This is a genomic window from Pseudomonas sp. Pme6b (assembly GCF_058129925.1).
The window spans coordinates 5785796-5895000 of record NZ_CM176704.1 but is presented as its reverse complement, the minus strand read 5'-3'; the positions used below and the strand labels follow the sequence as shown (position 1 = coordinate 5895000).

The window sequence follows — 109205 nt, the reverse complement described above, 5'->3', positions numbered from 1 at the left end:
GCAGGTACGAAAGTAGGTCTTAGTGATCCGGTGGTTCTGTATGGAAGGGCCATCGCTCAACGGATAAAAGGTACTCCGGGGATAACAGGCTGATACCGCCCAAGAGTTCATATCGACGGCGGTGTTTGGCACCTCGATGTCGGCTCATCACATCCTGGGGCTGAAGCCGGTCCCAAGGGTATGGCTGTTCGCCATTTAAAGTGGTACGCGAGCTGGGTTTAGAACGTCGTGAGACAGTTCGGTCCCTATCTGCCGTGGACGTTTGAGATTTGAGAGGGGCTGCTCCTAGTACGAGAGGACCGGAGTGGACGAACCTCTGGTGTTCCGGTTGTCACGCCAGTGGCATTGCCGGGTAGCTATGTTCGGAAAAGATAACCGCTGAAAGCATCTAAGCGGGAAACTTGCCTCAAGATGAGATCTCACTGGAACCTTGAGTTCCCTAAAGGGCCGTCGAAGACTACGACGTTGATAGGTTGGGTGTGTAAGCGCTGTGAGGCGTTGAGCTAACCAATACTAATTGCCCGTGAGGCTTGACCATATAACACCCAAGCAATTTGAGTCGAAGGACCAGATTGCGGTGACTGTGAAGACGACACGAACCGAAAGTTTGCGTCACAAACGCACCGAGCTATCACATACCCGATTTGCTGAAGCGCGCCGCATGGCACGATTCGGTACCCGAATTTCTTGACGACCATAGAACATTGGAACCACCTGATCCCATCCCGAACTCAGCAGTGAAACGATGTATCGCCGATGGTAGTGTGGGGTTTCCCCATGTGAGAGTAGGTCATCGTCAAGATTGAATTCCGAAACCCCTCATTGCGTTTGCGATGAGGGGTTTTGTCGTTATGGAGCCCCAAAAAAGCCCGCGCAGGCTTTCGTGCTGAGCGGGCTGGATAGTGCATGAATCAGCCAAAAAGGCTGCGTACGTTACTTATCGCGCCGTCAGCAAACCCCTGAAGAAACGCCTCAAATGCATCCCCTTCAGGACCTCCCTGAACAGGGTCGGCAACGATCGTCCAACGAGCGACACACGCATCGTCCCCGGTAGCTTCAACAGTCATTGCCGCCCATAGGTTACTCACCGGTAAGCTGGTGTGGATCAGTGACCAGGTCATGTACAGCGCCTGATCATCCCGGGAGTTCAGTTGTTCGATGGCCACGTTGCCGTCCTTGAACAGTTTCCTTCGAACCGAGCCCTTACCTTCCCCTGTGACCTCAATGCTGTCCAGCGCGGGTATGAAGGCTTGGAAACCACCAAAATTCCCCACCACAGCCCATACGCTGGCTGCATTACCGGGGACTTCCACGGCTGAAGCCACTCGGCACGACACCGGGTTGCGGATGAGGGTGTCAGGCTTCAGATTACTGTGAAGTGTGCTCATGTGTTTCTCCATTTACGTCAGTGGGGTATCAATTCAGATGAAGCCGATTTCTTTCAGGTAATCGCAGCCCTTGCGCAGCAGCTCAGGGGTTTTCTGCGGGTAATGCCCGCCCATACGGTGAATACCGCTGAGGGTGTTGCGGTACTCGATCATCGAGATGTCGCCGATGTCTTCTTCAAACCCGTCGAGATAGAAACCCAGCACACCAAACAAAGCGTTCTGGCTGTCGACACGGCTGAGTTGGGCCTGCCATTGCTCGACGCTGACCAACTCGAACTGACGGCCTGCCCCGCGGAAGGCTTCCACATAGTTATTCCAGCTCAAGGGCTCGGGGTTATGCAGGTTGAACACAGCGTGTTCCGGTTGATAGCGATTGGCATGGAAGCCGATGAAGCGTGCCAGGAAGTCCACCGGCATCAGGTCGAAGTTGATAGCGAACGCCGGAACCTGACCCAGTTGCAGCGAGCCTTTGAGCATTAGCATCAGGCGGTTTTTTTGCGGCTGGCATACGCCGGTGACGCTGTTGAACGCTATGTTGCCGGGCCGATAGATGTTCACCCAGGCACCTTGCTCGCGCGCGCGCTGCAGAACACGCTCAGCTACCCATTTGGACAGGTTGTAACCGTTCTTGATGTAGATCGGCGGGGTAGCGGCAGCGGGCTGTTCAAGCACGTTGCCGGCTGCATCGACTGCACTGCAGGCGGAAAGGGTCGAGACGAAGTTGAAGATCTTTTTGCTGCGCCCCTCACATAGCTTCAGGCATTCAAAGACCGGCGCAACATTGTCTTTGACGAGGGTTTCATAGTCCTGCACATGGTTCACATTGGCAGCGTTATGCACCAGCGCACCGAACTCGCTATCCAGTCGTTCATATACCGCTTCACTGAGACCCAGCCTGGGCCTGGTCACGTCAGCGGCGTAGACCTTCACGCGACTCAGGTCCATATGGTCCAGACGGTTTTCCCGCAGTGAATGCTCGAAACGCTGTTGTGCGCTTTGCCCCGCAGCTTCACGAACCAGGCAGGCGATCTCTGTCGCCCCCCAGTTCAACAGCGCTTCAACGATATGCACACCGAGAAAACCGTTGGCACCGGTGACAATTACCTTGTGAACATCACCCAACTGGCTGATGGGCAAAGTCGCCAGCGGATTATTCGCATCGGCATCCAACAGTGCCTGCGCACTGATGGTGTAAGCCGAAGCACCATCGCTGTCGATCAGGCTGGCCAGTGTCAGGACGGTAGGTGCTTCTATAAAACGGTTGATTGGAATGCTGCGCCCAAACCGCTCACGAACCCCCAGCAACAGACGTGACAGCAGAATCGAATGACCGCCCAGATTGAAAAAGCTTTCGTCCGTAGAGATATCTTCTGACGGCAGTTCCAGCAGTTCGGCCCATACCGCCAGCAGCGCTTGCTCCTGCTCGGTCTGCGGCAGACGACCAGTGCGTTGCCCGCTGAAGCTCAGCGGTATTTCCAGAAGTGCTTTGCGATCGACCTTGCCGTTGCTGGCAAACGGCAGACTGGGCAGCGTCGTGTACACAGCAGGATGCATGTAGTCAGGCAGCAGACGTTGCACATGCGCTCTCAACGCTTGTTCGTCATGCTCCAGATACGGTTGAGCGAGAAACGCCAGAATGCGTCGCTGCTCGTCGATCACCACAGCCACTTGTCGATACAGCCCGCTGTCGCGCAGACAATGCTCGATCTCTTCCGGCTCGACCCGAAAGCCGCGAATCTTCACCTGATTATCGCGGCGTCCGCTCAGCACGATGCCTTCAGCCGTCCACTTGGCGATGTCGCCAGTGCGATAGGCCCGCAGTTGCTGCCCGTCCGGCCTGGTCAGCCACACATAGCGCTCGGCGGTAAGCTGGGGATTGTTTACGTAGCCCAGGCAAACACCAGGACCGACGATATACAGCTCACCCTGCGTTTGCTCCGCTACGGGCTGCAATTGCTCGTCGAGAATCCATGCCTGGCTGTTGGCAATCGGTCGTCCCAGATGCCGATTGCTGCTGGACGGCGCGAACTCACAGGCCGTGATTAACACGGTGGCTTCGGTGGGGCCATACAGGTTGTGGAAATGACACTGCCTGGTGAGCTGTGCAATCACATGCGGCTCACAGACATCACCCCCGGTCATGACATGCTCCAGTCCCAGAGGCTGATCCAGCGGCAGAATGCTCAACAGTGCCGGTGGCAGAAACGCGTGAGTGATGCCTTGTTGCAGCACGCTGACCAGTTGCAATAGATCGCGCCGCTGATCTTCATCAGGCACCACCAGTTCGGCACCATTGAGCCAGGTGGGAAAAATGTCGATGATCGACGAATCAAAGCTCAATGTAGAAAACTGCAGCACCCGGCTCTGCTCGCGCAGGCTCACATACTCGGCGTACCAGGCAGTGAAATGGCTGAGGTTGCGCTGGCTGAGCAATACGCCTTTTGGCTGTCCGGTGGTGCCTGACGTGTACAGCGCCATGCAAGGCGCGTCCTGCGCGGCATGAACGCGCATGCCGGCTGAAACGGCATCCCCCATCGGCACTGCAGCAATATCCAGTGCCGGAAACTCCGCAGCGGCCAATGGGTGCGAGCCGTCGTGAAGTAACAGCATCGCTCCCGAGTTTTCCAGAATGTACTGCTGACGCTGCAAAGGCTGGCCGGGATCAAGCGGCAGATAAACCGCACCGCAGCCCAGAATCGCCAGAATGCCCGCATACAACTCGGGTGACTTGGGCAGGCAGATGCCGATCACCGGAGGCGTGTCGGCTTTCGCAGACGCCAATAAAGGCAGCAACAGGCGCTGAATCGCGATGCTGTGCGCGTGCAGTTCACGATAGCTGAGCGTCTGATTGCGAACGGACAGTGCTGGACGTTCGGCAAACATCAGCAGCGCCTGTTCCAGCCGCTCGGTGATCGAGGTTTCAGCCCGCTTCAGCAGGTGTGGTTGTTCTGTCTGATTCAGGCGATGCTCGAAGAGCAAATCATCCATCGCCTGCAAGCCATCCTGCCGGTCACTCTGAGCGGGTGTTGCAGTAGGCAGACTGTTGAAATAATCATCGTCCCTGGACAGTCGGCTGACCTGCAATGCCACCATCCCCACCATGCCTGCTACAGCCGCATCACGCAGTACCCGGCCGTTGCCTGACTCCTCGGCCGGCAGCCACTCATGAGCTATCAGGCGTCGCGTGTTGGCCGGCCCATGCCAGCAGAGCAGCTCCAGGCGAGGCAGACCGTGCGCGAGCGCCGCGCTGAAGCCGACCCGTAGGCCCAGATGAGTGCCGTGGCCTCGTACCCCGCGAAGGTCCAGACTGCCGTCCTCGATCAGGACGCAACCGTCAGGCATCGTCAACGCATACAGCGCCTGCTGGTCAGACAGGTGCCGCACGCCATGGCCGTGGTCCAGCAGCTCGGCATTCAGATCGCTCAGGGTCAGGCTGTGACCGATGAGCACAATCTCCAGGCGCTTCATTGCAGCGTCCCCTGAGCCGGCAGGTAGTCTGCCAGCGCACGCTGCACACAGGGATCGTCCAGCATCGAGCTGCTCTTGAAGAAGCGCATGATGTTGGCGACCAGCGGGTGGTGGCGGTTGACTGGGAAACTCACGGCCCTGGTTTCGTCCTTGAGCGCCTGCTTGATGGTGTCCGGCACCTGCAAGTGCTCGATCAGGGTGAAATCGAAGCCGTTCTGTATGTCATTGGTCAAATACTGAGCGATAAACACCGGCAGGATGCGCGCGATGGATTCCCGATCCTGCTCATCTGCGGTGTGCCAGTAGATTCGTACCAGCCGCGCCCAGAATCCCGAATGACGTCCCTCGTCCAGCAGATGGTCAGCCATCAGTCCCTTGATCGATTGCTTGACCGAGTCGTCCTTGGCGAAGGCCGCTACGTCATTGGTCACGGTGTTTTCCGCGATAGCCACGCAGATCAGCTCAACTGCACTGCGCAGATGCTCCGGGGCCAGAGCCAGCGCGGCGGGTATGGCCCGGCTGAGTTCGATTTCGTCAGGCAGCTGGATAGGCTCGATGCCCGTCAGCGCGATGGTCTGTTGCATGAAGTCCATCGCCACCAGCGCGTGATAGTCCTCGTCGACCACCACTGTCATCGCGTCATAGCGGCAGGCAAACGGGAAGCGAATCGTGAAGTTGTCCTTGGCGATACTGCGTGCGGTCTTGTCGACGATCTCGGTTTCAAAGATCACCACATCGTTGATGAACTTATAGAGGCTCTGCACCAGTGCGTAATCGCGCAAATGCGCGCACTCGCGGGTAAACGTGTCACTGAGCACCAGCGGCTGACGGCTGAGGGGGTAGATCAGTTTTTCATCGTTCTCGACCATTCTGCGCGGACGAGTACGAATGGTGGCGCGGCCTTCCCACGCATCGATGAACGACGTGTAGTCTTCTGCTTTCATGATGTCTTCCTTGTAAAGGCTTCAGGGTGTTGCGAGCGGGTGTTACGCACTGGCCTGCATCAATGGCGCGCGCATGCTCATGCGCAGCGTGTCCCATAGCCCGACCCTGCTTTCCACCGCTGCGATGGCCGCCTGATACACCTCTCGTTCACGCTGCGCGTCGCCGCCAATCAGACGGGCCAGCAACTGTTCCGCTGCCGGGCCGTGGTCCTCGGAGTCCACTTCGATGTGGCGCTCCAGGTAGTAACGGAAGGTGGGTGCCTGTTCGACGGTGATGCCCCAGTCGTCGAGGATGCTCTGGAACATCTGTGGGATGACGCTTTCGCGCCCGTGCAGAAACGCCGCAGCAACGCTGTGTGCCGGCGCATGAAGGGCAGTGTCGAGGGTGTGCGTCACGAATGCCGATGCGGCCTGGCCTGCGTTGACCCGTTGCAGGGCCGTTGTGTAATGCAGGCCCTGCTGCTGCAGCTGGATGAAACGCTCGATCTGTAACGTGCTCGCGCCAATCTCGCGCATGGCGTCCAGGTACAGCTCGAAGTGGCTGTAATGACCTGAATCCAATCGGTCGTCGGACTCTTCCCCCAGCACGATCTCGTTGATCAGGCGGGCGGCGCAGGCATCGGTCGGGGGCAGCCACGGCAGTTGCGTGCAGGTCAGTTCCTGTTGCAGACGTTTGGTCAGAGACATGAAATCCCAGACGGCGAATACATGGGTTTCCATAAAGCGTCGCAATACGCCCAACGTCGTGATTTCGGCAAAGATCGGGTGACGGCTAAGTTCAACTTTCTTTTGGTCGAGCAGCGTTTTCTCACAATGCATGGTGATGTCCCTATGGTCATGGTAGCGGTAGGTGGCAGTACAGTTATTCGAAGTTTTAACGTGTCGCCCGTGCAAGGTGAATGTGATGAAAGACCTGAATGCAAGGCAAACAAAGGCCTGAAGGCAGAGGCGATAATTCGCCGAAACTGCACGTCGGTTATAGTCATTCAAGAGCGCCCATAACTTCAACTTGCCGGGCTATAGCCCTTATGGATTGCGGCTTTGAGTCCGGCTGCCGTCAATTACGCTGACGGCGAAGAAAACTTAAAGCAAATTTAATGCAGTGCGCAATTCTTTTTTAATAATATTTAAGTTGTTGTTTTTGTGGCGTGTAAGTTGCCATATAAAACACGTGGAATATGTTTCATAGGGGCGCGAGCAACCCTTCCGACTGATTGAGTCAGAATTATCAATAATGAGTGAATGCCTCACTCAGCGTTGCCGTTATGCTGAATAATCAGGTGGTTGGTTTTTTAATGGGCGATGTTGGAAATGACTTCCAATGTCGTTTGCCCCGTTTAACAACTCCTTGTCCATTGGGTTCAAATGAACACAGAACTGCTCCGGTGCTGCGTGGACAGTTCAGCCGTAGCCAGAGAACACCCTCAGGTTGATTCTTCTGGGCCTCGCCCGAGTTTGCCTGATTCCTGTGTCGGGCCACTCGGCAGATCAGGAAAATAGCTATAAAAACGCCATGCCAGGCGTCAGGCCTGACCGGTGTTGAAGATAGGTTGGGAAAGCACGGGGGAAGTGCGAGCGGCTAATCCGCAGGCGTCATGTCATCGCCTTGTGGATAAGCCGTCTCAATGATTCAGGCGGGGGTTTTCTTTGCTGTACGGGCTGGCTTGGCGTTGATGGCCTTATTGCTGTTCAGGTACTGGGTGACGGCCTGCACACCCCGGTTTAGGTGATACTGCAGCGCTTCGACACACGGCTCGACCGCTTTCTGTTCGGCGAGCCGCAGCAGCTGCCAATGGTCATCCTGAGAAAGCTTGCCCAGCCCCATGGCGGAAAGATTGAAACGCAAGAAGCGCTCTTCTTCGTTCAGGCCTTCTTCAACCAGACGCATCAGGCGCTTGTTGTGAGTCTTGGCATACAACGACAAGTGGAACATCCGGTTGAGCCTGCCGATCTGACCGAAGTCCGTCTCGACTTCAAGCTGCTCGATATAGCCTGCAGCCGCTGCCAGATCGTCCGCGTCCAGCAACGGAATGGACAAGCGCAACGCCTCGGACTCCAGAAGGATCCGCAAGGCATAAGCGTCCACTGCGTCTTCGGTAATCAACGGTGCGACTACTGCGCCCTTGTGCGTTTCGACCCGCAACAGCGACTGCGCCTCAAGCTGGCGCAGTGCTTCGCGCACAGGCATGCGGCTGACGCCAAACAGCGTGGCCAGCTCCTGTTGGCGCAGAGCCGTGCCACTGGGAAGACTGCCATCGATAATGGCATTTCGCAGCTTTTCTTCAATCACGGTTCTGGCAAGGTGCGCCGGAGGCTGCTCGTTGCCCAGTACGGAGCTTAGAAAGGCTTCTCTATCTGATTTGCGCATCGGTCTACTTCTTCATCAACCTTGGCTGGATAAAGTCCAATTAATCGCTGGATTGCCGACAGACTAGCCAAGACTTGCCAGTAAGTCGCGAAAATAGAAGCATCATCATGTTTTGCTGCAAGTGCCGGGTTGCGGTTCAGCCCTGCGAGCCTCAATGAGTACGCGTCTATCTTAGCGCTCATTCGCTCTGTGTACCGAACGGGCATTCGTAGATAACAGGAATTTCACGTTATGCTTTCATGACATAACGCTCTGAAACGGGCGTTTCAGAGCGCACTAGAATGGCGTTCGCGGCATAAGGCCGCAGGCGGTACTGCCTCAGCGAGTCAGGCGGCCAGACACAAAGTGCTGAACGTCATTGAAACCAGGCGTCGACGCATGCCCAGGTGTTACCAGCGAATCGATAAATGCCTCGTCCTCGGCGGTAATATCAACCGTTAGTGCCTTGGTGTAACCGTCCCACTGCTGTTCGGTCCTTGGGCCAACGATTGCCGATGTCACGGCCCGGTTGTTGAGCACCCAGGCAATGGCGAACTCGACAATACCTACACCCTTGTCCTGCACGTACTCTTGAATTCGCTGCGCAATACGCAGCGATTCCACGCGCCATTCGGTTTCCAGCAGCCGCTTGTCCTGACGTCCGGCCCGGCTTTCACTGTCGGGGGCGATGTCCGGGGCGTATTTACCGCTGAGCACCCCGCGTGCGAGTGGGCTGAAGGGCACCACACCCAAACCGTGATACGCCGCTGCGGTGATCTGCTCGACTTCGGCCTGACGGTTGACGATGTTGTACAGCGGCTGGCTGATGACCGGCTTGTCTACGCCCAGGCGCTGCGCGACGTTGACGATTTCAGCGATTCGCCAGCCGCGAAAGTTCGACACACCCCAGTAGCGGATCTTGCCCTGACGGAGCAGATCACCAATGGCCGAGACGGTCACTTCAAGTGGTGTGTCCTGGTCTTCCTTGTGCAGGTAATAGATATCCACATAGTCGGTATCCAGACGCCGCAGGCTGTTCTCGATGGCATTGAAGAGGTGCTTGCGGTTCAGACCGGCGCGATTGGGCACGCCGTCGGCTGGCCCGATGGCGACTTTGGTGGCCAGTACCCAGTCGCTGCGCTGGGCAGCGATGGCACGGCCCACGATTTCTTCCGAGCGCCCACCGTTGTAGACATCCGCCGTGTCGATGAAATTGATGCCCTGATCCCTGGCCTTGTCGATGATGCGCAGGGACTCTTCGGCACCGGTCTGCTCGCCGAACATCATCGAGCCGAGTGTCAGGGTGGAAACCTTGAGGCCGGACTGGCCGAGGGTTCGATAATTCATGCTCAACATCTCCATGTCATTCAGACGAGTTCAGGCAGCCCCCACGCTTTGAGCGGGAAGTCGGCCAGCGAGGCAAGCAGCAGGTCTGCATGCTCGTATTGCTCGACCGGCATATGCGAGTCCGGTACGGCAACAGCGTACATGCCCGCAGCCTTGGCGGCCGTCACACCGAACGGCGAGTCTTCGAAGACCAGGCAATCACTCGGCGAGACGCCAAGGCGGCGGGCGGCGACCAGAAAAATGTCCGGGGCCGGTTTGGCAGCGCCGACTTCCGGGTCGTCTGCGGTCACGACGGTATCGAACAGCTCGAACCACGCGCGGTGCAGCGTTGTCTTGGCTTCGAAGTAATGCACCGACGAGCTGGTGCCCACGGCGATGGGAATATTGTGGGCTGCCAGATGCCGGACCAGCGCCTCGGCTCCGGGCATTGCCAGCGCTTTGGGGAAACGCTCTTCGAGCATCGGTTCACGGGTTTCGAGAAACTCGTCGATCGACATCGGCAATTCAAGAGTCTTGATCACGTAATCCGAGAAATCCCGGGCGCCGCGGCCGATAGTGTGCTGTTTGATGGACCAGTCGAAGGTGCGCCCGTGGCGGCTGGCGATCAAGTGGGTGACTTCGGTATAAACCCCCTCGGTGTCCAGCAACAGGCCATCCATGTCGAAAATGACGGCCTTGATCGGGCCTCGTTCGGTGTGTTGCTCGCTCATGTGATCACATCCCGTTCTCAAATTCGTTTCAGCCTAACGTTTCCGTGAATACCGTGGCTACCCTGTGTTTCTGATAATCTTTCGCGGTTTTCAACTGTGCTGCCAGTCCCGGTACGACTTTCCCATCATCAGAACGGATATCTTCACGTCAATATGAATAAATCAGCAGGTATAGCGATTGGCGTCATCGTCGTAGCGGGCGCACTGGTTACGGCGGGCGCCTGGTACACGGGCAATCAACTGGAAGGCGCGCTGACCGACTCCATCAGCAAGGCCAACCAGGAACTCGCGAAGTCGTTCAAGGGCACCGACACCAGCGTCAAACTGGAAATGCTCTCGCTGGAAAAGCACTTCTTCAGCAGCACGGCGCACTATCGCGTGGACATCCAGAACCTGTCCGATAGCACCCAGGGCGGCCAGTTCCTGTTTGTCGACCAGATCGAGCACGGGCCCATTCCGTTGTCGCACCTCAAGACCCTGAACCTGCTACCCGTCATGGCCTTGAGCAATTTCCAGATGGAGAAAAGCCCCAGCGCCGAAAAGTGGTTCGCCATGAGCAAGGACGTTCCACCGCTCAAGGGGCAGGCCAGCATCGGCTATGACCGCGCCACCGAAGGCACGCTGCAGATGGCCCCGCTGGAAATGACCGACGTCGACGGTACGTTCAGGTTTTCCGGGCTCGACCTGAATGCAGAGTCGTCCGCCGACGCCGAAAAATTCAGCCTGGCCGGCAACATGGAAAACCTGCAGCTCAACGTCGCGTCGCCTGACGGTCCGGTCAGCATCGACGTCAAAGGCATGACCTTTGACACGGGCGGCACCAAAGGCAAGTCCGGTTTCTATCTGGGCCACACCAACATGAAAATCCAGAGTGCGGGTTTTCAGGTGGTGGGCAAGCCGCCGGTGCAGATCAAGGACTTCACCAACACCAATCTGGCGCAGGAAGACGCCGGTAACCTGGCTGCCCAGATCAACTACGATGCCGGCATGATTTCCTACGCAGGCAAGGACGTTGGCTCAGCGCACATGGGCTTCAAAATAGCCAACTTCGATGTGGTGGCCACGCAGGCGCTGTATCAGTTGTATCAGGATAAAATCCTGCCTCAACAGCAGCAGGCCGCACTGGAGAAACGTCCGTTTCGTCTTGAGCTGAACCCGGCTGATCAAGAGCTGATGAACACCCAGATGAAAAAGCTGCTGATCGCCAAGCCGCATATCGAACTGGAAAAACTCTCGCTCAAGACCAGCAACGGCGAAAGCCACATGCGCATCGCGGTGGACCTGGCCGATCCAGGCCCGCTCGATCAGCCTTCCGATTCGCTGCTCTTGAAAAGTCTGGGCGAAGTCAACGCCAAGGTTGTCCTGTCCAAGCCGATGATCCGCGATCTCGCTACCCAGCAAGCCATTCGTGAAGGCCAGACCGACCTCAAGGTCATCGCCGAGCAGGCCAAGGCCGCTGGCGACATGGCCAGTGCCATGGCCGAGATGATGCAACTGGCCAAGGTCGATGGTGACAACATCGTTTCCGACCTGCGTTATGCCGACCAGATGGTCGACTTCAATGGCCAGAAAATGACCGTGCAGCAATTCATGAGCAACGTGATGGGCAAGGTCGGCGTGCTGGGCAACCAGTAAGCCGCCTGCAACACGGTCTGCTGTCAGGGCGGGCAATCTACCGTCCTGACAGCAGAGGCCCTGCTACCGAGTCAGCCCGCGCAGGGTATCCGCCAGTTGCCGGGTACGTTGCGAGGTGCCCGCGGTCATGTCGCTGGAGCCTTCCAGCTCCGACAACAGGCTGGTGAGCGTGCCGACTTCCAGGGATTGCTCTTCGATATGCTGCGCAACCTTGCGAATCTCCTCGGCCAGACGCTCGATATCCGTGCCGATGTCATTCGCGTTTTGCGTGGTTTTCTGCGCCAGCTGACGCACTTCATCGGCGACCACTGCAAAGCCACGGCCCATTTCGCCGGCCCGAGCTGCCTCGATGGCGGCGTTCAGCGCCAACAGATTGGTCTGCCCGGCGATCTGCTGAATCATCTGCACGACTGACTGGATGCGCAGGCTGGACTTGGCCAGCTCCCGAGAGCCAAGCACGACCTCGTCGGCCTGGCTGACCAGGCTCTTGACGGTATTACCCGCCTTGTCGATGACCGTTTCCTGCTGCGTGATGGTCTGGGACAGTTCATCCATCGAAACATGCAGCTCGCCTGAGTAGTGGCGCAACTGATCGGCGATTTCTTCCTGATCCTGATGAGCCTTGACCAGTACATCGCCCAGATCGCTCAGGCCGCCGAACACTGGGCGGATCTGCTCGTCCAGACCACTCGGGTCAATGGTTTGCACAAAGTTACGCTGCTTGAACTGGTCGATCTGCTTGACCACCACATGGCTCAAACCGGCCAGCTTCTTGATCTGCCGACGCAGGAAGAACGCCTTGAATTCGCCGTAATAGGCAATGAAGTTATCGATGTAATCGTCGCGGAACGGCTGACCTTCCGGCACCTTGAAAAAGAACACTGCGGTGAGGGTCTGGTTGAGGTTCAAACCCAGAATCTCGCCGAAGGTCGAGAAGCCCACCACTGGCGTCTCGCCGAACACATCATTCATGCGGCCCAATTCACTGCCGTTGTTCAGACGACGCAGAATGCAGTCGCTCAACAGGCCGAGCAACGGCTTGCCGGACTTGCCCTGTAGAAAGCGCGCGAAGTCCTTGCGCGTGGTGTCGATCATCGACGTCCGTTTGACCATCACCAGCTCTTCGCCGGGTGCCACGTCGCAGAACAGATGAACCCGCTCGCTTTCATAATCGATGCGCGCAATGGAGCGTACGAACAATTCCTCGCCTACCCGAATGGCGAACGAGTATTGCGCCAGCTTGCCTTCCAGCTCATGCCGCTCGCACTTAAGCGCATCACACAGCGCTGCAACCATCGTGGCAATCTCGCCTCTGGAATTGACCACCTGGCTGATGTAGCGCTCTTCCAGCGAGGCGGTCAGGACACTCAGGCTCAGTGGCGTTGGCTCGAAGTTCTGGCTCTTGAAGACGCCAAAGCGCACATTCTTTGCGCTCTTGAGAAACACCACCTGAGCATGGTTCTCGTAGCTGCGTTTACCGTCGTGAATCAGCGTCTTCTTGAAGTCGCTTTTGCCGCCTGCAGAGCCACCCACGAACAGGCATGGGAAACGCCCTGACTCGTAGAGCGCTTCCATGAAAAACGACTCCGATGCCGAAAGCCCGTCAAAGGTGACGTAGGCCAGCGTATCCCTGTGGTCGATAGGCGTGCTGACCTGAGTGCGCTTGATCGAGTCGGTCAGCCGCGCAATGCGCTCACGCATGGACAGTCGCTTGCCCGCGCCGCGAATATCTTCGCTGTGCAGGGGAATATGCACCACCTCGGCACTCTGGATAACGCTTGAGTCGAACAGCGCCAGCACTATCCGGTCCCACTGATTACCCGCCGCGCAATACAGCGAATCATTGCTGGAGCACAGTTCGCCGGATGTTGTGCACAGACTGATCTTCGCCTTGGGAAAGCGTGCCGCGACAGACTGGGCAACCTGACCGAAGTCGACGTGAGGTGAAACGAAGCCTGTCAGGTAGACCGGGTCAAAACTTAACGCCGACAGCGTGTCGTTCAATTCCCGCGCGGACGTAATGACACTGAGTACGCCTCCGGTCCGCGAAGTGCCAGCCCGAAAACGAGATAGAAAGCTCATGGTTGAATCCGTAAGAGTAAAAGGCAGGGGCCAAAAAAAAAGGCCGAGGTCTTTTAATCGGCTGCTGACGGGTTCAGGTTAGCCGGTGGGCGATGAATTTTGCCTATGCGTGCCGCTCAGACATGTTCAGCATCAACGCTCTGATCAGGGCAAGCGTCTGGCGATGCACCGAATCATAGTGATTATTGTGGCAATAGGGCCGTACTGACAGTGTGATGGAATCGGCTGTCGTAGAGGACAGATGCACATCGACCGCGGGGCTGCTCAGTACATTGGGGAGGCGGGCGATTTGATCCTTGAGGCGCGGAATGATCGCCTGCTCGTCGGCAGTGCCTGGCAATATTGCGGTCAGTTCGACGCTGCGGAAATCATTGCTGGAAAAATTGATGATCGTGTCAGAGAAGATCTTGTTGTTGCCCACCAGATTCAACACGTTTTCCGAGGTGTTGATCGATGTGACGAACAGCCCGATTTCGACCACTGTCCCGGTCACACCCGCAGCCGAAATCATATCGCCGACCTTAAAGGGCCGCAGCACGATGATGAAACCACCTGCCGCCAGATTGGCCAGCAAACCCGACCACGCCATGCCGATCGCCAGCGCCACGGCCGCCAGCAATGCCGCAAAGCTGGTGGTCTCGATGCCGCAATAGCTCAAGATGGCGATCACCAGAATGATATTCAGCGTCACCGTGATGAACGAGCCGACATAGCGCAGAACCGTCGGATCAAACCGCTGCCGCGTCAGCGAACGCTGCGCCATCCTCACCAGCACGCCGATCAGCCAGCGACCCACTATCCACAACAAGGCTGCGATCACCAGCCTCAAAACGACAGTTGTTCCGTACTGCAGAACGATATTGAACAACGAGTTGATTCCGTCAGTGCCGATATTGATGACATTCAGCGCATCCATCACCGCAACTCCCGACCGCAGGGCTCGCCCGGCAGATGGCCTGCGGAGCGGAGCCATACATTGAATGGCAAAGCAGGGCGGTGGCTACTGGTAGTTTTGACTGGAGGCAAAGGGCCTTTATTCCACCAGGCGCTGAGGTGTTCAGCCGGTTTTAAAGAGTTGCCTACGTAGGCAGGGCTTAATTTTTGCTCTTCGACACGTAATCGACGATGTTCTGCACGGTTCTGAATTGCTTAATTTCTTCCTCTTGTATCTCGATATTAAACGCATTCTCTATACGCATAATAAACTCAACAGAGTCTAAGCTGTCTGCCCCTAAACTTAGGACGGTGGATTCTGGTTTTATGTCTTTTTCTGCCATGTCGAGTTGCTTGGCCAACATGCCTTTAACGGTTTCCATAATGCTGCTCATGATCGCGCTCCTTGCATACGGGTTAACAGCCATTGAAGAGAACGTTAGGCCGCATCAGAAACGCCGTCTACTGATAGAAATAGCAGGTGGTCGGGATTCATTCAGCATAGGCTTGAACCTCGATAGTTAGACGCATTCCAGCTGACGATCAGCCGATTTACTGCATAGGCACGCAACCCTTCAATTTAAAGCGGGAGAAGCGATAAGGCGGCCGGTATTAAGCCCCTCCCGAAATCGCTACACTCGCCACCTCACAAGGACGAACCAAGGACCTGCAATGCCGCTCCCTTCTACCACGCTGCGCCGCACGCTGGTGATCTGGTTGTATGCCGTCGCGGTCGCGCACGTGCTGGGCAGTATCGTGTTTACCTGGGCAGGTTTTTCCGGCTTGCTCGACGGCTACCTGACTACGCTTGAGCAGGCCTTCTGGACCGATGCCGTTCCTGCCGCTGCGCGTGCGCAACAGGTCTGGTGGATGGCGCTGTTTGGCGCCACTTTGCAAACCTATTCCGTGTACATGCTGGCGCTTGTGCATTTGGGCAATCGTCTGAAAAGCGCCATGCCTTGGGGCTGGCTGATCGCCGGCCTGCTGCTTTGGGCGCCTCAGGACATAGCGATTTCCGTGCGCGGGGGTGTCTGGTCGCATGTGTGGCTTGATCTGGCGGCGCTGCTGGCATTGCTGCCGCCGTTATTCTGGCTGTATCGCCATGATCGCCGTACTTCTGCTGCCAGCGCGTTGAAGGAGCCCCGTCATGTCTGACTTGCCCCTTCTGTACCTGCTGGCGGGCAACGGCAGCAGTGCCGAATGGTGGGATGATGTGCTGCCGCATTTTCAGCAGCATCAGGTCGTGCCGCTGGAACTGCCAGGCTTCGGCAACAATCCTCAGCCTCCGTGTGAAGACCTCGCCGCCTACGCCGATGCGCTATTGGCAGCGACGGTCAGGGGCAGTGCCATCGTCGCCGTGGGCGTCAATGCCTTGCTGGTCATGCATGCCTTGCAGCGCCAGCCCGGACACTTCTGCAGAAGCGTGCTGCTGGCGCCGGTGGGAGCTTTTCTGTGGCAGCGGCGCTTGCCTGCGCTGATGTCGCCGCTGCCCATTCGCAAGACCATTCACTGGCTGCTGGCCAACAAGCCCAGGCTGTTTGCTCACAAGTTCTCCAGGCAAGCCTGGCCTGCGGCGCACTACCAGCGTATGGGGGGCCGGTTACGCCCGCTGCCGCGCCTTTGTTCCGTATTGGGACCTGGTGCGCGCCGACACTGCGCTGCCGCTGCTGGAATGGGTGCAAGACCCGATAGAGCTGGTATGGGGCGATCAGGACAACGTGCTGGGTATCGAGCAGGCGGCAGCGTGGTCTGCCATTCTGGCGCGTGCCGACCTGAGCATCAGTCTGAAACCGGGCTGGGGTCACTACCCGTGGATCGACACGCCGGCCGAATTTGCGCAGTGGCTGGAGTCGGGCGAGCGCGGCTTCGTTGCGCACACCAAAGGCGGCCGTCTGCGTCTGGCGGCCATCGCCGGGCAACCGGTGCCCGCAGCACTGTCGTTGGTGCAGGGCAATGACTCCGCCTTGCCCGCGTTTCTGGCCAGCCAGCCGGAGGCTATCTGGGCGGTGCGCTCGTCCAGCTTCGGCGAGGATCAGGCCGATGCGGCCAACGCTGGCCTGAGCACCACCTTCCTTCGCGAGCCCACCCAAAACGTACCTGCACGTATCGCAGAACTGCACGGCGCTGGCGTCGAAGAAGTCGTGGTGCAGCGGTTCATCACGCCGGTGCTTTCCGGCATCGCGTTTGCGCGTCACCTGTCGGTCGAGCTGGAGTGGGTCGAAGGGCATCTGGAGTCGCTGGCTGACGGTCAGGCAAGCCCGGAGCGAGCGATCATTTCCCGCCTCGGCGATGCCTGGAACAGCGGCAGCTTCACGCCATCCCACGGTTTGACACAAGAAATGCTCTGGGACTTCCTGCAAGGCGTGCTGCGCGTTTTCCATTACGTGCCGGGCGATGTCGAGTGGGCGTGGGATGGCCGCCAGCTGTGGCTGTTGCAGTACCGCCCGATCAGTGATTACGGCTGGCGCCGTCACCTGACAGCCGCCAACATCGCCGAGATCCTGCCGCCGCAGCCCAGCAGGCTGGTCGAGTACGCACAACGCCGCGCCGCAGGCAGCATCCCGGCGATCATGGCGCGTTGGGATTCACGCGTGTTGCAGGACAATGAGCCGTTCACCGCACTGTTTGGCGTAGCGTCCTACATCAACAACGACCTGTTTCTCGCACGTCTGGCTGATTGGGGCGCAGCACCGCATCTGCCTTGGCGACCTCTGCGTTTGCTGCGCTCGTTACCGGTATTCCTGCGCATGCAGCGTATCGCGCGCGGCCACCTGCTGACCCTGGAAAAGCAACTGCACCGTTTCGACCGAGAGCTGCATGCCTTGACGGCCCAAGGGGCTGACGGCCAGCAATTGGCTGACTGGTTCACGCGTTTCTACGTGTTCGTCGTGCAAGGTAACCTGTGCATCGCCACCTCGCTGGCCAGCAGCGGCGGTGATCTGCTGGGACGTCCGCCAACCGCTTACGACAACCTTGAACACTGCCCGCACCGGCTACGCTGGGAAACCGACCCCGCTACGCCACGCCCAGCACAGACCGACCTGCCGCTACAGGCCTTTCCGACCTGGCCGGGTATCATTCGCGTCGCTCACCGCGCGGGCCTGCCGGGCATGCGCGGCTACTACCTGCAAGTGCGCGAGTGGTATCGCGACAATCTGATGCGCCTGTTCTTCCGCCTGCACCACGCCATGCCCAGCGCCGACAGGGCACACTGGTTTGCGCCTCATCCAGACATTCGCAGCCGCGCAGGCAGTTTCTGGCAGGACGGCCGCGAAGGCACCGAGCAGGCCACCGGCTTCATGATCTATCCGGGCCAGGTCCAGGGCATTCTGGGCGACGACATCCTGCTGGAAGACACCCTCGACCCCGGACGCCACGCGCACTACCAGAACGCACGCGCCGTGATCGCGCGCATGGGCGGGCGTCTTTCCCACGGGTCTACGTTGCTGCGCGAACTGCGCAAGCCTTCGGCGGTGCTGCCGAATGTTGATATGGCGTGGGTGGGGAAGGAGGTGCGGTATAGGGATGGGGAATTGCTGCTGGTCGAGGGCCAGTGATAAAGCCAGCAGGTGATTTATTCACAGCGAACCCGCACGCTCATTGAAATGCAAGGTTGTGCTTCGCCGAGGTATAGCGAAAGGCTTACACGCGGTGGAGGGGTTTGGCCATTTCTGACCTGGTCCGTCCTCCGTAAGATTGGATCCATCAAGTGGTGAACAGGAGTTCACCAGGATCAAGGATGATCGACCATCGCCTCGGAGGCAGCCGACAGGGAGTCGGGATGGTCTTGGAAAAACCCGCTTCGGCGGGTTTTTTGTTGGGCGCGAGAAAGTCCTCGTTGAGCCTGGGCTACTTGTGCAGTGCCTTTCTCTTGCGCAGGCTTTCACGATGCACCTCGAGATCCCTGCGCCGCCGCATCTCCTGACGCGTCTCCTTGCGTTCGGATCGAATAATCCTCCATTGCATGCGCAGCTCCCGGCCGCGCTCGCTGTTGAGCGATAAAAGGCCCAGCAACGGGAAAAGCAGCCCCAGCATGTAAAACATCAATTCAAAACGCCGCCAGTGCGCAGGGGCAGTGGGCAGCACCGCGAAAAAGCAGCTCACCAGAATGGCCGCCAATATCCACATTCCACAGGCATGCCCGCGACTCATCATGATGCCGCCGAAACTCAAAACCAGTGATACGCCCATCATGAGCATCATCGACTGGCCGGTTCTCTCCGGCTCATTTGGAAAGTACGCATCGACCACCGTGCCTGCGGTAATGGCGAGGGAAAATATGCCCATGAAGATCGGAGTCAGAAAGGACAGCAGATAACGAGAGCGGAAAGCGGCAACGTGGCTGCGGTAAATCACCATAGGCTCCGGCGAGGCCCGCTTGCTGCGAGATTGTTTACCCATTTTTCTTCCTTGGTTGGGTTCGGCGGTTAGTTGTCTTCTTCGCTGATGGTCTGCTACCTGGCTTCATTTGCTGAGCGATATTACCCATTTCAAAAACCTACCTAACCACCAGCGACTGCGTGCTTCACGAAGCTGTTCGACGTACTCGAACGTGTAAGACCGATTGTGCTTCTTTTCCAGCGTCAGGATTTTTTTCAGTATTCGGATGGCGTCCCTGTTCCAGTAAAGAAGGTAAAGATTGCTCAGTGCTATCCAGATACTGACCATAATGATCAGTTCTATAGGCCACACGATCATTGCAGCGATTCCGGCCACAATGACGCCTCCGCTCAGTAAGTTTCCGTTTCTCGTGCTGACATAACCGTGCACCATATATACCTTGTTATCCCTGATCTCAAAAGACAGCTGACCTGATCTCGATTTTGTAAAGTAAATAAATAAAAATGAAACGAGCATCAGTAAGGCCGGAATCATCGCCCACGATAAAGCATCTGTCGTTGAAGCGCCGTATTCAGATTTTGCTATAAGATAAATAACGCTTGTATTCATGAGTAGAAATGAAGAGAAAAGGCCTGTGAAAGAATGAACTGCGATTGCAGTGAAGCTTTCGCTCAGGTAAATCAAATATATTGCTCTCATGAGCAGGGTAAAGAGGCCGAGGCATACCAGCCAGAAAAAATCAGATTTAAACGTCGACATTGTGCCAAATAAGGCAATCAGGAAGAAAGACCCGTAAAGTCCCTTTTTTATTGCGATGGGTTGTGGTTCGATCATATGATTAACTCGGATTTTCAACGCGGAAAACTTATTGTGCCGGCTGAGGTATAATCAAAATTACTAGCTTGAGATGAAAAATTTATGCTTCAAATATGTCACCACGCTGTTTGGTATCTTCAAGAAATATAGACATCCACGTATCCATTATTTCGAAAAAAACCATACCTGATTCAGGCTCCAGTGGCTGCTAATGCCACCATATCAAGCCGTTGTCATTAGCTGCATTAATTGTATCTACAGCAAGATAGTCACCGCCGCCATTTGAAAACACTGCCAACCATTTTGCTGCGAAATCAGTGTCGTGTTCGTCTATCAAATCAGAGACAAATACACAATCCTCTATTTTTTGTGGGCCCATCGATTGAGCAGGGTAAAAAGTGAAGCCGTTATGAACAGTGTAATAAAAATCCGCTATTCGCCCTCCAAAGATCAACGCATTGTCAGACCTGCTCCACGGCGCGCCTCCTATGTAATAGTAGAGGCCATTATTGTCATGAAATATATATAACAGCTGTATGGATGGGCCGACCAGAATAGCCGTGCCAAGCAAACACTTGTCCAGTAATGACGTTACCCACGGTAACTCATCAGAAAATGTTTGCCAGGCAAGAGGGAATGAGGGCGTTATTGATGAGGCGATTCCAAAATTTTGCCACTCACTACGAATCTCCAGGCCAGGCGGCAGTTGAACAGGTGAGAAGTAAATATCTCTTCCTGCGAACGCTGCCTTCGTTGCTTCAATGATTGCAGTGGCGTTTATCACCCAGTATCCCTCTTAGATTTGACTACATTGTCGCTCGAACTTTTCACCCGCAACATCAAGAATACTACTGACGAGATCAGCAGTCACCTCACATTTTTCAAGGTGTTTGTAGCTCGTATAGTGCTGACCATAAGGCATTTCATAAAATTTTGCTGGCACTTGTTCTTCATAAATTATTTCTAACACGCCCCGCACGATTTTTGACGTTTCTTGAAGATCCCCGTCGAAGAGCTCAATTTCTAGAACAGGATGACCGCAGTCGCAAAAGCTTTTAATGGTCTGCACAGGCAGTGACAAGAATCTATGAAGCTTGATAAGCGTGGCAGGTCTGATTGGCTGTTCTTCAATAACTATCGTTAGTGTAGACATCACGTACTTCTACTAATAGTCTCCGGACTCTTCCGGGTCCAACAGATAGGAAAAAGCTGGCATAGCCGCTCAGTTTGTGGAGGGTGCGGCTTAGTTCGCCAGCCGGGTCGTATTCTTAGCGGCGGTGAATGGGAGCGTGTCTGAAAGCTTCAGTCTTAAAGATTCCAGCTGAAGTGAATTCATATTTAGTCCTAGAAGCTACTCTATAGGGAATCCAGTGGGTCTTTCTATGGACGGATAAATAAACTTTTTTTGTTCATCCCAGTTTATCCCCGTATCCTTAAAAAACTTAATCCTATCTAGAAGCTTTTTAGGATCCCCGAAAATGCCACAAAATTCATGTGCGTTAATAGTTTCAATATCGCTTTTGTCTGAAAGAGCAGTCTTGATCACTCGTCCGCCAACGCTGGAATAACTATCACTCAACTCTATAAGATCTGATGTGTAAACATTTTCTGAAACCCACTCAAAAGAAAGCATTTTTTATTATGGCTCTAGAGTTTTTATAACCTCATTATCATTGAGGGTCCTTACGAATATGTTCTTTATACGTTTCTCAGCTACAAAAATACAAAATAGTAACTTGCACTTGTTAAGGTCAACGTCTTCCCAGCTGTCATTTGACCTAGATACATCAAAAAACTCCATCAGTCCATTTTTTTCATTTGGGCTAATGTATATGTAACATCGTCGACCTTGACAACGAGTACTGCGTCTTCTGACCACTTTATGCTTTTCAACATCCCGATGCTCCGGTTTTAAGTTTTGCACCTGCTGCTTTTGCACGAACTCATTCGCTGCAGTCAAGTAATTGTTTCTGTTCGGGCTTTTTATTACTTTGTAGGCTAATTATAGTTTTGCATCCTCAATTAACCTTATTTTATTAGGGCAAATGCTAGCAGCAAAAAGGCCAGATGCCCTATCGAAAATATAAAATTGCCTATTCTGTTTTTTTCAATGCCATCTATAGCTGTATTTAATATGAATGATATGAGCCTAAGCTAATATCGCAAAAATATTTTATTTATGCAGTATTAATCATTAAGCGATCAGGTTTATTCAAAATAGTACTCCAAAAAATCGTTAAAATTTGCCCATTGCGGTCTCAATCTTCCTTGTTTGAAATCCAAGAGCTCATCTCCCAAAGACACACTAAGTACCTCTCCAGTGTCTTTGTTATAGAAATAGCCACTTTCGCCTTCAAAGCTATCTAGTGGAATATACTCTAGTGGGAGCTGCAATGTTTCATGGGTGTTCTTCAAGTCCAGATCAAAATGAGTATGTTTGGAGAACCAACATACCTGATATATTTCCTTTCCATGCTGCATGAATGTTGGGCCGTCTTCTACGTGTAAGTAGAACTGAGCGAAATCAGATGATAAGTCAATACCCAGTTTTCCGAGTTCCACTTCATAATCTGCGCTTGCATTTTCATACCACCAACCTTGTTGCTTAAAAAAGTCTACCAGCTTTTTCGATATCATGGTTTCTATCCGCAGTTTTCCGAAAGCTTAGCGCTCCCGGCTCTTCTGTTAATTTCTATTTGCGCACGCCCTCTCCAGTAAGCGCCGCGATCACCGTTGAATAGGTCTCTATTAATAGGGGGATCGGATGCTGTGCAGGTAGGTGAGGATACAACGCTTTAGGGAATCTCCGAACAAGTCCCGGTTATGCGAAAATCGCCTGACCACCTGATCCGAGCCTCCCATGAGCCAGATGAGCTTTTCCGATTTCGAATATGCCAGCAAGCGCAAGCAGACACGCCGCGAACGCTTCCTCGCCGAGATGGATCAGGTCGTCCCCTGGACAGGTCTGCTGGGCCTGATCGAACCGTTCTACCCCAAGGCCGGCGGTGGCAGAAAACCTTATCCGCTGGAAACCATGCTGCGCATTCACCTGCTGCAGAACTGGTTCTCCCTGAGTGATCCGGCCATGGAAGAAGCGCTCTACGAAATCACCCCCATGCGCCAGTTTGCACGCCTGACGTTGAGTGCGCCGATACCGGAAGACACCACGATCATGAACTTCCGGCACCTGCTGGAGAAACATCAACTGGCTCCTGCAATCCTCGCGGTCATCAACGGTTATTTGCAGGAAAAAGGCCTGTCGCTGCGCCAGGGCACCATCGTCGATGCCACCATTATTCATGCCCCAAGCTCGACCAAGAACAAAGACGGCGAGCGTGATCCCGAGATGCATCAGACAAAGAAGGGTAACCAGTATTTCTTCGGTATGAAGGCCCACATCGGCGCTGACGTTGAGTCTGGACTGGTTCATCACGTCCATGGCACTGCGGCCAATGTGGCCGATGTCACTCAAGTCGCCGAACTGCTCCACGGGGAAGAAAACGCGGTCTATGCGGACGCTGGCTACACCGGTGTCGAGAAGCGTGAAGAGCACGAAAATCGTAACGTGATCTGGCAAATCGCGGCGCGGCGCAGCACGTATTCCAAGCTGAACAAACGCAGCCTGTTGTACAAAGCCAAGCGCAAGATCGAGTACTGCAAAGCGCAGACACGCGCCAAGGTCGAGCATCCGTTTCGGGTCATCAAGCGCCAGTTTGGTTACGTGAAAGTACGCTTTCGTGGGCTGATGAAAAACACGGCCCAACTGACCACGCTGTTCGCCCTGTCGAACCTGTGGATGGCTCGAAAGCGACTAATGGGTTTGGGTGAGTTGCGCGCTTAACACGGAAAACCGAGCGAAAAACGCGCTCGACTCACACTGCATCAGACCGTTTTCAGAAAAATAGCGCTATGTGCCTGGCAAATTACGGCTTGCCACCGCTGCGCGGCAAGTTGATCGGAGCATCCCTAAGTTGAGTACGCTGGCAAGCTCAAGAACCCGCCGCGAACGTCTCGTTGCTGAAATGGAAAAGTTTGAGCGCTGGGCAAGTCTACTTAAGCTGATCGAGCCGTTCTGCCGGTTGATCGAAGGAAACAGTCCGAGATCAAAGGCCAGACCGAGCACAAACGCTTCCTCTGGCAAGTCCTGCGCCTACTGCGTGAAGAAAGCCCCAGCCAGCCCGGCAGCTATGCGCCGCTGGCCCGTGTTGATGAGAAAGAAGGCGAGGTAGATAACAAGGTTTACTACTTCCACACCGACCAGATCGGTACACCGCTGGAAATGACCGATGCCGAAGGGCAGATCGTCTGGCAGGCGAAGTACCGGGCGTGGGGGGCGGTGGAAAAGCTGGTGGTGAACGAGGTTGAGCAGAACCTGCGGTTTCAGGGGCAGTATTTTGATGCCGAGACGGGGCTGCACTACAACACGTTTCGGTACTATGATCCGGAGATTGGGAAATCCGTTTGTTGTTAAGAATGGCAACTACTCCCAGCTTAATCTTCATCACTCCAAAAAAGATAGACTAGGTTCTCTCTTCGAATTGTCTGCCGATAGACATAAAAACCTGGTAACACTAAGGATGCTCCGATCAACTTGCCGCGCAGCGGTGGCAAGCCGTAATTTGCCAGGCACATAGCGCTATTTTTCTGAAAACGGTCTGATGCAGTGTGAGTCGAGCGCGTTTTTCGCTCGGTTTTCCGTGTTAAGCGCGCAACTCACCCAAACCCATTAGTCGCTTTCGAGCCATCCACAGGTTCGACAGGGCGAACAGCGTGGTCAGTTGGGCCGTGTTTTTCATCAGCCCACGAAAGCGTACTTTCACGTAACCAAACTGGCGCTTGATGACCCGAAACGGATGCTCGACCTTGGCGCGTGTCTGCGCTTTGCAGTACTCGATCTTGCGCTTGGCTTTGTACAACAGGCTGCGTTTGTTCAGCTTGGAATACGTGCTGCGCCGCGCCGCGATTTGCCAGATCACGTTACGATTTTCGTGCTCTTCACGCTTCTCGACACCGGTGTAGCCAGCGTCCGCATAGACCGCGTTTTCTTCCCCGTGGAGCAGTTCGGCGACTTGAGTGACATCGGCCACATTGGCCGCAGTGCCATGGACGTGATGAACCAGTCCAGACTCAACGTCAGCGCCGATGTGGGCCTTCATACCGAAGAAATACTGGTTACCCTTCTTTGTCTGATGCATCTCGGGATCACGCTCGCCGTCTTTGTTCTTGGTCGAGCTTGGGGCATGAATAATGGTGGCATCGACGATGGTGCCCTGGCGCAGCGACAGGCCTTTTTCCTGCAAATAACCGTTGATGACCGCGAGGATTGCAGGAGCCAGTTGATGTTTCTCCAGCAGGTGCCGGAAGTTCATGATCGTGGTGTCTTCCGGTATCGGCGCACTCAACGTCAGGCGTGCAAACTGGCGCATGGGGGTGATTTCGTAGAGCGCTTCTTCCATGGCCGGATCACTCAGGGAGAACCAGTTCTGCAGCAGGTGAATGCGCAGCATGGTTTCCAGCGGATAAGGTTTTCTGCCACCGCCGGCCTTGGGGTAGAACGGTTCGATCAGGCCCAGCAGACCTGTCCAGGGGACGACCTGATCCATCTCGGCGAGGAAGCGTTCGCGGCGTGTCTGCTTGCGCTTGCTGGCATATTCGAAATCGGAAAAGCTCATCTGGCTCATGGGAGGCTCGGATCAGGTGGTCAGGCGATTTTCGCATAACCGGGACTTGTTCGGAGATTCCTTAGATGGCAAGGCGATTTCGCATATTTTATATTTGTTCGCAGATTTTTTAAGTTGTTATAGAGCGCTCCATCATTAATATGACGGAATTAGCTTTCCAGCCTCACCCGTTTTTGCATCAAATGAAAAACGAAAATCATGTTCATTACAGCTTATAAAAAACATAGCTCGGCTAGGACGTAATAAACCTCGGAAAACATACAATCCCGAAAAGCTGGCTTGGTCATATCGCTGACATCCCACATAGTCGTACCATCAGGATTTATCACGATTGCCTTATTTTATTTTTTGTTGTAGAGAGCGATCACGAACGCAATTCCGCTTCCATCCTTAAGCGGTGTTGCAATTAAACCTAAAGAGCTCTCAAACTTATGACTGACACCTTTGTAAGACCACGACGCACCTTTTGGCGCTAATTGCTCTACTGTAAGGCCTAGTGGGTTGTTATCTCGATCATAACTTCCAAGGTCGTCAAAGGTTCTATAATTTTCTATAAGATTCATTTAGCCGCCGCAATCAATAGAATGAATGGCCCTCGGCTTCCCTATAGGCCTCATTTTTGCTCTGTCTGCATAATTAAGTACTTGTATTTGACTTCCTCCACCACGATAAATTTTCCCTCCAGAGTGTTGTTCAGGGCGTCGGTGACGGCCACCAGATGGTGGCGCTCGTCATAACGGTAGTGCGTGCTTTTGCCCGAACAGTCCTGAAAGCGCTGGACCTGGGCCAGGGTGTTCCACCACAGGTATTTGGACTTGAGCGTCGGGTCGACGATGGTTTCCCTGCGGTACTCGTAGGCAGGTCAAGCGCGTTGCTGTGGCGGCTCACCACACCCTCGGTGTAGCTGAGGCGACGCACTGAACCGCCGTTACGATTAAAAACTTCGGCAAGCTTGCCATTGCTGTCGGTAGTACAGTTGATGTGGTGTGAGCGATAGCAGAACAACTAATTAAAAAGAAAGCGGCAGCTGATTGAGACAAGGTTGGCAATCATACTGCGGCGCATTTTATTAAAGAACGATAGACCTTTAAAAGCGTATAGGGTGAGTGGCAAATATATCGTTATAAAGCAATAGGTATTTTCAAGCCTATTTGTGTAAAATCAGTCGGCATGTTATGAGAAGCAAGTATCTAGAAGGTCGAGATCGAAATCTTTATTTTTAATTATGTTTTTATTGTTCCTTAGCTTTGCTAGTGATTTGTTTTTTAGTGTCGATGAGTTGCATTTTACAGCGCAATGGATAAATGCAGCAGGATATGAATAGTCTCTTGGTGAGTAGAGAACATCATCAATAGTCCGCTCGCTAGGCAATACGCAACCCACAATTAAAGGGATGTAGTACTCTTCAAGTGCGAGTTTGATATGATTACAAGTTTCGCTTGCATGTTCAGGGCGGGGAATAGCTATAGTGCCGTAGATGCTAGGGCTAAATTTCTTATCTTGTCTTCCTGATGTGGTAAACGAAAAACAAGCGTTGCTCCCTAAGTTGCTCTTGTAAGGCATGTCTATCTTAGACATGCAATCAAAGATAGGCCCTCCAAAAACTCGCCCGTTGAGCATAAAGGCGTGTGACTTTACCAAATATTGAAAGTCCAACTCTGCGACTATTTTTTTTCGAAGCGGAATTTCAAACCTTTTTTAACCGCTTTTACTGCCAGCTCTTTGCATTCTATATTTTGTAGCTCTTCTTGTAGTTTTTCTTCAAAATAAATTCGATCTTCTTTGCTCACGATATCACCGCCAGCAACCCAATCGGATCCTGCGTAATAAACCTCCCAATCTCCGGGTCATAATACCGAAACGTGTTGTAGTGCAGCCCCGTCTCGACATCAAAATACTGCCCCTGAAACCGCAGGTTCTGCTCAACCTCGTTCACCACCAGCTTCTCAACCGCACCCCACGCCCGGTACTTCGCCTGCCAGACGATCTGCCCTTCGGCATCGGTCATTTCCAGCGGCGTACCAATCTGGTCGGTGTGGAAGTAGTAGACCTTGTTCTCTACCTCGCCTTCTTTCTCATCAACACGGGCCAGCGGCGCATAGCTGCCGAGCTCGTAAAGGTACAGGCTGCTCTGGCCGGGGCTTTCTTCGCGCAGCATGCGCAAGCCTTGCCAGAGGAAGCGTTTGTGGTCGGTGCGGCCTTTGATCTCGGACTGTTTGGCGACTCTTCGGTCCAGGCTGTCGTACTGGTAGCTGCTGGTGCTTTCCACCTGCGTGTCGGCCATGGTCTCGGTTTTGACCAAGCGGTTTTCGCAGTCGTATGTGAAGGTCTGCCAGCGCACGATGCCGACCGTTTTCTCTATCAGGTTGCCCCAGGCGTCGTATTTGTATTCGTGGTTCGCCCACTGTTTGAGGCGATTGTCTTTGACGTGGTCGAAGCGGCTGGTGTTGAAGTTCAGGCGGTTGGCCGCGGCGTCGTAGCGGAACTCTTCGCCGTCGACCACTCGACCGGTGTTGCGCGCCAGCAATTGGCCGTTGGCTTCGTATTCGTACTGGGTTTCGCCGCGCAGTTTGTCGAGGGTGCGGCTCAGTTCACCGGCTGGGTCGTATTCGTAGCGGCGGTGAACCGGGTTGTAGGCGTGTTCGACGTAGCGCTCTGGTTTTATGAGCGGGTTCTGGATCTGCGATAGCTTTTCCGCGGGCAGGGTGGTTGCGTACTGCCAGGCTTTGCGGCCCATGCTGTCGTAGCAGAAGCAGCTCGTGAGTTTGCCTTGGGAGCGATAGCCCCAATACTCATGTCTCTGATCAGTTGGTGTTTGGGATTAAACTGTCTTATTAAAGCCACTGCCAAGCTACGATTAAAAATAAAACAATATCTTTAAGAAGGAATAAATCTAAATTTTTAAAGATCGCTAGCATTACTTATTCAAAATAAGGTGAGCTAGTCGGTATTTATGTAATTTTTACTTTTATGGATTAAGTGTGAAAAAACAATAAAAATTTATTTTGAGTCCGCATGTTAGTGCTAGCTTTTGAGATCAGGGTTTTGATGAGAATCTAACAAATTTCCTGTGTAAGTCCAATGCGGATTTATACTTAATAAGTTTCACATTTTCCGAGATGATCTCTTCTTTTTTTTCTAGTTTTTAGTTAGCAGTGCTATTGAATAGTCTAAATTAAAATCTTTTTTAATTTTCAGTACGTCAGATGCTTTTGGCTTGATCTCTGCAACTGAAACTATGTTACCACTACCACTACCACTACCACTACCACTACCACTACCACTACCACTACCACTACCACTATCACTATCTGCATCAGCCATCACGTAGGCAGTTAGCTTTTCAATGGAGTCAAAGACTTCAGCGTCATTAATAAAGGGATCTCCAGACCCTATAAAGTAGAATTTTTCCAAGCCTTTTTTGGGGATTAATATTAATCCGCCTCCAGAGTCATCTCCAATCAAAATGTAATCGGGGAAATTTATATCTATTTCATATGTTTTGTTACGCTCGACAATTTGATCAGTAGGATAAATTACGATTTGATCTTCTAATACCGCCCCATTGCATTCAGACCAAAATGTTCTCAACCAGTTTTTTTCTGAGATTCCTAACTCTTTGCAGACGGATTCTATTTCATTTACGTTGGCAGGGCTGTTCTTTTCAGTGAAGGATATCATTAGTCAAATGCTCCCAAGGAGTCGAAGTATTTATATGATCTGCTCGCAGCTTTCTTTGCTACGCTAGGACTAACTCCAGAGTCTATTAGCTCTTTGTATGCGGTTCCAAACTCTTCCTTAATGGTGCCATTAAACCCGCCCAATCTGCGTCTGGTTCGTTGAAGTGATGAAACAATAGCGTGTGATTCTCCAGAGGAGCTTTTTAATAAAACTGCTGGCGCTGCGTTACGCTTATATCCTGCTACATTCCTCTTTGCCCACTCATCCTGAATAAAGTGGTGTGACTGAACTGATTTATCACTTGGGATGTTTTTATTACCAGGCGCTCTGTTTACGCCCGGTGATAAATTGCCATGGGTATCGACATCCCCTGATTTATAGCCCCCCGGACGATTGCAAGCCCAGCCCCATGGATCAACCCATGCTGTGGGATTTGGAACATATTTGTAAAGGTTATCCCCCCCATCCAACCCAATCGGATCCTGCGTAATAAACCGCCCAATCTCCGGGTCATAATACCGAAACGTGTTGTAATGCAGTCCCGTCTCGACATCAAAATACTGCCCCTGAAACCTCAGGTTCTGCTCAACCTCGTTCACCACCAGCTTCTCAACCGCACCCCACGCCCGGTACTTCGCCTGCCAGACGATCTGACCTTCGGCATCGGTCATTTCCAGCGGTGTGCCGATCTGGTCGGTGTGGCCTTTGATCTCGGACTGTTTGGCAACGCGTCGGCCCAGACTGTCGTACTGGTAACTGCTGGTGCTTTCCACCTGCGTGTCAGCCATGGTCTCGGTTTTGACCAGGCGATTTTCGCAGTCGTAGGTGAAGGTCTGCCAGCGCACGATGCCGACGACTTTTTCGATCAGGTTGCCCCAGGCGTCGTATTTGTACTCGTGGTTCGCCCACTGTTTTAGGCGGTTGTCTTTGACGTGGTCGAAGCGGCTGGTGTTGAAGTTCAGGCGGTTGGCGGCGGCGTCGTAGCGGAATTCTTCGCCGTCGACCACGCGACCTGTATTGCGCGCCAGCAACTGGCCGTTGGCTTCGTATTCGTACTGGGTTTCGCCGCGCAGTTTGTCGAGGGTGCGGCTCAGTTCTCCGGCCGGGTCGTATTCGTAGCGGCGGTGAATCGGGTTGTAGGCGTGTTCGACGTAGCGCTCTGGTTTTATGAGCGGGTTCTGGATCTGCGATAGCTTTTCCGCGGGCAGAGTTGTGGCGTACTGCCAGGCCTTGCGGCCCATGCTGTCGTAGCCGAAGCAACTGGTCAGCTTGCCTTGGGTGCGGTAGATCTCGCGATGGAGGTCGTCGCGTTCCATGTCGCTGATCAGCTGGCCATCCAGATTCATCTGGTGCAGGTGACCGCTGCCGTAATACAGGTGGTTCAGATGCTGACCGGTGGGAAGGGTCAGCGTGGTCAGGTTGCTGAGTGGATCGTACTCGTAGGCTAGCGCGCCTTGGGGCGTGGTCTCTGTGGTCAGTCGCCCCAGCAGGTCGTAGGCAAATTCCAGTTTTTCGGCGGTGACGCCGAGTTTTCTGCCGGTGTCCGTCGGTTTGCGCTCGATTGACAGCAGTCGGTCGCCGTCGTCATAGGTGTAGTCCTGACGCGCGTCGTCGTTGAGTTTGGCCAACAGGCGACCAATCGGGTCGCGCTCCAGATGGGTGCTGCGCCGTGGCTGTTCGCCTTTCTCGCCGTAGCCGATTTCCTCGACCTGTGTCAGGTGGCCGCCGAGGTTGTAGCTGAAGCGGCGGGTCAGGTTGTCGATGCGCTTTTCTTCGATCAGACGATCTGCGTTGTCGTACACGAAGTTGTAGGTGGCGTTGTTTTCGTTGACCAGTGCGGTTAAGCGAATGGCCTTGTCGTACTGGTAGGCAACGGCTTTGCCCTTGGCGTCCTCGCGTCGGGTTGGCAGGCCACGGGCGTTGTGGGACAACCGCGTTATCTGGCCTTTGCCGTCGGTGTGCGAAAGCACCTGGCCGAGCGCGTTGTAGGTGAAGGACTCAACGCTGCCATCGGGATGGTTGATGCGCAGCACTTCGCCGTCGGGTTTGCGTTCCAGCGTGGTGGTGGTGTTCAGGGCATCGGTGACGGCGATCAGATGACCGCGATCGTCATAGCGGTAATAAGTATCTTTGCCTGAACAGTCCTGAAAGTGCTCAACCTGAGCGAGGCTGTTCCACCACAGGTATTTGGATTTGTAGCTTGCATTAATGAATTCGAAAGTAGGCTAACGCAATACTAGTAGCCCCTTCCATTAACTTGATTTTTAAAGAACTAATAAGCTATTACAAATAAATTTCTCGGTGGCTACTGCTTTTAATTGGGGGCAGGGGAGTCAACTTTATTTGGTGTCAAGTGATTTTTTACAAGCTTTAGATATTTTTCATCCTCTTCTGAAAAAATCTCTTCACCCTCTACCATATAAGCCTTGCATAAGAAATCTATGCCTTCAGGCTTGCTCAGTTCGTAGAGAGACTGTCCTAAACGCAACATAATGAAGGGGTTTGATGCACCATCAGGCCCGTTCATACCGTCATAGAGTTCTTCAATTGCACGTTCATAATCTTTCATGTTAAACAAAGCGTCAGCTGTACCCGCTTTTAACCAAGTGTAAGCCTCCCAAGTGCTGCGAGGCGAAGGCAATAGACTGAGAGCTTTCTCAAAGATATTTAATGCTCTCGGGTATTCCCCGTCATCCATAAGTGAATTTCCTATGTCACTCATTTCGGAGATTTTTTCGTAAAGCTCATCATCAAGCTCTAGCATGATTCATACCTTTATATTCTCGAGATAAAAATTCAAGTACTTATTGTCAAAGCCTTCAAAAGCTCTTTTCTTTCCGAGTTTAAAAGCTTTGTCAAAGTGCTCAATTGCGAGCTCTTTTTCGCCAAGTTCATAGCATATTTTTGCAAAATCAATAAGGCTGCTTGTTTCTCGTGGTGGCTTGGTTTTAATTGCAATAATTGCCCATTTTTTTGCTTCCGCATAATTTCCGGAGTCGAAGAGTAAATTAGAAATGCAACTAGAAATCCAATTGGCAAGATCCCATCTTTCGGGAGGCGCAGGCAACAAGGCCCATGCTTGATGATAGTTTTCAAGTGCTTTATCACTATCGTTTTCGATTTCAAATTTATTGCCAGACTCCGTCAAGTCTACAATTTTTTGTGAAAGCTCACTATTCGAATCGCTCAAATCTTCCATAAAATCCTCAATAGCTAAAATTTTCGTGTGGCCCAATCATACTTTCGGGAGGTCTATAAATCTGCCCTAATTTGGCACCTGCGGATCTATTGGTCGAGAAGTGCTCCAGCTCATAATTTTTAGGATCCCGCATCCACTGCCTTACTTCCGGCGATTTAGCTCCAAAATACCCCCCCTTGGTATTCCAGTATGTTACTGCGTCGGTTTTATGGGCCATGTCGGCCTCTTTAATGGGGTACCATTTTTCGTCTTTGCTCTTAAATCTCATACGGGCGCCTTCACCACGTATTTTTCCTTCCTTCCGCATATTCTCAATAACGGTTCTTCCCGTTTTGCTATTTTTCCCTGGGGTACGGCCCACATAATCAGTTCTACAGCTCAGTCCCCACGGGTCAATCCAATTGATTGTATTAGGCGCATACTCATAAAGATTTTCCCCACCCAACAACCCAATCGGATCCTGCGTAATAAACCGCCCAATCTCCGGGTCATAGTACCTAAACGTGTTGTAATGCAGCCCCGTCTCGACATCAAAATACTGCCCCTGAAACCGCAGGTTCTGCTCAACCTCGTTCACCACCAGCTTCTCAACCGCTCCCCAGGCCCGGTACTTCGCCTGCCAGACGATCTGACCTTCGGCATCGGTCATTTCCAGCGGTGTACCAATCTGGTCGGTATGGAAGTAGTAAACCTTGTTTTCTACCTCGCCCTCTTTCTCATCAACACGAGCCAACGGCGCATAGCTGCCGGGCTCGTAAAGGTACAGGCTGCTCTGGCCGGGGCTTTCTTCGCGCAGCATGCGCAAGCCTTGCCAGAGGAAGCGTTTGTGGTCGGTGCGGCCTTTGATCTCGGACTGTTTGGCGACTCTTCGGCCCAGGCTGTCGTATTGGTAGCTGCTGGTGCTTTCGACCTGCGTGCCAGCCATGGTTTCGGTTTTGACCAGGCGGTTTTCGCAGTCGTAGGTGAAGGTTTGCCAGCGCACGATGCCGACGACTTTTTCGATCAGGTTGCCCCAGGCGTCGTATTTGTATTCGTGGTTCGCCCACTGTTTTAGGCGGTTGTCTTTGACGTGGTCGAAACGACTGGTGTTGAAGTTCAGGCGATTGGCGGCGGCGTCGTAGCGGAATTCTTCGCCGTCAACGACTCTACCGGTGTTGCGCGCCAGCAGCTGGCCGTTGGCTTCGTATTCGTACTGGGTTTCGCCGCGCAGTTTGTCGAGGGTGCGGCTCAGTTCACCGGCCGGGTCGTATTCGTAGCGGCGGTGAATCGGGTTGTAAGCGTGTTCGACGTAGCGCTCTGGCTTTATGAGCGGGTTCTGGATCTGCGATAGCTTTTCCGCGGGCAGGGTGGTTGCGTACTGCCACGCTTTGCGGCCCATGCTGTCGTAGCCGAAGCAACTGGTGAGTTTGCCCTGGGTGCGGTAGACCTCGCGGTGCAGGTCGTCGCGCTCCATGTCGCTGATCAGCTGGCCATCCAGATTCAACTGGTGCAGGTGACCGCTGCCGTAGTACAGGTGGTTCAGGTGTTGACCGGTGGGCAGGGTTAGAGTGGTCAGGTTGCTGAGTGGATCGTACTCGTAGGCCAGCGCGCCTTGGGGCGTGGTCTCTGTGGTCAGTCGCCCCAGCAGGTCGTAGGCAAATTCCAGTTTTTCGGCGGTGACGCCGAGTTTTCTGCCGGTGTCCGTCGGTTTGCGCTCGATTGACAGCAGTCGGTCGCCGTCGTCATAGGTGTAGTCCTGACGCGCGTCGTCGTTGAGTTTGGCCAACAGGCGACCAATCGGGTCGCGCTCCAGATGGGTGCTGCGCCGTGGCTGTTCGCCTTTCTCGCCGTAGCCGATTTCCTCGACCTGTGTCAGGTGGCCGCCGAGGTTGTAGCTGAAGCGGCGGGTCAGGTTGTCGATGCGCTTTTCTTCGATCAGACGATCTGCGTTGTCGTACACGAAGTTGTAGGTGGCGTTGTTTTCGTTGACCAGTGCGGTTAAGCGAATGGCCTTGTCGTACTGGTAGGCAACGGCTTTGCCCTTGGCGTCCTCGCGTCGGGTTGGCAGGCCACGGGCGTTGTGGGACAACCGCGTTATCTGGCCTTTGCCGTCGGTGTGCGAAAGCACCTGGCCGAGCGCGTTGTAGGTGAAGGACTCAACGCTGCCATCGGGATGGTTGATGCGCAGCACTTCGCCGTCGGGTTTGCGTTCCAGCGTGGTGGTGTTGTTCAGGGCATCGGTGACGGCGATCAGATGACCGCGATCGTCATAGCGGTAATAAGTATCTTTGCCTGAACAGTCCTGAAAGTGCTCAACCTGAGCGAGGCTGTTCCACCACAGGTATTTGGATTTATAGGCCGCATCAATGATGGTGTGTGGCAGGCCATCTTCACTGTTGAGGTATTCGGTCTTGTTCCCGAGTGCATCGGTTTCGACCAGAAGATTGCCTCTGGAATCGTAACGGGCCTTCCACGTGCTGCCATCAGGGAAAGTCGTCTGGGTCACCAGCGTGGTCGCCAGATGATGCTTGTAGGTGATCTTGCGCCCTAGCGGGTCGGTTTCTTCAACCAGTCGCGAGAGGTGGTCGTATTTGAAGGCCAGCGTGTTGTCATCGGGCAATACCAGCCCCGTTATATTGCCGCTTTCGTCTATCTCGATGGTGTAGCGCTCTCCGCCGTAATCACGGCCGGACGTGACGCGCCGGTCTTCGTTGTAATGAATTTCCAGTTCACGCCCGAGCACATCGACGGCCCACGACGTACGCTGCTTAAAGTCATAACGGTAATCGAAATGTTCACCATCGCTGGTCCAGTGCTCGACCACGCGAGGCTGGTCATCAATGGTTTCCCAGCGGTAGTAACAGTTCAGGCCCAAGGCGTTGCTGTGGCGGGTCATCACGCCGTCGGTGTAGGAAAAGCTGCGAGTGGAATCGCCATTACGGTTATAAACGTCACTGAGCTGGCCGTTGTCGTCGTAGTGGTAACGAACGAGGGTTTCAACAGCTTCCTTATTGACGATCCGCTTCACCGACGTCAGCCGTCCCAGCGGGTGCTCATACTGCAAATGCACATGTACGTTGCCGGGTGCGCTGATGTCGGTGAGAGTACCTTCATCGGTACGGCTGAAATGCAGGTAGTGGCCGAGCGCGTTTTCAATACGCTGCAGCGGAACGGGTTTGTTGTTATTCGGCACTTCGCCGAAGTAGAAGAAGATGTTGTCCTGGGTTTGGAGCATGTAATGGCCGCCTTGCGTGCGGACCAGATGCATCTGCTCGTAAGGGTTGTAAATGCTTTCCCCGGGCTCGACGTTGACGAAGGGTACGCTGCGCCCCTGATTGTCGATGAGGTAAACGAAACTGCCATTTCGGCGCAGGTTTTGCTCCCACGGCAGCACCCAGCCCTTGCCCAGAACGCTGTCGACGTTGAGGTCGCTGGCGTAAAAGCGCGACCACTCGATAGGCATCAGCCCCGGCAGCGCAAAGTCTGTTTCGCCTTCTTCAAGCAGTAATTTTCGCCCGCTGGTGAGGTCAACGGGGTTGCCGCTGAAGCCGCCTATCACCCCGCTTATTGCAGGCCCCGCAACAAAACGTCCAAATAAATAGGACACGCCTACCGTGGCAGCGAATTTCAGGGCGCAAGGTGCGACCGCCTTCAGGCCGCCACCGAGTCCCTTGGCTAACATGGGCAGTCCACCGCGCCCCATCGAGGCAATGATGATTGCGATATCAATACCGACACGAAGCGACTCGGATATCTCTTCGTTTACTTTCAGATAGCGTTTTGTCCCGCCGCCAATAAAGACGTTATTGGAACCTGTAGCGATTTTCGAGTCACAGGTGAGCTTGTCGCCCTTGCGGGCGGCCGGGTAGCCATTGATGAAAACGCTGGCAGAGCCATCTGCAATCTGTACCGGTGCGGGGTGATTCTCGCACTTGGCGATACTTTGTGTGGTAAGAGCCGCATTGCGGCCGTTGATAAAAACGTTGGGCGAACACCCTGTTTGCGTGATATCTCCCGCGGGAGAACTTCGTGCCGCGCCCCAGCTTTCACCCACCGCCGGGGCTGCGCCTGCGCCGACTGACAAAACAACACCCAGAAGAACAGCCCCCAACCCGGCGGTGCAGACAATCAGGGCCGCGCCAGCAACGGCCATTGCGATGCCGATCACAGCACCCGCCAGAAGCCCGCCCAGTGCGCTATTGTGCTCAATTCCATCGTGCAAACGCGCTGCTTCGAACATGGTTTTATTCCTGTTCGGTGTTTATTGGCCCAGCGTTATCCGGATGTGGCTGAAAACTGGCCAGCAATTGCAACCAGTCCTCGTCCTGCGTGGAGCTAAAGTCAGTCTGACTTGTTGCCGAAAACACCAGAATACGTCCCGGTATGACTTCAAAGGCCGCTTGGCGCTGGTAAATCGGTCTGCCTTCATGCATGTAGTAGGCATCTACTTGTATACCGGGGAGGGTGTGCCCAGTAGACAACAAGGCAGACTTCTTACCAAGCAGCGTGTAGCCCCGAAGCTTATTGGCGATGAGCTTTATCTGCCGGCTTATGTAGGTGCTCATGTCCTCAGCGGGCAGCATGTCATCACGTGAAATCGTGATATTGAGGGGCGCTGGAACGCTGTCGCCCAAGGTGAACATGTTCACCGTCCGGTCCTTGAAACCATCTGGTAATGCGATTGATCCTTCGTGAAGCTGATAGTCCATTGTGAATGTCCTGAACTCGAAAATAAAAAATCAATGAGCGACAATTGCTTCAAGCACTGCGTCGAAATCGATCAACCAGTCTGCCAGCGCAGCCGTGTCAGGATCAATCATTGTGGAGATGCAAAGCCATTGCTTATCTCCATCCTCTGCAGTGGTGATAGCGTTAATAGCTCTGCCGTGACTAAGCCCTTGCCTGGAGGTGAGTACGTAGTCGAGAGCCACCGCTGCATTTCCCGCCAGCAAGCAATCTCGCTGCCGCACAGTATCGATATCAGGGTGTCTCTCACGCAGGTTTGCCAAGTAGAGATCTGTATAGCGGTTCAGCGTCAGATCATCCCGAACCGGCCGACGTGTGATGGTGAGCGTGATGGGGTGTCCATCCTTTTCAAGAGTGATGCTGATCTCCTGAAAGTTCACTCGCTGCGGCATGACCAGTTTCAGCCCGGCAACCGTAATCTCATTGCGTGTCAATTCAAGCGGTAAAACCGGCACTGGCTCAGGCTCGGGAACGGTCGGCGGAGCACTTGCTGCGTGTAATGCTTTCTCACGCGCCAAAGCCTCATCGGCTATACGCTTTTCCGAAATACGGTCATAAAGGCTGGTTCTGACCATCTCAGGATTTCTCGATATTGATATCGACACGGTCACCTTCGACAAAGGTGTTTTTGCTGAGAACCTTTATTTCGTCGCCCTTGATTTCGATGCTGCTCGGCTTGAGGGTAATGCTACTGGTACCTACAGTGAGGGTGATCTCCGTCATGGCCGTAATGTCGATAGACTGTTTGTCCACGGTAATCGTCAATGAGCCTTGCTCTACCTTGAGCAAAGTGTCGTTCTGAATAATTTCCGTATTCTTACCGCCGACAGTCACACTGCGGTTATTACCCACGTCATGCGTCTCATCCAGCTCGATCTCGGTGTCCATGTTGCGCTCGGCATGCACAATCACCTGTTCGGCACCGGCCTTGTCTTCGAAGCGGAAGAAGTTGGCTGTACCGCCATCACCCTTGGCCGAACGCGTCAGGAAACCGCTTTGGGTCTTGTTGGCAGGCAACGACCACGGCGGCGTATTCTGGCTGTTGTACAGACTGCCCATGACGAGCGGACGGTCGGGGTTGCCATCAAGGAAAACGACCACCACCTCGTCACCGACGCGCGGGATCTGGATGCTACCAAAACCGCCACTTGCACCGGATTGAGCAACGCGGACCCAGCAGGAGCTTTTGTCGTTGTGCTCGCCTTTGCGGTCCCAATGGAACTGAATCTTTACGCGACCCAGTTCGTCGGTGAAGATTTCTTCTCCGGGCGGACCCACAACGATAGCGGTCTGCGGCCCCGAAATGACGGAGCGATTGGTCGTGAGCTGTGGGCGAAAAACTATCTTCTTGCGTACACAGGAGAAGGTGTTGAAGTAGCTGGCTTGCTGACCGTTGAGGTAATTGTTGTGGCCTTCACTATCAACAAGCACGAGCAGGAACTGGCGGTCTTCAGGTGAGCCCTGATCGTGGTCGTAATGCTGCAGCAGTTCGAAGGTGTAGCCAGGCTTCATGGCACGACAGTTACTGGTGCCCCTAAAGCTCTTGCCCCTCAGCTCAAGCGCTTCAACGCGCAAGCGCAACAGCGCTTCACCTTCATCGTAGGTGCCATGGGTGTACTGGCCGGGAAAGTCGTACACCTCGAAGTTCTCGACATCACCCTGCTGGTTCAGGCTGTTCATGGCGACCGGCAGCCTGTTGTTTGGCTGACGATAGTCGAACGTCTGAACCGCTATTTTCCCTGATTGTAGTTTGCGGTCGCCGTTCCATTCGATGATGGAGTCGGCTGTCTCGGTGACCGACGCCGAGTGGAAGCGTATCTGGGGCTGCTCCGGCAACGGCACCAGCGTGGTGGAGTCGTCGCAGATGATCATGGTGTGACCTTCGGCGGTGTGCTCGAAGTAATAGAACATCCCTTCTTCTTCCAGCAGACGCTGGACGAAGTTGAAGTCGGATTCGCGGTATTGAGTGATGTAGGTATAGCGCTTGAGAGGCTTGCTCAGGCGAAACTCATGCTTGGAGAACGCGGTACACATCGCGAACACTTGGGTAACGACTTCCTCTACCGTATTCCCCTGGAAGATACGTGTGTCGAAGCGGTTCTTCAGCATCGAGAACCAGGGGTTGAGCGTTGCCGTGTATTTGGCCATGCCGCCGTCGCTGCCACCGCTGGCAAAGCGCGTGAGATAGCCAGCGATATAGCGTGGCGAGCCATCGGCCAGCTCGATTTCGATAACCACGTGCTGGCCCATCATCGATTTCAGCTCGACTCCGGAGTCCTGGCACACCAGCAGCAGGTCAAATTGGTATGCACGTGACAGACCTTCAGACCCTCTAAAGGACTCCAGCAGCAGCTCCTGCTCGGGATTCGCGAGGTTCTTGAATTTGAAAAGGCGCCGGTTCTGCGGCGAAAGCATCGCGGCAAGGTCCATCAACATGTATATCTCCTTGAAGGCAGGGAGGCCAGCGCCGCCGGATTTAGCGGCTAACGGTTACAAACTGACAAGTCACGACACAGGTCTGGTGCATAAGCATCGACTATTTCAGGAGGGCTGCGATATCAAAAATCGACATCCACCGCTCATAAAATTCTGAAAATTTCGTAGGACCAGAGCTACAGACGCGTTCGGCATCTCGCAATTACTGCGAATGTGCGACCACAAAACAATATGAAAGTGCCACTAGCTCAGTAAAAAAACAGCTAACATTTCTCTCAAAACCGTTACAGTTCTTAAGAGATGAAAGGAGACACCGAGGCGTTGCGCCGTGTCAACCACAACGACGGCCTCGGACGATCACCCTCATTTTGGGATGTGTCTGATTTAGCTGGACGGTCGTAATTGTGGAGCACTTAGAGCGCGCATTAGTTGGGAGATTTTCAGGCGTAGCAATGAGTTAAGCAGGGATTCGAATAAGTGATGGCCTAATGGCATTGTTGCGATCTGTTTTTTAGGTGAGAAAAATGAGCATGTCCTGAAATTTAGCTTCAGAATTCAGGTCCCCAGGTCCCCAGGTCCCCAGGTCCCCAGGTCCCCAGGTCCCCAGGTCCCATGGAGCCATGTACATGGCTCGGATCACGTCAATTTGTAGCCGCGCGATTGGTGCAAGCCTCCTTCAACCCAGGGACAGTGATGTGTAAATGGACCTATTAGCCAACATTCCTAGCTGGGATGACATCGAGCGGAACCTCGATGATAAATTCAACACGCTGAATCAAGCCTACAGCGATGGGCTGCAGAGCACCTATGACAGCTGGAATGGCTTCACGCGACGCGTCAATACCACCACCACCGCGACTCAAGCCTACGGATACATGGGCGGCAACCGCATTGACTATGTGAAAGCGGCGATGAGGCTTTCCTATCCCATCATCGAGTCAAACCTCAAGCGCAAGTGGGCATCCATCGAGATCGAACAGATCCTCCCGGTGCTGCTGCAACTGGTTAAAGAAGTCGCGATGATTCTCGGCGGCAGCGTTGCGGTCGGTACGGTCGCTGGCGGCGTTGCTGGAGCGTTTTTCTTTGGTGTCGGCGCTGTGCCGGTAGCGGCAGTTGGAGCGGGTATCGGTTTACAGGTTGGCAACCTGATCCTGATGGCGCTGGGCCTCTCAGCTATAGCTGAATATTTCTATAAAGGTCTGCCTGCTTGCCTCTCTACCTTGCAGGAAGGCTTCGCCACTGCCTGGCACGCTGACGAAGGGCTGAAACCCGAGGGCCTCGACCCCACTGGTGGTTCGGCATACGAAATCCAGGAGCGGATTGATCGTGCTGCCCGCCAAATCGCAAAAGGCCAGGAGCAACTGGTGCTGCTGCTCTTTACTGCCATCGTGACCTACATGACACGTGGGCAGGTCAAGGCAGGCATCATAGGGAGCATGGATAGCATCGCAGTGCGCAGTGCCAAGCTTCAGGCAGAGATTTCGAACAAGCAGTTTGCGAACTGGTTGGCGCGTAATGAGCGGAGGCTATTGGCTGAGCCTGCGTTGCGGGTTGATGAGCCTGCTCCTTTGGCTAAGGCTGAATCCGAGACCATGCGTGAGTATTACGCTAAGCAAGATCCAGAGTTTGTATCGGTAGAACAGCAGATTAAAGAATTTAGTACATTTGAAACCCACGGTGTTCAAACAAGTGAGATAGATGCGTATCTCGGTACGGCAGAAGGAAGAGCTTATTTTGATGCGCTTGCGAGGTCTGCTCCCAATGCATCTGAAGAGCTTCTATACGCCAGAGCAGCAGGACAACTTGCTTCTGGTAAAACTCTTCCGACTGTGAAGTTTGTAGATGAACCATTGGTAAAGATAGTGGCCGAAGGCGGGGATGCTCCAAAATACTCACCTTATTTTACGACGCGTAAAGAGCTAATGAAGGCGTCAGCCTCCGATAAGACGTTAGCTGATTATTTTGGGCTTCCCTTGGGGAGCGAAGGGGTTACATATGGTATATATGAGATAAAGCCGCTAAATCCTACCAAAGTTTACGTCAGTGAGGTCGCTCCGACGAGCGAGTTAGGAGGTCTAGTTAAACGTTCTGCCGGAGCAGTGCAGTATGTGGTGCCTGATCGTGGTAGCTGGGCTCCAGCTGTAAGAGTTGGGACAATAGGGAACTAAAAATGAACATAGATAAAATCGAATTTTCAGCAAAAATTTTGGAAGAGAAATTAAAGGAATATGCTGTAAAGGATAATGAGGCTTCACGTCTCTATGAAGATTTAAGGCCGTTGTTGGAACTGGCAAAATCAAGACGTATTCTATCACCAATACAATGGGGGAAAATCCCGGGGCGCTATCGCTTTACCGAGAATGGGCTTCAAGAATACAGTGATTTAGAGGAAGCATATGCTGTATTCTCAATTGAGATTACGGGCGGAGAACCTCCGCTTCTAAAGATGCTTCGTGCAGAGAGAAATCAAAAATAGCTCATTTAACAAAGTGGCAATAAAATGTATACTGTATATTAGTGGCGATAGTTAAATTTCATCGACATGTTCTATTGAACATGTTCAAAGCTCCGGAGTGTGGGTTACGAAACTGTCCACCTCGAGGCGGCGTAAGCCACGATCCAACGACTCTCGAATGAAAATTTTAGTTGAGCTGACGATAGACAAAACGTCATTTTTACTTGTCATTTTCGGTTAATAATGACTTGGTTGACTATGAAGAATATTATGAAATAGTCCAAAGTGGCTACGAGCTTTTTCAAAAAACTCCTGAAGTTGAGCTCGTTTTCGTCATAAAATGTAGACTCAGAGAGTTGGGTGATTTGCTTACTGTGCAGCCCAGTTAAAATAGGGGGCTACAAGTTAGGGAGGCAGACCCACAGTAATTGCTCCACGAGCATGAAACTGGTGGCAGCTTGGTGTGCATGTGCGCCCGCAGGCTAATGCTCAAGGTTTATCTGAACTTCTCCGCTTATGGGAAAACGCACTTATAGAGGGCAGACCTCCCTCAAAGCGTTCTTGACAGGATAGCCTACAGAGCGGTATAAGTGGGCAAGGGTTTTTAGGAATGTAGCAAATACATCCTTCTTAGGCATTGCTTAAATAACGATGTAAGGAACGTCTGTAAAGAATATTTCATTTCTAAACTACGTCTCTCTGAAAAAAGTCCCATGATAAATCTACATAGCCCGTTAGACATCGTTACTGACTATGCTGAACGGTATAGAAGCTTTAGGCCTGCGCCTACTTCTAGAGTATCTACCTCAAGTGGAAGATCTTCAGAGGTTGATAGTCCCACAGACTCCTCCTTGGTTCCGGGCTGGCTAGCATCTAGAATACCTACGCTAACAGCCTCTCAGGCACTTGACCGATCAAAAGGCGCACTTCTTGGTCTTGCTATTGGTGATGCAGTCGGTACAACTCTGGAATTTACTAGCCGCGATTCTAACACTGTGACAGACATGCAAGGCGGGGGGCCATTTAGACTCAATGCGGGCGAGTGGACAGATGATACCAGCCTGGCTCTTTGCTTGGCTGACTGCTACCTTGCGAATGGAAAACTGGATTACGCAGACTATTTGAATCGGCTATGCCGCTGGTATAAAAAAGGGGAAAATAGCGCCAAAGGTGTTTGCTTTGATATTGGTAATGCGACACGCAACGCACTTGAAGGTTGGCTAAAGGAAGGATTGAGTTGGAACGGCAACTGGGAGCCTAATACCGCAGGCAACGGCTCAATAATCAGATTGGCACCGACAGCTATTTTTCGGCGAAACTCTTTGCTCACAACATGGATGGAAAGTCAAACGCAAAGCAGAACTACGCACTGCGCGGTTGAGGTGATTAGCTGTTGCGAACTTCTAGGGGCAAAATTACACCTTGCTCTAAATGGGGCCAACAAGCAGGAGGTTTGTTCTCCCATGATCGGCCCATTCCAGCCTCGAGTAATGATCATCAACACCGGTGAATATAAAGAAAAAACTAGAGACCAGATCCGCTCCTCAGGCTATGTTATCGACACGCTGGAAGCAGCCCTGTGGGCCGTATGGCATACCGACAACTTCAAAGATGCTATTCTGCTAGCTGCTAATCTTGCCGATGATGCTGACAGTGTAGCAGCGACCGCTGGACAAATTGCCGGTGCATTGTATGGGGTGTCGGGCATGCCAGATGAGTGGGTAAAAAAAGTCGCTTGGTCGGATCATATTCAAGATTTAGCTCGGCAATTGTTTGAACGCGCACCAGGTTAAAATGCATTTTCGATGCTGTCGTGGAGGTGTGAAAGACTTTAAAAGTCTACCGCTGATAGTGCCAAAAATACAGTTTCTTGAGTGCCTATAATATAGATATTTATATGGATTTTTTGTAAGAGTGGTCAGGGGTATAAATGTTTACTGCGTGATGGTGACTTTTTGTCATAATTACGATCTGTTTCGCAGATGAGAAAAATGAGCCTGCTCTGGAATTTAGTTCAAGAGTTCAGGTCTGATCGGACCAGGTGCATATGGATCAGAACGCGTCAATTTGTGACCACCAAGTAAGTTGGTGCAGCCCCTTCAACCCAGGGACAGTAATGTATAAATGGACTTATTAGCCAACATTCCTAGCTGGGATGGCATCGAGCGGAACCTCGATGATGAACTTAACAAGTTGATTCAAGCTAATAGAGGTTTTTGTGGGCAACGTCGCGCCGACTACAGAGCTTAATGGGAAAATTGCTAGGTCTGGCGATGCTGTTCAGAGCATAGTAAATAATCGTAGTGAATGGTTTATGCCCAGACTAATCAGTACGATAGAACTAGGAGTAACATTGGCATGAATGTTAAGGCTTTGAAAGTGGCAGCTACAACGCTCCGCGACAAACTTGAATTTCATATACATCGCGACCCTGATGCTTCAATATTATTGTTGAACCTTGATATGCTACTCTGTCGAGCAGAGCAAGGCGAAATAACAGAAATGGTTGAGCCACGAGATATTCCAGGATACAAGCTTTTTACCGAAACGAACTTACAAGCTTATGGGGATTTGGAAAAGGCCTACGCTGATTTTTGTCTTGAACTTACAGAGGTGCGCGAAACAGATGCGTATAAGATGTTGGCGGCCAAGATGGCTAAGCGTCGAAAGTCTCTTTAATAGAGGGTAGTGCAGCGTACTTTGTTTCGAGGCTGAAACGGTAAAGCGAAGACGTTTCATCTCCTTTCGATAATCCCTAGTCAAACGCCTGGAAAGCAAATGACTTCCAGTCCAAAAAATCGCTTAAATTAATTGGCGCGGGTGAGTGATGAAATTTAATACTGCTATAGAATTTATAGATTATGCTATCTCTCTGACTAGAGAGCGGATAAAGCGTAATCCTTCATTTCCTGTTTATGCCGCAGTTATAAGCCAGCTATTACATGTAAAGGCTGTTTTTGATGGTGTTGAGAAGGATAAATCTAGACTTCATAAGCTTTCCATTGGAGCCCTTGCGGCGAAAGAGTTTGAAGATACTGATTACGAGTTTGCGCGAGCATTAATGGATGTTTATTACATAGCAAATCAATCAGCGAACGGACTGAAAGTCAAGCTTCCCGAAGGGTTGTGGCGTCCTTGATAAATAAATTTTATTACGCTTGACAATAGTGAAAAAGTTGCAATTTTCGCTCTTGATGCCGGTCGCAGATGTCTGCTTTCCTTCGTCCCTCCGTCGATCTAGCTGCTGCCAAAGTCATTATTATGAATGCTGAACATCTGAAGCAAAAAACGCAAAAGCTGCGTGAGGTGATTGAAGATTTGAGAAATTCAGATCCCGTTGTTGAAAAGCTTCGAGTTGAGATCGAACCACTGATGAAGCTGGCCGAATCTGGCATGATAACAGTTAAGTTGCAGTGGCGAGACATTCCGGGGCGTTACCTATTTACCGAAGAGGGCTTGCAACAATATTCTCATCTTGAGCATGCTTTCGCAGAGTTCAGGGTTGAACTGACTGGTGGGGAGACTCCTTTACTACGTAAACTGAAAAGGGAAATGGGTGAGAAATGAAGTGAGCGTCACAGTCAGTGAGCCTTTGCTCTGTGTGGCGCACATGTCTTGCGATTCTAATGCTGCATGACCTGCTTTCTGAGATATATAGCATTTGCTCCGTTGGAAATTAGCTAATGCCCTACTGCAATTGTCATGTTTGGAGTGTAGTAGTCAAGCGTGGCTAATAGTCCGCGGCCAGGAAGTCGTTACAATAGACACTTAGAGGTTACATAAATATGGATGTTAAAGCCTTGAGAGTGGCTGCCATAACGCTTCGCGAAAAACTTGAAATTTATAAGCGTTGCGACCCTGATGCTTCAATATTGTTTTTGCAACTTGAGGGTTTACTTTCCCGAGCAGAGCAAGGCCAGATTACTGAAATGGTTGAGCCACGAGATATTCCAGGTTACAAGCTTTTCACTGAGACACGTTTACAGTCATATAAAGATCTGGAGGCTGCGTACACAGATTTCTATATGGAACTCATAGAGGGGCGCGAAACGGAAGCTTACAAAATGTTGGCGGCCAAAATGGCTAAGGACTGAAAGTTACCATCGATAGACAGTTGTGCAGCATGGTTTTAGGAGGGATATAGGAAGGCGAAGATGTTTTTATGCGTTCCGATGAGCCTTGAAATCTTGTGGTTATAGATGAAAGGGGAAATGAAAAGCAGGGAGGCAATCGGGAATGCTAGATAATGATGGTTCGGTACAGTTCTCTGATGAGGTTAAAAGCCGCCATAGAGTTTTCAATATGAAAGCTCCAGTGGACACTGAGGTGTACATAGGTAAAATGGGCTTTCGGAGTGGTTCTCATGGGTGTGGCACGGTGTTGTCAAGCCACGGACCATTGGAAATTTGGTTTCGGAACGATGAAAGTCATTTAATGGAGTGCGCTATGATATTTAATACTGCGCTGGAGTATGTAAATCACGCTCTTCTACTTGCTAAGGATCGGTGCGCGCGTAATTCCCAGTTTCCAGTTTATACATCGGTAATTAATCAACTCATCTATGTCAAGGCAGTTTTCGAGGGGGTTGAAAAAGACAAGTCGAGGCTTCATGATTTGTCACTTGGCGCTCTAGGAGCTAAAGAGTTTGAAGATATGGACTACGAGCTAGCTCGAGCCATTATGGATGTGAGCTATATAGCGTCTCAATCAGCTAATGGGCTAAAAGTAAAACTACCCACAGGCATCTTATACCAAGAGCCGCCCGTTAGGTGATTATTCAGATAGGGGCGAGTTCTATGTCACCTGCACTGTTCAGATTTGGAGCGACGGTATTTGTTTTTTTCATGACATTGGTCGATGTTTTTTCAGTTTACTGGATTTGGGAACATGTACTTCCTCTGTATGGGCGTATATATAGAAATGCACCTGTCGTAGAAACTCCTTACCTTGCGTTCTGCCTACTCATGGTTCCGCCCGCCGTGCTGCTAATTATAATTGGAGGCTCTATAGCCGTATGGACAGGGAAGAAATTTGATCCTCCAAATAATTCTTTTTTGGGGGCTTTCCAAAGTTTGATGCTCAAGATTTCTATCAAGACGATAATCTATGTTGTGCCCTCCATAGCTGTATTGGCTACTATTGTATTGCTTGCTAGAGACTATACGCCATGTCCAAAATTGCTTATTTCTGGTTCGGCATGGCAATTATTTTGGGTGAACGATGAGCGAGTTTGTTTTAAGCCGACGCGTTAAATTAACGATGGCTGGCCCTGCAAGATGGTGGGCGACCAAGAATATTGTATACAGGTAGACGGGAAGTGAGCTTTAGATTGCAGCGGCTTTACATTTATTGGTCTTTGATAGCTAATCTTTTGATTTTTGGGCATGGTCTATTAGGTGGTGAAGTCCATAATAATTTTATCTTTATGTTTGATTATTCGTAGATATAACGGAAAATGAAGCTTGTTGTAGGCGCTTTTTGCACAAGTTGATGGGCTTTATCTATGAGGTTGAATGATTAAGGCTCTAAGGCAGTCATATGAAATTTAACGATACCTTTTTAATCGCGACCTCATGCTTTCCTTGGGTATCGAGGAAACCTCAGGGCGTTTCTATTTGTAATTTCCGGTGAATAATGGCTTGATCGATTGCGAGGAGTATTACGAGATCGACAAAGCCAGCTTTGATCTTTTCCACACAGATCTCATTGCTGCAGATGCATTCGCCAAGACATGCCGCAGGAGAGAGCGGGATGATCTTTTGATCCAGAAGCCAGGAGTAAAGCGGGGAACGGCTATTTAGCCGCTAACAAGCGGTATAGACTCGGGCATCCGGTAGCAGCTTCCATACTGCTCTACACCTTGAGAAATTACTCTGGAAGGACCCATGATTGACTTGAGAAGCTCCAACGAAACCCTCGATCGATATGTTGAGCGCTACGATCACCTGCTGCCTCCGCCATCTGCGCAGTTGCTCCAACGTATGGATTATATGTTGCAGGCTGACGCACCAAGGTTGCCTGTAGAGAAGCCCGGCTGGATAGCGTCACGGACGTGTAACCTCACCGAAGCACAGGCGCTGGACCGTGCAAAAGGGTGCCTGCTTGGGCTGGCCATTGGCGATGCCGTCGGTACAACACTGGAATTTTTGCCCCGTGATCGTAGCCATGTCCATGACATGGTGGGTGGCGGACCTTTCAAACTCAATGCCGGTGAGTGGACCGATGACACAAGCATGGCTCTCTGCCTCGCAGATACTTATCTTGCGAAGGGCAATTTCGACCTTATCGATTACGCAGAGAGAATGGGCCGCTGGTACATAAATGGCGAAAACAGCCACAACGGTAAGTGTTTTGATATCGGCAATGCCACTCGGGCTGCGATCGAAGGAAGGCTGAAAGATGGCGGTCACTGGTATGGTAATGATGCCCCATCCACCGCTGGCAATGGCTCAATAATTCGCTTGGCACCCACTGCGATATTTCGCCGACATTCGCTTTCAGCTACGTGGCGTGAGAGTGATGCCCAAAGTCAATGCACCCACAACGCGTTGGAGGCTATCGCGTGTTGTACGCTGCTTGGCGCACAGTTCCATCTCGCCCTTAACGGCGCGGACAAAGAAGAAGCCCTTTCTCCGATGATTTGCCCGTTACTACCGCGAGCATTGCTCATCAACGCAGGCGAATACAAAGAAAAAAACCGCGACCAGATCCGCTCTTCAGGCTATGTCATCGACACACTCGAAGCAGCCCTGTGGGCCGTATGGAATACCGACAACTTCAAAGATGCTATTTTGCTGGCCGCCAACCTGGCTGATGATGCCGACAGCGTAGCCGCTACCGCCGGACAAATCGCAGGCGCGCTTTATGGGGTGTCAGGCATGCCGGAGGAATGGGTCAAGAACGTCGCATGGTCCGAGCATATTCAGGGGCTGGCCCAACAGTTGTTCGAGCGTGCGCCGCTGCACGACCCTTTGGACGAGTCTATCGGCGATTGATAGAGAAGCGCGCGTACTCTCTCTGAGGGTCAGCCCGCGATCCCTGATTTTTATCGCGTCTCAAGGAATCTGACCCACATGCCCAAACCGTGTCCGCAACAGCTCTACAACAAAGCCTGGCTATTCGCATCCCATGCCCACGTAGGCCAAAAAATGACAGGCTCGGACCTTCCTTACACCACCCACGTGGCGATGGTTGCCAACGAGTTGATCTTTGCCCATCGCGAAGAGTCTGTGGGCGCGCTTGAAATCGCCTTGCCCACAGCGTTACTGCACGACGTGCTGGAAGATACGCCGGTGACTCAGGATGAGTTGGCTGAAGCATTTGGTGTCGAGGTGGCTTCAGCGGTGGCGTGCCTGAGCAAGAACCTGGTCGTGCCGTTTTCCGAAGCGCTTTATTTCGCTGGGATCGCCAGGCACTCCAAAGAAGCTGCGTCGGTCAAGTTGTGTGATCGCATCACCAATCTTCAGTCAGCGCCGTCCACCTGGAAGAAGGCAAAGCGGGCGTCTTACCTGGTGGAGTCGGCGCAGATCCTGGCAGCCTTGGGGCATGCGAACGGGTATCTGCGGCAGCGGCTCATTGATACGATGGCGCGTTATGAGGCGCTTTATGTTGATGGCTTTGAAGGCTGAGTAATGAGCGGGCTTTCCATTTCGATAAATAGGGCTATGTAGTAATCATCGAGAGTTACGCACCCTACGATTTGTGCCGAGACGAGAACCATTTGAAAAACCTGCTCAGCCACCAACGACTGCGGGCTTCGCGAATTTCATCGATTTGCATGAACGTGTACGCAGCAGGCATATTGCGCTCCTTGGCTCGGAGTGTGCGAAGCCCCCTGATGACATGCCGCATGTAGAACAGTATGGTCACACAGCATCCAGTAAGGACAAGGGCCGCAACTACACCGCCAGTTAGCACGCCGAACGCCTGCAGGAAAATACCGGCCGCCAACGTGGCTGCTCCCGCGATCAAGCCAGTTTTATAACTTGTTGATAGTTGTGAAGTGCTAGCAACACGCGTCTGGATTTTCTGTCCGTCATATTCGAATGGTTGAAAAGAAGGCTTTTTGCTAGCAATCGCGTAATAAGCCAACAATGTAATGATGGCAGGGGTTAGACTTGTAATGAAAGCATTAAAACTGTTCTCTCCAAAAAAAATAGAAGTGGAGACATAAGCTACGTTACAAGCGAGCAATGTAAATGAACCAATCAGTGCGCTAATAAGCGACGACATATAGGTTGTGTACTTTTCGCACAGGTAGACTAGGTATATTGTCCAGGCAAGCATCAAGGTTACGGGCAAAAAATATACGTACCAAAAACACGTTAATTTAGATGGGCCAAAGGCTGTAAAAAAACCAGTCGTGAAGAATGCTAGCCAGCTGCTTTTTCTAAGGCTATCTGAATTAATCATTATGTTTTCTCATGGTTTAACATGTTCCCGAGATCTTTCTCCCATCCTTTATTAACGATGAGTGCCTGAACGCCTAGACCTGCCCCCATTCAACGGGTATTACTAAAGTCAGCGGCGCTGCCCCCTGGGAAGCAGCGATTAACACAACGCCAACAAAAGCACCTCTGGCCATGCCAGCCGCAGCTGAGGCAATGCTGGTCGGCTTACTGTAAACGGAGAGGTGGGGTCGTTGATCACGATGATTGGTCGCATACTGGCTTCCCTGTAAGTGATGACTCCATGCCTGCTTAACTGGGCAGTGAGATAAGATTGCTAACGGTAAAGTTAAAAATCTTGGCAAATACTAGCCGCTACAGGCTATTCATTGACCTTTAATGGGCTCTGGTCTTACCCATCAGTACCGCCATCGTCACTGCCTGAATAAAGAGATAGGCTGAGATCGACAGGAATAGATTCGTGTAGTCAGTATACTTGGAGTTCGGGACAACATAATTATAAGAGTAAAGCCTGCAGCAGCAAACGATAGGCACATGGATATCCCGTAGGAAGGTCGAGATACCCGATCAAGAGGGTTTTTACGCTTAATCAACGATATTATGGTTCTGAGCGGCGCGTAAAGAATAAAGAATGCCAGCGTTGAAAAACACAGCAGCGATATCGAATTGACTACATAATCAAACATTCATGCCTCCCTAAAAATAGAACCCAATGATTTCGCATTACCAACGCAACCCCTCAAATGGATTCCAGCTCTGCTCGCCTTTCACTTCCTTGAGGTAATACGCGTAATTAGTCAGTTGCCCATACAACGCATTAAACACAAAACCGACCGCAGAACTGGCCTCCTTGGCATAGCGGAACTCAAACATGTCCATCACCATGTCCAGCGCGATAGAGACCACCACGATCATTGCGATAAAGCACAGGTTCTTCTTCCACAGCCCCAGGATGAACAGGTAAACCGGCCCAAAAAAGAACGCGAAGAAGTTGAAATTGACTTTCACTTTTTTCAGAAATGGCAGTTGCTTGAGCGCGGGTCTGAACCCCGGTGCGTTCGGGCCGCCATGCGCTTCAAAAAAGGCGAAGCGTTCTTTCCATTTGTCGCTGTAGTGGCCTGATGCGTTTACCGGGTCTGACGTGTTCATTCTCTAATCCCTGATGTGTGTGAATCATGTGAATGGTCGTTCCCTCTTGCAGCGCTGGGTAAGACGCAAAATACGGGTAAATCGAGAGCACGTCAGTCATACAGACGGACTCATCCTGTGGTGCATTTCCCGACGGTCTGTACGCACGTTCATACAGACCGATCCACCAGATCGCCCTTACTGCTTAGGCTCTTTCGTACCCAGCACATCGCGAATGCTGTCCACGACGTTGCTGTCCTTGATGACGTCGTTCAGCCAGCCTTCCAGCGGCATGTTGCCCCACTTGATGGCGCGCTCAATGAGGTACGGGACGGGGCTTTGCGGTTCGGTGTTTTTGAAGAACTGTGCGATGCCGGCGAGCATGGTGAAGGCTTCGTCGCGAGTGGCCGGGGTGGTGCGCAGTGGTGCGGATGCGCTGTCCTGGGTGGTCTGGGTCATCGCGGCACCTGCGGGTTGGTCGATGGCGATTTCGGGTGCGGTCTGAGCGGCGGCTGCTGGGGCAGGACTCAGTTCTATTCCTCGGTCCTTGAGCAGCTTTTCGGTCAGTTGCCCGGCGCGTTGCAGGATGTCGCTCAGGGTGACGAGGCTGGGCGCGTCGCGGCCGAACAGGGTGTCGGCAGTGGCCTGGAGCTGCTGGCAGGCATACAGGCTGGCAGCGATTTCGCTGGCCTTGAGGCGCAGGTGGTCCGAGTCGGTCAGTACCACGGAGCGCTGGAAGATTTCGGCGTTGATCTTGCCTTCGTCAACAGCAGCCTGCATTGCCTTGGGGTTTTGCAGCGCGAGGTTTTCCACGTGGCGCGACTCGTCGTAGCGCAACAGGCCAAAGTTCTGCCCCTGGGTGATCGGCAGCCCGCCAACGACTTCGGTCAGCGTGGTTTTCAGCCAGGCCAGGCGGGCGGCGCGTTCTTCTACGCCGTCTTCCAGCGACGGGTACAGATCGTCCCAGAAATTTTGCAGGATCCGCTCGGCCACGGTCAGGCCGAAGGTAATGCCGACAAAGTGGTATTTGTGCGCCAGGGCTTCACTGAGCCAGGCGACGAGCATCAGGTCCTTGCTTTGTTCAGCAAGGCCCTGTGCGGCCAACGTGATGGTCTGATCCCAGTCCGAGGACTTCAGATCGGTTTGCCAGTCACCTTGGGTGAGGTAATCGGGGTCTGCTCGACGAGCTTCCTTGACCTGATCGAACAGGGTGGAAAAGCTCAGGTCTTCGCCGCTGCCCCCGTTGATGGGCGCCGTCAGATCGGCAAGCGAAAGGTCGTTGAGAAATTCAGACATAGTCAACTCTGATCAGAGGATAAAAGAACACCGTGCCTGGGCAGACACGGTGCTGAAGACGGGCCGCTTGCGCGACCCGAGGTGTCACAGACTTATGCGAATACTTTGTTCGCAGTGCGGTCCCAGCCGCCAGTGACGTTACCGCCACCCTGGCCATCGGAACGGCTCTGTTGGGTGTAGGTAGTCTTGATGCGAGCGAAGTTGAAGCTGATTTCTTCAATCGGCAGATCGCTGACGGCGTTGTCTTCGCCTTTCTGGTTGCCGCCTGCTACAGCCTTCACGGAAGACACAACGACTTCTTCCAGGTTGATGGTCAGGTAGGTCAGCTTGTCGCCGCCAGCACGGTTGACGTTCAGCTGGATCTTGGCGATGTGAGTGCCTTTGCAGCACGCTTCGAACAGCTTGGCAGAAGCCTTGTCCACAGATTTGCGGATGCTGAAGTCGCTCAGTGCAACGCGCTCGGACGAAGCACCGCCCGACGAGCTGGCGGTGGCGGAGGTGGCCTGGGTAGCGCCGAACTCGTAGCCGAGCACTTCGATCCAGTCTTTGTGCTTGTCGTCCAGAACTTCGCCCGGGATGCCGTCGATTTGGATGTATGCGTCAAATGCCATTTTCTGCGTCTCCTTTCTTCATTTAAGGTTGTGGTGTCTAAAGACAGAACACGACCCCTTTGATTAACCTTCTTGAAACGATCAAGAAAGGTTCTCTTGCCACGGCCCTGGTCTCATGTGGACAACCCGGGCTTCGGTTTGCTTGCACTGCGCGATCAATTGAGCGCGCGCACTTCGATCTCTACGCGTCGATTCGGCTCAAGGCACTGAATCAACTGAGCCCTCGGCTGCTGCATATCGCATTTGACCAAGGGTTTCTCGCTGCCTTCGCCGACCGCGTCCACCAGCTCGGCGGGCACGCCCTTGCCGACCAGATACGTCTTGATGGTCTGTGCACGCTGCCTGGACACCTGCATGTTGCTTTGCGGGTCGCCCAGCTGGTCGGCGTGACCTGCAATTACGATCTTGCCGATGTTCGGTGTGCTCAACAGCTTGCCGGCGATCGCACTCAACTGGTTTTGACCTTCGGTTTTCAGGCTCTGGAAGTCGGCACGACCAAAGGCAAACAGGGTGTCCGATTCCAGCGTGATGGTTTCGATAGCCTTCAACGACTGCGTCAACAGGCTGTTGATGTAATTACGCGAACTGGATGTCAGGAATGCGTTGTCGAGAATTCTCGGCACGTCCAGTTCGTGAATCTGATCGCTGTAGAAGTTGATCTGGCGGCTGGCGTACTCGTAATCCTGATTGGAGCCTGCCTCGGCGTTCGCAGTGATGGTCTTGCCGGTCTGGCGCGCAATGGCCGGGTACCAGTAATCAGGCATCTTCGCTTTCAGGAAGGCCGGGTCAGCCTTCTCGCGCTGCGCTCGCGACAGCATGACGTAAGTATCCAGCGTCGCCTTGCCGAAGGCCGCGATGGATTGCGCGCGGTTATCCGGCGGCAGTGCCTTGGGTTCGACGCTGTCGACGCCCGTGACCGGCATCAGGTCCTTGGCGTTGCGCTGGTAGACCTTGATAGTGGTCAGCAGGTAAAGCGAGCGCGTCAGGTTGTCTGCGGTCGGCTTGAGCATCACCGTTTCCAGACGGTTGAAGTAGCGCGTGCGCAGCAACGGTTCGACGTCATAGCCCCGGTAAAGACCCAGGCGCGAGCGCAGCGGTACGCCTTCGTCGTGGTGACGATCGTAGTAAAGCGAAGTCCAGAAGCGCATGCGATCCAGCGTTTGCCACTCGGTGTACTGACCGGTGGCTTTGCTGTCATCGGCTGCAGCCTGGGCGAGTTCGGTGGAAATGGACTGGATGTTGTCCTTGTTGTTCCAGTACGACCAGCCCCACAGGCTGCAGATCAACAGGGCAACAAGACTGGCGCCTCCAATCCACGCGGCCTTGCGGCGCCGCTCGCGATGGTTGGTGGTGTACAGCGCCACCAGATGCTGGTCGGGAATGATCACCTTGCGGAACAGGCTGTTGATGAACAGCGGGTGCGGCTGCGCATTGCCGTCGACCAGGTCCTGCTCGCTTTCCAGCTGGAAGCGCTCGGTAACCTGACGGGTGTGTCCGCCCATTTCGGGCTGGTCGGCGTCCAGTGCGCTGGTGAAGTAGAAACCGCGCAGCATCTCGGCGCTCTGATACGGGTTGGCGCGCAGCAGGGCATCGACGAACATCAGCAGGCGCGGTTTCAAGGCTTCCAGTTCCAGCGGGAAGCGATACACCGCGGTGTCCTGACGCGTGATCTGGATGTCCTGAAGCACCAGCTGTTGGTTGGCGATCTCTTTCCAGTAATTGATCAGCTCGTCCATCGCCACACCGAAGCGCTGGCCCCAGTCAGCTTGCTCGAAGCCCTTGTGCGGGAAGGTCTTGCCCATCACTTCGCCACGCGCCACATCATCCAGCTGGCGGTAGAAGGGGACAAAGCCCGGTACCAGGTCACACTTGGTGAACACCAGATACACCGGCAGACGCACTTCCAGCAGCGCGTGGGTTTCCTGGATTCGCTCGCGCAGACGTTTGGCGATGCGCTCCTGATCCTCCACCGAGGATTGCAGAATGTCATGAATGCTGACCGTGACAATCAGGCCGTTTAGCGGTCTGCGCTGGCGATGCTGACGCAGCAATTGCAGAAAGGCGCGCCATTTTCCGGCTTCCTGCTGATCATTCATGTAGCGGCCAGCGGTATCCAGCAGCACGGCTTCCGAGCTGAAGAACCAGTCGCAATTGCGCGTGCCGCCCAGCCCGGCGACGCGTGCGCCTTCGCGCTCGGCGTAGGGGAAGTTGAGGCCCGACTGATACAGCATGGTGCTTTTGCCCGCTGCGGGCTGACCCACCACCAGATACCAGGGCAGGGCGTAAAGCGCGTCCTTGGCGTTGCTGCCGTTCGGCTTGTTGCTCTGCAACCGTTCGATGCTTTGCAGCAAGCGCTCACGCAGCAGGCTGACCTCTTCGCGATCCGCCGGGCTGGCATTGAGCACGGCCTGATCGGCGTCATCACGCAGCAGACCCTCCAGGTTCTGATGCTGTGATACGCCCCGATACAGCAACAGCACATACGCCGCCGACAGCAGCAGGAACAGGCCTATTCCCGTCAGCAGGCTGTTCATCGAACTGAAGCCCAGGGCACGGCCGATGCTCCAGATGATGAAGATCGACAGAAAAAAGCAGACCCCGAGAACATAGGGCTGGTAGCGCAAAAAGTAGTATTTGATCTTGTTCATACGGACTTCAAATCCAGCACATCGACAAAGCGGTCGATAACGTCATAAAGAGGGCGGTCAATGTCTGGAAACACATGGCCTCGGTGGTGTTCGTCGAACGCGTCAACGGGTGCCAGCACGTCATAGTTCTCCGAATGCTCGCCCACGCCCGTCACCACGCGGTACACGCCTGACGTGTTGCGCGACGGGAAGCAGAACAGTCGGGGGCGCATGAAGTCGTCCGCCAGAATGCTGATTTGCGGCACTGCCTTGTTCGGGTCAATGCGTGTCAGCCAATTGACCCACAGATCTGCTGTCGGGTTCTTCAAGCCTCGCTCGGCAGGCAGTGGCAGCGAAATACCGATCGGTGCCCTGTACGACGGGCGACCCAGCGCTTGCAGCCGGGTGAGCACGGCATTGCTGATGAACTCGGGGTATGAGCTCTCCAACGAAGTCGCAATGTCACGCAGGGTGAAGTTCACCAGAAACTTCTCATGCACACGCCGGAACAGTTCGAAGTCCTGTCCTTGCAGCGGGCGCAAGGCCCTGATGCGTTCGAACAGCACTGAGGTGCCTTCGCCCTGTGCGGCCATGTGCAGCAGCGGTTTGATCTGCCCGGCGAACAGTTCGCTCAGGGTAAACGGGTTCACAAACACACCGGCGTCGCTGGACTTCACCGTTTGAAAGATGAAGAACGGATAACGCCGTGCACTCGAGTCCCGCGAACTGATCAAACCGCCCACCAGCCAGTTGCCGCTGCGCGCCCGATAGCTGAAAAAACACACGGGCAACTGGTCGAACAACGTGCGCCAATCGTCGCGCTGCTGCATGTCGGCGAGTGCGCCTTGCAGCCAGGCATCGAACTCGCAGACATCGTCGCTGGCGCCATGCAGGCTGACGAAATCTGCGCTCGCGGGCACTTTTCCGAAGCAGCCAATCATCGACCGCCCTCCAGATCGAGCATGTGCATCCTCACTTGGTCCGCCCATCTGTTGCGTTAAGCGCGCTCAGCGCCTTGACGTTCGCCAGGTCGGTCAGCTTCACGCCACCATAGTTGCGCACTACCAGACTGACCGGCCCCTTGGCCGTGTTCCAGCTGAAACGCTGCTGAATACCGTCCAGGTCGGCGACCCGTGCGCTGTCGTTCATGCGCAGCAGGCCCCAGCGCCCGGTGTAGTCGAACACGGTGATGCGCTCGCCGGTCAGCGTGACCACATCCAGGCGTGCGCCCGGTGCTGTCGTGGTGCCCGGCCATGAGAAGCGGCTCCAGCTGGTTTTGCCGTTGCGGTAATGCTGCTCCTGGCCATCCAGCGTGAAGATGATGTCAGTGAAGTAGGCCGACGGCTCCAGCATGATCTCGAAACCATTGTTGCGATCCGAGAGGCTGGCGATGACCTCGCCCAGCGAACTGGCCTTGTCGATGTTGCTGACCATTTTCGGATTGACCAGCGGCGCAGCCTTGGCTCCGCTGCCCATACCCAGGCCTTCGCCATCGGACAGGTTGCCGATCTCGTTGCGCTTGAAGTTCGGTAGCAGGCCGGATTCCGGGTCGACGAAGCGTTGCAGGTCTTTCACCGATGCCTCGTTGCGGCTGTCCGCAGCAATCGGGTAACGATGCGCCATGACCTGTTCCCAAGGTTTGGCGACCTGTTTGGCCCAGGCTTTGGCGATCTGTTCGCCGGCCGGATCGCGCAGCGTTTCCCAGGCGAACTGGATCGGCAGGCTGAACAGGCTTTGCAGCGAGGTGGAAAGCCCGCCCTGACTGGTATCGACCGTGGTTTCAACGTAGTTACGCACGTTGGTGACTTCGCTCGGCTGCCCTTCAAGGGTTTCGCTGATCAACTGCTTGCTGCTCTTGCCGACATCCTGCGAGCGCTGGATGTTGTTCATCCGTACTTTGAGTTTACGCAGCGCTGCCAGGTAGCGATCCATGATGGTGCTGTCAGCGCCCTCGGCATTCTGCGCTGCGAAAACCCTTGATACAGGTTCGAAGCGTTTGGCCAGACTGCCGTCATCCACGGCAGGCAATGGCGAGATCAGTACGCTGGCCGCAGCTTCCTTGTTGTCGAAGATACCGCTGACCTTGCCCCAGAAGCCATCGTCGCGTTTGACTCCGGTCTGTTGCGCTTCGCGAGGCGCAGGCACGTCCCATTGCGTGTTGTCGTTGACGGCAGACAGCAGCAGTTTGACCGGCGAATTGCGTACGTCGCTGAGCAATGACAACTGCTGCGTGGCGTTGGCCATGTCGCTGAAGCGGCGCACACCGACGCTGTCGATCATGGTGTACCAGACCTGCGTGTAGTCGCGCTTGTAACGGGCCATGAATTCACGAACGAAGTTGGCTTTCTGCACCACGCTGTCGCCGCCTTCGCCATCCAGAACCCAATCCGACTCGTTACGCAGGTTGCCGGACACCAGCTTGATCAGCTCGGGTTTCACGAACTCTTCCCAGCCCTGACGGGTGAAAATCGCAGGTACAGCCTCCGAACCGTAGAGCAACTGGCGACCCGGCATAGGTACCAGATCATTCAGGCCGATTGCCGGGAACTGACGGCTGGATTCCAGTTGCAGGCGCAGGTATTCACGGTCCACCAGCGAGCTGGAGATCATGAAAAACTTCAGGCTCTTGCGGGTCTCGTCGATCAGTTGCTCATTGCGTGGCATGGCCGGCGCGTCACCATTCTTGAGCAGCTGTACGTAGACCGGCGAGTTGTCCTCGATGACGTCGTCGCTGATCGGATTGGTCTCGCTGGAAATGCCCGCCCAGGCCACCGGCAACGCTGCGTTGACGAACTCGGTTTCCGGATGCGTGGTCGGCTGAGTCAGAATCAGATAGAGCTTGAGGGCGTTGTATGACTCGATGATGGACGCCACTTGCCGTTCATCGAGTCGCCCGAGCATCTCTTCCGACAACGACAAGCCGCCTGTTGTGGCTGATAGCTCGGCAGCATCGTTGGCAGTGGCCGGGTTGCGTAGCGCGGCAATCGCTTCGCTGCGCGTCTGGCTGGCTGTGCCTCTTGCTGCGCCGGTCAGTCGATTGGCAACCTCGCCGGTGCTGCGCGGGATGCTGCTCAGGCTGGTCGGACGGCCCACAGCGACGTTGCGCGCGCCGCGGTCCAGCAGTTTCTGACCTTGAGCGCGTACCTTGCCCGTTTTGGTTTCCGACCCTGCGGGTGTAGCCCCGAAGCCATATTGCGGGTCCATGGTTTTGGCGAACTCGTTGAATTCACGCATCTGCAATTGCAGTTTCAGCGTGATCGGTTCCAGCGCCTGGGTACGAAGTTGCTGCAGGTAGGCAGTCTGGGTGGCGAAGTAGATATCGTCGCCACGGTACAGGCCGCCACTGAGCTGAAGAGGCACGCCCTTGGTGCGGTATTTCTCGATGGCAGCCAGCTGGTTGCGCAGCAATTCCAGGCCTTGGCCGGAGGCGAGGCGCTGGGCACGGTCCGGGGACTGTTCCAGTTCGGTCAACTGTTGGCTGATCGCGGCCAGCCACTCGCGGTTTTTCTGGAACGACAGGGCCTGCCAGCCGATGAAGGCCAGCCCGGCGAACAGCGCCAGAGCGATGACAATCGGCCCCAGTGATTTGTCGCGGCCATGACGTGACTGGTATAGGGTCAGGTCACGGTCAGGGAAAATGACGCGGCGGAAGGTATCGGTGATGAAGTAACTGCGATCACTGATTTTCCGTTGTTCGTCCTCTTCCAGCGCATCGGGTGCGGTCGCTGGCCGCAAGACGAACGACTCTGAAAGCTCGTCTTCATACACCGGTGTCAGCTGCTTGTCGGTTTGCAGGGCACTGGTGAAATACAGGCCGCGCAGCAACAACTGGGTACCGTTGACGTTACTGCGCGCGAAATGCTGCAGGAACTGTTCGAGTATCGCCGACAGCTCGGCAAAGTAGTTGGGGAAGTTGAGCAGGGCGCTGTTGGCGTCGGCACCCAGTGCGATCATCTGTGCATCGACGTGGCGACTGACATGCGCTTGCAGGTTCGCCAGTTTGCGATCGAGCACTGAACGCAGGCTTTCTGTGGTGATCTCTGTCAGACCGAACGTCATGCCCAGCGGCTGCTGGCGCTCATGCAGGTCCATACCGTCGAAAGCCTGGTTGAAGCCGGGCAGTTGGTCGGTCTTGGTCAGCATCAGATAAATAGGCGGGTTGGCGTCCAGGCAATCGGTATATTCCTCGATGCGCGTGACCAGGCGCGCACCCATCTCGTTGCGCTCGGCGGCAGAGGCGGCCAATAACTCTGGCAGGCTGACCACCAGCACCAGACCATTGACGGCGGCCTTGCTGCGCTGCTTTTTGAGCATACGCAGGAACGCAGCGAATTCGCTGGCAGACTGATCGTCACGCAGGTAGCGACCTGCGGTGTCGATCATCACGGCTTCAGGGCTGAAGTACCAATCGCAGTGCTGGGTGCCGCTTTCCGTGTCATTTGCGCTACTGGCAATGCTGGCCGACAGGCCGGAGCGGGTCAGCAAGGAGGTCTTGCCTGCCGCCGACATGCCGATGACCAGATACCAGGGCAGATCGTAGAGCGCCGAGGAGCCGCCACCGCCTGCCGAGCGATCGGTGCGCAGCATGGCAATGGCATGCTTGAGGCGGTCGCGCAGCACTTGCTGATCACGGAACTCACCGGTGGACTTCAGCGAGCGGTCAACTTCGATCTGAACCAGATTTTCGAGGTTGTGTTCGGTACGAATCCGTCGGTATTGGCGCAGTACGATCAACAGCAGATAGAAGGCGCTGATGATCGCCATCGCTTCGAGCGTATAGCCTTGCAGCCAACTGATCCTGGGGGCGAAAAACCAGCAGACAGCCAGGCTGATCAGCCACAGTATCGGGACCAGGAACCAGAAACTTTTTAACAGGCGCAGTAATGTCTTCATGTCTTCCTGACTCGGTTACCTGATCGGGACTCAAGCATTGAACAGTTGGCTGATTTGTTCGGCCAATGCGGCCACGTCTTTGCCCAGCAACCAGTCAAGCGTCAGATAGACACCCAGGCACACGAGGGCGATGAGCACCAGGTAAAGCCATACCGGAACTTCATGGCGAAGCATCTGCGACACTTGGTCAGGCAATGCCCAGTCAGGCGACAGCGCCTTTGGCGTCTTGCGATAGCGTGCGATGTCCTGGCCCAGCGTGTTGGCCAGATAGCGCAATTGGTCTTTCTGGCCGAGGCCGAACTTGCCTTCGAAACCCAGCGCCAGGCACAGGTGGTACACCTCAAGCACATCCAGGTTCTTTTTCACGTCGGCGCGCAGCAGTTCGATTTTCTCGAAGAAGCCTTCGCCCGCCAGGTGGACGCCGAAATAACGGAACTGCAGCGGCTCCATTTCGAAGTGGCGACGCATATCGTTGTCGCCCGAACGCAGCACGCTCTCATCAAGGAATGCGCACAGTGCGTACTGCGCGTCTTTTACCTGTTCGACGCTGTAATTGGCGCTGCGCGCCTGACGCTCCAGGTTGGCGAAGAAAGTATCGACGCTGGCTTCGAACGCCGTGACCGAGATCGCTTGGCGGCCGCGACGGACAATCAGCGCCATGGTGATGAAGTCACGTACCAGGTCTTTGAGCGTAGGTTTTTCGGTTGCGGCCGCAGCGGCACCTTGCATCACGGCTTCAGTCATTTAAGCACCGCCAACAGTTCAAGCTTGAGATTGGTAAGCGCGCTGGGCGCGTAGAAGGAAATGGCCTGGGCTTCCATCATGCGTTCGTACACCCGGCCATGCGGCTCGATGGAGAAGTAATGGTTGTCCAGGCGCACCGGAATGGCGTTTGGCAGGCGTGTCGAGTGGTTCAGGGTGACGCCCGGCATGGCGCTGTTGACGACCACCTCGATGTCCTCCGGCGAGCCGACCTTGAATGCACGCGGCACCAGTTCCAGCAGGCTGGAGCCGGGCATGTCGGCATGCACTGAAATATAGAAATCCGCTTCGGTAAGGCGTGGGTCGAGCAATTGGCCCTGCCAGTACGAAGGCCGGACCTGGCTCAGATTGATGACGATGCACTGGTTCGGAATCACGTTCTCAAGCAGCAGACGAACCAGTTCGTCGAGCTTCACCAGCGAGGCCGCCGGGTCCTGATGATCGTAATCGGGGATGTCAGTGAGCTGGGTGTCCAGCGAGAACGTCAGCAAACCGCCCGCCAGTTCCGCGAGAAACAGATACAGGCGCTCCGGGTGCAGGCGTGGGTGCGCCAGCAGATGGGCCAACTGCGGGTAGGCGCGGTTGACCGTATTCAGCAGCCAGAACAACGTAACGTCGCTGGAACCGAACTCGGCAATCTGGTCGGCACGTTCGCGGCGGCGGCCAGAAAGTGCCTTGCTCTTGGCTTGCAGCACGCTGATCAGGCGTCTGCCAAGGCCAACCAGCGTCTCGTGGGTGCCCACGTGCAACGTAGGGTGCACAAAATGCGCGTCAAGGTTGAAACCGCCGATGCTATTGCGTGCCAGTCGGGCAATCGGGCAATAACTGTAGCCATCCAGAGTGTCGCCATCGACCAGCATCACGACGTTCAGACGCAGGCTGGTGATCTCGTTTTCCAGATCGCCTTCGTTGAGGTCAGGCAGGGTGTCGAACTGTTTGCGAAAGCGCCGGGCGCTCTTCTGTTCCTGGCCATCTTCAACGTAGTTCAGGCCAAAGGGCTCGGGCAGCTTGAGCGCCGCATAGACCTTGATTTCTCCACCCTTGATCAGATTTTTCAGGTCGCGGGCGGCGGGCAGCGGGTCGTGCTGCGGCGCGTCGTAAAGGCTGCCGTCAGGGAACACCAGCTTCAGGCGCTTCAGTTGCAACGAGCCTGTGGCCAATGCCTCGACGTCGACTTCCAGCGTTTGCACGCCCCAATGGAAAGGCGTGGAACGCAGTGTCGACTCAGCAAGCTGATGCTGGTGAAACTCATCCTGATATTGGAAATGTTGTGGCAAAAGGAACATGCCTTCCGACCACATCACGCGGCTTTGTTTACTCATTTGGCGCCTTCCAACAAAGAATTGAATTGTGAGTCCGCTGCCTTTTTCGCAGCACTGCCGGCCGAGTCCTGAACCTGCTGGACAGCGGCGTCCTGCACACGCTCGGTAATACCTTTGCCGGCGGGTTGTTCGGGCATCGAATTGGATTTAGTGAACTGCTCTTCAGTCTTGAGCCTGTTCAGCACATCCACGCCACGAACGGCGAGGATGTAGTTGTTGTCCACCAGCACGCGCACACCGTCGGACGAGAACCAGATACCGTCCTTGCGCAGCGTGTTGGCGTCGAACGCGACCTTCCAGCGGCTGTTTTCGTCAGTCCGGAAGAACGCCGCGATGCCCACATAGGACGCGTTGGGGTTCAGCGGCCATTGATCGGTCTGCCCTATGCCTGGCAACAGAATCAGCTCCTTGCTATCAACCAGTGTGTTGCCCAGAGCCTTTTGCGGGTCATCCCAGAGGCTGTCGGCGTTGATCGACTCGAAGCGCTCCAGAGAGGCCAGTTGATAAACGCGCACCACCACAGAGAGCGGTTTGCCGTACTCATCGGGGTTGAGCTGATTACCGCCGTCAGTCGTCAGGATGACTTTTTCGTTGTCACCAAACATCATGTCGCCAGCCCAGGTGTCATCCATGCGCTTGGCGACACGGTCCGTCACGCCACAGGCGGACAGAGCCAGCATCATTGCCAGAACAGCCAGGCACCTTGCCAAGGCTGGCTTCGAGGAACAATTGCCTTGAAGTCTTTTATTCATCACGTCTTACCTATGGGGTGATCGATCAGGTCAGTGTGTAAGCGAAGTCGCCATCGCTGCCCAGATCGATGGTCAGGCTCTGAATCGGCTTGTCCTGCGCCATCCGCTCCAGCACTCGCTGGGCGAGTTCCGGCATGAGGGTCTTGGACAGGATGTTGTCGATGTTGCGTGCGCCGCTGTCGACTTCCGTGCAACGCGAAGCGATGGCCTTGATCAGCGCTTCGTCGTAACGCAGTACCGCCTGGTGATTGCGCTCGAAACGTTTGCGGATGCGCTCCAGTTTCAGGCCGACGATGCGTTCCAGAATCGCGTCTTGAACCGGGTAGTACGGCACGATGGTCAAGCGACCGAGGAACGCCGGTTTGAACACCTGATTCAGCTCGTCGCGCAGGCCTTCCACGATGTCATCGGGAGTCGGCTTCTGCTCGGTGTTCAGGCACCACTGCATGATGCGATCAGTACCGGTGTTGGAGGTGAGAATGATCACGGTATTGCGGAAGTTGATCTCGCGACCTTCGCCATCGTCCAGCACGCCTTTGTCAAAGACCTGGAAAAACAGCTCGAGCACGTCCGGGTGGGCTTTCTCCACCTCGTCGAGCAGCACCACGCTGTAAGGCTTGCGGCGCACGGCTTCGGTCAGCACGCCACCTTCGCCATAACCGACGTAGCCCGGCGGGGAGCCTTTGAGGCTGGAGACTGTGTGGGCTTCCTGGTATTCGGACATGTTGATGGTGATGACGTTACGCTCGCCGCCATACAGTGTGTCAGCCAGCGCCAGCGCAGTTTCGGTCTTGCCGACACCGCTCGGGCCGAGCAGCAGGAACACACCGATCGGCTTGTTCGGGTCTTCCATGCGCGCGCGGGAAATCTTGATGCGCTTGCCGATCTCTTCAAGCGCATGATCCTGCCCCAGCACGCGTTCACCCAACAGCGCTGGCAGACTTTGTACGGTATCGATCTCGTCGCGCAGCATCTTGCCCAGCGGGATACCGGTCCAGCCGGAAATCACTTCACCGATGGTGCCGCCGTCTACCAGCGCGTGGACCAGCGGTTGCTCGCCCTGCACACTGGCCAGTTCGGCACGCACTGCAGCGATCTGCTCAGCATCAGGCGCGCCGTTTTCCGGAACGCTGAGTGCGCCAAGCTTTTCGACCAGTTCCAGCTCGCGCTTCCACTGTTGCTCCAGCGACTCGCGGGTTTCCTGTTCGGCTTTCAGCTCTTCGTGCAGGGCCGTCAAACGGCGAGCGTGGTCGCTGCCCTTGGCGGTTTCCTGCTCCAGCACGGTGATTTCTGCATTCAGGTTGTCGATGTGGCGCTTGCAGTCTTCCAGCGCGCCTGGCTGTGCCGATTGGCCCAGCGCGACGCGTGCGCAAGCGGTGTCGAGCACGCTGACGGCTTTGTCCGGCAGTTGGCGGCCGGTGATGTAGCGATTGGAAAGGCGTACGGCCTGCACCAGCGCTTCGTCCATCACGGTGACCTTGTGATGCTCCTGCATCTTCGCCAGCAGCCCACGAAGCATGTGGATGGCCTTGTCTTCGTCAGGCTCTTCGACTTTCACGACCTGGAAACGACGAGCCAATGCGGCGTCTTTTTCGAAATACTTTTTGTATTCTGCCCATGTGGTGGCGGCGATGGTGCGCAGCTCGCCACGCGCCAAGGCAGGCTTGAGCAGGTTCGCTGCGTCGTTCTGCCCGGCCTGGCCACCCGAGCCGATCAGCGTGTGGGCTTCGTCGATGAACAGAATGATCGGGTGCAGGCTGCGCTTGGTTTCTTCGATGACCGACTTGAGGCGGTTTTCGAACTCGCCTTTGACCCCGGCTCCGGCCTGCAACAGGCCCAGATCCAGGGTGTGAATGGCGACGCCCTTGAGCACCGAAGTCACGTCGCCCTGCACGATGCGCAGCGCCAGACCTTCCACCACGGCTGTTTTACCCACACCCGCTTCACCAGTCAGGATCGGGTTGTTCTGACGGCGGCGGGTCAGGATGTCGACCATCTGCCGCACTTCGAACTCGCGTCCCAGTACCGGATCGATACGACCATCGCGGGCGCTCTGGGTCAGGTTGACGGTGTACTGGTCCAGGGCAGGGGTCTTGCCGTTGCCCTTGGTGGTTGCGCCCGTGCTTGCGTCGGCGTTGGCCAGAGGCTTGCTCAGTTTGGTCTCCGGGCTGCCTTCGACCAGCGCGCTCATATTCAGGCGCAGGTCGTCAGCGTTGATTTTCTCCAGTTCCGGCGCCGAACCGATGACCACGCGGCGCAGGGCATCGTCATCCAGCAAGGCCTGAATCAGGTGGCCGGTGCGGATCTGCGACTGACCGAATTCGATCGACGCCAGTACCCAGGCCTGCTCGATCATGCGCGTGATGTGCGGCGAGAGCGCAGGCGTCCGTGTGTTGCCTTTCTTGAACGTCCCCAGCGCGGTGACCAGCTGTGCTTGCAGGCGATCAGGCACTACGTCGTAGTGGCGCAGGATCACCGGCAGGTCGTTATCGTTGTTGTCGAGCAATTGCAGCAGCAAGTGCTCGACTTCAACGTCGTAGTGGTTCTCCGACAGGCACAGCGCAGCAGCGCTTTCAGTGGCAGTGCGGCTCGTTTCGTTCAGCTTGGCGAACAGGGACTTCAGGTTCACAGGGAGACCCCATCAAAAGGAATATGGAAAACAGCGCAACGGGAGGGCTCCACGTCGACACCGGGGCGTTTGAGCCAGCCAAGCCAGCCCAGCGATACATTGCCTTGGCGACCCAGGCGGGCCACGGGTACAGCTTCGCGCTTGAGCTTCGGCGCAATCTGGAAGTCCAGTTCGGCGCCGATGTAAAAACGCACCAGTTCAACAAGCTTCTGGTAATCCTCGGTGCCCGGCTGAAAGCGCTGGTAGTCAGCCAGTTCCAGAGGCCCCATTTCGATACGCACGCACGACTGGTAATCCCAGACGCGATTGCCAGCCACGGCGCTTTGCCCCAGCACGGCGTTCTTGCGGCCCAGCTGCGTGCACTGGCTGCTGTCGAGCTTCAGCCAGCGCCCGGCGAACTGCTGGATCTTGAACGGCAGCGAGAAATAAAAACTCAGCATGACTTCAAGGTTCAGGGCGTTGCGCGGCTTCTGGGCGAACATCCCCGAGAAGTAGCTGAACAGTTCGCGACGCAATGGCGACTCGCCCTTGTCGAACTTTTGCTTCAACGCTTCGGGGCCGAAACCCACCAGGTTGAGCAAATAACGATCAAAGTTCGACGTGCCGTTACGCTCGTACTCGATGTAAAACTTGTACTTCTGCCAGGCCTCGTAAAACAGCGTGGTCATGCGATGCGAAAAAATATCCAGAAACGCATGCGCAGCGTCGTCTCGGTACTGAATATGCCTATCGATGAGCAGCTCGGTGTACGGGCGCGGCAGCACGCCTGATGGGCCGACCAGGCCCATGAACGTGACCTGCACCTCGGACAGCGGCAAACCGGCCGCCGAGAGCTTGCCTTCGCGTTCGAACTGCAGGTCGCTGACTTCACTGGCCGGAAAGTTCAGCGACAGCTGCGAACGAAAGCGCAGAGGGTCCTCATGCGGCCTGGTTTCCAGGTCCATGCGCCCATTCCTGCTGTAATGCAGGCGAAGCAAACGCACCAACTGAAAAAATTCGAATCGGTGCGGCTCAGCCCTTGCCTGGTCAATCAGACCAGGGGTTGATCGCCTGTTCGCGGGGGCCATTGGACCACTCTCTTTTCGCGCTGCACGGTGCGAAGGGTTAATTGGGTAAAGCTGTTCATCGAGCAGTACTGACCAAAGAAGTGGTCAAGGACCATGCCGAACAGGAACACGCCGCTGCCGGTGTACTGGCTTTCATCGAACTTCAGCGTAATACCGACGCCGCGCACAAAGTTCGGCCGCGGATGGCCGATGCGTGCCACGACCGGCTCGCTGCTCACCGAAACGATCCCGTTGATCTGTTTGCGAATCGCCGACACGTTGCGGTAGTTGTAAAGCGACAGCAGTTCCAACAGCACTTCGCGACCCTTCGAAACCAGCGACATGTGGTTCAGCGACAGGTGCGAGATGAGCCGCCAGATCACGCCGTTGCCCAGCGGCACGCGCACCGTCGCCGTCGGTTTGCGCAGGCAGCGGATATCCTTGATCACCGAATTGGAGGGAATGTTGAAGTCCCCGCGCTCGCCGCCAAAAGGCAGCATCAGTGGTAAATCGCGATTGCTGCACGTCAGGCGGATACTGAGTGTGTCGTTGTTGGAATCAATCAGTTCCAGATCCCGATCCACGACGCGGATGAACATGTTCGAGCCATCGCTTTGTCGGCTCTGCGTCGGACGTCGCCGGGCGATCCAGAAGCTCTGACCGGGGCCTTGATCGCCGCGTGGTTCAAAGAACGGATGGCAGGTGCCGACCTGATCGTTGCCGTTGATCTTCTTCACCCGGCGTACGCGATCGATCGAGACCACTTCGGCAGAGCTTTGCAGGCGCACATCCGGCGTTACCGCGTATTCATGCTGAACGTGGGTCAGCTTGATCGGCTCGGCCTGCTGGCGGAACAGGTTGATGATGGGCGTGCAGTTGAGCTTGAAATTGTTACGGCCGATGTTCTGGGTCAGGCGTGCCAGACGATCCGTCAGGTCGTAGTCGGAAAAGTAGAAATTGATTTCCACTTTGGCGATCTCTTTGCCAGCCAGAATACGGGCAAAGCCTGACAGGTCGAAGAACATGAACTTGTCAGGGAAGGTGAAGTATTCGTGCAGCAAGCGGTAACCCAGAAACGAACGTTCCGAGTAATCCACCAGCCCTTCATCCAGACCATAGCCGACAGACTTCAGGGCGTCGGCGGGCAGTACCACTTCACGAATGCGCCCTTCGTCTTCGAACGACAGGGTCGCTTTGGCCAGGTTGTTGAACAGCAGCTCATACAGTTGATGCATCAGCGTGCTTTCGCCATCAAGGAAAAAGCGCAGTCGGTCCAGTTCCATCTTGCCGAACAGGACGTCGGAGGTCGCACCCAGGCCGATGCGCAAGCGCGCAATCAGGTCTGCACTGTGGCCGTTGAACGCCGAACGCTCCATTTCAATGAACGAAGCACTTTGCACTGCCACTGGCCACAGTTCGACCGGGTAGCACGTACGAAACTTGCATACTATTCCGTCTATAGGTGTGGCATGCAGCTCGGTGTGCCGGGCTACGCGATAGGATTCGGTGACCTTTTCCTGCTTGCCCATGTTGAACTCGACGATGGACATCGAAGGGGTAGGGCGCAGGTAGTGCGGGTACAGCACCTCCAGAAACGACTCGACGATTTCAGGAAACTCATCGTCGAGTTTCTTGTGTACGCGCGCCGACAGGAACGAGAACGCCTCGATAAGGCGCTCGGTGTGAGGGTCTTCGCAGTTGTCGCCCTCAATCAGTAATCGCGAAGCGATCTTCGGATATTGAGCGGCAAATTCCTGGCCCAGAAAGCGCAGGTGCGAGAGTTCCTTCTCGTAATAGGGCAGCAGATCGTCGAGCATCAGTTGAGGTTCTGCACTTTGTATTCCTGAGTGTTGACCTGCAGCACGGCGTCAAAGGAAACCTGACGCGAAATGTCCTGCAGACGCAGTACTGCGTCCACACGAAAAGTCAGCATGCGCTGGCCGGTCTGTTGTGCAAGCAACTGGACTTTCACGCTGCGGAAACGTCGGTCACCGACAGAAATTGCCTTCTCCAGCTGGCGCTGAATCAAAAGACGGTCCTGTGGGTCGAGCACGCTTCTACTGGTGAAGTCGGGCATACCGTAATCGAGGATGGTGCCGCTCAGATTGGCGAAACCCTCCAGCCCGTTAGCGACCAGAGACTGGCGAGTGTTCACCAGAATCTCCAGGTCACGAACGATGCTGGCCTTGTAATCGGCCAGCGAACTCAACCGTTGCGATGACGATTCCACGGACTGATGCGGACGATCGTCGAGCAACCGATCCAGCAATGAAGGCAACAGCTTGTGTTGACTACTCATGTTGCCTCCCTGGCTAAGTGATGGATCAGCCGCGAGTCGATTGCGGCAATTCGGCGACCAGACGCAACGATGCTGTCAGTTCATCCAGTTGGTAATGCGGACGCAGGTAAGTCACGGCCTTGTAGACGCCAGGCTTGCCAGGCACTTCAAACACTTCGGCACGCGCTTCGCGCAACGGGAACTTGGCCTTGGCTTCCTGACTGGCGGTGTCATCCAGCAACACGTAGCTGGACAGCCACTTGTTGAGGAACAACTCGACATCCTTGCGCGATGCGAAACTGCCGATCTTGTCGCGCATGATCGCTTTCATGTAGTGAGCGATACGCGAGGTCGCGAAGATGTATTGCAGTTGCGCCGAAAGACGAGCGTTGGCGTTGGCAATGTCGGTGTTGTACTGCTTCTGCTTCTGGGTCGACTGAGTGCCGAAGAATGCGGCGTAGTCGGTGCCTTTGCAGTGCACCAGAGGAATGAACCCCAGGTCCGACAGCTCTTTTTCGCGACGGTCGGTGATGGCAATTTCAGTCGGGCATTTCAGCGCGATTTCGCCGTCATCGGTCTTGAAGGTGTGGGTCGGCAGGCCTTCGACCAGACCGCCGCCTTCCACGCCGCGGATCGCCACACACCAGCCGTAGCGGGAGAATGCATCGGTCACGCGAGTGCCCAGTGCGTAGGCAGCGTTCATCCACAGGTATTTGTTGTGGTCACGGCCATCGACGCTTTCGACAAAGTTGAATTCTTCGACTGGCGTGGTATCCGGGCCATATGGCAGGCGACCCAGCACGTGCGGCAGAGTCAGGCCGACATAGCGGGAGTCTTCAGAGGCGCGGAACGACTTCCACTTGGCGTATTCGACCGTATCGAAGATTTTCGCCAGATCGCGAGGGCCGGCCATGTCGGTGAACGAGTCCCAACCGAACAGCTCAGCCGATGCCGCGGAAATGAACGGCGCGTGGGCGGCGGCTGCAACGTGGGAGATCTCCTCGAGCAGGTACATGTCTTCCGGGCTGCGGTTGAACTCGTAGTCACCCAGCAACATACCGAACGGTGCACCACCGAAGGTGCCGTACTCTTCTTCGTAGATCTTCTTGAACAGTGCGCTCTGGTCGAATTCGGACGAGGCCTTGAGGTCACGCACGAGGTCTTTTTTCGAAGCATTGAGCAGGTGAATCTTCAGCGTGGTACTGGTCTCGGTCTGGTCAACCTGATACTTCAGGCCGCGCCAGGACGCTTCCAGCTGCTGGAATTCACGGGCGTGCATGATTTCGTTCATCTGCTCGGAGAGCATCGAATCGATCTCGGCGATGCGCGCGTCGAGCACGGCGATCAGGTCTTTGCTTGGCGTCATTTCGCCTTCAAGTACCTGGGCCACCAGTTCGCCGATCAGATCGCGGGTACGGGTGCGCTCGGTCTCTGAGCGCGCAACGCGGCTTTCGGAAATGATGCTGTCGAGCAGGGAGGATTGCGGGGCGAAGTTTTCAACTTCAACCAGAGCGCTGTCCTGCTGAGTCACGGGTTGCTTATCGGTCATCGTCAGGCTCCTCCTTACTCTTTGCTGTCGGTGGCAGGAACGGCGGCTTCACGGCCGAACTCCTTGCCCAGGGTTTTCAGCTTTTCAGTGTTCTGCAACACGTCCATCAGCAGTTCTTCAAGCTTGTCGTTGCCACCCATCTTGTTACGCAGGTCAGCCAGCTTGTTGCGCACTTCCAGCAGCTTGCGCAGCGGCTCGACCTGACGCACGACGTTCTGCGGCTCGAAGTCTTCCAGCGCATTGAAGTTCAATTCGACGCCAAGCTGAGTACCGTTCTTGGCCAGGGTGTTGTCGACGCGATACGCCAGGCGCGGCTTGATGCCTTTAAGGACGCCGTTGAAGTTGTCGCGATCGATGAAGATGAACTTGCGATCCTTGAGCTTGGGCAGCGGCTCCAGGGGGTTGCCGGAGAAATCGCCGAGAACGCCTACAACGAATGGCAGCTCTTTCTTTTCCTGAGCGTCGCCGATATCAACGTCGTAAGTGATATGGACCCGAGGCGCGCGAACGCGGTCAAGTTTGTGCTGGGTACTTTCCTTCTTCGCCATCGTCATCTCCTGTGCGAGCAACTCGCTGCAAGTCGTTTGCGTACCGGGCCTGGACAGGCCGGGCGCGATTAGAGTCCTTCAATCGTCAGCAAAAGGCGCTGACGGATTTCATCGTTCATTTCCAGAATGTTTTCGTGCCCGACCGACTCTTCAAAGCTTGTATTGCCTGCGATCTGCGTGCTGTTGCGAATGACCGACTCATCCGGCAGCTCGGAGCGCACCGGTGAGCTGATCACGCAGAACGGCAGATCGCCGAAGTCTTTCAAGCGCTCTAAACTGACCGGGAAGCGCAACCCTTCGAACAGGCGGCTCATGCCCGGTGACTTGCTCAGGCAATAGAACAGGACCAGATAATGCACAACGTAGCGATACAGCTCGGCGCTACTGCGATTAGGGTCCTTGATGACCTTGCGAAACTGCGCCAGATCGAAGGAGTTGAAGCCCACCACCCAGCGCACCGGGCTGGTGATGCGTATGGTCTGCCCGCTTTGTGACAGCACCATGTCGTATTCGAGCGGGAACAGCTCGGGCGTCGTACTGATCAGGTTCAGCGGCACTTCCAGTTCATTGACCAGCTTGAACGGCTCTGCCGATGCAATGCGGTCATAGAGCTCTTTAAGCTCCTTGAAATGGTGCTGAGTCTCTCGACCGCTGCTGCGTTGCGCGCCCTGCAGGTATTCACCGAAGAATGTCTGCGGGCGTATCAGCAACGCGAGGGTCGACAGGTAGTCGGACGCCTGCACCTTGAGCGCGTCGGAAATAGCGCGCGTCTGCTTGCGCAGCTTGATCAATGCTTCTATATCGAACGTCTGAGTCATCGGTACATCGTCCTTGAACCCTTCACGACCGCTTCCCGGATCAGACCGGGGACGGGGAAGAGTTGCGAATTTCTCGACTGCACACCTGCTCATGAAGTGGTTTTGCCATGTGCGTAAAGCAAAACGCACCGCCACTATGAGGAAGGATTTGGTGCTGGCATATAGATGTCGTCTAGCCAGCAGTGTGGTCTATGGCACTATTTTCAGTAGGAAAGTTCCTACAGGCGGTGGATATTTTCTCGGTTTTGTTACAGTAAGCAATGATTGCTATGAGCCACTACTGGTTAATATTACAGCAGTAATATAGCCGTAAGCCTTGATTTATAAGGGCTTTGGAGCGTTATCTGGATCCGATTTCGAACGCAATTAAGCTTAAAAAGATGAACTTATTTGCCCGCTGTTTGCGTCTTAAGGACGATAAAATCACGATGCCGTCTTGTGAGCGGATATTTCTCGGATGAGGGATGATGGCACCACGAGTGGTTCAGGTGGCAACAGGAGAGTGAGTGAAACGCACACCGATTCTTGCCGAGCGCAAGAAGGAAGGTGCTTGCTGATAAACGTCCCCGGATTTTCTTGCAGCAAACAAAAAACCCGCCGAAGCGGGTTTTTCCAAGACCATCCCGACTTCCTGTCGGACGCCTCCCAGGCGATGGTCGATCATCCTTGATCCTGGTGAACTCCCTGTTCACCACTTGATGGATCCAATCTTATGCGCCGCGTGCAGGTTCGGAAATAGCCAAGTTCCCCCGCCGCGTGTAAGCCTTTCGCTATACCTCACGTGTTCATGCTCGAACAGCGGGGTGAGGGGCAGGAATTCTGGCGTCAGGAAAGATTTTGCATCTGCAGGTTCGCCGACAGCAAAAATCGCCGACAATAAAAAACCCGCCGAAGCGGGTTTGTACCAAGACCATTCCAACTCCCTGTCGGCTGCCTTCCCGGCGATGGTCGATCGTCCCTGATCCTGGCGAACTCCTTGTTCGCCAGTTGTTGGATCCAATCTTACGGCGCTGATAGCAGGTGAAAAATAGCCAACCTTCCCTATTGCGTGTAAGCCTTTGGCTATACATGTGTAAGGTTTTGTATGTGGATGGCCGTGAACGTACGCATCAAAAAACCGGTTTTAGCGGCGAAACAGTTGCTCCAGAGGGGGTCAATGTGTTGCTAAGGCGAGAAAGTCGCCGCCACTTCACAATAACGCTGCTCGGCATTTTTACTGTCCTCGTCGCGATTTCGGGCAGCACGTTTGGTCCACTCCCGGCATTCCTCCTTGAAGTTGACCTGCGCAGCCTTGCGACACTCGCGCCGTTCGAATGAGCGAACGGCGAAGTTTTCGCAGACGCTGTCGCCGTCGATGCTGTTGCCGTAAACCCGCCACTGCGCCCGATAGCGGTTTCTGCCGTCCCATTCACGAATGGAGGCCGTCGCAACGCTGTAGGGCCGGGCCGAGCGAGCAGGGTTGCGAGCAGCGTTGGCTTTGAAGTCAGCCATGTAGTCTGCGGACACCATGCCTTTCGCCGGTTCTGCCTGAGCGGGTCGAGGAACCTGGCCAAAGCGACAGTTCAATACGCTCTCATCGATGACATTGCCGCTTTTCATGCAGTTATCCAGCGGCTGCACGGCGGCTGGCTGTTCCCGGGTTGCGGCGACAGGTAACAGCTCAGGCGCATGGATCGACGGCGCGGGTGCGGGGCTTGCCACCATTGTCGGTTCGCTGTCGATCACGGTGGTCTCTGGTTCAGGTGCAGGTCGCTCGACAGGTGCCAGTGCCACCTTTGGGCCTCGCCCATGAGACACGACCAGCCCGGCCAGGCAACCCGCAACGATAAGGCCTGCCAGCCATAGCCAGTAGGGCCGCGACTTGCCCGGTCGAGCGCTAAGTTTACGGCTTGGATGCGCGCCCAGAACGACATCGACCTGGCCCGGCACAAGGCGCTGAATGCGGATGATCCCGTCGTCTTCGGGTTGCTGTGTGGAATCCATTCCTGCTCCAGATCAAGCGGTATGAAGGTGAGCGCCGCGCCTGCTGACGCAGCAGGCATGAAATCTCAACGTTATCGGCCACGCGCCGTGTTTCTGTAACGCTTTGGTGGTGTATGCATTTGGCCTGTCGCGTTAAGGTTGGGACCGTGTTGTTTGACTGATGGATGAACCGCGAATGCACCAGCGTCTTGAGCAGGTTTTTGGTTACACGCAGTTCCGGCCAGGCCAGGAGGCAGCGATCAGCGCCGTGCTGGCCGGACGCTCGGCTGCGGCAATTTTCCCGACGGGCTCAGGCAAGTCGCTATGTTACCAATTGCCTGCGCTACTGCTGCCCAATTTGACGCTGGTGGTCTCGCCGTTGCTGGCGCTGATCCAGGATCAGCTTGCCTTTTTGCACCGCCACGGCATTGCGGCGGCAAGTATTGATTCGGCGCAAAGCCGCGATGACGTTGCCGACGTCATGGCACGCGCACGCTCCGGAGAGCTGAAGATCCTGATGATCTCGGTCGAACGCCTCAAGAACGAACGTTTCCGCAACTTCATCGCCCAGGTGCCGATTTCCTTGTTGGTGGTCGACGAAGCGCACTGTATTTCGGAGTGGGGGCATAACTTTCGGCCTGATTATCTGAAGCTGCCGGACTACCAGCGCGAATTCAACATCCCTCAGGCACTGCTGCTGACCGCGACCGCGACACCGCAGGTCATTACTGACATGCAGGAAAAATTCGCCATTGCCCCGTAGGACGTCATCACCACCGGCTTCTATCGCGCCAACCTGCACCTGTGGGTCAAGCCGGTCAGCGGGCGTGACAAAAGGCGCCTGCTGGTCGAGTGGCTCAATGAGCGGCGCGGCCAACCGACAATCGTTTACGTAACGCTGCAAAAGACCGCCGAGCATGTCGCGGTGCACCTTGAGCAGAATGGTCTGCCTGCCAGTGCTTACCATGCCGGGCTGCCTAATGATCAGCGCGAGTCGATTCAGAAGCGTTTCATGGGCGGCAGCCTGAACTGCATCGTGGCGACCATTGCGTTCGGAATGGGCATCGACAAAAGCGACATCCGTAATGTGGTGCATTTCGACCTGCCCAAATCCATCGAGAACTACAGCCAGGAAATCGGCCGGGCAGGGCGCGATGGTGGTGCCTCGGATTGTCTGGTGCTGGCCAACCGCGACAGCCTCAATGTGCTGGAAAATTTTGTGTATGGCGACACGCCGGAGCGCGAGGGGATTGCCCGTGTGCTGGAGGATTTGCTCGATGCACGCCATGACGGGCAGTGGGAGTTTCTGCTCGGGCCGCTGGCTGATCTCAGCAATATCCGTCAATTGCCGTTGAAGACCCTGCTGGTGCAGCTGGAACTGCGCGGGATCATCGCACCGCGCTACGCTTACTTCGCCGAGTACCGCTTCAAGTTTCTGCTTCAGCCGCACGACCTGATGGCGCGTTTCGAGGGTGAGCGGCGCGAATTCGTTCAAGCGTTGATCGATACGTCCAGCCGGGCGCGTACCTGGGCCACGGTCAACTTCGACGCGATGTACCAGCAATACGGTGCCGAGCGTGGGCGGGTGGTCAAGGCGCTGGATTACTTTCAGGAAAAGGGCTGGATCGAGCTGGAAAGCAAGCAGATGACCGAGGTCTACAGCGTGTTGCGCAGTGACTTTGACCCGCAGGCGCTGAGCGTCGAGCTGCACGATTATTTCGCCCACCACGAGGCCACTGAAGTTGCGCGCATTCATGCAATGCTTGAGGTGTTCTCCAGTGATCAGTGCCTGACTCATCGGTTGGCACGCTACTTCGGCGATTACAACGCGCCCGAGCAATGCGGCCATTGCTCGGTCTGCCACGGCCAGATCGCCCATCTTCCACAGCCACCTGCGCTGGAACCTCTGGATAACCGGGACTTTCAGCAGGTGTGCGGTGATTTTATCCACAAGCACCAGGACTTCACTGGCCAGCCACCCAGCGCCGAATGCCTGACGCGCTTTTTGTGCGGCATCAGCGTGCCTTTGTTCACCAAACTCAAGGCTCGCGCCACCAGCGGTTTTGCCTTGCTGGAGGATTATCCGTATGCTCAGGTGAGGGCATGGGTGCAGGCGATGCTCTAAAACAAAACCGGCCGCTCAAGAGCGGCCGGTTTTGATTCATCAGTAAATAACGGCTGTATCAGTCGCGATGACGACGATGGCCGTGGTGCTTCGGACGACGGTCATGATCGCGATAGTAGCGGCGATCATCACGGCCACCGCGATAACGACGATCATCGCTGCGGCTTTCGTTGCCCATGTAGTTGCCGAGTGCGGCACCACCGCCGCCGCCTACCGCCGAGCCGATCAGGCTGCCGGTGCTGCCGCCAACGCTGCGGCCTACAACGTTACCGCCTGCTGCGCCCAGACCGCCGCCAATGGCTGCTTCTGTACGGTTGCGACGGTCTGCACCGACCGCACCGCCGGCTGCGCCACCCAGGCCAGCGCCAATCGCTGAACCGGTGCTGCCGCCGAGCTGTTGACCGACGACCGAGCCGAGTACCCCACCCAATGCTCCGCCTGCGCCTGATTCGAGGTTGCCTGCAGAGGCTGCACCGCTGATCAAGGCAAGAGACAACAACAGTATCGAGGAATACTTCATGTATGGAATCTCATAGGGATGACGGCGCGATCTTGGTGTCAAGTGAAGAATGTAGCAATGCAATTCCGACGAGTAACACGATTGCCACACAAACTGCTAAGTTATTGTTTTGGCTAAGGAACTTAAGTCGGAAAAGAGAGTCTGAGGTTACTTGTGAAAGGCCCGTTTCCAGCGAAACGGGCCTTTTTTGTGGGCGTCTTTTATGAGCGTCAGATGATGCGGGCCGACTCTGCCGATCGCTCGAGACGAATGGCCACGAACTTCGACGTCGGCGTGCTGCTGCCATCGCCAACGCTTTCCAGCGGTACCAGCGGGTTGACCTCTGGGTAGTAGGCCGCAGCCTGACCGGCCGGAATGTCGAACGCCAGCAGGGTGAAGCCTTTGACGCGGCGCTCGCGGTTGTCGCTCCAGATTGAGATCACGTCAGCTTTCTGACCCGGCTGAAAGCCCAGACGAATGATGTCGGCTTCGTTGACGAACAGCACATCACGCTGGCCTTTGACACCGCGATAACGGTCGTCCAGGCCATAGATAGTGGTGTTGTACTGATCGTGCGAGCGCATCGATTGCATGATCAGGTCCGGAATCTGCCCGGTCGAGCTGATGTCTTCATGGATCAGGCTCAGCGGCAACGCGTTGGATTTGAAGTTGGCGCGCGTCGAGGCTGTGTTCCAGCGGCGTGCACCGGCGGCGTTGCCCAAGTAGAAGCCACCCGGATGTTTTACGCGCTCGTTGAAGTCTTTGAAGCCGGGGATGGTGTCGGCGATCAGGTCGCGAATGCGGTCGTAGTCTTCGACCAGCCACAACCAGTCCACAGGTGCCTTGCCCAGTGTTGCGTTGGCGATACCGGCGATGATCGCAGGCTCGGAACGCATCTGCTTCGACGACGGCTTCAACTGTCCGTTGGATGCGTGGACCATGCTGAACGAATCTTCCACGGTCACGGCTTGTGGGCCGTTGGCCTGGATGTCGATGTCGGTACGGCCGAAGCACGGCAGGATCAGCGCGTCCTTGCCGTGGAACAGGTGGCTGCGGTTCAGTTTGGTGCTGATCTGCACGGTCAGGTCGCAGTTGCTGAGGGCTTCTGCAGTGCGATGGCTGTCCGGTGTTGCCTGGGCGAAGTTGCCGCCCAGCGCGATGAACACCTTGGCGCGACCTTCGGCCATGGCGTGAATGGCTTCGACCACGTTGTGGCCATTTTCGCGGGGCACTTTGAACTGGAAGCGTTTTTCCAGAGCATCGAGCAGGAACACCGGTGGGCGCTCGTTGATGCCCATGGTGCGGTCACCCTGCACGTTACTGTGACCGCGCACCGGGCACAGGCCTGCGCCTGGACGGCCAATGTTGCCGCGCAGCAGCATCAGGTTGGCGATTTCCTGAATGGTCGCAACCGAATGGCGGTGCTGGGTGATACCCATTGCCCAGCACATGATGACGTTCTTGCCCTTGGCGTACATGCGTGCCGACTGTTCGATGTCAGTAAGCGGCAGGCCGGACTGCTCGACAATCTCGTCCCAGGACGTGTCATCGATGGCGGCCAGGTATTCAAGCACGCCTTCGGTGTGTTCGTTGAGGAACGCGTGATCAAAGACCGACGGCTCATTTGCCAGCTGTGCATCACGCTCCCATTGCAGCAGGAACTTGGCCATGCCGCGCAACAGCGCCATGTCGCCGCCCAGGGCAGGGCGGAAGTAGGCGGTGTTGGTCGGACGGTCACCGTTGGTGAGCATTTCGACCGGGTGCTGAGGGTGCTGGAAACGCTCCAGACCACGCTCTTTCAACGGGTTGACGCACACCACCTGCGCGCCGCGTTGTACCGCTTCACGCAGGGGTTCCAGCATGCGCGGGTGGTTGGTGCCGGGGTTCTGGCCGAGGACGAAGATGGCGTCGGCGTGTTCGAAGTCTTCGAACGTCACGGTGCCCTTGCCCACGCCGACGCTTTGCGACAGCGCTACACCACTGGCTTCGTGGCACATGTTCGAGCAGTCCGGGAAGTTGTTGGTGCCATAGGCGCGCACGAACAACTGATACAGGTACGCCGCTTCGTTGCTGGCGCGACCCGAGGTGTAGAACTCGGCCATGTTCGGGCTGGGCAGGTTCTTCAGGTGCTTGGCGATCAGCGCGAATGCGTTGTCCCAGCTGATCGGCTTGTAACGGTCGGTTTCGGCATCGTAGGCCAGAGGCTCGGTCAGGCGGCCCTGATACTCAAGCCAGTAGTCGCTCTGCTCCAGCAATGCACTGACGCTGTAGCGGGCGAAGAAGGCCGGATCGACACGGCGTTTGGTGGCTTCCCAGTTGACCGCCTTGGCGCCGTTCTCGCAGAACTTGACCAGGCCGCTTTCCGGCGAATCGCCCCACGCGCAGCCAGGGCAGTCGAAGCCGCCATTCTGGTTGGTCTTGAGCATCATGCGCAGGTTCTTCAGAGCGTTGTCACTGCCCAGCCAGTGTTGCGTCACGCTGATCAGTGCGCCCCAGCCGCCTGCCGCACCTTTGTATGGCTTGTAGCGGGGGATAGGTGTCTTGTCGGCTTGATGATGAGTGCTCACGCTTGAATCTCCATCGCAGGGCTATAGACCCGCGGCGCACTGTGCTGCGGCAGGTGAATTAAATTGAGGTTGTGGCGGCGGGCCCATTGCAGGGCCAGGCCGGTGGGCGACGACAGGCTGACCAGGGTCTGGATGCCTGCGCGCAATACTTTCTGAATCAGTTCCAGGCTGCAGCGGCTGGTCACGATGGCGACGCCGCCTGCCAAGGGGATGTCCTGACGGATCAATGCGCCGATCAGCTTGTCCAGCGCGTTGTGGCGGCCAATGTCTTCACGTCCCAGCAACAGCTGGCCGTTACCGTCCATGAACACCGCAGCATGCACAGCGCCACAATGGCGGCCAAGCGGCTGGAACTCACCGATGCGCTGACGCAGGCCTTCCAGCCACTCAATCGGCGGCAAGGGTGCGCCGGGCAGCACGTTCAGTTCTGGCAGAGCCTGCTCTACCGCTTCAACGCCACAGAGCCCGCAACCGCTGGTGCCTGCCAGTTGCCGACGCTGTTGCTTGAGTTCCCAGAAGGCACGGCTGGCGATTTCGACTTCGGCCTGCATCGCCGAGCCGCAACCGCTGATTTTGAAGTCGTAGATTTCGTCGTGCGAGGCAATGATGCCGCTGCCCAGGCTGAAACCGACGATAAAGTCTTCCAGATCGGTGGGGCTGACCAGCATGACTGCCTGGCTGATGCCGTTGTAGGCAATCGCCAGTGCCACTTCTTCGGCAAGTTCGTTACGTGCAGAGTCAGTGCCCTCGAGGTTCGAGTAGCTGTAAGACTGGCTTGCTTCGGGGGCTGGCGTAGCAAAGGACGCCGAGCTGACCTTGCGCGTAACGGGCATGGGCTGAAATACCGGCAGAATGACATCTGCAAGACTAGGCCCGTTCTGGTAAATCGTCTAATCGCTAGTGCTGATGTGCCGATAGATGACGTCGATCAACGCTCTAGCGCGGCATTTCTGCTACCAGTGCAAAGCAGGCTTCAGCCAGTGCCGAGCGCGGTGCACTGCGGCGCATGATCAACCCCAGCCGGGCCAGCGTACGGGCGTCGGCGATCGGGTGCAGGCGCAAATGCTCGGTGAGCGTTTCCAGGCCGCCATCCAGCGGCATGATCGCGCAGCAAAAACCGCCATGGACGGCCTGCAGCAACTGATGAACGGCATCGGTCTGGATCAATGGATTGGGCTGAAGGCCACGGCTGTGGAAGTTGTGATCGATCGATTGGCGAAAATGCATGCCGCTGGTCAGAGTGCCCAGCGGCAATTCGACCAGATCGGCCCAGCTCAACGGTTCGTCACCAAAGGTAAAGTGCCGACGGTCATACAGCAGCCCCATGCGCGTGTCGTCCAGGGTCAGCGAGTCGAAGCGTTCGGTGTCCAGCCGTTCCAGGTATGAAACGCCCAGATCGATACGATTGCTCGCCAGTTGTTCCAGCACCTGCTCGGAACTCAGTGACGACAGCTCGAAGCGCAGGTTGGGGTGCATCTGGTGCAGCCGGTGCAGCAATGGCAGCGGATCGAAGCTCGACAGCGGCACTACACCCAAGCGCAGTGTGCCGACCAAGTGCCCCCGGCAGGCAGCCGCTTCAGCCTGCAGGCCGTCGTAGGCTGCCAGTACCGTGCGTGCCCAGGCCAACACGCGTTCGCCTGGCGCAGTGAAGCCTTCAAAACGCTGGCCCCGATTGACCAGGGGCAAACCGAGCTCTTCTTCCAGATTGCGCAGACGCATCGACAAGGTGGGCTGGGTGATATTGCAACGCGCAGCCGCATGGCCGAAGTGCCTCGTTTCATCAAGGGCGATCAGAAACTTAAGTTGCTTGATGTCCATATTCACTCCGCTGGGCCGTCCAGACAGCCGATTCTACGCGTTCAGGCTGAAGGATGGAGCACGCCCTTGATCAGCTCCCGATAATCGTCCACCGCAGCGAACTCTTCGGTGTCTTTCGGGCCTTTCTGGCTGTTGGGCTGGCTGACGGCCAGCAAATGGGCTACACCAAAGTGGCGGGCGCTGCGCAGGATCGGCAAGGTGTCGTCGATAAACAGGCTGCGTGCCGGGTCAAACGCGGTGTCGGCCTTCAAGGCGTCCCAGAAATGCTGGCTCTCTTTGGGGAAGCCGTAATCGTGAGAGCTGATCAGGCGCTCGAAATAAGGCGCCAGCTCGATTCGCTCCATCTTCAGCGACAACGAATCGCGGTGCGCGTTGGTGATCATGATCACCCGTTTGCCCGCTTGCTTGATGGCGGCGAGAAAGGTCTCGGCGTCCGGGCGCAGTGCAATCATGTGCGCAATTTCGCGTTTCAGGTCGCGAACCGACAGTTTAAGCTCGGCGCTCCAGAAATCCAGGCAGTACCAATTGAGCGTGCCCGCGTTGTTTTCGAACAGCGGCTTTAACTCCAGCCAGGCCATGGCGAAACTGACGCCGTGCAGTTCGGCGTAGCGCTGCGGCAGGTGCTGCATCCAGAAGTGTTCGTCGTAATGCAGGTCGAGCAACGTGCCGTCCATATCCAGCAGGACGGTATCTATTTCGCTCCAGGGCATGGAAAGCATTAAGGCCTCGTCAGGGGTTGAGAGCGGGTAAGCATATCCGACACAGACATCGGGAAAAGCTCGGTATAGTACCTCGTTCATGTAAAGGAGCCTGTCATGCGTCAGAAACCTACCGTACTTGCCCGCGCAATCGTCGCCAGTAGTCGTCTGTTCCGCGTTGAAGAGCTGCAATTGCGCTTTGCCAATGGCGTCGAGCGGACCTATGAGCGTCTGGCCAGCAAAGGTACGGGCCCCGGGGCGGTGATGATCGTGGCCATGCTCGATGCCGACCACGCGGTGTTGATCGAAGAATATTGCGGCGGCACCGATGCCTACGAGCTGTCCCTGCCCAAGGGGCTGATCGAGCCCGGCGAAGACGTGCTGGCGGCCGCCAACCGCGAACTCAAGGAAGAAGCCGGTTTCGGTGCCCGGCAACTGGAATTGTTGACTGAACTGTCGCTGTCCCCCGGTTACATGAGCCAGAAAATTCAGGTGGTCCTCGCCACAGACCTTTATGAAGAGCGGCTGGAAGGCGACGAGCCCGAGCCAATCCGGGTCGACCGGATCAACCTGCGCGAGCTGTCGAGCCTTGCGCAGAATGCCCAGTTCAGTGAAGGCAGGGCGCTTGCGGCGCTGTACCTGACCCGTGACCTGCTAACCCAGCGTGGATTGTTCCAGCCATGACCGATTCGTTACAAAACCTGCCACATCCGCTGCTCGCCCCGGTGATTGAACTGGTCCGCCTGGCGGGCGAGGTGATCCTGCCGTTCTGGCGAGCCAATGTCACCGTCACCACCAAGACCGACGACTCGCCAGTGACCGCCGCCGACCTGGCAGCCCACCAGGTTTTGGTCGAGGGCTTGCAGGCGCTTGATCCGAGCATTCATGTGCTCTCTGAAGAAGACGCCGATATCCCGTTCAGCGAGCGAGCGAAATGGGAGCGCTGGTGGCTGGTCGATCCGCTGGATGGTACCAAGGAGTTTATCTCCGGCAGTGAGGAGTTCACCGTCAACGTCGCGCTGATTGAGCGTGGCCGCGTGGTATTCGGCGTGGTCTCGATGCCCACCAATAACCGCTCCTACTTCGGCGGTGCCGGGCTGGGTGCCTGGCGCAGCGATGACATCGACCACCTCCAGCCGATTGCCGTGCGCACTCAGCCGGGCGAAGGGCAGACCTTTACCGTAGTCGCCAGCCGCCGCCATTCCAGTCCGGAGCAGGAGCATTTGCTGGCTGGCCTGTCGAGCGGGCTTTGGCATTTGCAGCTGACCAATATCGGCAGTTCATTGAAATTCTGCCTGCTGGCCGAAGGTGCTGCCGATTGCTACCCGCGACTGGCCCCGACTTCGCAATGGGACACCGCTGCGGCGCAAGGCGTGCTTGAAGGCGCTGGTGGCGAAGTGCTGCAACTGGACGGCAAACCGTTCAGCTACCCGGCACGCGAATCGCTGCTCAACCCGTTCTTCCTGGCGTTGCCTGCCAACGCCGAATGGCGCGACAAACTGCTGGTGCTTGCGCAGTCCTGAAGCCAGCTTCAAGGCCTCTGCCCGGCGAGCGTAGGAGCGAGCCGGGCGACGCTTCGCTTGCTCGCGAAGGCGATTGTTCAAGCGATGAATTTTTGCGGATTGCACTGGCCTCTTCGCGAGCAAGCTCGCTCCCACAGGTCTGCGTACAGTGCATCCAATGCGTGCAGCCTCACTGGCGCAACACGAACTGCCCGACAAAGCGCACGGCCTGTTCTTCGCTTGATACAGGTATGCAGGGGCGAGCGCGCTCTTGTGGGAGCGAGCCGGGCGACGCTTCGCGTGCTCGCGAAGGCGATGGTTCAGACGATGAATTTTCATAGATTGCACCGGCCTCTTCGCGAGCAAGCTCGCTCCCACAGGTCTGCGTACAGTGCATCCAATGCGTGCAGCCTCACTGGCGCAACACGAACTGCCCGACAAAGCGCACGGCCTTTTCTTCGCTTGATACAGGTATGAAGGGTCAAGCGCGCTTTTGTGGGAGCGAGCCGGGCGACGCTTCGCTTGCTCGCGAAGGCGATGGTTCAAACGATGAGTTTTTGCGGATTGCACCGGCCTCTTCGCGAGCAAGTTCGCTCCCACAGGTCTGCGTTCAGTGCATCAACTTCGCGCAGCTTCACCGGTGCAATACAAACTGCCCGACAAAACGAACAGCCTGTTCTTCGCTGTCCTGCGCGGTAATGCTGGTGTGCAGGGTCATGCGGGCGCGGCCTCGGCGTTGGTAGGTGGTGATGAACTTGTCCCACAGCGCCAGCTCTGGCGCATCACAGCGGGCGATGGCGTCGGTGCGTACCGGCAGTGGATAACTGATCTGCCCGTCCTGAATCACAATATGCCCATCGCTGATCCGGCCTCGCGTAGCCGCAGGTGCAGCCAGCCCCAGCCCGCCAGCACTGCGCCGCAATACAGGCTGCCGCCGAACAGCGTGTTCTTGTGATTGACGTTGGGTGCCAGTGGCAGGTGCAGGCGCAGTGTCTGGTTGTGCCAGTCAATCACGCGCATGCCCATTTCGGGGTCAGCGGAATGTCGTGGTGCAGCACCTGCTCAAGTTCGCGGGCTGCGTCATGTTCAGGCTCAATCGTTGTCATCGGAAGCTCCGCTGCTGTCGCCAAACGTCAGGCCGTGTTTACGCAGTTTGTCGTGCAGGGTTTTGCGCGGCACACCCAGCGCTTCCGCCAGGCTGCGAACCGAGCTGTGCGGGCGAGCCAGCTCGGCGGCGATCAAGGCCCGTTCGAAGCTTTCCACCTGATCACTCAAGCCGCCGCCCGGCGGTGGCGCCTGCTCTGCATCGCCGCCCTCCAGCTCCAGCTCGAGACCCAGCGCAAAGCGTTCGGCGGCGTTTTGCAGTTCCCGGACGTTGCCCGGCCAGTTATGACGCAGCAACAGCGCGCGCTGGCCGGGCTTGAGTTCGTGCTTGGGAATGCCGTGGCGCATGCTCGCGGCATCGGCATAATGCTCGAACAGCATCAGCGCGTCTTCGCCACGTTCGCGCAACGGCGGGATACGCAGCGAGGCCACGTTCAACCGGTAATACAAGTCCGCCCGGAAGCGGCCCTGATCAGCCGCCTGCCGCAGGTCCTCCTTGGTCGCCGCAATGATGCGGATATCCAGCGGGATCTGCTGATTGCTGCCCATTCGCTCGACCACGCGTTCCTGCAACAGGCGCAGCAGTTTGACCTGGACATCCAGGCTCATGCTTTCAATTTCATCGAGGAACAGCGTGCCGCCGTTGGCAAACTCGAACTTGCCGATACGCCGCTTCTGCGCGCCGGTGAAGGCCCCGGGCTCGTGACCGAACAGCTCGCTTTCCACCACCGATTCAGCCAGCGCGCCGGCGTTGATCGCTACGAACGGGCCGCTGCGGCGGTTGGACAGGTCGTGCAGCGCGCGGGCGACCACTTCTTTGCCTGCGCCGGTTTCACCGAGGATCAGCACGTCGGCTCGCGTCCCGGCCAGTGCGCCGATTTGTTCGCGCAGACGCAGGATCGGCGGCGACTGACCGATCAGGCGTGTGCTCAGTTGTTGGCGATCACTCAGGGCCAGGCGCAGGCTGCGGTTATCCAGCACCAGACGGCGCAGCGCCAGGGCACGGCGCACGCTGTCGAGCATGGCGTCGCTGGCGAAGGGCTTTTCCAGAAAGTCGTAGGCCCCGGCGCGCATGGCTTTCACCGCCAACGGTACATCGCCATGCCCGGTGATCAGCAGCACCGGCAGGTCGGGGTCCTGCGCGTGAAGCTGGTCGAGCAGCTCCAGGCCATCCATGCCCTGCATGCGAATATCGCTGACCACCACGCCCGGCCAGTCGCGGCCAATGCGTTCGGCCAGCCCGGTTGCCTCGGGCAGCGACAGAACGTTCAGGCCAGCCAGGTCCAGCGTCTGACGCAGTGCCTGACGCAGGTGCGAATCGTCGTCGATCAGCACCACCTGAATCTGGCTGTCGATGGCTGTGTCCGAACTCATGCAGAAAGGTCCTCTGGCGGTTGAAGATTGGCTCCGGAAGCACCGGCCCGCAGGCGCAGGGTCAGCAGCGCACCGCCGCTGGGATGGTTGGCGAACAGCAATTCGCCGCCCAGCGCGCGCATCAGCGTATCGCAGATGGCCAGACCAAGGCCAAGCCCCTGGGTGCGGGTCTTGGTCGTAAAGAAGGGCTCGCGAGCCCGTGCCAGCGCTTCCTGGGAAAAACCGGGGCCGTTGTCACGAATGTACAGGTTAACGCCCTCAGCGGTTTGCTCGACACTTATCCACAGCCTGCGCGGCGGGCCTTTCTCGGTGAGGGCGTCCAGCGCGTTGGCGAGCAGATTGCCGAGCACCTGACGCAGGCGGGTTTCACCGGCCTGCACCCAGATCGTGGCGTCCGGCAGGTCACGGATCAGTTCGACTTCCATGGCGCGCCGCCGCTTGGCCAGCAGCGCCAGCGCATCTTCCAGCGCCGGTTGCAGTGCCACGCTTTCAGGGGCGTGGCGGTCGCGACGGGCGAAGGCGCGCAAGTGCGCGATGATCGAGGCCATGCGCCCGGTCAGTTCGCTGATCAGCTTGAGGTTGCCGCGTGCGTCCTCGGTGCGCTGATGATCGAGCAGCACTTCGGCGTTTTCGGCGTAACTACGGATGGCGGCCAACGGCTGATTCAGCTCATGGCTGATACTCGCCGACATGGTGCCCAGCGCCGTCAATTTGCTGGTCTGCACCAGTTCGTCCTGGGCCTGCACCAGCTCCTGCTGCGCCTGTTCGCGCTCCAGCACTTCCTGACGCAGCCGGCTGTTGAGCCCCTCCAGATCGCTGGTCCGCTCGATAACCCGCATCTCCAGTTCGCGGCGCGCCTTGGCCTCGAAAGCGATGCGGTCCAGATAATGACGACGACGCTGCATCATCAGGCCCAGCAACAACATCAGCACCAGAAGCGCCGCGCCGCCAATCGCCACCACCGTGCGTACCTGACGGTCAACAAGGGCGCGAGGCGCGAGAATGTTCACGTTCCAGCCGGTTTCTTCGATGGCCTGGGTCTGGGTCTGGGTCAGCCAGGCGTGCTCATCAATCCTCAGAGGTCGCGGATCGCGGGTCGGGTAGGACTGGATCGCGACAATGGCCTTTTTCTCGTCATCGGTCAGGTCGCGGGTCGCCCGAAAGCGCCACTCCGGGTTGGAGGTCAGGATTACCACGCCGTTCTGATCGGTCAGCAGCAGTTGCTCGGGCGTCTTGCCCCACAGGGTTTCGGTGTGGTCCAGGTCGACCTTGATCACCAGCACGCCGATCACCCGATCACCATCGCGCACCGGGCCTGCAAAGAAGTAGCCACGTTTGGCCGACGTAGTGCCAAGGCCGAAGAAGCGCCCGGTTCTGCCCGCCAGCGCATCAATGAAATAGGGCCTGAAGGAAAAGTTTCGGCCGATGAAGCTGTCCTTCTGTTCCGAGTTCGAGGCGGCCAGGGTCAAGCCGTTGGCGTCCATCAGGTACATGACGTCGGCACCGGTCTGGCGCGTTATCTCGCTGAGCAGACGATTGGCGTTTTTCAGGGTGGTGACGTCGCTCGGTGCGGCCAGTGCGCCGAGAATCTGCGGCAGGGCTTCATAACGGTGCAGGGTGCCGAGCAGGTTGGCGACGTACAGGTCCAGGGTCTGGCGGTTCTGGTTGGCCAGCACGCTGCGGTAATAACGTTCGGCCAGATGCTCCAGCGGCCACAGCAACGGTGCCAGGCACAGTGCCAGAAGGGCAAGGCTGCGCCAGCGAGGGCGGGGCGGCAGAGCAGCAGAAGTCATGGTCATCGATTGGCCGTCGCCGAAGGGTTGGCGATGCCTGCCGGCGACAAGGCCGGTACAGGCAACAGAAACACCCGGTCGATCCTGACGTGGGCATCAGGCGCGTATTATGCCCGCCGCCGACTCGTCAGGCACCCGGACATTGCGCCGGGTGGCCTGTGATCATGTGTTCAGGGAAACAGATCGGCTTCTTCCAGGCGTTTGCCTTGCTGGTCTTTGGCCGACAGATTGGGCTGGCCGTCGAATTGCCAGTCGATGGCCAGGTCCGGGTCGTTCCAGGCGATGCAACGCTCAGCTGACGGCGTGTAGTAGTCGGTGGTCTTGTAGAGAAACTCGGCATTCTCGCTGAGTACTACGAAGCCATGCGCAAAACCTTCCGGCACCCACAGCTGCCTGGCGTTTTCAGCGGACAGCTCGACGCCGACCCACTGACCGAAGTTCGGCGAACTGCGGCGAATGTCTACGGCCACATCCAGCACCTTGCCAACGGTGACGCGCACCAGTTTGCCCTGGGCGTTTTCGATCTGGTAATGCAGGCCGCGCAGCACGCCTTGCTGCGAACGCGAGTGGTTGTCCTGCACGAACTCACGGGTCAGGCCAGTAGCAGCCTGAAAAGCCCTGGCGTTGAAGCTTTCATAGAAGAAGCCTCGTTCATCACCGAATACCTTGGGTTCCAGAATCAGGACTTCCGGCAATTTTGTCGCTACTACGTTCACGTGGCTTCCCCTGCAATCTTCAATAAATGGTGGCAGCTCGACAGTCTGCACTCACGCGCGTCTGCCGAAAAGTAGGGTGATCAGGCAATCAGGTCCTTTGGGTCGGTGAAACCCAGTCGTTCGCCCTGATAACTGCCGTCCTGAACCCTGCGGCACCAGTCCAGGTTGTCCAGATACCACTGCACCGTCTTGCGCAGCCCGGACTCGAAGGTCTCTTCGGGCGTCCAGCCCAGGTCGTTGTCGATTTTGCTGGCATCGATGGCATAGCGCTGGTCGTGGCCCGGACGGTCAACCACGTAGGTGATCAGGTCTCTGTATTGCGCGACGCCCGTCGGGTGCTGCGGGGCCAGCTCATCGAGCAGCGCACAGATACCGCGGACGACGTCGATGTTTTTCTGCTCGTTATGACCGCCGATGTTGTAGGTCTCGCCGACTTTGCCTTCGGTCACGACCTTGAGCAGTGCTCGTGCGTGATCCTCGACATACAGCCAGTCGCGCACTTGCAGGCCATTGCCGTACACCGGCAGGGGCTTGCCCGCCAGGGCATTGAGAATCACCAGCGGGATGAGCTTTTCCGGGAAGTGGAACGGCCCGTAGTTGTTGGAGCAGTTGGTCACCACCACCGGCAGGCCATAGGTGCGGTGCCAGGCGCGCACCAGGTGGTCGGACGCAGCCTTGCTTGCCGAGTAAGGTGAGCTGGGCGCATACGGCGTGGTTTCGGTGAACAGATCATCGACACCGTGCAGGTCGCCATACACCTCATCAGTGGAGATATGGTGGAAGCGGAACGCCTGGCGCTGCGCTTCCGGCAATTTCAGCCACCAGGCGCGCGTGGCTTCCAGCAGGCTATAGGTGCCGACGATGTTGGTCTGGATGAACTCGGCCGGGCCATCGATGGAGCGGTCGACGTGGGACTCAGCCGCCAGGTGCATGATCGCCTGCGGCGCAAAGCGTTCGAGCACCGCACTGACGCGGGCCTGATCGCAGATATCCGCCTGCACGAACTCATAGCGCGTGTCGGTCGCAATGGACTGCAACGATTCAAGGTTGCCCGCGTAGGTCAATTTGTCGAAGTTCAGCACTTCGTGTTCGGTGTTGTTTATCAGGTGGCGGATCAGTGCAGAGCCGATGAAACCTGCGCCCCCGGTAACGAGTATTCGCATGAACTGACCTTCTTGTGTGTTTTGACGTAATAGCAGCATAGCGCTTGAGCGCATATGGCGAGATAAGGTCATTAAACCCGAGCAGGCGGTTGAATAAAACTCTGGCGGGCTTCCAACACTGAAGTACTTGTGCTGATGGGGAGTGCAGAGCAATCCCCCGTCAATGCCCTTATAGTTGCGCGACTGCCCATGACGCCTTGCTCGTCGAGCCCGGGCCTTCCAACAAGATCGAGGTTCTCCATGCCGCTTGCCACGCTCATCCGCCGGTCCAGTCTGCCTTGTCCCGAGGTGAGCGTGGATCAGGCGCTGCAATTGCTCGCGCAGCATTACGGCTTGAGCGGCACGCTGAAAGCGCTGGGCAGCCAACAGGATCGCAACTTTCTGCTTGAAACCGACACGCGGCGTTATGTGCTGAAAATCTGCCACGGGGCCTATTCGAGCACTGAACTGAACGCCCAGCACGCGGCGCTGCAACACCTGAGCAACCACAGCGCCGTTGGCGTGCCCGGCGTGGTTGGCGCCAATGACGGCGGGCAATTGTTATCCATCAGGATCGACGGGCAGGCGGTTCACGTGCGCTTGCTTGAATTCATTGATGGGCAGTCACTGGGGCACGCCGGGCATCTGGGCCATGAGGTGGTGGTCGGGTTGGGCGAACTGTGTGCCCGTGTAGACCTGGCACTGGCAGGCTTCGAGCATCCTGGCCTGGAGCGCATTCTGCAATGGGATCCGCGCCACGCTCATGCGCTGATCAAGCACCTGCTGCCGGTGATCAAGGACGCCGACGCTCGCGCCTGTGTCATCGAGGCTGGTGAACAGGCTCATCGTCGTTTGTTGCCATTGATAGCAGCGCTGCCGATACAGGCGGTGCATCTGGACATCACCGAGCACAACGTGGTCTGGCTGCGTGATGCACAGCGCCAATGGCAATTGCAGGGGTTGATCGACTTCGGCGATCTGGTCAGCACCTGGCGAGTGGCCGACCTGTCGGTGACCTGCGCGGCGCTGCTGCACCATGCCGACGGCGACCCGCTGTACATCCTGCCAGCCATTCGCGCCTACCACGCCCTCAATCCGCTGAAGACCGAAGAATTGCAGGCGCTCTGGCCGCTGATTGTCGCTCGATCCGCAGTGCTGGTACTCAGCGGCGAACAGCAGGCCAGCATCGAGCCGGACAACGCGTACATCCAGGCCAACCTTGCCGGGGAATGGAACATCTTCGACGTCGCCACTTCGGTGCCGATGGCGCTGATGGAAGCGGCGATTCTGCAGGCCGTGGGTGTGGAATTTCCGCCTGCCGGACAGCCCGCTTACCAGCCGATGCTGCCCGCTCTACAAGGGCTCAAGCCGACAGTGGTGGATTTGGGTGTGCTCAGTGAGCACTTTGTGGCAGGCAACTGGGAGCAAAGTGGCATTGATGAATACCTGCTCTCCCAGGCTGCGGGTGACGATGGCCTGGCGGCCAGCCGCTTTGGGGAATACCGGTTGTCGCGCACCTTGCCTTACAGCGCTAAGGAGCCCGAAACTTTCGCCCTGCACGTTGAATTGCATGTGCCCGCCGAAACGGCGCTGCATGCACCGTTCAACGGCACTCTGCGGTTGACCGCGGATGCTGCATTGCTGCTGGTCGGCGAGGGCATAAGTTTGAAGCTGTGGGGCGTGCTGCCGGATGCTTCACTGGCTGATCAAGTGTCAGCAGGCGCGCTGATCGGGCAGGGCGGTGGTTCGCTGTTGCTGCAACTGTGCACCACGGCAGACCTCAGCCCGCCGCTGTTCACCACACCTGCCTGGGCGGCAGCCTGGCGCACCGTGTGCCCGTCGCCGTCGACCTTGCTCGGTTTTGATTGTGACGCTCCAGCGCTCGCAGACGCCGCGCAATTGCTGGCGCGGCGTGATGCCAGCTTCGCCCGATTGCAAAAACACTACTATCAGGCTCCGCCGCAGATCGAGCGTGGCTGGCGCAATCACCTGATCGACATGCAGGGCCGTTCCTATCTGGACATGCTCAATAACGTCGCGGTCCTCGGCCACGGCCACCCGCGCATGGCCCATGAAGCGGCTCGTCAGTGGTCGCTGCTCAACACCAACTCGCGCTTTCACTACGCGGCAATTGCCGAGTTCTCCGAGCGCTTGCTCGAGCTTGCACCCGAGGGCATGGACCGCGTGTTTCTGGTCAACAGCGGCACCGAGGCCAACGATCTGGCAATCAGGCTGGCCTGGGCCTATAGCGGCGGACGCGACATGCTGAGTGTGCTGGAGGCATATCACGGCTGGTCGGTGGCGACCGACGCCATTTCCACCTCGATTGCCGACAACCCGCAGGCACTCAGCACCCGCCCGGACTGGGTGCATCCGGTCACCGCACCCAATACCTATCGCGGGCCGTTTCGTGGCGCTGACAGTGCGCCGGAGTATGTGCGCAGTATCGATCAGGTACTCGTCACGCTGGCAAAGCAGCAACAGCAGGTGGCGGGCTTCATCTGCGAGCCGGTGTATGGCAATGCGGGCGGGATTTCCTTGCCTGCCGGCTATCTGCAACAGGTGTATCAGAAGATTCGCACTGCGGGTGGTGTATGCATTGCCGATGAGGTGCAGGTGGGTTATGGCCGTCTGGGTCATTACTTTTGGGGCTTCGAAGAGCAGGGCGTGGTGCCGGATATCATCAGCATGGCCAAGGGCATGGGCAACGGCCATCCGTTGGGCGCGGTCATCACCCGTCGTGAGATCGCCGAGGCGCTGGAGGCCGAGGGCTATTTCTTCTCCTCATCCGGTGGCAGCCCGGTCAGTTGCCGGATCGGCATGGCAGTGCTGGACGTCATGGAGGAAGAAAGGCTCTGGGACAATGCCCGGCTCGTGGGCGATCACTTCAAGGCGCGCCTGCAGGCTCTGGCCGATAAACATCCGCTGGTAGGCGCGGTGCATGGCATGGGTTTTTATCTGGGCATGGAGTTGGTCCGCGACCGCCAGACCCTGGAACCTGCCACAGAAGAAACCGCGCAGCTTTGCGAGCGCCTGCGTGAACTGGGCATCTTCATGCAGCCGACTGGCGACCACTTGAACATCCTCAAAATCAAACCCCCAATGTGCACCACCCGGCAAAGCGTGGATTTTTTCGTCGATAACGTATCGAAGGTGCTCCACGAACTGGAATAGAGGACGCAGAGCGTCCAGAACGGCATACCCACGCGGAGCATGGGCACGATAGGTGGCGCCTGGGCACCCATCGTTCCGCACGCACCAGTGGGGGAATGGCCACAATAGGTGGCGCCTGGGCCCCCATCGTTCCGCACGCACCAGTGGGGGAATGGCCACAATAGGTGGCGCCTGGGCCCCCATCGTTCCGCACGCACCAGTGGGGGAATGGGCACGATAGGTGGCGCCTGGGGGCCCATCGTTCCGCACGCACCAGCGGGGGAATGGCCACGATAGGTGGTGCCCGGACACCCATCGTTCCGCACGCACCAGCGAGGGAATGGGTACGATAGGTGGTGCCCGGGGGCCCATCGTTCCGCACGCTCCAGCGTGGGAATGCCGTTCGTGACGCTCCGCGTCACACCCAGCTTGGGGAATGGGCACTGTGATGGATTTTAAGTCGATTAATATCGGCAAAAATAACAAAATATAGTGAGTGTAACAAAATTTTAGCTTTTAATGCCGATTTATATCCGCTATAAAGGCGTTCATAATCGTCATCGCCTGTCTGCTATGGTGATAAGTCCTTGCATCCGCCCCTGGAGATATTTTCATGAGCCGTATCGTTTCTGTCGCTGCTACCCAGATGGCCTGTTCCTGGGATCTGGAAGCCAACATCGAGACCGCTGAAAAGCTGGTGCGTGAAGCTGCCGCCAAGGGCGCACAGATCATCCTGATTCAGGAGCTGTTTGAAACCCCGTACTTCTGCCAGAAGCCGAACCCGGACTATCTGCAGTTGGCGACTACTATCGAATCCAACGTCGCAATCAAGCATTTCCAGAAGCTCGCCAAAGAGCTGCAAGTTGTACTGCCGATCAGCTTCTTCGAGCTGGCAGGGCGTGCACGTTTCAATACCATTGCGATCATCGACGCAGACGGTACCAACCTGGGCATCTACCGCAAGAGCCACATCCCGGACGGCCCCGGCTACCACGAAAAGTACTACTTCAACCCGGGCGACACCGGCTTCAAGGTCTGGCAGACCCGCTACGCGAAAATCGGCGTTGGCATCTGCTGGGACCAGTGGTTCCCGGAGTGCGCACGCAGCATGGCGTTGCAGGGCGCAGAAATTCTGTTCTACCCGACCGCCATCGGCAGTGAGCCACACGACAAAACCATCAGTTCGCGCGATCATTGGCAGCGCGTGCAGCAAGGCCATGCCGGCGCGAACCTGATGCCGCTGATCGCCAGCAACCGTATCGGCAACGAAGAGCAGGATGGCTACGACATCACCTTCTACGGCTCGTCGTTCATTGCCAACCAGTTCGGTGAGAAAGTCGCCGAGCTCAACGAAACCGAAGAAGGCGTGCTGGTTCATAGCTTCGACCTGGACGAGCTGGAGCACATCCGTAGCGCGTGGGGTACGTTCCGTGATCGCCGCCCTAACCTGTACGGCGCGGTGAAGACCCTCGACGGTTCGCTGGAGTCCTGATCGCCATGACCACGCTCAATAGCACGCCACGCGCCGACGGTTTCCACATGCCGGCCGAATGGGCACCGCAAACCCAGGTCTGGATGGTCTGGCCCGAGCGCCCGGACAACTGGCGCCTGGGCGGCAAGCCCGCCCAGGCCGCCCACGTTGCGATCGCCAAGGCCATCGCCCGCTTTGAGCCGGTTACCGTGGCCGTGTCTGCCGCGCAGTACGACAACGCTCGTGCGCGGTTGGACATGCCGAACATCCGGGTTGTGGAAATGAGCAGCAACGACGCCTGGGTGCGCGATAGCGGCCCGACGTTCGTCATCAACGACCGTGGCGAAGTGCGCGGTGTGAACTGGGAATTCAATGCCTGGGGGGGCTTCGACGGCGGGTTGTATGCGCCGTGGAACCTGGACTCTCAGCTGGGCAGCAAGGTACTGGAAATCGAGCGCTGCCCGCGTTACGTCACCGAAGGCTTCGTGCTGGAAGGCGGCTCGATTCACGTCGACGGCGAAGGCACGCTGATTACCACCGAAGAGTGCCTGCTCAATCGCAACCGCAACCCGCACCTCACCCGCGAACAGATCGAAGCAATCCTCGGTGATTATCTGGCTGTGGATAAAGTTGTCTGGCTGCCAGATGGCCTGTTCAACGATGAAACCGATGGGCATGTGGATAACTTCTGTTGCTACATTCGTCCGGGTGAGGTGTTACTGGCCTGGACCGATGATCCCGAAGACCCCAACTATTCACGTTGCCATGCGGCGCTGGGTATTTTGGAAAACACACTGGATGCAAAAGGGCGCGCGTTTATCGTTCATAAAATGCCGATTCCCGGACCATTGTTCGCCACAGAAGAAGAATGTGCAGGCGTCGATCAGGTGCACGGCAGTCAGGAACGCAACCCTTCAGTGCGTTTGGCCGGGTCCTATGTGAACTTCCTGATCGTCAATGGCGGCATCATTGCGCCGAGTTTCGACGATCCGATGGACGAAAAGGCCCGTGAGCTCCTGCAAACACTGTTTCCAGAGCACGAAGTGGTGATGGCACCTGGCCGCGAATTACTGCTCGGTGGCGGCAATATTCACTGCCTGACGCAGCAGCAACCGGCCCCTCACAAGGCCTAGTTAGAAATAACTAGTAACATCGGATGGGCGCAACTGGTCCCGTTCTTGCTGTATCAAGCCCATCACCCGATGGGCTTTTTGTTTTTACCTGTCGAGTAACATCCTGTAACAGATGCGCAGAGCGCTACCCCTGAAGCAGGTTGGTAAACCTTCGTTTTCTTAGCTTGACTGTCATATGGCGTGAGTAGATTTAGCCCCTCATGAAATCAAGAGGTTTTCGTTATGAACGCAGGTATGAACCAGCAGCGTGCTCGTGGTTTTTCTGCTTCTCTCAGTAACGAGGCCCGCCAGCTAGTGGCGGATTGGTTAAGGACGACCAGGCCCGCGAAATCCAGACCGGATGTTCGCGCAATGTTGTTACAGCGTTACCCGGCAGGCCTGTTCAACGAGGCCGAGCTCGAAGCGTTGCTCCGCGTGTTGACCGAGCGTGTTGATTGCTCCGGCAAACTTGGCTGAGCCGCTCTAGGCCGGCCATCTGCGTGTTTGACACCCCCATGCGTCGGGACTAGGATTCGCGTCCCACCGTCTGCGGCTCAATCCTGTACGTGCATCAGCAGTCCACTGCGATGAATTCGTGTCGCCTTCTATACTGCTTGTTCAGAGGCTGGAGGCCCCGATAGCCATTGGCGGTCGCTGCAGCGCGTGTCAATTCGCAGAAAAGGAAGACAAGATGCTTAACAAACGTATGGGCATGCTCGCTTTGGGCATCATCAGCGCCAGTCAGGCCATGGCCGAAGGGCAGGCAGACTCGAAGGGTTTCGTCGAAGACAGCAGGCTGATCGTCAACCTGCGTAACGCCTACATCAATCGCGACTACAAGAACGACCGTGAAGACAAGTCCGAATGGGGCCAGGCTTTCATGGGCAACTTCGCGTCCGGTTTCACTCAGGGCACTGTGGGCGTCGGCGTTGATGCCTTTGCCCTGTACGGCATCCGTCTGGATGGCGGCAAGGGTCGCAGCGGCAATGGCGGCATCGACTTTTTCAAGCAAGGTGACAGCGGCGCTGCTGCCGATGACCTGTCCCGTGCAGGTGCGGCGGTAAAGGCCCGTATCTCCAATACCGTCATCAAGTACGGCGACCAGATGCCTCAGTTGCCAGTGCTCAGTTACGACAATTCCCGTCTGCTGCCGGAAAGCTACACCGGCACCATGATCACCTCCAAAGAGATCGACGGGCTTGAAGTGGTTGCCGGACGTTTCACCCAGGAGGCGCGTAAAAGTGCTGAGGGTCGCGACAGCGGTGATCTGAAAAGCATCAACGTCTACGGTGCCAGCTACAAGTTCACAGATGCATTCAGTGCAGCTTTCTACGCCTCCGACAACGAAGACGTGCTCAAGAAGCAGTACGTCAACCTGAACTACGTCTTTGCTCTGCCGCAAGATCAGTCGCTGACCTTCGACTTCAACGGCTACAAGACCAAGCTGGACAAGGACTTCACCACCAGCGATGCGCGTGACAACAAAATCTGGAGCCTGGCCGCGACCTGGGCTGTGGGCATCCACTCCTTCACCCTCGCACACCAGCGCAGCACCGGCGACATGGGCTACGCCTACGGTGGCTATCGCAATGATGGCGGCTTTGGTGATGGCGGCAACACCATCTACCTCGCCAACTCCTACTGGTCCGACTTCAACGGCAAGGACGAGCGCTCCTGGCAGGCTGCCTACGGCGTCGACCTGTCCGGCCTGGTCATGCCCGGTCTGAGCTACAAAGCGGCTTATGTACGCGGCGACAATATCGACGACGGCACGCCTGGAAGCGGCGATGGCACCGAACGCGAGATCTTCAGTCAGCTGACCTACGTGGTTCAGAGCGGCCCGGCCAAGGACCTCTCGATCCGCCTGCGCAACTCGTTCCTGCGTGTCTCGGATGATGCGTTGGCGTACAACAGCGAAGGCAACGAGACGCGTATCTTCGTCGACTACCCGATCAACGTTTTTTGATGTGAGGGAGGCGGCCTGGCAAAAAAGGCCGCCTCAATCCGCAATCAACTGCACAAACACCGCGAAGCCGCCGAGGAATATCCAGAAAAAGCTGAACAGCCAAGGGCTGCGCTTGGAGAACAGCAAGGACTTTTTCGGCCCTGTTTCGCTGGATTCCCAGTCGCTGAACAGCGGTGAGTCGTCATAGGTCAGCCCGATGACGGGCTCGCTGAGCAGCAACTGAGACTGTTTGTGATGCCAGTGTTGAATGATGTCGCAAGCCGCCCGAATACCCGGCCAGGCGAACAGCGTGCTGAGCAGCCCCAGCAAGGCCAGCATCGGCGGCACCACCAGCGTGAACATCGCGCCCCATTCAGTGTTCATGTTCGCCATGGACGACGCGTAAGCAATCACCAGAAACGACTGTGCTGATAAATAGGCGTTGGTGCGGTTGGACAGATTGGTGGTTTCGTAATGAATTTCGCGTCGATAGAAATCCAGCCGTTCCTTGGGCGAGCCAAACAATTTGACCTGCTGCTCATCCACCACGCTTTGGGGTGTCTGATCCGTAATGATTCTGGGCACTGGCGTTACCGATTTGTAAAAGATGCTGGATAGACTCCCTTGTGCATCAAGCAGTTCGACTTAATCCCCGGCATACGGGACCGTTCATCCTGTGAGCACTGTTCAACGGAGAGGGACATAGTCATGACTAACACCCCCACGCTGTTACACAGACCGCCTACTGCTGACGCCCCTGAAGCTAGAGGATGCGCCAGCTGTCCAGCAGCGTTTCCCGCTATGGGAAATCGTGCAGTACCTGAACAACCGCGTTCCTTGGCCTTACCCTGAGGACGGTGCGCTGCACTACATTCAGGATGTTGCGCTGCCAGCCATTGCGCTTGGCACCGAGTGGCACTGGATGATCCGTCTGCACAGCGCGCCCCGGGAGATCATCGGCAGCATTACCCTCATGACCCACCGCGGCAACAACCGCGGCTTCTGGCTACACCCGGACTGGCAAGGTAACGGCTACATGAAAGAGGCCTGCCGTGTGGTCAATCGACAGTGGTTCGAAGTAATGGGTATGCCCGTGATGCAGGTACCCAAAGCCGCCCCGAATGAAGCCTCGCGGCGTATTTCGATCAACGAAGGCATGCGCATAGTGAGCACGCACGAGGGTGAGTTCGTCAGCGGGCGGTTCGAAGTGGAAGTCTGGGAGATGACGCGGGAGGAGTGGTCGGCGCGGGGGCTGTAAACAGTCACTTCGAACATCTGACGTAGAGGCCGACCGGGCACTAATCTGTTGCCCAAAACCATGAGCCCAGTGATATTCCCGATAAACAGAGGGCGACCCGAATGCCGTTGACCCGCAAGACCGAGCCCGACATTACCCTGGTAATGGTCCAACCCGAAGACTTCGAAACCTTGGTGGCCATACGTATCGAAGCCATGCGCGAAAGCCTCGAGCGCGTTGGTCGGTTCGACCCGGTGCGCGCCCGAGAGCGTTTTCGTGAAGGGTTTTCTGCGCCATGCACACACTACATCCAGGTAGACGGCAGTAAGGTCGGCTTTATGGTCGTGAAACCGACCAGCGATGGCCTGTTGCTGGATCACCTATACATCAAGCCCGCCTTTCAAGGGCAGGGCATTGGTTCTGCAGTGCTTCGGCAGGTGTTCGCGCAAGCAGACGCAACCGCCTCGACAGTACGGGTAGGCGCCTTGAAAGACAGCGACTCAAACCGCTTCTACATCCGCCACGGTTTTCAGCTCGTTGAGAGCGGCGAGTTCGACAACTACTACCTCCGCCCGCAACGTCTGCCGATGTGCTGACGGGTTGGAATATTAATCCGCAGTTGTCACGTTTTTGGCTGTACGCGCAGCTCGAGCTGATCAGCGAGAGCGTAGGGATCTAAATGATCTTTACAGCTGCTTGCAAAAATGGCCACTTTGCCTCACTGTAAATACAAATGTCATTACACTGGAGGATGCCCACATGGCGTCTATCAACGTTCGTATCGACGACGATCTCAAAGCGCGTGCTTACCTCGAGCTGGAAAAGCTTGGCGTCACCCCCTCGGAGTTGCTGCGCCAAACCCTGCAGTACGTAGCTGAGCGTGGTCAGCTACCCTTCAAGACGGTTCTGATGACAGAGGAAGACGAAGCGCTGTTGGCAACTGTGCGCGAGCGCCTTGCAGCTCCGCAGCGGGTCAAGGTTTCACTGGATGACCTATAACCTCGAATTCGATGCGCGGGCTCTAAAGGAATGGCACAAATTAGGAGATACCGTGCGTCAGCAGCTCAAGAAAAAGCTGGCTACGATTCTGGTTGCTCCGCGTGTTGAAGCCAATCGTCTGCATGCATTGCCTGACTGCTACAAAATCAAACTGCGCAGTAGCGGCTATCGGCTGGTTTATCAGGTTATTGACCAAGAGGTTGTGGTCTTCGTGGTTGCGGTAGACAAGCGTGAACGGGAAGAGGTTTATCGCAAGGCGACGGACCGGCTGGGTAGGTAAATCAGGGCCGCGTTATTGCGTCCTGACTGAGCATGCCGCCTGTCGCTGGATAGTCCCTACATCATTTTGATGCTTCGCCAGTTGCAACCGAATCAAGATTCCGCACCGACGCCTTGAAGAAAGCGACTCCAACCGCTTCTACATCGGCACGGTTTTCAGCTCGTTGAGAGCGGCGAGTTGGATAACTACTATGTCCGCCCGCAACGGCTGACGAGTCGCTGACTGGTGTTGATCAACCCTCCGTGGCGGCCTTTTTGGCCGCACGTGCAGCGAGCATCGCCGCTTCCGTTTCCTGGGTGTGCAGCTCACCTTTGTACGCCAGTTGATTGAAGAACATGCCGTCGATCTGATCTTTCGATGGCGTCGACGTCTTGGGAATAAACAACGCGCCCAGATCCAGCGAGCTGGCGAAGTTCTCCTTGGTCAGGTTGTACCGTCCCAGATAACTGCCGCTCCACGGTGAATCGGCATCGACCATATCGATAGCCGTCTCCCGGTAGGTGGCGGCTGCAGCTTTCAGCCCACTGGACGCATTCAGCAGCGTGTTTAATTGCTGAGTGTCCGCATCGCTCAACTCACCGGAACTGTTGGTCGCCTTCAGATTGCCGTTTGCCTCAATCGTGAAGCCAAACTTCTTGCTGGCCAGATCCGGATAGACAGACGCCAGCGTCGACTTGAACGCTTCATACGAAGTCTTCAACGCCTCTGTAGAGTTACTGTGCTGCGCCGCCTTCTGCGGGAAGTCAGGCGACTGCGAACGGCCTATCCAGGTATCGACTGCTTCCATCGGCTCAGTGGTTGCAGGCACTTCGGTACTCGGGTGGTAAACAACGGCAGGCGTGTTGGCGGCAGCGTTCTTCAGCGCTTCTTTCTGCGCATCGGTGAGCGGCTGCGGCGTGAGCGTGATGCCTGAATTGGGCAGGGTGATGGTTGGAGAGGTGTTGTTGCCGGGGGGTAGTGAGATAACCATTTCATCGATCCATGATTGCGGGGTGTAAGGAGGGTATCGACGGAGTGGGGGGGAGCTTGAGGGGTATGGCTGGGGTAATGTGTTCAGGTTGTTACAGTGAGCTTTGCCTCGTTAGGGAATCTCCGAACAAGTCCCGGTTATGCGAAAATCGCCTGACCACCTGATCCGAGCCTCCCATGAGCCAGATGAGCTTTTCCGATTTCGAATATGCCAGCAAGCGCAAGCAGACACGCCGCGAACGCTTCCTCGCCGAGATGGATCAGGTCGTCCCCTGGACAGGTCTGCTGGGCCTGATCGAACCGTTCTACCCCAAGGCCGGCGGTGGCAGAAAACCTTATCCGCTGGAAACCATGCTGCGCATTCACCTGCTGCAGAACTGGTTCTCCCTGAGTGATCCGGCCATGGAAGAAGCGCTCTACGAAATCACCCCCATGCGCCAGTTTGCACGCCTGACGTTGAGTGCGCCGATACCGGAAGACACCACGATCATGAACTTCCGGCACCTGCTGGAGAAACATCAACTGGCTCCTGCAATCCTCGCGGTCATCAACGGTTATTTGCAGGAAAAAGGCCTGTCGCTGCGCCAGGGCACCATCGTCGATGCCACCATTATTCATGCCCCAAGCTCGACCAAGAACAAAGACGGCGAGCGTGATCCCGAGATGCATCAGACAAAGAAGGGTAACCAGTATTTCTTCGGTATGAAGGCCCACATCGGCGCTGACGTTGAGTCTGGACTGGTTCATCACGTCCATGGCACTGCGGCCAATGTGGCCGATGTCACTCAAGTCGCCGAACTGCTCCACGGGGAAGAAAACGCGGTCTATGCGGACGCTGGCTACACCGGTGTCGAGAAGCGTGAAGAGCACGAAAATCGTAACGTGATCTGGCAAATCGCGGCGCGGCGCAGCACGTATTCCAAGCTGAACAAACGCAGCCTGTTGTACAAAGCCAAGCGCAAGATCGAGTACTGCAAAGCGCAGACACGCGCCAAGGTCGAGCATCCGTTTCGGGTCATCAAGCGCCAGTTTGGTTACGTGAAAGTACGCTTTCGTGGGCTGATGAAAAACACGGCCCAACTGACCACGCTGTTCGCCCTGTCGAACCTGTGGATGGCTCGAAAGCGACTAATGGGTTTGGGTGAGTTGCGCGCTTAACACGGAAAACCGAGCGAAAAACGCGCTCGACTCACACTGCATCAGACCGTTTTCAGAAAAATAGCGCTATGTGCCTGGCAAATTACGGCTTGCCACCGCTGCGCGGCAAGTTGATCGGAGCATCCTTAGCTTTTCTTTCCCGATAGCCCTTAATGGATCGTGACCTGCTCAAGGCCATGCTTACAGGAAACCTCCGTCACGCTGAAAGGAGGTTTGAATTATGTGGATTGCTGCAACCTGACATCATCACCGGGAGTATGCACTTTTCGTAAGGCGCTTGGGATTTGGCAGGCATGCCACGCGGATCACATAGGCAAGATCAACGGCTCTTTATCTTGTAGCCATCAATCGGAATATCTTCTGTGCGCTCATATAGTGGGGCATCGCTGAATGTGGCTTGTTCAAATGCTTGTGTATCCCAACGTCTCGCTTTCAAGGCTAAATACAACATGCCCACTCTCAGCGGTATGTTTCCGCGTCTGTCTTTGGCGCGTCTGAAGGAAAAGAAGTTGAAACCTTCTTCCAAAAAGTACCGATAAGGGTCGTAATCGTTAAGATCGATAGAGAACCTTTCGAAGAACTCGACCATCAGATCATTTGAATCGTCGCCATCTACACCCATGTCCCTCGCGACATCGGTCGCCAAGCTGAAGCTTTCAAATGCCTTCCTTCCAAAGCCTGCGGTATCGTGGATACAGACGACGATGCTATCCATTATTTTGTAATCAAGGGGTTCGTGCATGGCTAAAAAACCTGATCTTCGCTGCTCACAACGGAGTTATAAGTGACCACTGTCTTGTAGGCTATCAGCCCTGGCTCCGCCGCCGTATACGCCCAGCCCGCAGAGTGGGCAATAATCTTGTAATGCATCTCAGATTGTCACCTCAATTGGACTCACTGAGCGCCCACTGTACATCGACGAGGGATACCCATGCAGTTGACCAATGAAACCATGGCCAAACACACTGCTCGATCAGCTCTTGGGGAATCGAGGGCAACTCTCTCGCTGTTGCATTGGCGGACTTCTTTTTGGTCGGCATACATGCACCTCTAGCTACATGTTATGCCCGAACACAAAATTTCTGACAGTCTCCCGGGGTGCTCGCAATATTTTTTAGGGGCTTCACATTTATCTACCATCGGTGTGGAACCGACCTGCCCCCGATGACCACTCAGCGGTCGCTATAACTACTGAATTGAAGAGGGTATGTACAAATGGGAAATATATGTGTCGGCGGATCCAGCATGGCCCATCAGGTAAACTCCCCAGATCGGGCCAGTAACAACTCGAACGACGATAATAATGATGTGTCATCAGGTCAGCTGCTCAACGTCAGGCACGCTTTGGCAGATGCTGCCGGGTTAACTAGAGAGCAGCATGCCTTTATCAGTAACGATTCACCTGCAAGCCTTAGGAGTCGACACAACGCTCTTTATAGTCAAACGCAGCATACGTTTCATATGGCGGATATGCAGCATAGATATATGACAGGAGAGTCAGGAGTAAACCCGGGAATGCGGCCGCATCAAAATGTTAGTGAAATGCGTAGTGCTATAAGTGATTGGAATGATATGCGCGAAGCAATTCAGCATGCAATGGAGATTCACGCTGACATGCCTGAGTCTCCAGACCGTTATGCCGCAACTATGAACCCAAGCGGATCTATGCGAATGTCGACCCTGAGCCCTTACAGGAACTGGTAACAGCGTCAGGCCGTGCGTGACTTCATTCTAGTTTGCGTACGGCCTGTGTGATAGCTAAGCAATTTTAAGCTGAAAATACATCATATTTGTTAATAGTGTTTTGTTTGCTTTGCTGCAAGATTTTGCGTGCCTTAAGCTCTGTACGTTTGGTCGCCTGTTTGTAAGTGGACAGGCAACGCTAACTGTGCTGGTATGCTTCTGCAATTTCTTATGGATACTTGCAACCTCTGTGCTGGCCGTAAGCACAGTTGTTGATGTAATAAACCCCATGCAGTAAAAAATTGTGGGCCATAGTTTTCAGTGTGACGTCCAGCAAGTCCGGGAGTCACTTCTTTTTCTTTGGCATACGCAGTCTGATTCACGCAGACAATTTAGGGGCTGTCTAAATGCTCTGAATGAGTATGCTGTACTACCACATTTCCCTGTATAGCTTCGTTCTCATCCCGCTCTATTCGCTCCAATGCTACTTTTTTGCGTTTCATTGGAATGACCACGATCTGCATTAGGACACGTTGCTCTATTTAGGCAAGTCTAATTGTGCTTCGATCGGATACGTAAGTACGCCGTCCGCTAGTTCTAGCATGCAACAGTATTCCTCCTATCTCACTATCTTAGAGGCGTGCAATGGACCGATCGCTCACCCGCCACGTCCGACCGCTGTGGTTTACGTCAGTCCGTTGTCGAAAGTAAACTCCGAGCATGTTGAAAGCTTCCTGTGAGGACAGCAAGCCAGCTACTAACTGAGCTTGCGGAAAAAACCGTCCTACTAAGGCGGTTTTTTTTTGCCCCCCAGAAAGTCATGGACTGGTCAGGTAGGCCGGTTTCCGGCCACATCAGCGCCGATCAGAAAAAATCCGTCGCAACAAAAATCTGACCGAAAAAGCACTTATCCCCCTCCCGCCGACGGGCTTTACGTCCGTTTTTTGTGCAAACCCGGATGCGATGAAAGCAGCACTCCAGCCCAGGCCGGCTGTGGGGTCGCGCAGCGGAGCGGCAATTGCACAACGTGCAATGTTATGCAGAAAAATGTCATTGCTTGGCACAACGAGCTACAGGACTGCCCCGGAGGGGCAAATCCTTGAAGGCCCGGCCAGCCTGGGCCAAAAATTGGAAAACCGGGGAAAGGGGCAGTTTTCTAAATCGACACTAGTCCCAAAACTGTGCATCAGGGCCACGGTGGCTGGATTAGATCCGACCTCTACAGGGCAAGCGGGCCAGCGGCTGTAGCCGTATCAACAACGTTTCCCACGTTGCATTCGATTGCATATGTGCTGCGAAGGTGTGGCTGATCTGCGTTGCGAGCTATTCGGGCGAACTCAGCTTCTACCATCGGTATCAGCAACTGACTTAAGGCACTGTGCAGCGCCTCGGCTTGCTTCTGATCGAGTCGTTTAACGGTGCCAGTCACACCGCTCGCACAGCAAACCCTCTCTGGAGCGATGCGGAGCATGTCCAATACACCATCTATGTAACCGCGCAGATATTCGGCACGGTTGAACAGAACCAAGCTCGCGGGTCCCTCCTGGTAATCCCAATGGACCTCCCACTTGATCATCTCAATCTGCGAATTCCACGTCATCCGGACACTCAGCCCACCAACATCCGGACACTCGTTCCACGCTTATCCGGACAGGCAGTCGGAGCGCAGCGACGCAGGTTTGCATTGTTAGTCTGAAGCCCCTGCCGTCAATTTCGTTGCGCGCCTGCGCATCGATTCACCCTTCAGTTCAATTCGATAAGCGTTATGCACCAGCCGGTCGAGGATCGCATCGCCCAAGGTCGGATCGCCGATCAACGCATGCCATTTGTCCACTGGCATTTGGCTGGTCACCAGCGTCGAGCGGTTGCCGTAGCGGTCGTCCAGCAGCTCAAGCATGTCGCGCCGTTGCGCGGCGGTAAACGGTGCCAGGCCCCAGTCGTCCAGGATCAGCAGGTCAGTCTTGGCGTAGCCGGCCATCAATTTGGCGAAGCGGCCATCGCCGTGGGCCAGGCCTAGTTCTTCCATCAAGCGCGGCAGACGCAGATAGCGCACGCTGTAACCGTCGCGGCAGGCTTTGTGAGCCAGCGCGCAGGCAAGCCAGGTTTTACCTACGCCCGTCGGCCCGCCGATGATCAGGTTCAGGCCATCGCGCAGCCATTGGCCGCTGCCCAGTTGCAGGATCAAGGCCTTATCCAGGCCACGCGGGCTGCGGTAGTCGATGTCTTCCAGGCAGGCGTTGTGGCGCAACCGCGCGGCTTTGAGGCGGGTGGTCAGGCGGGCGTCTTCGCGCTCGGTCAGCTCGCGATCGACCATCAGACCGAAGCGTTCGTCGAAGCTCAGATCATTGATATCAGGCGTTGCGTGTTGTTCGCCCAGCGACTTGATCATGCCGTGCAGGCGCAAGGTTTGTAGCTTGTCGAGCGTTGGATTCGGTAGCATTTCGAAGCTCCTTTCTCAGGTCAGTGGTAGTAGCCCGGGCCACGCAGGTTGATGTGCTCGTCAGGCAGCAGCGGCAGGTTTTGCTGGGCCAGCGGCAGGCGCTCCAGCCCTTGGCGCAGGATCGACTCGAGGCTTTTGTAGCTGCATGCGCCCAGTGCCAGCGCACGCTGGCACGCGGCTTCCAGCCGCGCTTCGCCGTGCTGTTTGCTCAGGCGCAGGATGCCCAGGCAGGCGCGGAAGCCGTGTTGCGGATGGATTCGGCGTTCGAGGATGTAGGTGATGACGCCGGCGGTGTTAGGCCCGGTCTGCTCTGCCCAGCGGATCAGCCGTTGCGGTGTCCATTCGGCGTGCTCGCGGTGGCTCTTGGGCATGTGCTCGGTTTGGGTGGTGTGGCGGCCTTTGTGCTGCGAGCGAAGGTGGCTGGCCACGCGCTGGTTGGCGTGGAAGCACTCGACGGTCTGGGCCGTGAGCCGCACTTCGACTTGGTGCTTCACCAGCTGGTACGGCACCGAGTAAAAGTGGCCATCGACCTCAACGTGATAGTCGATATGGACGCGTACCTTTTTCCATTCGGCATAGACGTACGGGTGTTCCGGCAGCCCTTGCAGGGCCGGTTGGTCGATGGCCTCGAAGGCTGACCGGCGTGAGCCGGGCAGCTTTTTGAAGGGCTTGTGGTTGAGGCGATCCAGCAGTAGCGCGATGGCTGTGTTGAGTTCGCCAAGCGAGAAGAACTGGCGGTTGCGCAGCACCGCCAGGATCCAGCGTTCGACCACTTGCACGCCGACTTCGACCTTGGCTTTGTCCTTGGGCTTGCGCGAGCGAGCAGGCAAGACGGCGACGCCGTAATGCTCGGCCAGATCGCGGTAGCTGGGGTTGATATCCGGCTCGTAACGGTGCGCTTTAGTCACGCCACTGCGCAGATTATCGGGCACCAGGATCTGCGTTGTGCCGCCGAAAAAAGCAAAGCATCGGACGTGCGAGCCCAGCCAGTCGGGCAGTTTCTGCGACCAGGTGGCCTCGGCAAAGGTGTAGCTGGACGCGCCGAGAACGGCGACGAAGATCTGAGCCTGACGGATCTCGCCGGTTTGTCGGTCGATGACCGGCGCTGTTTGCCCGGCGTAATCGACGAACAGCTTTTCGCCAGCACGATGCTCCTGGCGCATGACCACGTCGACCTTGGCGGTCCAAAGGCGGTAGTGCTCGCAGAACCAGCTGTATTGGAAGCCTTGCGGGTGAGCGAGTCGATATTCCTGCCAGAGCAAGGCCAAAGTGACGCCGGGGCGGCGCAACTCCGCGTGTACCCATGCCCAGTCAGGCATTGGGCGCTGGTCGGTCGGCACTGGCACTGCCGGTGGAAACAGCCGTCGATTCAACTCCGCGTCAGAAATATCGATGGGCCACTGAAGCCCACTGGCGGCGAACCGGCAAAGGTAATCCCCTGCACTCGAATGGCCGATGGATAAGCTGGCGGCGATCTTGCGCACGGACAGGCCAGCGTCGAACTTTAGGCGTAGTACCTCTCGGATTTTATGCATGGATAAACGCTCCACGACGACCTCTTCGCTTCGAAAAAAGAGGTCGATAGTAGTGAATAGTCCTGCGTTGCTGCCTGCCTGAAAGTGTCCGGATGGCCGTGGAATCGGTGTCCAGATGCTTGTGGAATGAGTGTCCGGATCAGCATGGAATCAGTGTCCGGATGTTGGTGGAATGGGTGTCCGGATAGTCGTGGAATCCGCACTCAATCTGTGGAATAGGGGCACGGGTACTGGGCTTCGGCACGGTGTTCTCCGGTCAGCGATATGAGGCGAGGGGAGTTTAGAGGGTGTTTTCGGATGGGCTACTGAAAACCTTTTTCAGGTATACCCCCTCCTGACGCGTAAGTGGCGTAAGTGAGCGAGAAAAAGCCCTGAAACCCCCGTATTCATTGGGGATCCTCACTTACAGTCGAGTCGTCAAAAAGTGTAAGTGAGAGAAGGCGTTGAAAAATGTCCTTTAAAATCAGTGGCTTACAGTCATGCTCACTTACACTCACAAACTGTCCTGCGCTTACGCCTTTCTGACAGTCCGCTTACGGTTAGATTTTCATGCTAAGGCATTGATATATAAGGATTTTAGAGAGATTAAAAATCTCACTTACACTTCTGACGCACTTTTTAGGTATGCACCGGAAAATTTTTTCCCGTGTGTAGGGTGTGTGGCAGACATGTGTGCACACATCCTCGTGAGGCTCAATTTATGAGGCTATCACTCCCCGTAACCGATCGAGTTCAGGATGCCCGCTGGCCCTGGTGCGTACCGTTCTGGACGGCTTATTACGTGCGTTGTTACGTGCGGGACAAAAAACAAGGGCCTGCATCGCTGCAAGCCCTTGATTTATATGGTGCCGGCACCAGGAGTCGAACCCGGGACCTACTGATTACAAGTCAGTTGCTCTACCAACTGAGCTATACCGGCGTAATGGGCTGCGAGTATATAGCTTCTGATGCGCTTGTAAAGCCTAGCTGTCTGATTCAGTTGAAAAAAATCGACCATTGGCGCTTTGGGTGGGATGCGGACGGGTGATGGTGCAGGACGTTTCCGTTGGTTTTGATGGATTGGTCTGT

Annotated in this window: 82 protein-coding genes, 1 tRNA gene, 2 rRNA genes and 15 pseudogenes (2 of these 100 running past the window's edge); 35 read left to right on the top strand and 65 right to left on the bottom strand. The window is 55.8% G+C overall.

What is annotated here, in order from left to right:
• Window positions 1–538: ribosomal RNA gene (locus AC4ANE_RS26855) — 23S ribosomal RNA — on the top strand (it extends 2355 nt beyond the left edge of the window).
• Between the two features lie 148 nt (window positions 539–686).
• Window positions 687–802: ribosomal RNA gene (gene rrf, locus AC4ANE_RS26850) — 5S ribosomal RNA — on the top strand.
• A gap of 109 nt (window positions 803–911) precedes the next feature.
• On the opposite strand, the gene AC4ANE_RS26845 is transcribed toward rrf, so the two are convergent.
• The 7 genes from AC4ANE_RS26845 to AC4ANE_RS26815 all read right to left on the bottom strand — a co-directional run bounded on the left by AC4ANE_RS26845 (window position 912) and on the right by AC4ANE_RS26815 (window position 10204).
• The gene (locus tag AC4ANE_RS26845) at window positions 912–1388 is read right to left on the bottom strand and encodes an SRPBCC family protein (RefSeq protein WP_460408629.1); all 477 of its coding nucleotides are present in this window, start codon (window positions 1386–1388) and stop codon (window positions 912–914) included.
• Between the two features lie 33 nt (window positions 1389–1421).
• Window positions 1422–4856 (bottom strand): thioester reductase domain-containing protein, encoded by a 3435-nt coding sequence (locus AC4ANE_RS26840; RefSeq protein WP_460408628.1) that lies wholly within the window; start codon window positions 4854–4856, stop codon window positions 1422–1424.
• A complete protein-coding gene (locus AC4ANE_RS26835) occupies window positions 4853–5800 on the bottom strand; it encodes a diiron oxygenase (protein ID WP_002555860.1) in 948 nt (315 codons plus the stop codon). The genes AC4ANE_RS26840 and AC4ANE_RS26835 overlap by 4 nt, the downstream gene beginning before the upstream one ends.
• Window positions 5801–5842: 42 nt before the next feature.
• On the bottom strand, window positions 5843–6619 hold the full coding sequence (locus tag AC4ANE_RS26830) for a DUF3050 domain-containing protein (protein ID WP_002555859.1): 777 nt from the start codon (window positions 6617–6619) through the stop codon (window positions 5843–5845).
• An 811-nt stretch (window positions 6620–7430) separates the two neighbouring features.
• Window positions 7431–8168 (bottom strand): GntR family transcriptional regulator, encoded by a 738-nt coding sequence (locus AC4ANE_RS26825; protein ID WP_010195575.1) that lies wholly within the window; start codon window positions 8166–8168, stop codon window positions 7431–7433.
• 318 nt (window positions 8169–8486) lie between these two features.
• Window positions 8487–9494: an aldo/keto reductase gene (locus AC4ANE_RS26820; protein WP_002555857.1), complete on the bottom strand. Its 1008-nt coding sequence runs from the start codon at window positions 9492–9494 to the stop codon at window positions 8487–8489.
• Between the two features lie 20 nt (window positions 9495–9514).
• The gene (locus AC4ANE_RS26815; RefSeq protein ID WP_002555856.1) at window positions 9515–10204 is read right to left on the bottom strand and encodes an HAD-IA family hydrolase; all 690 of its coding nucleotides are present in this window, start codon (window positions 10202–10204) and stop codon (window positions 9515–9517) included.
• A gap of 153 nt (window positions 10205–10357) precedes the next feature.
• On the opposite strand from AC4ANE_RS26815, the gene AC4ANE_RS26810 reads away from it, so the two are divergent.
• Window positions 10358–11839 carry a YdgA family protein gene (locus AC4ANE_RS26810; RefSeq protein ID WP_002555855.1) on the top strand — a complete coding sequence of 494 codons (1482 nt, stop codon included), beginning with the start codon at window positions 10358–10360 and terminating at the stop codon, window positions 11837–11839.
• Window positions 11840–11902: 63 nt separating this feature from the next.
• On the opposite strand, the pseudogene AC4ANE_RS26805 reads toward AC4ANE_RS26810, so the two are convergent.
• The 4 genes and pseudogenes from AC4ANE_RS26805 to acpP all read right to left on the bottom strand — a co-directional run.
• Window positions 11903–12259: pseudogene (locus AC4ANE_RS26805) on the bottom strand (methyl-accepting chemotaxis protein); the annotation flags it as partial.
• Window positions 12260–12814: 555 nt separating this feature from the next.
• Window positions 12815–13921, bottom strand: a pseudogene (locus tag AC4ANE_RS26800) (FIST signal transduction protein); the annotation flags it as partial.
• A 103-nt stretch (window positions 13922–14024) separates the two neighbouring features.
• Window positions 14025–14837 carry a mechanosensitive ion channel family protein gene (locus AC4ANE_RS26795; protein ID WP_002555853.1) on the bottom strand — a complete coding sequence of 271 codons (813 nt, stop codon included), beginning with the start codon at window positions 14835–14837 and terminating at the stop codon, window positions 14025–14027.
• 178 nt (window positions 14838–15015) lie between these two features.
• Window positions 15016–15249: an acyl carrier protein gene (gene acpP, locus AC4ANE_RS26790; RefSeq protein WP_031597411.1), complete on the bottom strand. Its 234-nt coding sequence runs from the start codon at window positions 15247–15249 to the stop codon at window positions 15016–15018.
• A gap of 277 nt (window positions 15250–15526) precedes the next feature.
• On the opposite strand from acpP, the gene AC4ANE_RS26785 reads away from it, so the two are divergent.
• On the top strand, window positions 15527–16009 hold the full coding sequence (locus tag AC4ANE_RS26785) for a hypothetical protein (protein WP_002555852.1): 483 nt from the start codon (window positions 15527–15529) through the stop codon (window positions 16007–16009).
• Window positions 16002–18411: pseudogene (locus tag AC4ANE_RS26780) on the top strand (PEP-utilizing enzyme). Before AC4ANE_RS26785 ends, AC4ANE_RS26780 begins: the two are co-directional and overlap by 8 nt.
• Before the next feature lie 292 nt (window positions 18412–18703).
• Here the strand turns inward: AC4ANE_RS26780 and AC4ANE_RS26775 are convergent.
• From AC4ANE_RS26775 to AC4ANE_RS26750, 6 genes and pseudogenes are all read right to left on the bottom strand, one after another.
• On the bottom strand, window positions 18704–19255 hold the full coding sequence (locus AC4ANE_RS26775) for a hypothetical protein (RefSeq protein WP_002555850.1): 552 nt from the start codon (window positions 19253–19255) through the stop codon (window positions 18704–18706).
• Window positions 19256–19318: 63 nt separating this feature from the next.
• Window positions 19319–20029 carry a hypothetical protein gene (locus AC4ANE_RS26770; protein WP_002555849.1) on the bottom strand — a complete coding sequence of 237 codons (711 nt, stop codon included), beginning with the start codon at window positions 20027–20029 and terminating at the stop codon, window positions 19319–19321.
• 190 nt (window positions 20030–20219) lie between these two features.
• Entirely contained in the window at window positions 20220–20795 is a 576-nt protein-coding gene (locus tag AC4ANE_RS26765; protein WP_162837003.1) for a hypothetical protein, read from the bottom strand.
• Window positions 20796–20807: 12 nt separating this feature from the next.
• On the bottom strand, window positions 20808–21164 hold the full coding sequence (locus tag AC4ANE_RS26760; RefSeq protein WP_031597407.1) for a hypothetical protein: 357 nt from the start codon (window positions 21162–21164) through the stop codon (window positions 20808–20810).
• Window positions 21165–21362: 198 nt separating this feature from the next.
• Window positions 21363–21812, bottom strand: a pseudogene (locus AC4ANE_RS26755) (hypothetical protein).
• A gap of 407 nt (window positions 21813–22219) precedes the next feature.
• Complete coding sequence (locus AC4ANE_RS26750) at window positions 22220–22648, bottom strand: hypothetical protein (protein ID WP_031597405.1); 429 nt, start codon at window positions 22646–22648, stop codon at window positions 22220–22222.
• A gap of 223 nt (window positions 22649–22871) precedes the next feature.
• Here AC4ANE_RS26750 and AC4ANE_RS26745 point away from each other — a divergent pair, with 223 nt between their 5' ends.
• Together AC4ANE_RS26745 and AC4ANE_RS26740 are read left to right on the top strand one after the other, a co-directional pair.
• Window positions 22872–23852 (top strand): IS5 family transposase, encoded by a 981-nt coding sequence (locus AC4ANE_RS26745; protein WP_044424202.1) that lies wholly within the window; start codon window positions 22872–22874, stop codon window positions 23850–23852.
• Between the two features lie 249 nt (window positions 23853–24101).
• A pseudogene (locus AC4ANE_RS26740) lies at window positions 24102–24473 on the top strand (RHS repeat domain-containing protein); the annotation flags it as partial.
• A gap of 238 nt (window positions 24474–24711) precedes the next feature.
• Here the strand turns inward: AC4ANE_RS26740 and AC4ANE_RS26735 are convergent.
• From AC4ANE_RS26735 to AC4ANE_RS26680, 12 genes and pseudogenes are all read right to left on the bottom strand, one after another.
• On the bottom strand, window positions 24712–25692 hold the full coding sequence (locus AC4ANE_RS26735) for an IS5 family transposase (RefSeq protein WP_044424202.1): 981 nt from the start codon (window positions 25690–25692) through the stop codon (window positions 24712–24714).
• Window positions 25693–26377: 685 nt separating this feature from the next.
• A pseudogene (locus AC4ANE_RS26730) lies at window positions 26378–26530 on the bottom strand (RHS repeat protein); the annotation flags it as partial.
• Window positions 26531–27356: 826 nt separating this feature from the next.
• Window positions 27357–27482 (bottom strand): hypothetical protein, encoded by a 126-nt coding sequence (locus tag AC4ANE_RS26725; RefSeq protein ID WP_256461762.1) that lies wholly within the window; start codon window positions 27480–27482, stop codon window positions 27357–27359.
• Window positions 27483–27496: 14 nt separating this feature from the next.
• Window positions 27497–28474 (bottom strand): annotated as a pseudogene (locus tag AC4ANE_RS26720) (RHS repeat domain-containing protein); the annotation flags it as partial.
• 356 nt (window positions 28475–28830) lie between these two features.
• On the bottom strand, window positions 28831–29373 hold the full coding sequence (locus tag AC4ANE_RS26715) for an SMI1/KNR4 family protein (RefSeq protein WP_460408626.1): 543 nt from the start codon (window positions 29371–29373) through the stop codon (window positions 28831–28833).
• Window positions 29373–31583 (bottom strand): annotated as a pseudogene (locus AC4ANE_RS26710) (RHS repeat-associated core domain-containing protein); the annotation flags it as partial. The pseudogene AC4ANE_RS26710 and the gene AC4ANE_RS26715, both read right to left, overlap by 1 nt.
• Window positions 31584–31687: 104 nt before the next feature.
• Window positions 31688–32137: a tetratricopeptide repeat protein gene (locus AC4ANE_RS26705; protein ID WP_031594521.1), complete on the bottom strand. Its 450-nt coding sequence runs from the start codon at window positions 32135–32137 to the stop codon at window positions 31688–31690.
• A 3-nt stretch (window positions 32138–32140) separates the two neighbouring features.
• Window positions 32141–32572 (bottom strand): tetratricopeptide repeat protein, encoded by a 432-nt coding sequence (locus tag AC4ANE_RS26700; RefSeq protein ID WP_031594520.1) that lies wholly within the window; start codon window positions 32570–32572, stop codon window positions 32141–32143.
• Between the two features lie 7 nt (window positions 32573–32579).
• Window positions 32580–36791, bottom strand: a complete 4212-nt coding sequence (locus AC4ANE_RS26695) for an RHS repeat-associated core domain-containing protein (protein ID WP_460408624.1) — start codon at window positions 36789–36791, stop codon at window positions 32580–32582.
• Between the two features lie 4 nt (window positions 36792–36795).
• Window positions 36796–37260, bottom strand: a complete 465-nt coding sequence (locus AC4ANE_RS26690; RefSeq protein WP_002551405.1) for a DcrB-related protein — start codon at window positions 37258–37260, stop codon at window positions 36796–36798.
• A 30-nt stretch (window positions 37261–37290) separates the two neighbouring features.
• Window positions 37291–37872, bottom strand: a complete 582-nt coding sequence (locus tag AC4ANE_RS26685) for a DcrB/PsbP domain-containing protein (RefSeq protein ID WP_031594518.1) — start codon at window positions 37870–37872, stop codon at window positions 37291–37293.
• Window position 37873: 1 nt separating this feature from the next.
• A complete protein-coding gene (locus tag AC4ANE_RS26680; protein ID WP_002551407.1) occupies window positions 37874–39733 on the bottom strand; it encodes a type VI secretion system Vgr family protein in 1860 nt (619 codons plus the stop codon).
• A gap of 701 nt (window positions 39734–40434) precedes the next feature.
• Between AC4ANE_RS26680 and AC4ANE_RS26675 the strand changes: the two genes are divergently transcribed.
• From AC4ANE_RS26675 to AC4ANE_RS26615, 13 genes and pseudogenes are all read left to right on the top strand, one after another.
• Complete coding sequence (locus AC4ANE_RS26675; protein ID WP_031598511.1) at window positions 40435–41901, top strand: DUF6861 domain-containing protein; 1467 nt, start codon at window positions 40435–40437, stop codon at window positions 41899–41901.
• Between the two features lie 2 nt (window positions 41902–41903).
• Window positions 41904–42209, top strand: a complete 306-nt coding sequence (locus AC4ANE_RS26670) for a hypothetical protein (protein WP_031598509.1) — start codon at window positions 41904–41906, stop codon at window positions 42207–42209.
• 692 nt (window positions 42210–42901) lie between these two features.
• Window positions 42902–43981 carry an ADP-ribosylarginine hydrolase Tri1 gene (gene tri1 / locus AC4ANE_RS26665; RefSeq protein WP_460408622.1) on the top strand — a complete coding sequence of 360 codons (1080 nt, stop codon included), beginning with the start codon at window positions 42902–42904 and terminating at the stop codon, window positions 43979–43981.
• A 331-nt stretch (window positions 43982–44312) separates the two neighbouring features.
• Window positions 44313–44393 (top strand): annotated as a pseudogene (locus AC4ANE_RS26660) (DUF6861 domain-containing protein); the annotation flags it as partial.
• Between the two features lie 153 nt (window positions 44394–44546).
• Complete coding sequence (locus AC4ANE_RS26655; RefSeq protein WP_031598058.1) at window positions 44547–44867, top strand: hypothetical protein; 321 nt, start codon at window positions 44547–44549, stop codon at window positions 44865–44867.
• 148 nt (window positions 44868–45015) lie between these two features.
• Entirely contained in the window at window positions 45016–45327 is a 312-nt protein-coding gene (locus tag AC4ANE_RS26650) for an immunity protein Tsi6 family protein (RefSeq protein WP_080392301.1), read from the top strand.
• Window positions 45328–45449: 122 nt separating this feature from the next.
• Window positions 45450–45755, top strand: coding sequence for a hypothetical protein (locus AC4ANE_RS26645; protein ID WP_031598057.1), 306 nt, complete (start codon window positions 45450–45452; stop codon window positions 45753–45755).
• Window positions 45756–45973: 218 nt separating this feature from the next.
• Complete coding sequence (locus AC4ANE_RS26640) at window positions 45974–46282, top strand: hypothetical protein (protein ID WP_016982575.1); 309 nt, start codon at window positions 45974–45976, stop codon at window positions 46280–46282.
• A gap of 352 nt (window positions 46283–46634) precedes the next feature.
• A complete protein-coding gene (locus AC4ANE_RS26635) occupies window positions 46635–46961 on the top strand; it encodes an immunity protein Tsi6 family protein (RefSeq protein WP_044423854.1) in 327 nt (108 codons plus the stop codon).
• A gap of 23 nt (window positions 46962–46984) precedes the next feature.
• Window positions 46985–47509, top strand: a pseudogene (locus tag AC4ANE_RS26630) (hypothetical protein).
• A 217-nt stretch (window positions 47510–47726) separates the two neighbouring features.
• Window positions 47727–47989 (top strand): annotated as a pseudogene (locus tag AC4ANE_RS26625) (hypothetical protein).
• A gap of 84 nt (window positions 47990–48073) precedes the next feature.
• Window positions 48074–49183 carry an ADP-ribosylarginine hydrolase Tri1 gene (gene tri1, locus AC4ANE_RS26620; RefSeq protein ID WP_031598055.1) on the top strand — a complete coding sequence of 370 codons (1110 nt, stop codon included), beginning with the start codon at window positions 48074–48076 and terminating at the stop codon, window positions 49181–49183.
• Window positions 49184–49261: 78 nt separating this feature from the next.
• Window positions 49262–49816, top strand: a complete 555-nt coding sequence (locus AC4ANE_RS26615) for an HD domain-containing protein (protein ID WP_002551411.1) — start codon at window positions 49262–49264, stop codon at window positions 49814–49816.
• A gap of 64 nt (window positions 49817–49880) precedes the next feature.
• On the opposite strand, the gene AC4ANE_RS26610 is transcribed toward AC4ANE_RS26615, so the two are convergent.
• The 19 genes from AC4ANE_RS26610 to AC4ANE_RS26520 all read right to left on the bottom strand — a co-directional run bounded on the left by AC4ANE_RS26610 (window position 49881) and on the right by AC4ANE_RS26520 (window position 74838).
• Window positions 49881–50600, bottom strand: coding sequence for a hypothetical protein (locus tag AC4ANE_RS26610; protein ID WP_460408620.1), 720 nt, complete (start codon window positions 50598–50600; stop codon window positions 49881–49883).
• A gap of 719 nt (window positions 50601–51319) precedes the next feature.
• Window positions 51320–51745: a DUF2628 domain-containing protein gene (locus AC4ANE_RS26605; RefSeq protein ID WP_002551412.1), complete on the bottom strand. Its 426-nt coding sequence runs from the start codon at window positions 51743–51745 to the stop codon at window positions 51320–51322.
• Window positions 51746–51922: 177 nt separating this feature from the next.
• On the bottom strand, window positions 51923–53020 hold the full coding sequence (gene tssA, locus AC4ANE_RS26600) for a type VI secretion system protein TssA (RefSeq protein WP_002551413.1): 1098 nt from the start codon (window positions 53018–53020) through the stop codon (window positions 51923–51925).
• A gap of 92 nt (window positions 53021–53112) precedes the next feature.
• The gene (locus tag AC4ANE_RS26595; RefSeq protein WP_002551414.1) at window positions 53113–53631 is read right to left on the bottom strand and encodes an Hcp family type VI secretion system effector; all 519 of its coding nucleotides are present in this window, start codon (window positions 53629–53631) and stop codon (window positions 53113–53115) included.
• 155 nt (window positions 53632–53786) lie between these two features.
• The gene (gene tssM / locus AC4ANE_RS26590; RefSeq protein ID WP_002551415.1) at window positions 53787–56279 is read right to left on the bottom strand and encodes a type VI secretion system membrane subunit TssM; all 2493 of its coding nucleotides are present in this window, start codon (window positions 56277–56279) and stop codon (window positions 53787–53789) included.
• Window positions 56276–57199, bottom strand: a complete 924-nt coding sequence (tagF, locus tag AC4ANE_RS26585; RefSeq protein WP_002551416.1) for a type VI secretion system-associated protein TagF — start codon at window positions 57197–57199, stop codon at window positions 56276–56278. The genes tssM and tagF overlap by 4 nt, the downstream gene beginning before the upstream one ends.
• A gap of 31 nt (window positions 57200–57230) precedes the next feature.
• Window positions 57231–61151: a type VI secretion protein IcmF/TssM N-terminal domain-containing protein gene (locus AC4ANE_RS26580; protein WP_002551417.1), complete on the bottom strand. Its 3921-nt coding sequence runs from the start codon at window positions 61149–61151 to the stop codon at window positions 57231–57233.
• A 30-nt stretch (window positions 61152–61181) separates the two neighbouring features.
• Window positions 61182–61895, bottom strand: a complete 714-nt coding sequence (gene icmH, locus AC4ANE_RS26575; RefSeq protein ID WP_002551418.1) for a type IVB secretion system protein IcmH/DotU — start codon at window positions 61893–61895, stop codon at window positions 61182–61184.
• Window positions 61892–63235, bottom strand: a complete 1344-nt coding sequence (tssK, locus tag AC4ANE_RS26570) for a type VI secretion system baseplate subunit TssK (protein ID WP_002551419.1) — start codon at window positions 63233–63235, stop codon at window positions 61892–61894. Before tssK ends, icmH begins: the two co-directional genes overlap by 4 nt.
• Window positions 63232–63987 (bottom strand): type VI secretion system lipoprotein TssJ, encoded by a 756-nt coding sequence (gene tssJ / locus AC4ANE_RS26565; RefSeq protein WP_002551420.1) that lies wholly within the window; start codon window positions 63985–63987, stop codon window positions 63232–63234. The genes tssK and tssJ overlap by 4 nt, the downstream gene beginning before the upstream one ends.
• Window positions 63988–64012: 25 nt before the next feature.
• The gene (gene tssH / locus AC4ANE_RS26560) at window positions 64013–66616 is read right to left on the bottom strand and encodes a type VI secretion system ATPase TssH (protein WP_002551421.1); all 2604 of its coding nucleotides are present in this window, start codon (window positions 66614–66616) and stop codon (window positions 64013–64015) included.
• Complete coding sequence (gene tssG / locus AC4ANE_RS26555) at window positions 66613–67683, bottom strand: type VI secretion system baseplate subunit TssG (RefSeq protein WP_002551422.1); 1071 nt, start codon at window positions 67681–67683, stop codon at window positions 66613–66615. The genes tssH and tssG overlap by 4 nt, the downstream gene beginning before the upstream one ends.
• The gene (gene tssF, locus AC4ANE_RS26550) at window positions 67647–69479 is read right to left on the bottom strand and encodes a type VI secretion system baseplate subunit TssF (protein ID WP_002551423.1); all 1833 of its coding nucleotides are present in this window, start codon (window positions 69477–69479) and stop codon (window positions 67647–67649) included. Before tssF ends, tssG begins: the two co-directional genes overlap by 37 nt.
• Window positions 69479–69961, bottom strand: coding sequence for a type VI secretion system baseplate subunit TssE (gene tssE, locus AC4ANE_RS26545; RefSeq protein ID WP_002551424.1), 483 nt, complete (start codon window positions 69959–69961; stop codon window positions 69479–69481). Before tssE ends, tssF begins: the two co-directional genes overlap by 1 nt.
• A gap of 25 nt (window positions 69962–69986) precedes the next feature.
• The gene (gene tssC, locus AC4ANE_RS26540) at window positions 69987–71489 is read right to left on the bottom strand and encodes a type VI secretion system contractile sheath large subunit (RefSeq protein ID WP_003343625.1); all 1503 of its coding nucleotides are present in this window, start codon (window positions 71487–71489) and stop codon (window positions 69987–69989) included.
• A gap of 14 nt (window positions 71490–71503) precedes the next feature.
• The gene (gene tssB / locus AC4ANE_RS26535) at window positions 71504–72037 is read right to left on the bottom strand and encodes a type VI secretion system contractile sheath small subunit (protein ID WP_002551425.1); all 534 of its coding nucleotides are present in this window, start codon (window positions 72035–72037) and stop codon (window positions 71504–71506) included.
• Between the two features lie 68 nt (window positions 72038–72105).
• Window positions 72106–72855, bottom strand: a complete 750-nt coding sequence (locus AC4ANE_RS26530) for a hypothetical protein (protein ID WP_460408618.1) — start codon at window positions 72853–72855, stop codon at window positions 72106–72108.
• Window positions 72856–73339: 484 nt separating this feature from the next.
• Complete coding sequence (locus AC4ANE_RS26525; RefSeq protein ID WP_135000809.1) at window positions 73340–73519, bottom strand: hypothetical protein; 180 nt, start codon at window positions 73517–73519, stop codon at window positions 73340–73342.
• A 500-nt stretch (window positions 73520–74019) separates the two neighbouring features.
• The gene (locus AC4ANE_RS26520) at window positions 74020–74838 is read right to left on the bottom strand and encodes a hypothetical protein (RefSeq protein WP_002551427.1); all 819 of its coding nucleotides are present in this window, start codon (window positions 74836–74838) and stop codon (window positions 74020–74022) included.
• A gap of 175 nt (window positions 74839–75013) precedes the next feature.
• On the opposite strand from AC4ANE_RS26520, the pseudogene AC4ANE_RS26515 reads away from it, so the two are divergent.
• Window positions 75014–76942: pseudogene (locus AC4ANE_RS26515) on the top strand (RecQ family ATP-dependent DNA helicase).
• Between the two features lie 58 nt (window positions 76943–77000).
• Here the strand turns inward: AC4ANE_RS26515 and AC4ANE_RS26510 are convergent.
• From AC4ANE_RS26510 to yrfG, 5 genes are all read right to left on the bottom strand, one after another.
• Complete coding sequence (locus AC4ANE_RS26510; RefSeq protein ID WP_002551428.1) at window positions 77001–77462, bottom strand: glycine zipper domain-containing protein; 462 nt, start codon at window positions 77460–77462, stop codon at window positions 77001–77003.
• Window positions 77463–77671: 209 nt separating this feature from the next.
• Window positions 77672–80008: an FdhF/YdeP family oxidoreductase gene (locus AC4ANE_RS26505; RefSeq protein WP_031598301.1), complete on the bottom strand. Its 2337-nt coding sequence runs from the start codon at window positions 80006–80008 to the stop codon at window positions 77672–77674.
• Complete coding sequence (fdhD, locus tag AC4ANE_RS26500; protein WP_002551429.1) at window positions 80005–80841, bottom strand: formate dehydrogenase accessory sulfurtransferase FdhD; 837 nt, start codon at window positions 80839–80841, stop codon at window positions 80005–80007. Before fdhD ends, AC4ANE_RS26505 begins: the two co-directional genes overlap by 4 nt.
• A gap of 103 nt (window positions 80842–80944) precedes the next feature.
• The gene (locus tag AC4ANE_RS26495) at window positions 80945–81826 is read right to left on the bottom strand and encodes a LysR family transcriptional regulator (RefSeq protein ID WP_002551430.1); all 882 of its coding nucleotides are present in this window, start codon (window positions 81824–81826) and stop codon (window positions 80945–80947) included.
• 41 nt (window positions 81827–81867) lie between these two features.
• Window positions 81868–82545: a GMP/IMP nucleotidase gene (yrfG, locus tag AC4ANE_RS26490; protein ID WP_002551431.1), complete on the bottom strand. Its 678-nt coding sequence runs from the start codon at window positions 82543–82545 to the stop codon at window positions 81868–81870.
• 96 nt (window positions 82546–82641) lie between these two features.
• Between yrfG and nudE the strand changes: the two genes are divergently transcribed.
• Together nudE and cysQ are read left to right on the top strand one after the other, a co-directional pair.
• Window positions 82642–83208: an ADP compounds hydrolase NudE gene (gene nudE / locus AC4ANE_RS26485; protein ID WP_002551432.1), complete on the top strand. Its 567-nt coding sequence runs from the start codon at window positions 82642–82644 to the stop codon at window positions 83206–83208.
• The gene (cysQ, locus tag AC4ANE_RS26480; RefSeq protein ID WP_002551433.1) at window positions 83205–84047 is read left to right on the top strand and encodes a 3'(2'),5'-bisphosphate nucleotidase CysQ; all 843 of its coding nucleotides are present in this window, start codon (window positions 83205–83207) and stop codon (window positions 84045–84047) included. Before nudE ends, cysQ begins: the two co-directional genes overlap by 4 nt.
• Before the next feature lie 613 nt (window positions 84048–84660).
• On the opposite strand, the pseudogene AC4ANE_RS26475 reads toward cysQ, so the two are convergent.
• The 5 genes and pseudogenes from AC4ANE_RS26475 to rfbB all read right to left on the bottom strand — a co-directional run bounded on the left by AC4ANE_RS26475 (window position 84661) and on the right by rfbB (window position 90176).
• Window positions 84661–85132 (bottom strand): annotated as a pseudogene (locus tag AC4ANE_RS26475) (YiiD C-terminal domain-containing protein).
• Window positions 85119–86504: a sigma-54-dependent transcriptional regulator gene (locus AC4ANE_RS26470; protein WP_044322105.1), complete on the bottom strand. Its 1386-nt coding sequence runs from the start codon at window positions 86502–86504 to the stop codon at window positions 85119–85121. Before AC4ANE_RS26470 ends, AC4ANE_RS26475 begins: the two are co-directional and overlap by 14 nt.
• Complete coding sequence (locus AC4ANE_RS26465) at window positions 86501–88303, bottom strand: sensor histidine kinase (protein ID WP_460408616.1); 1803 nt, start codon at window positions 88301–88303, stop codon at window positions 86501–86503. The genes AC4ANE_RS26470 and AC4ANE_RS26465 overlap by 4 nt, the downstream gene beginning before the upstream one ends.
• Window positions 88304–88467: 164 nt before the next feature.
• Window positions 88468–89013: a dTDP-4-dehydrorhamnose 3,5-epimerase gene (rfbC, locus tag AC4ANE_RS26460; RefSeq protein ID WP_002551436.1), complete on the bottom strand. Its 546-nt coding sequence runs from the start codon at window positions 89011–89013 to the stop codon at window positions 88468–88470.
• Window positions 89014–89093: 80 nt separating this feature from the next.
• A complete protein-coding gene (gene rfbB, locus AC4ANE_RS26455) occupies window positions 89094–90176 on the bottom strand; it encodes a dTDP-glucose 4,6-dehydratase (RefSeq protein WP_002551437.1) in 1083 nt (360 codons plus the stop codon).
• A gap of 240 nt (window positions 90177–90416) precedes the next feature.
• Between rfbB and AC4ANE_RS26450 the strand changes: the two genes are divergently transcribed.
• The 4 genes from AC4ANE_RS26450 (at window position 90417) to AC4ANE_RS26435 (ending at window position 97857) form a co-directional block, all read left to right on the top strand.
• Window positions 90417–93329 (top strand): aminotransferase, encoded by a 2913-nt coding sequence (locus AC4ANE_RS26450; RefSeq protein ID WP_002551438.1) that lies wholly within the window; start codon window positions 90417–90419, stop codon window positions 93327–93329.
• A gap of 592 nt (window positions 93330–93921) precedes the next feature.
• Window positions 93922–94800 (top strand): N-carbamoylputrescine amidase, encoded by an 879-nt coding sequence (aguB, locus tag AC4ANE_RS26445; protein WP_004654103.1) that lies wholly within the window; start codon window positions 93922–93924, stop codon window positions 94798–94800.
• A gap of 5 nt (window positions 94801–94805) precedes the next feature.
• The gene (aguA, locus tag AC4ANE_RS26440) at window positions 94806–95912 is read left to right on the top strand and encodes an agmatine deiminase (protein WP_002551439.1); all 1107 of its coding nucleotides are present in this window, start codon (window positions 94806–94808) and stop codon (window positions 95910–95912) included.
• Between the two features lie 670 nt (window positions 95913–96582).
• Entirely contained in the window at window positions 96583–97857 is a 1275-nt protein-coding gene (locus AC4ANE_RS26435) for an OprD family porin (RefSeq protein WP_002551441.1), read from the top strand.
• A 33-nt stretch (window positions 97858–97890) separates the two neighbouring features.
• Here AC4ANE_RS26435 and AC4ANE_RS26430 read toward each other — a convergent pair whose 3' ends face one another.
• On the bottom strand, window positions 97891–98385 hold the full coding sequence (locus tag AC4ANE_RS26430) for a hypothetical protein (protein ID WP_004667254.1): 495 nt from the start codon (window positions 98383–98385) through the stop codon (window positions 97891–97893).
• Between the two features lie 159 nt (window positions 98386–98544).
• On the opposite strand from AC4ANE_RS26430, the pseudogene AC4ANE_RS26425 reads away from it, so the two are divergent.
• The 5 genes and pseudogenes from AC4ANE_RS26425 to AC4ANE_RS26405 all read left to right on the top strand — a co-directional run.
• Window positions 98545–99094 (top strand): annotated as a pseudogene (locus AC4ANE_RS26425) (GNAT family N-acetyltransferase).
• A gap of 101 nt (window positions 99095–99195) precedes the next feature.
• The gene (locus tag AC4ANE_RS26420) at window positions 99196–99669 is read left to right on the top strand and encodes a GNAT family N-acetyltransferase (protein ID WP_002551443.1); all 474 of its coding nucleotides are present in this window, start codon (window positions 99196–99198) and stop codon (window positions 99667–99669) included.
• Window positions 99670–99832: 163 nt separating this feature from the next.
• Window positions 99833–100072, top strand: coding sequence for a type II toxin-antitoxin system RelB/DinJ family antitoxin (locus AC4ANE_RS26415; RefSeq protein ID WP_002551444.1), 240 nt, complete (start codon window positions 99833–99835; stop codon window positions 100070–100072).
• On the top strand, window positions 100062–100352 hold the full coding sequence (locus tag AC4ANE_RS26410; RefSeq protein ID WP_002551445.1) for a type II toxin-antitoxin system RelE family toxin: 291 nt from the start codon (window positions 100062–100064) through the stop codon (window positions 100350–100352). Before AC4ANE_RS26415 ends, AC4ANE_RS26410 begins: the two co-directional genes overlap by 11 nt.
• Window positions 100353–100464: 112 nt before the next feature.
• Window positions 100465–100574: pseudogene (locus AC4ANE_RS26405) on the top strand (GNAT family N-acetyltransferase); the annotation flags it as partial.
• 10 nt (window positions 100575–100584) lie between these two features.
• On the opposite strand, the gene AC4ANE_RS26400 reads toward AC4ANE_RS26405, so the two are convergent.
• The gene (locus AC4ANE_RS26400; protein WP_002551446.1) at window positions 100585–101322 is read right to left on the bottom strand and encodes a hypothetical protein; all 738 of its coding nucleotides are present in this window, start codon (window positions 101320–101322) and stop codon (window positions 100585–100587) included.
• A 176-nt stretch (window positions 101323–101498) separates the two neighbouring features.
• Here AC4ANE_RS26400 and AC4ANE_RS26395 point away from each other — a divergent pair, with 176 nt between their 5' ends.
• Window positions 101499–102479: an IS5 family transposase gene (locus AC4ANE_RS26395; RefSeq protein WP_044424202.1), complete on the top strand. Its 981-nt coding sequence runs from the start codon at window positions 101499–101501 to the stop codon at window positions 102477–102479.
• A 319-nt stretch (window positions 102480–102798) separates the two neighbouring features.
• Here the strand turns inward: AC4ANE_RS26395 and AC4ANE_RS26390 are convergent, their stop codons facing one another.
• Window positions 102799–103221 (bottom strand): DUF1493 family protein, encoded by a 423-nt coding sequence (locus AC4ANE_RS26390; protein ID WP_005746664.1) that lies wholly within the window; start codon window positions 103219–103221, stop codon window positions 102799–102801.
• A gap of 473 nt (window positions 103222–103694) precedes the next feature.
• On the opposite strand from AC4ANE_RS26390, the gene AC4ANE_RS26385 reads away from it, so the two are divergent.
• The gene (locus AC4ANE_RS26385) at window positions 103695–104183 is read left to right on the top strand and encodes a type III effector (protein WP_460408615.1); all 489 of its coding nucleotides are present in this window, start codon (window positions 103695–103697) and stop codon (window positions 104181–104183) included.
• A gap of 1198 nt (window positions 104184–105381) precedes the next feature.
• Here AC4ANE_RS26385 and AC4ANE_RS26380 read toward each other — a convergent pair.
• The 4 genes from AC4ANE_RS26380 to AC4ANE_RS26365 form a co-directional block, all read right to left on the bottom strand.
• Entirely contained in the window at window positions 105382–105762 is a 381-nt protein-coding gene (locus tag AC4ANE_RS26380) for a hypothetical protein (protein WP_460408613.1), read from the bottom strand.
• A gap of 87 nt (window positions 105763–105849) precedes the next feature.
• The gene (istB, locus tag AC4ANE_RS26375; protein WP_057446131.1) at window positions 105850–106602 is read right to left on the bottom strand and encodes an IS21-like element ISPsy14 family helper ATPase IstB; all 753 of its coding nucleotides are present in this window, start codon (window positions 106600–106602) and stop codon (window positions 105850–105852) included.
• A gap of 20 nt (window positions 106603–106622) precedes the next feature.
• Window positions 106623–108137, bottom strand: coding sequence for an IS21 family transposase (istA, locus tag AC4ANE_RS26370; protein ID WP_460408612.1), 1515 nt, complete (start codon window positions 108135–108137; stop codon window positions 106623–106625).
• A gap of 843 nt (window positions 108138–108980) precedes the next feature.
• Window positions 108981–109056: transfer RNA gene (locus AC4ANE_RS26365), tRNA-Thr, on the bottom strand.
• 107 nt (window positions 109057–109163) lie between these two features.
• Between AC4ANE_RS26365 and AC4ANE_RS26360 the strand changes: the two genes are divergently transcribed.
• Window positions 109164–109205 carry the beginning of a hypothetical protein gene (locus AC4ANE_RS26360; protein ID WP_080718878.1) on the top strand. It continues 198 nt past the right edge of the window, so 42 of the gene's 240 nt are visible here — the first part of the coding sequence; it begins with the start codon at window positions 109164–109166; the stop codon falls past the right edge of the window.

Coding starts and splice junctions, on each gene's coding strand:
- AC4ANE_RS26845 (WP_460408629.1), bottom strand. CDS start 1,388: ATGAGCACACTTCACAGTAATCTGAAGCCTGACACCCTCATCCGCAAC.
- AC4ANE_RS26840 (WP_460408628.1), bottom strand. CDS start 4,856: ATGAAGCGCCTGGAGATTGTGCTCATCGGTCACAGCCTGACCCTGAGC.
- AC4ANE_RS26835 (WP_002555860.1), bottom strand. CDS start 5,800: ATGAAAGCAGAAGACTACACGTCGTTCATCGATGCGTGGGAAGGCCGC.
- AC4ANE_RS26830 (WP_002555859.1), bottom strand. CDS start 6,619: ATGCATTGTGAGAAAACGCTGCTCGACCAAAAGAAAGTTGAACTTAGC.
- AC4ANE_RS26825 (WP_010195575.1), bottom strand. CDS start 8,168: ATGCGCAAATCAGATAGAGAAGCCTTTCTAAGCTCCGTACTGGGCAAC.
- AC4ANE_RS26820 (WP_002555857.1), bottom strand. CDS start 9,494: ATGAATTATCGAACCCTCGGCCAGTCCGGCCTCAAGGTTTCCACCCTG.
- AC4ANE_RS26815 (WP_002555856.1), bottom strand. CDS start 10,204: ATGAGCGAGCAACACACCGAACGAGGCCCGATCAAGGCCGTCATTTTC.
- AC4ANE_RS26810 (WP_002555855.1), top strand. CDS start 10,358: ATGAATAAATCAGCAGGTATAGCGATTGGCGTCATCGTCGTAGCGGGC.
- AC4ANE_RS26795 (WP_002555853.1), bottom strand. CDS start 14,837: ATGGATGCGCTGAATGTCATCAATATCGGCACTGACGGAATCAACTCG.
- acpP (WP_031597411.1), bottom strand. CDS start 15,249: ATGAGCAGCATTATGGAAACCGTTAAAGGCATGTTGGCCAAGCAACTC.
- AC4ANE_RS26785 (WP_002555852.1), top strand. CDS start 15,527: ATGCCGCTCCCTTCTACCACGCTGCGCCGCACGCTGGTGATCTGGTTG.
- AC4ANE_RS26775 (WP_002555850.1), bottom strand. CDS start 19,255: ATGGGTAAACAATCTCGCAGCAAGCGGGCCTCGCCGGAGCCTATGGTG.
- AC4ANE_RS26770 (WP_002555849.1), bottom strand. CDS start 20,029: ATGATCGAACCACAACCCATCGCAATAAAAAAGGGACTTTACGGGTCT.
- AC4ANE_RS26760 (WP_031597407.1), bottom strand. CDS start 21,164: ATGTCTACACTAACGATAGTTATTGAAGAACAGCCAATCAGACCTGCC.
- AC4ANE_RS26750 (WP_031597405.1), bottom strand. CDS start 22,648: ATGATATCGAAAAAGCTGGTAGACTTTTTTAAGCAACAAGGTTGGTGG.
- AC4ANE_RS26745 (WP_044424202.1), top strand. CDS start 22,872: ATGAGCCAGATGAGCTTTTCCGATTTCGAATATGCCAGCAAGCGCAAG.
- AC4ANE_RS26735 (WP_044424202.1), bottom strand. CDS start 25,692: ATGAGCCAGATGAGCTTTTCCGATTTCGAATATGCCAGCAAGCGCAAG.
- AC4ANE_RS26715 (WP_460408626.1), bottom strand. CDS start 29,373: ATGATATCCTTCACTGAAAAGAACAGCCCTGCCAACGTAAATGAAATA.
- AC4ANE_RS26705 (WP_031594521.1), bottom strand. CDS start 32,137: ATGCTAGAGCTTGATGATGAGCTTTACGAAAAAATCTCCGAAATGAGT.
- AC4ANE_RS26700 (WP_031594520.1), bottom strand. CDS start 32,572: ATGGAAGATTTGAGCGATTCGAATAGTGAGCTTTCACAAAAAATTGTA.
- AC4ANE_RS26695 (WP_460408624.1), bottom strand. CDS start 36,791: ATGTTCGAAGCAGCGCGTTTGCACGATGGAATTGAGCACAATAGCGCA.
- AC4ANE_RS26690 (WP_002551405.1), bottom strand. CDS start 37,260: ATGGACTATCAGCTTCACGAAGGATCAATCGCATTACCAGATGGTTTC.
- AC4ANE_RS26685 (WP_031594518.1), bottom strand. CDS start 37,872: ATGGTCAGAACCAGCCTTTATGACCGTATTTCGGAAAAGCGTATAGCC.
- AC4ANE_RS26680 (WP_002551407.1), bottom strand. CDS start 39,733: ATGTTGATGGACCTTGCCGCGATGCTTTCGCCGCAGAACCGGCGCCTT.
- AC4ANE_RS26675 (WP_031598511.1), top strand. CDS start 40,435: ATGGACCTATTAGCCAACATTCCTAGCTGGGATGACATCGAGCGGAAC.
- AC4ANE_RS26670 (WP_031598509.1), top strand. CDS start 41,904: ATGAACATAGATAAAATCGAATTTTCAGCAAAAATTTTGGAAGAGAAA.
- tri1 (WP_460408622.1), top strand. CDS start 42,902: ATGATAAATCTACATAGCCCGTTAGACATCGTTACTGACTATGCTGAA.
- AC4ANE_RS26655 (WP_031598058.1), top strand. CDS start 44,547: ATGAATGTTAAGGCTTTGAAAGTGGCAGCTACAACGCTCCGCGACAAA.
- AC4ANE_RS26650 (WP_080392301.1), top strand. CDS start 45,016: ATGAAATTTAATACTGCTATAGAATTTATAGATTATGCTATCTCTCTG.
- AC4ANE_RS26645 (WP_031598057.1), top strand. CDS start 45,450: ATGAATGCTGAACATCTGAAGCAAAAAACGCAAAAGCTGCGTGAGGTG.
- AC4ANE_RS26640 (WP_016982575.1), top strand. CDS start 45,974: ATGGATGTTAAAGCCTTGAGAGTGGCTGCCATAACGCTTCGCGAAAAA.
- AC4ANE_RS26635 (WP_044423854.1), top strand. CDS start 46,635: ATGATATTTAATACTGCGCTGGAGTATGTAAATCACGCTCTTCTACTT.
- tri1 (WP_031598055.1), top strand. CDS start 48,074: ATGATTGACTTGAGAAGCTCCAACGAAACCCTCGATCGATATGTTGAG.
- AC4ANE_RS26615 (WP_002551411.1), top strand. CDS start 49,262: ATGCCCAAACCGTGTCCGCAACAGCTCTACAACAAAGCCTGGCTATTC.
- AC4ANE_RS26610 (WP_460408620.1), bottom strand. CDS start 50,600: ATGATTAATTCAGATAGCCTTAGAAAAAGCAGCTGGCTAGCATTCTTC.
- AC4ANE_RS26605 (WP_002551412.1), bottom strand. CDS start 51,745: ATGAACACGTCAGACCCGGTAAACGCATCAGGCCACTACAGCGACAAA.
- tssA (WP_002551413.1), bottom strand. CDS start 53,020: ATGTCTGAATTTCTCAACGACCTTTCGCTTGCCGATCTGACGGCGCCC.
- AC4ANE_RS26595 (WP_002551414.1), bottom strand. CDS start 53,631: ATGGCATTTGACGCATACATCCAAATCGACGGCATCCCGGGCGAAGTT.
- tssM (WP_002551415.1), bottom strand. CDS start 56,279: ATGAACAAGATCAAATACTACTTTTTGCGCTACCAGCCCTATGTTCTC.
- tagF (WP_002551416.1), bottom strand. CDS start 57,199: ATGATTGGCTGCTTCGGAAAAGTGCCCGCGAGCGCAGATTTCGTCAGC.
- AC4ANE_RS26580 (WP_002551417.1), bottom strand. CDS start 61,151: ATGAAGACATTACTGCGCCTGTTAAAAAGTTTCTGGTTCCTGGTCCCG.
- icmH (WP_002551418.1), bottom strand. CDS start 61,895: ATGACTGAAGCCGTGATGCAAGGTGCCGCTGCGGCCGCAACCGAAAAA.
- tssK (WP_002551419.1), bottom strand. CDS start 63,235: ATGAGTAAACAAAGCCGCGTGATGTGGTCGGAAGGCATGTTCCTTTTG.
- tssJ (WP_002551420.1), bottom strand. CDS start 63,987: ATGAATAAAAGACTTCAAGGCAATTGTTCCTCGAAGCCAGCCTTGGCA.
- tssG (WP_002551422.1), bottom strand. CDS start 67,683: ATGGCCCCCGCGAACAGGCGATCAACCCCTGGTCTGATTGACCAGGCA.
- tssF (WP_002551423.1), bottom strand. CDS start 69,479: ATGCTCGACGATCTGCTGCCCTATTACGAGAAGGAACTCTCGCACCTG.
- tssE (WP_002551424.1), bottom strand. CDS start 69,961: ATGAGTAGTCAACACAAGCTGTTGCCTTCATTGCTGGATCGGTTGCTC.
- tssC (WP_003343625.1), bottom strand. CDS start 71,489: ATGACCGATAAGCAACCCGTGACTCAGCAGGACAGCGCTCTGGTTGAA.
- tssB (WP_002551425.1), bottom strand. CDS start 72,037: ATGGCGAAGAAGGAAAGTACCCAGCACAAACTTGACCGCGTTCGCGCG.
- AC4ANE_RS26530 (WP_460408618.1), bottom strand. CDS start 72,855: ATGACTCAGACGTTCGATATAGAAGCATTGATCAAGCTGCGCAAGCAG.
- AC4ANE_RS26525 (WP_135000809.1), bottom strand. CDS start 73,519: ATGATCGACCATCGCCTGGGAGGCGTCCGACAGGAAGTCGGGATGGTC.
- AC4ANE_RS26520 (WP_002551427.1), bottom strand. CDS start 74,838: ATGGATTCCACACAGCAACCCGAAGACGACGGGATCATCCGCATTCAG.
- AC4ANE_RS26510 (WP_002551428.1), bottom strand. CDS start 77,462: ATGAAGTATTCCTCGATACTGTTGTTGTCTCTTGCCTTGATCAGCGGT.
- fdhD (WP_002551429.1), bottom strand. CDS start 80,841: ATGCCCGTTACGCGCAAGGTCAGCTCGGCGTCCTTTGCTACGCCAGCC.
- AC4ANE_RS26495 (WP_002551430.1), bottom strand. CDS start 81,826: ATGGACATCAAGCAACTTAAGTTTCTGATCGCCCTTGATGAAACGAGG.
- yrfG (WP_002551431.1), bottom strand. CDS start 82,545: ATGCTTTCCATGCCCTGGAGCGAAATAGATACCGTCCTGCTGGATATG.
- nudE (WP_002551432.1), top strand. CDS start 82,642: ATGCGTCAGAAACCTACCGTACTTGCCCGCGCAATCGTCGCCAGTAGT.
- cysQ (WP_002551433.1), top strand. CDS start 83,205: ATGACCGATTCGTTACAAAACCTGCCACATCCGCTGCTCGCCCCGGTG.
- AC4ANE_RS26470 (WP_044322105.1), bottom strand. CDS start 86,504: ATGAGTTCGGACACAGCCATCGACAGCCAGATTCAGGTGGTGCTGATC.
- AC4ANE_RS26465 (WP_460408616.1), bottom strand. CDS start 88,303: ATGACCATGACTTCTGCTGCTCTGCCGCCCCGCCCTCGCTGGCGCAGC.
- rfbB (WP_002551437.1), bottom strand. CDS start 90,176: ATGCGAATACTCGTTACCGGGGGCGCAGGTTTCATCGGCTCTGCACTG.
- AC4ANE_RS26450 (WP_002551438.1), top strand. CDS start 90,417: ATGCCGCTTGCCACGCTCATCCGCCGGTCCAGTCTGCCTTGTCCCGAG.
- aguB (WP_004654103.1), top strand. CDS start 93,922: ATGAGCCGTATCGTTTCTGTCGCTGCTACCCAGATGGCCTGTTCCTGG.
- aguA (WP_002551439.1), top strand. CDS start 94,806: ATGACCACGCTCAATAGCACGCCACGCGCCGACGGTTTCCACATGCCG.
- AC4ANE_RS26435 (WP_002551441.1), top strand. CDS start 96,583: ATGCTTAACAAACGTATGGGCATGCTCGCTTTGGGCATCATCAGCGCC.
- AC4ANE_RS26420 (WP_002551443.1), top strand. CDS start 99,196: ATGCCGTTGACCCGCAAGACCGAGCCCGACATTACCCTGGTAATGGTC.
- AC4ANE_RS26415 (WP_002551444.1), top strand. CDS start 99,833: ATGGCGTCTATCAACGTTCGTATCGACGACGATCTCAAAGCGCGTGCT.
- AC4ANE_RS26410 (WP_002551445.1), top strand. CDS start 100,062: ATGACCTATAACCTCGAATTCGATGCGCGGGCTCTAAAGGAATGGCAC.
- AC4ANE_RS26400 (WP_002551446.1), bottom strand. CDS start 101,322: ATGGTTATCTCACTACCCCCCGGCAACAACACCTCTCCAACCATCACC.
- AC4ANE_RS26395 (WP_044424202.1), top strand. CDS start 101,499: ATGAGCCAGATGAGCTTTTCCGATTTCGAATATGCCAGCAAGCGCAAG.
- AC4ANE_RS26390 (WP_005746664.1), bottom strand. CDS start 103,221: ATGCACGAACCCCTTGATTACAAAATAATGGATAGCATCGTCGTCTGT.
- AC4ANE_RS26385 (WP_460408615.1), top strand. CDS start 103,695: ATGGGAAATATATGTGTCGGCGGATCCAGCATGGCCCATCAGGTAAAC.
- AC4ANE_RS26380 (WP_460408613.1), bottom strand. CDS start 105,762: ATGACGTGGAATTCGCAGATTGAGATGATCAAGTGGGAGGTCCATTGG.
- istB (WP_057446131.1), bottom strand. CDS start 106,602: ATGCTACCGAATCCAACGCTCGACAAGCTACAAACCTTGCGCCTGCAC.
- istA (WP_460408612.1), bottom strand. CDS start 108,137: ATGCATAAAATCCGAGAGGTACTACGCCTAAAGTTCGACGCTGGCCTG.